This is a genomic window from Yersinia sp. J1 (genome assembly GCF_050586585.1).
In the GTDB taxonomy this organism is placed as follows: Bacteria; Pseudomonadota; Gammaproteobacteria; order Enterobacterales; family Enterobacteriaceae; genus Yersinia; species Yersinia entomophaga.
On sequence record NZ_JBOBDP010000014.1, the window covers coordinates 1 to 82,661 of the forward strand.

The following is an 82,661-nucleotide window of genomic DNA, read 5'->3' on the forward strand; positions in this document are numbered from 1 at the left end:
TTCGCTGCGCGATTCATGTTTTTCTTCCGAGAAAACACTCGGTACATATCTTTCTAGCTCACCATTAGTCAGTGGGCGTTCTTGACGAATAACAGTCGCATTACCAAAACCGGTATATAGACGTTGCATATTAATTCTCCTTTGAGTTTATTTCTGGTGTCACTCTTTATCCGGCGTTGCCGGGCTCAGAGCGTCTTGTGCTGTGACAATAAGACCGGGATGGGGTATAAGCTGTAGGCGCAAGGGCGTTACCGCATGCCGCACGCGCAAGCGAACGACCGCAGGGAGGGAGTGCGAACGGGAGAGGATAACGGCGCAAGCGTACCCTTGTGACTCCGGCGCCCCAGCCTAGTGTCTGTCACGGCATAAGGCACTCTGTGCTCAGCCCGTGGACTGGAAGAGTGATGCAGATACTCTCAACCTGGCGCAGCCAGGTATCCTTGACGTTGCCACTATCAGTGGCAACAGTTGAAGCGGGGCGGGCTTTGCCCGTTGCAAGCGGCGGTTCTTCGGGGGGGGCCGGTTCAATACCGGCATCAACCGATTAGCGGGAAAAAAATACCGCCTATAAAGACGGTATCTAACGGATCATATTCACATTACGCGAGTGCATTCTGATACAAAAACTTAATAGTATCGATGAATACGTTTTTTTCACTTTCATCAATTCTTAGCCAGCTATTGAGAAGAAGAGCCAGAACGTCAGACGCGAGAAACTTATCAGGAACATCATGAAACTTGATTAATTCCTCTCCAAAAGGCTCTACTACTTCATATAACCAAACGCCCGAAAAATCATAATTTTCGGAAACATATTCAGCGACAGCCTCGACCCCTTTTGCTTGAGATATCAAGGCCGCAATCATGTCCATCTCACTGACTGCCGACCGCTCAAGCGCCTTAATAAAATCTTCGCGTCGATCCAGTGCGCCCCGAACCAAATAAGTTGCACTCAAAACTGTTTGTTCATTCATTGCATCACTCCTGTTCGATGGAATACCGCCCCATCATTGGGGCGGTGCGTTTAATCAGGCATAAGCCCGTTTAAGTTCCAGCGTGCGGAGTAACTGGCCCAGTTCACTGATAAGCATTGCCGGTACTCTGACCGACCTTTTTTTGCTCTGGCATTTGGCAATGTGGCGTGCCCGCGCTTTGCTTGACAGGCTGATCTCGTCTACAGCAATTGCAGGATGGTTTATTCGCTGCTGTTTTTTCGGGGTCTGCTTTACAAAACTGGCAGTTGGTGCAATGATACGACCGTCAATTTTCATAGTTTTAACTCCAATAGATAATTGATAGCCGGTTAAACTTTCCTAGGGCTAAACCGGCAGAGAGAGCAGACGCAAGTCTGCTTTTTTCATTTCTGGTTTTGGCTTAACACCTCCTTTTCTATCCGTTCGATTATTTCTTCGTGGCTCAGAGTGACAACGTCACGAAACTCAAAATAACGATCTCCTACCTTGGCGTAGATACAAGCCACATTGCCGCAATACATTTCGGCCAGCTTGAACGATTCGTTAACCATGTTGCCGCGCCAGTCGAGCGGATACATCGTGCCAATCATATCCATGTAGCGTTCCAACGTAATTTCGGCAGGCTTGGTCATAGCCGCCTCTTCCCTTGACAACCAATAAGCGGCCTCAGTATTGCTATCCCAGCTAAAACGATCATTCGTGTTACACACTGTCTGATACATCGTATTTCTCCTTGGTTGATAAGAGCCAGCCAGCGGCTGGCTCTAGGGGGTTTAATGCTTTTTGAAACTGCTGAAAAAACCGAATAACCAATAATGGACAGCATCCCTAAAACAAAACGTCTCCCCATAATGGGCGTGGGCCTCTTCTGCCATTGCGACCTCCTGTATGGCGTTATCGAACGCACGACTTAGGGCCGATTTTTTTGCTATGCCGTTCTGAGTGCTCATAGTGGTTTCTTTTTCCTCATATCTTTCTGTAGATTCAGGAAGCGGCGGTCTTGACGTTTGTGTGTTCATCCTGGTTGCTCTCCTTCGGTGGTTGTCCATCTCTCTGTGAGTTCTATCGCGGCAAGGGCAAAGGAGCAACGACGACGGGAGGAACGCAAGGGCGCCGCTTGCGGCGTGCTATTTACCCTTGCGGGCATCCTGGCGGTGGTGCTACAAGCAGCCCTCCGCGAGAGGGCTTACCGAGTGATGGCGTTCCGAACTGCACAGACAGGATGAACACACCGCGACACGACGGTACGGCGGGGCGTCCTTGCAGCCCCGGAGGGGTTATCGCCGGGGCGGTGATGGCGCTGGCAGTAGCCAGCTGCGGGGTGGAATTTGACGTTATCCATCAGACACTAGCCGAATGGCCCGAAACCTGTAGGGGTTCGGCGGAGACTGCCGGGGCGTAGCCACTGCTTGGCGGAGTGTGGCTCGACTGTTGAACGGCGTCAGCCGGTCAGCAGCCGGAGGTGGCAAGCAAGGTTTTTGGGTCTACTTTCACCAGGCAAACAATGAAATCAATCATTATAAATTCAATAAATAACACTCAGATATAAAATTTAAGCTATTTGTTTCCATTGATATTCTGCGGTTCACTGAGTCGCTATAAGCTATCAAAAATATGCTAAGAATCAGTACGCGTAGCGCCGTTAGGCGCATTACGGCAGGCGAAGCCTGCCAGGGTTTTGCGCGGCATTTGGCAGGCCCCCCTGCCTGGTTCTTTATGCATCCGGGAGTTTTCCACTACCACCCTGAATTATAAATTGGTTACAAATGTAAACTAATGCCTGCCATGTTAAATATTCACACATTGAATCGACAATCTGCGCGGTAGTGACGGGGTTCAGTTCATTGGCCTTTCTACGCTCATTGATCAGGTTTTTATACTGCCTGAGGATGTCACGGCTTTCTGGTTGGAGTTGCATGAAATGTCCTTAGCGGCAAGGTTCTTCCTGCCGCTTTACAGTGTCAGGATGTGAAAACAAAACCACTATAAAAAGTCAGGCCGCTGGTAAACAGATCCTGCGCGTATGCTTCAAAGTCGATATAATGCCGAAGACAGTCTGGAACTTCACTGAGTAGACCAGATTCCTCCGCGTACTCGCGGGCGTAGTCTTCCTCACTTCCCGCCTCCCCAATATATGCTTCCTGAAAACTATCGAAATCACACGCTCCTGAGTATTCAGCCCAAGCCACAAATGCCTCGCTCCGCCCTTCTTCCCCCGCTTGTCTGAACGCTTCAATAAATGTCCAGTCAACATGGGATTCAGAAGCGTGCTTTGATGGTATTCCTTCCCAATCCTGAAACATCAACTCTGGATCAGATTCGTCGCAGTGGATCTTGCTACAAGCGGCGTAAAAATCCTCTTCACTGTCAAAATCAGTCAGATCCAACCACTGCCCAGCAATGCTGCCACAGTTGTATTTATGGTACGTGCCGACATAGACAGCAGGTGAAGTCGTGCTCATGTAAATTCCTCCGCAGGTTGTGGGATAACAAGTCCGGCTTACGCCGTGCCGACACGACTGACGGGCGAAAAGCGGAGGATGCAGGGGCGCTACCGGAGGCCGCAGCGCAAGCGAAGGAGGGAAGTGGACTGGACGGCCAGCGAGTGAATATTGAACGAGCGGGCAACGGGAAGAACACTGAATGGATGAGTGCGAACGGGTGAGGATAGCGGCGAAGCGACCCCTTGCAGCCGCAGCGGCCCGTCTACAGTGAAGGCACGGCGTTAGCCGTCACAACGCCAATATTGTAGAAGAAATAGATTTAATAACCGCCACTGCTGGCAGTGGCCAAGCTACCGTCCCTTTGCTCATAGCAAAGGGAACGAAAACGGGCGCTCTCGATGGCGTCCGTTTTCGCTGTTAAGCACAAAATGGGAACCGTACCGGAATATAATATTCATCCCAATACGGCATATTTCGAAAGTTACCTATCCTCAAGCACTTCTAAAACCACATTTTCTATGACAGACCAATTGATTCCAACATTGGCATCATGTTCGCTGGCAATCCAAGCCATAGCTTCATCAATTTCTTCTCGGGTCAACTCCGTCCCCTCCGATACAGCTTGAAAATCTTCATCGAACCAGATCGAAGCAACACACAATTCTTCTGGGGAATAGCGCTGTAATCGAGAGATCAAATTCTCTACTGTCATGGTCATGCTCATACAATCTCCTTAGTTTCACGTTTCGATATGCCGGCTAATGCCGTGACCACATCGATGACGGGCGCAAAGCGGAGAATGCAGGGGCCGGACCGGAGGCCGCACGCGCAAGCGAACGACCGCAGGAAGGGAGTGCGAACGGGTGAGGATACGGGCAAAGCGCCCCCTTGCAGGCGCAGTGGCCCGGCTACCGTTTGGGCACGGCATTAGCCCCAAGCGACACAAAATCCATTTAAATCCCCGCCCATAGGGGCGCTCATCAGTTTTACCCACCAAAATGGGGGAGGTTATCTATAATATAGTCAGGTCCAATTTCGCGGGAATACTCATATCCATCATCCCCCATAAACTCTTCAAACTCGATATTATCATTCGCTCCATCAAGCAAATCCCCCTTGCTATATTCGCCATACCCACAGAATCCACACCCTGATTCACTGAAATAGTGCATAACATCACAGTCAAATTGACGACTCAACGCACTTAACACATCATTTGACGGAGGTGCCCAAGGAGTATCAAAATCTATCGTTAATGCACATGTTTCCCCAAAGACATCAAGGCTACAAGCTGTTGGCCATTTAACCTCGTACAGACTGAGATATAGGCTACAACTACTACTGATATTCGCCAGAAGTCGGCCATTAAAGCCATTGACCTCATTCGCGAGCCGTGTAGGCAACAACGTCCGCATATCAAACGGCTGTCCATTATCGATAGATAAAGGGAGATCCCAATATTCTGAATAAGATGGCGATGTCCCTGATACTGTACAATTAAACCAGTCATATCCCTTTTCTTTAAACAATGACTCAATAGTCTCCTGAGCCGCATCGGGTAAGGTTTCCCATGTCTTATCCCCTATCCCGCTTTGTCCATATAGCCGGTCAATATATGTGCAAGCTGTGTCATCCAGTTCTACGTTATTCAATAGCAACGTGACCCACTCGGTAAACGCCAAATTTTCTGGCGAGATTACACCGCGCCCCGCAGAGGTAAGATCCCGATATGGCGTATATTCCGAGCCATCCACAGTCTGCAGCAGACCAGCGCATCCTGCGACAAATAGGCGAATACTCTGTTTGATGGCCATTTCATACTTATGCGGCATTTCACCCATCGCAAAAGCTTCAACGGCATCGAGCTGTTCTTTACTGCCGGTCACAATTAACCGGTTCGCGCACCAATTTGGCATGTTACATACTCCCATCTAAAGATTATCGGATAACGGCTTGCGCCGTAGCCACAACACAGACGGGCGAAAAGTGGAGCAGGCAGGGGCCGGACCGGAGGCCGCACGCGCAAGCGAATGACCGCAGGGAGGGAGTGCGAACGGGTGAGGATACGGGCATAGCGAACCCTTGCTGGCGCAGCGGCCCGGCTACGTTCGGGCTACGGCGTAAGCCCCAAGCGACACAAAATCTATTTAAAACCCCCGCCCATAGGGCGGTATGCCTGACTACAAACGAGGATAGTGTCGATATTGTCACCTCGGACATGACCGGTTCGAGGCCGGTCATGTCCGTAGCCTGAAAAATCAGTACTCACATCCCTGGATAAAGTAAACTGGCCCGCTCTAGGCAGGCCAGCCAATAGCTTAACGACACGCCAGCTGCTGCTCGCAGTCCAGGGCATATCCATCTTCATTAAACCGCGCAGGCCAATCATGCATGTTATGTAACTGACACAGACTCAGTTCCCCTGGGCGATATAAAAGATGTCGGCACCAGGCACAGCAATCATCGTCAGATATCGAGCGGGAAAACGGGGTACTTTCCAATGACAAAACGTAAACGGGGGCTTGCTGGACGTGAAGAGGGATAAAATTGCTCATGACATTCGCTCCGAGTTATCAGATTAAGGTAGCGGCCTACGCCGTGCCCCTAAACCAAGACGGGCAAATAACGGATTTTACAAGGGCAGAACTGGAAGCCGCACGCGCAAGCGAATGACCGCAGGGAGGGAGTGCGAACGGGTGAAGGGCTGGCGTAGCATCCCCTTGTGGGAACCGTGGCCCGGATTAGTGTCAGGGCACGGCGTAAGGGGGATTTCGTTGATCGGGCAGAATATCGTCCATGGGGGACCCGACAAGGTCGGGTATCCTTTCTGTGGCCGGTGTTTGGCCACCATAGAACGACGGGCTATGCCCCGTCGGTTTGTAGCAGCAACCGGAGTTGTGGCAGGAGATCATCAGGTTGGCCATTCGCCAGTTGGGGAAGCATAACCAACAATGTCAGTGCCTGAATAGCCAATATAACCCGCCGTGGAAGCTTGTAGGATCCTTGTTCATAGCTCTTATAGGTCCGAATAGTGACCCCTAACTTTTCCGCAACCTGTACCTGAGTCCACTTTAGAGCTGAGCGCCACTGTTTTAACCCTAACGATGGCATCACTACCTGATAAGTCGGCATGACCCCGAGCTCTTGTTTAGTGCACCCCGTCAGAGTTCGCAAACGATTTATTGCCTGATCGAAAGGCAATCTGGCCAACTCTGATAACATGGTTTGAAGTGATAAAATTTGCACACCTAGCTCAACCACTAATGGTGGCGTATATTGTTCATAAGTGCGATAGGTTCGCAGTGTTACGCCAAGTTGCTCCGCAGCATCCTCCTGCCGCCACCGACTTCCGATGCGAATTGATCTAACCTCATCTCGCGTCCAAAATTGTCCAGAGCGCCATAATCGCAAGTCGTAGCCAGTCATTTAATACGGCTCCTGTGCTCCATAAATTTAATGAATTTTAAGCAATTTTTGCACCTTTTTAGTAATGGAAAGGGAAATTTTTGCTTATTTTTCTACAATTCAAATGAGCTTATCCATCTTTTTACGAATATTTTCCAGTCCATCTGAGTTGTGTTCATCTTCCTTATGGACTGCCGCCTCATTAGGGGCAATGTCGACCGCACATAATGAGGCGATCACGTCGCGAATATCCGCCTGGCTGGGTTTCCATCCGGTAGTTTGAGTCAGCAAGTTGACCAGTTGATCAGCCGTCAACTGGCCATTAAACAGGGTGGCCAATAGCACCGGCAACCGAGGATCAAGCTGATGCAGTGCTGCTGTCGTAATAACGGCATTACGCAAGAAATCCCCCCTTACTCGCTGTGATATGGACTCAACGACGTCCAACGCATGGCGATCAGCTTCACTATCCAGTTGCAGATAGCAGGTAAATTTCCGGCGGTTATCACTGCTTTTCTCGCTCACGTTCTGTTACCCCTTTAGCTTAAACAACGCCATTTCATTGACCAAGGCACATTGCGGATTGGAAACTAGCGTTATCCGTTCTGCAGGTAATTTCCAGGCATTTCGTATCGCTGATTCTATCAGTGGGGCGCCCCCACCGACCAGCCATACCCGATTTACATGACGGAAACGGGCTAATTCATTCACAACACGGTCACCCAAGCGACTGATGGCTGTCTCAATCGTATCAATCACATTATCAACCTGCGAGCCGTCATTGATAACCTGAGATAAAAACTCCCGGTCGTGACGACGCTGGATAACCGTATCGGCTACGAATGCACTGGTATCACTCTCCGCGATACGTAATGCCGTTAAGGTAGCCTGCGTCACCAGTGAAACACCAATCATCGGGTTGCCATGGATTGCCGTTACGTCATCGAACTGGCCAACAATCACCCCTGCATCGAGCGTCGTACCGCCTAAATCAATGACAAGTGAGGTTTCAAGCGGCCCGACATTCTCACGGGCCAATGCAGAGAAAACAGCGGGTAATGATTCCGGCATCACTTCAACTGCCGAAATATCAAAGCATTGACCTTTATTCAGCACTACCGGCCGTAAAAGATTCTCAATTTTACGTTGAATATTCACCGTGTTTTTCTGGCAGTCCTCGGTATAAAACTCACTGATAGGCAATGTTACTGTCAATTTAACCGCCTGGGGTTCCAAGCCGCTGTTGAGCAAAGCATGATGCACCGCCAACAAGTTGGTATCACTGTACTGATATTCAATATTAGTTGTGCTGATTGCCTGGTGACTGACGTCATCAAATGTGTATTTCACGCCATCAATTTGATAGTTGAACGTGCGTCGGCTTCCCATGCCTTCGATTTTCCAACCGGGGCGAAAAGAGTTGGGGGAGAGGAAAGTGTTGAGGTTGTCATTATCAAACCAGGCCAGTTTTACATTAGTGGAGCCGTCGTCACAGCAAATATGTTTCATTTCAGTGCCCTTTTAAGTTACTCAATTTGAGTCTTATTATAGATGAGTGATGTTGGAAATCAATGCTTATTACTCGATATGCGTCAATTAATACACTCAAATAGAGTTTACTTGTATTATTGGTAGCGTAAAATTGCTTTCAATGCTACTCAGAATGAGTAACATTAATTATGTGTGCCCAGTATCCCCCTTGCCCTGATACCGTCTTGAACAAGGGGGAAAGGGCTAAATGCATGCCCTTATTCTGGCCATACGACTATTTATGGCATTCACTGACAACCGCCAGAAGTGCATTCGCCGTTGGCAACCCCTCAACATTTTTAATAATGAGTGATAACTCTGCAGCTAATTGACTGGCCATTGTCGCGACGTGTTGTGTTGATTTTTTATTGTTGATGTAAAGCAGCAGTGAGCAAGCGGCATCAGGATGCGCACCCTTAACATCAATCTCAATGCCCGTTTCTGCCTGGAAATGATTCATCGCGCGAACAAGAACACGTTCTTCCCACAGACCAAAATCGGTGTACAGCCCCTGCCGATGCAACAATGCTCCCAGATGAAACAAATCAGCGATAAGATCACTGAATACCGACTCAACATCGATTTCATCGCATTGACTGTTATCCATAAAATTCAATAAAGCCCGGGCCGCTAACGTACTGCGGGCCAGGTTATCTTCTTCATCCGTTCTGTACGGGGTGCTCCCCGCTTCGGGCCCAATCAGGGCGACCAATGCATCTCTCAGTGTTGTAGTCATAAAACCCTCTCGTTTCGACTTTCTTCTGGTGTATTCCCCTTTTGGCTTTTGCCGGCGCGGGGTGTCTGGCGCTGTGACATTAAGACCGAGACGGGGTATAAGCAGGCAGTGCAAGGGCGGCGTAGCCGGCGCCAGCGAACCCTTGCGCTGACTGCGCCCCGGCATAGCGTCTGTCACGGCGAAAGACTCACAGCGCTATTGCCAGAGTAAAGGGGATCACCAGAAAGGCCGGGCTTTAGCCTGGCTTTCCCAGACGCTGGCACATCAGTGCCAGCAGTGAGAGCGGCACGAGCGAAGCTCGTCGCAAGCGGGGGGTATATTGGTCAGTGCCGGCTCAACGCCGGTTCTGGCCAATAAAGGCAAATGGGCAGATTTGGGATGAAAAAAACCGCTCAGATGGAGCGGTTTCTATTTGGCAGGATCAGGCGTGTGAGATACGCCGCCCCAACATTTCCATGATAGGACGCATTGGGGGCCGCTTATGTTTTTGAAGCGCTTCTCGTGCTTCCCAACGGTCATGAGCGGCTTGGAGGTTCAACCAAAATTCGGGCGTCGTCTCAAACAACTCAGAAAACAGCGTCGCTTCTTCTACAGTCAGACGACGACGGCCTTTGCACAAACGGTTAACCGTTGCACGAGTCACGCCCATAATATCGGCCAGTTCTTCCTGCCCAATGGCTAATGGGGTTAAAAATTCTTCCTGCAAAATTTCGCCTACCGTAGTAGGTTCGCGAGTAGTGGTATCAAGCATAAATCCCCCTGCTAGGTGTCTTGATGAGGATCGAGGTAGATGCTTTCAGCATATCCGTCTTTCCATTGAAACATTAACCGCCATTGAATATTGACTCTCATACTTGACCAGCCATCAAACTGCCCTGAGAGACGCTTGTAGTAATTACTGGTTGGAATAAACAAATCTCGCTCATTATGTGCGGCGGCCAACATATCAAGCTTCTTCGCTAACTGGCGCTCTATTGTTGCCGGTATCGCGCGATCTCGTTTACTTTCCATATAGAACAGTTCTAGGTTTTTATCCCGAAAAGACTTAATCATTGTCTGTTCCGTCATTCCATTCCGTATATGCATTGTATCATTAAAAGTTACACAATGTAAAATATAAAGTTACTATTATCAAGTACTCTAAATCAAAGTGATATATGATTTCTATATATCACTTTGTATTTAAAGTATTAAGCGGCTTGTAGGCGGGAGAATATCGTCATCATCCGCTCAACGACTTCAGCGTGTTTTAACTTCTCTTCCCACCCCCCCAGATACCAAAAAGGTGTGTGGAAAGTTCTATTCACTGTCAGTGTGAGTGTATTACCGGTAATAACCTGGGCAGGGATACCCAGCAACGATAATTGGATGTAACACATATCAGCAACCATGCCATCAATATCTGTACAAACCATAAAAATTTGCTCTTGGGGGTTATACCCGTTTTCACGCATATACATCGCTGCTGCAATAGCCATCCCACCTGCCCCACAGGCGGGTTCATTGTAAGTTATAAAGGGACGTTTGTTTAAGTTTTGTACTGCGTCAGACATCGTTAATGCTGCCATCATTTCCGATAATGAATATGGGGTAAAGAATTGACCTAAACTGGACGCACTCAACTCTAATTCCATATAGAGACTCCCCAGAAAGTCACTCGGCTCTGCGTCCAAAGCACCAATAACACACCCTAGCAATTGAGATAACTGACTCATATTCTCTTTGCCTAAGCGTCTTTCAATTACAAAATATTCTTGCTCTAACTCATCTGACTTTAAAAAAGCATTTTGAATAGCAATAGCAGCTGCATGTACAAAATCACGAAACACATCAAAACGGTGATGATGTGGTGCCAAGTGTTTGAAAATCGATACAAACTCCTTGCGATACTGAGCAGCTGACACGCCAGGGCGCCGGTTCGAGGGATCAAACAGGTTTTGGAGTGGTGAACGTGAGAACAGGTGGCCTAAATTTAATGAGTTGCTCGGTATTTCGGCGTTATGAACTTTCATCTGGTGTATTCCCCTTTGCTGTTAATCGCGAGTTTTCTGTTTCTCGCGCCGTAAAGCGTCAGGGCCTCTGCCAGATAAGCGTGATTGCAAGTGCGTCTGCAAAACCGCAGCGCAACGACCGAAGGGAGTGAGAACGGATGTAGTAGACGGCGATAGCGCACACTTGTTGTCATGCCTGGCGGTGGAACTGTTTAGCGGGGCGGGAGAATAAGAAAATGCGTACACCGAGAATTGCAGGAATAGCCGGAAGTTAATTTGTTCTGAAATTATTATGTTAGGTCGAAGACCTGATTCGGCGTTGTTCTCTTACTTGCTATTGAGATAATTCCGGTCATTATTACTGTGTATGCGTACAGTAATAATGAGCCACACAATGAAAATTCAATTCCTATCCTTAGCGGGCATCGATTTACCAACTTCAACTATTCCATTATTCGCCGATCACTGTGTGGCTGGATTTCCCTCTCCAGCCCAGGACTATATTGAGCAATCCTTAGATCTAAACGATTACTGCGTGCCTCATCCTGTGTCTACGTTCTATTTGATTGCACAGGGGGAATCGATGGTTCAAGCGGGCATCCTTTCCGGCGATCTTCTTGTGGTCGACAAATCTCTTCAAGCAGAACATGGCGATATTGTTATCGCTGCTTTAGATGGAGAATTTACCGTTAAACAACTTTGCACCCGCCCTACTTTGTGTTTAATGCCAATGAATCCAGCCTACAGCCCGATTTATGTCGAACCAGATCAACTGGAGATTTTTGGCGTTGTAACTTATGCCATCCATCGGACAAAGTAATGTACCTATTGTGTGATGCTAATGCGTTTTATTGCGCATGTGAGCAACTTTTCAGGCCCGACCTAAAAGGCAAGCCGTTGATTGTCCTTACAAATAATGATGGTGCCTGCGCGGCCTTGAATAAAGAAGCAAAGCTCCTGGGAATTAAACGAGGCCAACCCTACTTTGAAATTAAAAATATAATTAAAAAACATAACGTTAGCGTTTTCAGTTCCAATTATGCTTTGTATGGAAATATCTCTAACAGGGTCATGACGTTACTAGAAAGTATGGCGCCGAAACTGACAGTTTATTCAATCGACGAGATGTTTCTCGATATTCGCGGTATAGACAGCTGCATCGATTTTGAGGACTTCGGCCGGCAGTTGCGTGAGCACGTCCGCTCCGGAACAGGGCTGACAATTGGTGTCGGGATGGGGCCGACCAAAACGCTGGCTAAAAGCGCGCAATGGGCATCAAAGGAATGGAGGCAGTTTGGTGGCGTTCTGGCCTTAACGCCGTGTAATCCCCTGCGTACTGAAAAACTGCTGTCCCTTCAGCCAGTAGAGGAGTTATGGGGCGTTGGCCGCAGGATCGCAACGAAGCTGAACACAATGGGTATCACCACTGCACTGCAGCTGGCCCGCGCGAATCCTGCATTTATCAGGAGAAACTTCAATGTGGTTTTGGAGAGAACGGTCCGGGAGCTCAACGGAGAAAGCTGCATTTCACTGGAAGAAGCGCCCCCGCCGAAACAACAGATTGTCTGCAGCAGGTCCTTTGGGGAGCGAGTTACGACGTATGAAGCTATGCGGCAGGCAGTCTGCCAGTATGCTGAGCGTGCAGCTGAAAAGCTGCGCGGCGAGCGGCAGTTCTGCAGGCTTATTGCTGTATTTGTGAAAACCTCACCATTCGCGGTGAACGAACCGTATTACGGGAATATGGCCAGTGAGAAGCTACTGACACCTACGCAAGATACCAGGGACATTATAGCCGCAGCTGTGAAAGCACTGGATCGCATCTGGGTGAATGGGCATCGCTATGCAAAAGCGGGTTGCATGCTCAACGATTTCACTCCTACGGGGATTTCGCAACTGAACCTGTTCGATAATACTCAGCCCAGAAGCAACAGCAACCAACTGATGAAAGTCCTGGACGGTATCAACCATTCAGGACTGGGGAAAGTGTGGTTTGCGGGACGAGGTATCGCTCCTGACTGGCAGATGAAACGAGATATGCTGTCACCATCCTATACTACACGCTGGAGTGACCTCCCGGTGGCTACGATACGATGACCTGCAACCAAAAGATTTCGCATGCGAAATCTTCGCTTACAGCTCTTCGTCAAAACTCATTCTCATCCATAGGTGGATGCGATTTCGCATGCGAAATCACTTCTTTTGTGCGGCCTTTCGTTAAATAGTGCGTGACTGTTGTTTCTGATGTGGAGTAATCAACACCTTCTATTTTATGAATTTCTATGCCATCGAGTTTTAACTCAAGTATATCTTCCCTATTTTTCTTACTTGAGAGCACCTTAAATTCACGACGGAAATCTTCGGGAGTTGTCGTTATCTCTGGGGCAAAGTATGAGATATCATCATATTGCTGACACATATCTACGCCAGCTTCCCGGTACCTTCGGTCTGCATTCAGTACCCCAGATGATTTATGAAACAGGATAATATTTCTGACAGATGGGTCAGTATTTTCCTTTGGCTTTTGTGCGGAAGTGAACAGTATCCCATCGAGATCGTAGCGTTCAGATGTTGAAAGATAATCTGCGATAGCTTGTGTCAGCAGGTAATTAGCTTCTTCAAGTTCAGGAACAACCGGCATAACAAGCTTTCTGGAGAGGTTCTGAATAAAACTACTGCGTTCATATCGAAGAAGATACTCCGGGTCAAAACGGCTAAACCCGTTAACAGCCAGCCCTCTGAGACTGGACAGATCGAGTAATCGGACTGTCCGCAGCAAAGCGAACTCTGCAACTGCAACATAACTCCCTACAGGTGGTCGCACTTCGGATATGGCATTTTTCTTGGACGTAGCGCCATAGAAGACTGAGATACCTCTTGCATTCATTCTACCAGATGGTGTCAGTTCAGGAGGAGGTGGACCGAAACTCGACTCGGGCATTCGTAATGCGGCTTCAAGTACATCTTCTGACTGAAAAATTCGGCCACGGAAAATTGATTTGTTTGGCTCAAAATCGATAAATGCTGAGGGATGATTTTCGTGAAGATAGCCAAAAACCTCTTCAAAAGTTGCCATCGCGTCCATATTAAAGAATCGATTACTCTCCCGAAGTTTCCGTTCCATTGAATACCATTGTCTGGACAAGTTGCCTGAGATGGTTACAGCTTCAACAAAATGGGGGTCATCACCATATCTTCTTTCATGTGAGCTCCAGTCAAACCATAAATCGTCGAGTAGTTCCGATAAGTCATTGATGATATTATCATTGACTGTGACCTCTTGCTCAAGAACTGAGAAGAGAGGTTCACCTTCATACTCTTCCAGATAATGGTTATATTCTCCGCCCCGATAATAGTTTTCAATCAACCAGACGACCTTTTCAACCAGTGTTTCCATCGACATTGTCATCTCTTCGGAGTCACAATAATCGCATGATTCTGATGCATTAGGATCGCTTGCAATGATGTTGTTCAGATAACGGTCATCGTTCAGACACTGCCTGCAAATTCTCTTTGAACCCGGCACTCTGTTTAATCCTTAGGTTAGACAGATTTCGCATGCGAAATCTTTTGGTTTAATCACGTCGATGCAACTGTATAAGAGCCTGAGAAGGACGGTAGTGCTGCTTTGCCCACCGCCCGTAATTATTAACGGACTCATACTGACGTTCTGCAGCACCATCACGGTAATACAGTACATGGATAATCCCATGCAGTTGCAGATAGCTTGCTACCGTTGTTACATTATTGCGAACGAAGCGCGTGTGGCTCTGGAACGTATCAAGATCAACTCCGTCCTGTCCGTCATCAAGCGCATCAAGAATAAAAGCGATTAACGCTGAAGCGATAGAACGCCTGCCAGAGCCTGCGATACAAGCATCAAGCTCTTGAAAGGTCATCTGGATTTCCTGTTGTAACGGTAGTGAGCATCCTCTTCAATTGCAGCCACGAACCATCCGGTAGCAGTTTGCCTGTCTATGTTCTCAGGCAAGGAAGCGACTAGCTGCTCAAGTGGAAGTGTACGATTAGATCTGAATATCAGCGCCGACATTCCACACCAGTCCTGGTTACTTTCAGGCTTCCAGCCGATGCTGAGCATCAACGTTAACGCCGTCTGAGCCGCCCACAATGGAGTTTGAACCGGGTTAGAGGACCATGAAAGTAACGCCGTTCCGGGTACGGGCCGGCTTCTTGTAACGTATCCAAGATTGAAAGCTGCTTCTGTTAACGCAGCAGCGGCTTCGGATTGGGTGCCGGGATATCGAAGCGCCCAGAGGCGGATAATTTGGCCACGGAATGCCGTGGCCATTTCGGTGAACGGGGTTGATTTCATCACAGAGATCGCATCCCTTTGACGCGTAGTTCAGAAGCCTCAACTGAAATATCACCAATTTCCAGTTTCACCCACACAGACCCCGCTTTTTCTGGCGCGCGGTCGGTCATTATTACCCCTTGCTGACCGTCTATCTCGACAACAACCTGCCAGGTTTTTACACCGGAGTTGCTATCCAAAGGCTTAGCTGGCTTTTTATTCTGAGACTGAGATTTCGCATGCGAAATCTCACCTTTGCTTTTGTTCTTAACTTCATCAAGAACCGCTTTAACCTGCGCGCGTGAAATACCAGACACCCGCGCTGCCGCGACAAGCTTCTCGGCCTCTTCGGGAGACTTTTCATTTACCTGGATCAGCGTGTAAGCCAGATCGATATCGGATGTGACTTTATCCCGTAGGAGGGCAGTAACATTTTCCGGTGCATCAATGAGACGAAGATGTTTACTGACAAATGAGGTAGGTTTACCCATTGTTTTTGCGATCTGCTCACCCGTCATATTGAACTGATGCTTGAGCTCATAGAACGATTTTGCCGTCGCTAATGGTTTCAAACCAGACTGTTGCAGGTTTTCAATGAGCTGACCGATGATACGTTCTTTTCTTTCCCGTGGTGGTTTGCCAACATAAATATCTATATGGGTATCACCACGTTTGCGAGCAGTACGAACACGTGTTTCTCCTAACCATATCTGGTAACCACGTCTGTCGCGAGGATAACAACGAGGCGGGGTAAGCATCCCTATAGTTTCGAACGTATCAGACATACCATTGATGACATCTTCCTCGAAGTCTTCTTCAGGTCGCACTTGTTCTTCAGCATAAACTAGGTTTATATCGACGCGGATTATCTGTCCATCAGGTTCGATATCCGGGCGGGCTATATCCGACATAATCTGGTGCGCAGCTATATCATGGCTCTGCTCATCTCGCTGTTTATTTGCTATGACCTGTTCAATATCAGAAACAACAGCAGCATTTTTTTTCATTTCCTGCTGCGCCTGGAGTCGTTTCATAAACGGTTTCTTGGCCATTACTTACCTCCTGCGAACAGAATAATTTTCTGGGTAAGTTCTTTATACTGGATTGCAGGAAGACACTTAGGGTCATATTCATCAAAGGAGAGGCCAAGCTCGATCGCCTCTTTTGCAGCTGCAGGTACAAATGATATATAGGCGAGAATGCATTCTTCGGAATAGCCTTTTCCCTGAAGGATCTCGATAAGGAGATTCAGGTTCAGTGTATCAATAGGCCCTAGATATCCTTCTTTAAGCGGCTTTTTATAATTTTTCACCTGCGTCTGGGTCACATAAGTCCCCATGAACTGCAGCGAAGGATTATAGTTCCGTTTAATTTTCTGCATATAAGTAAGCTGTTTACCAACGGCATTACGAGCCTGCTTCTCCAGCAGGGTAGGGATCAGAAGGTAATCAGCTGACATATGCGCTGCGATCATAACATTTGAATATGATGGCGCTGAATCAGCAATAATAAAATCAAACTGTTTCTTCAGTTCTTCAATACGATCCCTGAAGTCGAACATGCAGTCGCTGTTTCGGTAGTTAATTTCATTAAGTTCACTGGTAGCACCAATAAAGAAGCGCCCGCCAGGAAGCTCAATAGGGCGAACCTCTGTGTCCGGAAAGAAAAGCTGATATGTATTCGCCTCGCCGGGTGTAAAACTGTTACTTAAAGGTTCGCGTTCTATCTCACAAGGTAAGTCGTCGGGAAAAGCTCTTTCCGTCAGACCAGTTGTCCAGTCCATATCAATTTCAAGCACACGGAAACCAGTTTTACGAAGATCATGTGCAATTTCACTGGTTGACTGCGATTTAACGATGCCGCCCTTCTGGCTACATACAACGATAAGTTTACCGATAGGTCCGATTTTCAGTGTCATGTAACTGTCCTTAAGATTTCGCATGCGAAATGTTTGAGAAGGGGCGGCACGACTTGAGAGAGTATTTCAGTAATGAGATGAATTCATTGCGGTATTTCATACATACTCCAGTGAGTCAGGCGTTTCGCCAGATGCAGAAGCAGCTATCTGCCACTGCGTTTGTTGTCATGCATTCAGGACAACACAAACAGTATACAGAGAATCTGTAAGGTATCAATAATGATACGCAATAGATTTCGCATGCGAAATCACATTTAGTGTCTGTTAGTAAACAGCCGACCCCGTGGCCTTTTTTATGCTCCTCATTTAATTTCCCGCGCACCTGGACAAAGTGCTGATTATAGCCATAACCCCCATTGCTTAAAGACCAAATAAAGACTATATTTAGACTTTATTAGATAGTGAGGTGTATGATGAAAGTAGAAACTATCAGCTACGTGAAGAAAAATGCTGCCGCGCTTGATCTCGCAGAGCCTATTTTGGTCACACAGAACGGGGTACCGGCCTATGTTATTGAGTCCTATGGCGCTCAGCAGGAGCGTGAAAGCGCCATAGCGCTTCTTAAACTGCTGACCATCTCGGAGAAAGATAAGGCTGAAGGCAACATATTCAGCAAAGAACAACTGCTGGCGAATCTGTAATGCACGTAACCATTCAGTACACGAAAACGGTCAGGATATGCATCGAGGATATAGTCAGCCATTTACGTCGAGTCGAGGTAGAGCCGAAAGAGGTGATAACCGCCATTATTGAGCACTTTGAAAACAGGGTGAGCGATTTCCCTCTGGGGTGTCAAATTTGCCCTGAATTGCTCAAAATTGGCTGTGCGAAATACAGGGAATGCAACACACCGGATGGTTACAGGGTGCTTTATTCCGTCGATGGCAGCGAGATAACTGCTCACGCAATCCTTTCGCACAAGCAGGATATTCAACGCTTATTATTTAGGCGATTGATTAGCATCTGATGGCAGCTCAGATAATTCGATCTTCAAACACAAGGTATATATCATGGGTTTTGTTAACAACATCAGGTTTAAAAAAAGACCACTTCCAGACAAGGCTACCACGGAGGAATTTACAACAAAGGATCTGGAATTTGGTTGTTTGTTTTATGAAATTTCAGAGGAAGGACGGTTGCTGAAAGATAATGAAGACGGTTCTTTCACTGATATGAATTTTAGCGGTGAGTTGCTTGTAGATACTCTACATGGCTTTAGTTCATACTTTATGATTTTTAATGAAAATGGATTCCTTGCCGAAGTTAATGAAGTACCGGAATACGCTTATTACTCTTCAGATATATCCAGACCAGACACGAAACGCCAGCCGTTAAAAGAAGAACTGGCAACAAACATAGCAACGGTTTGCCATTATGAGGGGTCTTATGACTACACAGAACAAGAGCGTAACATGGCGCGTCAAATGCGGGATTACGGTAAAAAGACAATTACGGTGACGCAGGATGTAAACCAGTTAATCAAGCCAGAATAAGCCGCGCTGCGGCTTTTCCTGCTAACCGGGACGTTCAGGTCATTCTGTCCATTGTGCCAATTTTCAGGGGTCAGGAACCAGAAACAACCAGACATCGACCAATCTGAACCAGATTAAAGCAAAAGCCATCCACTCCAGCAGTTCTGCATACCATCTTGGACGTTCCGGTGATTCTGTCCAGTTCAGTCCATGCCTCGTTCTAGCACCTTCAATCACGCACCAAGAATGTACAAAAAAACTATCCATCCTGGACATTTCGGCACTATCGAAAAAAGTGTTCAGAAAATAATTCTGGTGATCGTATTTATTTTTAGTGACCGTAATACAAAACCCCTAGTCTGTTCAAAACTCGTTTTTGAGCAGACTAGGGGTTGGGCAAGCCCGGCGAGCGCGCCAGCCTGTAACATTGTGGTATACCCTAATGTCATAGATGAAATTAGGGGCATTTCCCCATTGGATCATCATCTATCTGTCATGTACATTATGATCATCACCTAAACGTCACTTGTGGGTAAAAAATGTACATTCACGGCTATCTCCGCGCCTCAACCAAAGAACAAGATGCGCTACGGGCAAAAAATCGCATGAAAGCCTTTGTGGAAGAGAAAGGTTTTCGGATGGCCAGTTGGTACACCGAGAATGTGTCCGGGGCGTCACTCCAGCGGCCAGAACTGTTACGGCTGCTCGATGATGCGGCACCTGGTGATATTATTCTTATCGAACAGGTCGACCGACTCTCCCGACTGGATGAAGATGGATGGCAGAAACTAAAACATCTTATCCAGGAAAAAAGACTGGTCGTTGTTGGGGTTCGAGGTCCAATGGGGCGAAAACCTACGCTAAGCGTCTATATATTCGTTAAACTGTTGATTTAAAGGCCTTAGATCACCTTCCATCACATTTTCAGACAAGGTGAATGAGTAATGACCTAACATATTGATAGGGGTTGTGTGCACATTCCCCCGAGATACGCCACTTGCAGCTTAAAAGCATATATTTATCAATACATTAATAGTTATAAATACTCTGAAAACAGATAATTACCTTACCGACCCAACGGTTTAAGAATGTGAATATAAGTAAAATTGGTAACTGTCTGGAATATAAAAATATATTTCACATCTGAAACCATTCCTAAAACAGCGTCTTTTAAATCGAAAAACGGCATTTAATGCACATTAGTGTCTAATATTCGATTTTGTAGACACTTTTTGTATGTTTAATTTGACCATTTAGTTAAAACTCAAAAAAATATAGTCAACTATATGATATAGCTTAAATATTTACTTTCAGATGGCACTTTTCGGGGAAATGTACACAGAACACCTATTTTGCCGACCTCGCTCTGTTAATGCGACAAAACAGAGCTACGGGATAGGATGCTTGTAGTGGGATTACCGATATAAATATTTTACTTCACAGCAAAATGCAGGTTAATCGTCTCGCCTATCAAGATAAATTATGTCAGCTAATCGCGGTAATCTCCCCAGATGGAAAGATAACAACGAAGGCACTGTTAACAAAGGCACTGTTAACAAAGGCTTACGCCACAATGTATCGCGCGAGAACCGTAGGTAAAGGAACTTATACTATCAGCTAATTGTGCACCGTTTACGGACTGCTGCATCGTTTAGGGCGTCACTCAATAGGGCGGGTTGTAACGTTGTGAGCAAGATTCGCATCTACACTTTAGATGATTTAGCTGAGTTTCTCTTTACCCTATACAAGGTACTCCTATGATCCGTTCTACAAAAACAGTTGATAGGTTCAACTTTCCAGACTATACATCCCACGTGCGCAGTCATATCGAAGGCGCTGAAGCCCATCTGAAAAATGATTCAGATGAACTACGACAATGCTCGCCAGAACAGATGCTATATCGCGAATACCAAAATGCGAATGCGCCGCATGGACCGGTTTTGTATGCGGCTAAAGGTGAACACTGGAATGGAGTATCACCAAAATTCCTTGAATTTATTAATACGTTCACTCTGTCGCGGGCGCAAATGGGGTATGCAGAATGCGGTTATGGGATACAGAAACACCGCGATTTCATGCGGCAACTTATTATGGCCGAGCATAACCTGACTGACCGCCGCCCCTCCCGTGAGTTAGATATCGATGTGGGTTGCTTTACGACGACCACAAGGCTTGCGATGTACGATCTGGCCAAGGTGGCTATGCGTCATGCGCGTGAGAAATATCCCCACCAGTCGCCGGTTGCGCTTGTTCCTACCCCTGGCTGGGATTACCGTGGAATTCTCAAAGATGTCGGCTTTGACATTGCCTACTTACCTATCGAGCCAGATAACAGTTGGCTTCCAGACCTTGAACAATGGACTCATATCGTTGATGAGCTTTGTGCTTCTGGCAAGCATATTGCTTTCGCCGTATCAAACCCACAGCACAACCCCACAGGAAAGCAGTGGCCAACCACGGTCACCCAATATTTATTAAACCTGTGCTTACAAGAAGACGCTTATCTGCTGTTGGACGATGCCTATTATTGTGTACACGATCCACGTGTGCCTGTTGTTAATCATCTTAAATCGCTCCTCGATTGTTTTGACCACCCTGGCGGCGTGAATACGCTTGTTGAGTCAGGGATGTTCGACCGATGGGTGGCCACCAGGCCGTTCGGCAAACAATTCAGTTGCAATACCATGGGCGTTGCCGCGATCACCACATCACCCAAGTTGTTACGACAACTCAATCGGGAATCGTGGGTGAATCGTTATCATACGAATACCCACAACGCCGAGATCATGTGTGCGTGGCTTGAAACGCCAGATGCAGCCGATTGGACCATTGAAACTGGCTTGTTTTATGCTCGCCAGAAGGCGCTCGTTCAAACGTACCTCAAAGAAACCCTGGGATGGCCGGATGATGGTGTATGCATCGGGCCATCGACATCTTACATGTTGATCAAAATCCCGAAGGTATATCAGGGATCGTTGAGTCATATTGATAAGTTCCGGGATGATCTGTTCTACGCCACAGGGACACTGGTTTCTGCATCCCTGTTCAACCAATATCAAGCGGAGAAAATCCCGTTTGTTCGACTGCACTTGGGCAGCCATCCCGACGTCATTGAAGAGTTTCTGAGACGCTGGCAAATGGCGGGCTTACATTATGAGCAGAACCACATGTTTTCAGGAAAGGCGGCTATGCAAAAACCCCTTCAGCCCGTAAGAATGCGGATTTGCGTATAATAGATGAAGCGCAAGTGACCCATAAGGCCCACTTTTTAAACTGTGGGCGTTGTGTTTACCGTGACATATCGGGTCTCAACGGCAGTACGGCGACGGAGCAAGATGACCAGTCTCAGCGATTGGCAACATCCTGTTACTCTGCATATAACCGATAAAATGGCCTTATACTGTATTAAATCACATAGCGATCCTATGCTTGAGCCAATGATGACTATAAGGCTTTAAATATTATATGAATCCTTCTCCATTCAATGTCCATACGCAGCAATCGTCCTCATCCTGGCTTTCATTTAAGTTACAACAAAATGTTTTGCTACCACTGGTTATTTTCATTGTTGGATTAGCTATTTCAGGTGCGGGAGCATGGTGGCTTTATAACGAAATTGAAGCCAATGCCAAAGTCGATTTTCAACGTAATGTTGACAGAGTTTCTGGAGAAGTTGAGCGGCGTTTCAATCTCCCAATATATGGACTGAATGGCGCAAAAGGAACTTATGCAGCCAGCAGTGATTTAACCCGTGAACAATTTCATGCTTATGTCGCCTCGCGTAATTTGCCGGTGGAGTTTCCTGGTGTGAGGGGATTTGGTTTTATTCAGCGGGTGCAACGCAACCAGTTAAATTCCTTTATGGCTGATACCCGTGCTGACAGCGCACCAAACTTCGCTCTACGACAATTGCAGGATAAACAGCATGATGATTTGTATATTATTAAATATATAGAGCCATCAGAAGGAAACCAAGGTGCGGAAGGATTCGATGTGGGTTCTGAACCGGTACGACGCGCAGCCGTACTGTCGGCAATAAACAGTGGTAAGCCTACTCTTTCTGGCTCTATTCATCTTGTTCAGGCTAACGTTAACACTCCCGGGGTACTGCTTTTTGTTCCTGTTTATATCTATGGCTCAAATCCTACCACCCCAGCGGAAAGACAAGCGTCGTTAGTGGGTATTCTCTATTCACCTATCGCCATTGCAGAATTATTAAGTGATATTCCTGAGTTTATGAGTGGGCGAGTGGATGTTGAACTGTTTGATAGTATCAACGACTTGTCTGATAAAAATTTGGTCTTTGATGCGGATGGTAGCAAATCCGCTAATTTTGTCCCTACAGAAGAGCATAGCGATAAAGTCATATCTGCGAGGATATTCAATAGTACCAATGTATTACGACTGCCGGGCCGTGACATGACACTGCGGATCAGCAGTACACCGACATTTGAAGCACAGATAGGGCGTTATGTCCCCTGGCTATTATTTGCTTTTGGTCTTTTGCTCAGTTCGGCATTGGCTTTACTTATTCGCCAGCAAGCCAGTGGGCGTGATCGGGCAGAGAGGCTGGCGCGGAATATGACTGCAGATCTTGAACGTCTGGCTTTAGTGGCCAAAAATACCTCTAACGCCGTCGTTATTACCGATGTAAACCGTAAAATTGTCTGGGTTAACGAGGGTTTTGAACGTATTACCGGATACAGTCTAGCCGAGATATTGGGCAAGTCGCCAGGGAAATTACTGCAATGCAGTAATACAGACCAGGGTGTAGCAAGGGAGATGAGAATTGCGTTAGATGCTGGAGAGTCATTTAAAGGCGAAATAGTCAATCGCACAAAGTCAGGTAGAGAGTATTGGATTGAGCTGGAGATTCAACCGCGTCATAACGATAAGAATGAACTTATCGGCTTTATGGCTATTGAGTCGGATATCAGTGAACGTAAAGCGACTTATCAACGTCTTGAAGCGGCCTTACGTGAAAATAATGCCTTACTCAGTACGCTTAATTTACACGGTATTATCTCTACCGCAGACCGGGATGGGATAATGACAGATATTAATGACGCCTTTTGTACTATCAGTGGTTACAGTCGCGAAGAACTGATAGGGCAGACTTACCGATTAGTTGATTCTCATACACATTCGACTAATTTTTGGCAGTCGATGTGGCATAACATTGCTAATGGGATCTCGTGGCGGGGGGAAATCTGTAATAAAGCTAAAGATGGCTCTTTATATTGGGTCGATACCACGATTGCTCCGTTTAACAATAGTACTGGCCAGATTGAGCGATATATTTCCATTCAAGTTGATATTACAGCGAATAAAAATCAGCAAGCCAATCTGATTATTGCTCGAAATCAATTAGTCAGAGCGGCGGATGTTGCTGAGTTAGGTATTTGGACCTGGAACATTCCAGACGGCACACTTTCTTTCGATGATCGGATGAATGATATCTATGGGGTCCCTGAGGAATTACATAATACCCCTATCCCGTTGGCGTATTGGTATAGCCTTGTGCATCCAGAGGATATTTCCGATGTTAAAAGTGCAATAAAAGCGGCGTTAGAAAATGAAAGTGTCTATCGTCAGGTTTTCCGTATTGTGGTGAGAAATGAAGTCCACTTTATTCAATCAACTGGAACGGTTGAACGGGATGAAAGTGGCAAAGTAATGTTGATGATGGGGATTAATCGGGATATTACTCAACAACGCGAGGCCGAGAATATCCTGAAAACAGCAAGAGAAGCTGCTGAAGAAGCCAATAAGGCCAAATCTGCATTTTTGGCCAATATGAGTCATGAGCTACGGACCCCGATGAATGCCATCCTTGGCATGCTGACATTGCTGCGTAGGACGGGTCTTGATAGGAAACAAGCTGATTATGCGGTTAAAAGTGAAGCCGCCACGCGCACCTTGCTGCGCTTGCTGAACGATATCCTGGACTTCTCCAAAATCGAATCCGGTAAAATGGAACTGGAATGTATCCCGTTTGATATTCATGTGATGTTGCGTGATTTGGCGGTTATCTTATCGAGCTATCTGAAGGTTAAAAAGGTTGAGGTCTTATTTGATATTGACCCTTCACTACCCCAGTTTGTTGAAGGCGATAGCATGCGACTCCAGCAGATATTAACCAATCTGGGGGGCAATGCACTGAAGTTCACCGAACTTGGTGAGGTGGTGCTTTTCATCAAGGTTATCACGCAGAATAGCCATTATGTGACATTACATTTTGGGGTGCGCGATACCGGGATTGGCATCGCACCAGAGAACCAGGAAAGTATTTTTAGTGGTTTTACACAAGCAGAAGCCTCTACAACGCGCCGATTTGGTGGCACAGGATTAGGGCTAGTAATAAGCCAGCGCTTTGTTGCATTGATGGGTGGGACGCTCACCTTAGAAAGTCAACCTGGTCAGGGGAGTCTATTTCATTTTACCCTAACGCTGTCGCTGCCTTCTGATACCAATCTGGTTATTAATAATGAAATACCAGACACGTTGGTAAGCAGAGCACAGGCGTTGAACAATTTGCGTGTCTTGGTTGTTGATGATAATCCGACGGCCTGTGACCTGATCAAACAGATGGGGGAATCACTAAAATGGACCGTTGATGTCGCAACCAGTGGCAATGATGCATTGCAATTGATGAGACAACAGCGTGATAGGGGTATTACCTACGGGGCGCTCTTTATTGACTGGCAAATGCCTGGCTTAGATGGTTGGCAGACCAGTAAATGTGTGCGTGAACTAATGCCAGTCGATAACGGCCCTATGATTGTCATGGTAACCGCCCATGATCGTGAAATGCTATTACAGCGCAGCGAAGAAGATCAGGCATTACTGGACGGTTATCTGGTTAAGCCGATCACGGCATCGATGTTGTTGGATTCCGTGATCGATGCATTAAATGAACGCAAACACCCTGATGTTGTGAAACCGGCAATAGCCAAATCTTCACACCGGTTGTCCCGTATAAGACTGTTAATTGTTGAAGATAACTTGAATAATCAGCAGATAGCCCGTGAGCTGCTGGAGGATGAAGGGGCGGAGGTCCGTATTGCCAATCACGGTAAAGAAGCGATTGAAATATTAGCGCATAACGCGTCTTCATTTGATCTGGTCTTGATGGATTTACAAATGCCGGTCATGGATGGATTTAATGCAACACAGTATATTCGTGAAAGTCTCGGTCTGAAGGATTTACCGATTATAGCCATGACGGCCAATGCGATGGTATCCGATCGTGACGCCTGCCTGGCTGCTGGAATGAATGACCATATTGGTAAACCTTTTGACTTGAATAATCTGATACACGTCATACGAAAATACAGTGGGCAAGCTGATGTTGCCGCGACGGTTAGCCACAAAACACCGTCTTCGTTATCTATTGAATTGAACAATGTCGCGGCTGCGGCAGGCATTGACGTTGATGCCGCTCTTAATCGATTAGGGGGCGATATAAAACTGTACCAAAAAATGCTATCGCTGCTCAGCACCGATTTGTCTAATTTCCCTGCTCAATTAAATACGTTGATGGATAAGGGTGACAATGTGTCCGCTTCCCGTTTGTTGCATACCATCAAAGGATTGGCCGCACAACTGGGAGCTACTGAGCTTTCCTTGATTGCAGGTCAGGGTGAAGCGTTACTCAATAATAGCGTGATACCAACACCAGATACGCTTAACCGACTACTGAATGAAATTCGACATAAAGTGTCGGCCACCGAGTCGGGGATAATCGCCATAATATCGATATTATCGGTAGATGCGCCTAATGATTTACCGGCAATACCCCCGAGTAAGCAACCCATTAGGCCAGAACTTGACAGCTTGATGTTGCTATTACAAAACTCCGATATGGCTGCACTAGAAGTGATGAATAAGTTAATGGTGACGTTTAGTCAGCAACTTAGTGGACAATTACTGCCGCTCAGTGAGGCCGTCAACCAGCTAGACTTCGTCAAGGCTATCTCGCTGTGCCAAACCCTGATGGATAATATTTTTACTCAGCAAGATGAGGGTATATGACAATAACCTATTATTTTCCTAAAGGGGGGCAGCGATCATTTCCTCCAAAAGACCCACTTTCACGTCATATCACTTTGAATTTTAATGAGAAAGTTGTTCATTTTTAACATCGTTTTTTATTTTTCTTTTCAGCCGAAAGTAGGTCGCTCGAGAAACTCCTGTTTTTTCTGTCACACTGTTCACCGTTTCACCCTGCAAAATCAAGGTCAGAGCTGCCGGTGTCCGGGGATGAATTTTTCTTCCAAATTTTACGCCTGCTGCCAATGCTACTATTCTACCGTCATTAGTCCGTTCCAGGATGCGTTCACGCTCAGCTTCTGCCACTGCAGCTAGGATCTGGATAACCATTTTCCCCATAGTACCTTCGGTACTGAGGCCATTCTCCAGGAAGCGGATTGCTATCCCTTTTTTGTAGCAGCCATCAACAACACGGATCATGTCGGCGGTGTTACGTCCAAGACGATCCATTTTTGTGCAGATAATGACGTCATCTTTCTCTGCACGGGCCAACAAGCGCTGTAACCCCTCTCGCTCATCCGTTGCACCCGTCATCATATCTGTAAAAATGCGATCCTCGCGGATACCAGCACTTTTCAGCTCCATAATCTGATGCGTCAATTTTTGATGGCTGGTTGATACCCGTGCATACCCCAGTAATGCCATTTTTGGTCTCACTTATCGTTTTTGATACTGCGTGGTATCATAATGCACGAAATGCGACTTTTGAAACCTACTTTCGAACTGTTTTAGACAGGTATCAAATATCATAATATCTGATACCGCCAAAATAATACGGATCAATAAATAACGAAAGGATGCGTGATGGCTGCTGATTTTCTGACCGACAAACAGACACAGAACTACGGGCGTTATGCCGCAGAGCCAAACGAGATCCAACTGGCACGGTATTTTCATCTTGATGAGCGAGACCTTACTTTCATCAACCTGCGTAGGGGCAGGCATAACCGGTTGGGAATTGCCCTTCAACTCACAACTGCCCGCTTTCTGGGAACCTTCTTGTCCGATCTCATGCAAATACCGTCCGGTGTCCAGTTTTATGTCGCAAGGCAACTTAACATCCGCTATCCAGAGATCATTTCCCGCTATGCTCAAAGGGAAAACACACGTTGGGAGCACCACGGGCTTATCAGGCAGTACTATAGCTATCATGATTTCGGTGATTTCCCGTGGTCGTTCAGACTGAAGCGATTGCTGTATACCCGTGCATGGCTCAGTAATGAACGCCCCGGACTGATGTTCGATTTTGCCACAGCGTGGTTGCTTCAAAATAAAGTGTTGTTGCCAGCCGCATCCACCCTGACGAGAGTCATTGGTGAAATCCGTGAGCGTGCGACCCGCCGCTTGTGGCGAAAATTGGCCGCGCTGCCAAACCGTTGGCAGACCGCACAACTGGCTGGGTTACTTGAAATCCCCGAAGGACAGCGACTCTCAGTGATGGAGCACCTAAAAAGAGGCCCTGTCACTATCAGTGGCCCCGCGTTCACTGAAGCACTTGAACGTTACACTCGCCTGCGCAGCCTGGAATTTGCCTGTCTGAATTTCACTGGGCTGCCCGCCATACAGATCCGCAATCTGGCACGCTATGCCGGAATGGCATCGGTGAAATATATCAGCAGAATGCCAGAAGAACGGCGGCTTGCGATCCTTACCGCATTCGTGAAAGCGCAAGAAATCTCGGCGCTGGACGAGGCCGTTGACGTGCTGGATATGCTGATCCTCAATATTACCCGGGAGGCGAAGAAAACCGGGCAGAAAAAGCGACTTAGGACGCTCAAAGATCTTGACCGCGCGGCGTTGCTGCTGGCGCGGGCATGCGCACTTTTACTTGATGAAGATACCGCCGATGATTTGCTGCGAAAGACCATATTCAGCAGTGTATCTGTCGCCAGACTGGCAGAGTCCGTGGAGAAAGTGAATGAACTGGCCCGCCCCCAGGATACAAACTTTCAGGATGAAATGGTGGAGCAATACGGACGGGTAAGGCGTTTTTTGCCCGCACTACTGCGCGATCTGCATTTCCGTGCGGCCCCAGACGGTGAACATACCTTGGCTGCCATCCATTACCTGGCAGAGCTAAACGGCTCGAAAAAACGGATCCTGGACGATGCACCTGAACATATCATTTCAGGCCCTTGGAAACGCCTGGTGTACGATGCTGACGGTCGGATACAGCGAGCAGGTTACTCGTTGTGTCTGCTGGAGCGACTTCAGGATGCGCTACGCCGTCGTGACATCTGGTTGGAAAACAGCGATCGTTGGGGTGATCCGCGCCAAAAACTTCTTCAGGGGGAGGAATGGCAGGCGCAGCGGGTTCCAGTCTGCCGGGCATTGGGTCACCCCACTAGTGGCAGTAAAGCATCGGAGCAATTGACCGCACAGTTAGATGAAACCTGGAAAACGGTGGCATCACGTTTTGATCGCAATACCGCCGTGGACATCTGCAATGAAGGTAAACATCCTTCGCTGACCATCAGCAGCCTGGATAAATTGGATGAGCCACCGGCGCTGATACAACTGAGCAGCCGAGTCAGACAATTGCTCCCACCCGTTGACCTGACAGAACTGTTGCTCGAGATTGACGCCAGAACTGGCTTCACCCGTGAATTCAGCCATGTCAGCGAGTCAGGTGCCCGTGCGCAGGATCTACATATAAGCCTGTGTGCGGTGATGCTGGCTGAGGCCTGCAATATCGGACATGAGCCGCTGATCAAGCACAATATCCCTGCACTGACCCGCCATCGCCTGAGCTGGGTGAAACAGAACTACATCCGAGCAGAAACGCTGGTTAGCGCCAATGCGCGGCTGGTTGATTTTCAGTCCTCGTTAGCGTTGGCAGGATACTGGGGTGGCGGGGAGGTAGCCTCCGCTGATGGTATGCGTTTTGTCACGCCAGTGAAAACGGTGAATTCTGGCCCCAACAGAAAATACTTTGGTTCAGGGCGCGGCATCACCTGGTACAACTTTGTCTCTGACCAATATTCGGGTTTTCATGGCATAGTGATCCCTGGAACACTGCGGGATTCCATCTTTGTGCTGGAAGGGCTACTTGAGCAACAAACGGGACTAAACCCGGTTGAAATCATGACGGACACTGCAGGTACCAGTGACATTATCTTTGGCCTGTTCTGGCTACTGGGATACCAATTTTCACCTCGTCTGGCGGATGCGGGTGAGGCTGTGTTCTGGCGGGCCGACAAAGCAGCGAATTACGGGGCGTTGGACAAACTGGCGCGGGGTTGTGTTGACCTTTCTAAAATCGAAAGCCACTGGGATGAGATGATGCGGGTTGCCGGTTCGCTGAAGCTGGGCACTATTCATGCGTCAGAACTCATTCGTTCGCTATTGAGAAGTACCCGACCGTCAGGGCTTGCTCAGGCAATAATGGAGGTCGGAAGAGTTAACAAGACACTGTATCTTCTCAACTATATTGATGATGAGGACTATCGCCGCCGGATCCTAACACAGTTGAACCGGGGTGAAGGCCGCCATGCCGTTGCAAGAGCCATCTGCTACGGTCAGCGTGGCGAGATCAGAAAACGTTACCGCGAGGGGCAGGAAGATCAGTTGGGTGCGCTGGGTCTGGTGACAAACGCAGTGGTGCTGTGGAATACGCTTTATATGCAGGAAGCCTTGTCGCACCTGCGCAGCATCGGGGAAGGGCCAGAAGATGAACATATCGCGCGGCTTTCGCCTCTGATGCACGGTCATATCAACATGCTGGGACATTATACGTTCACACTACCGGAGGATATTATGAAGGGGGAACTGAGGCCATTAAATCTCAATATAAACAATGAATTATCTCCTTAGCGTGGTTTTTTACATCATTGGCCCTCAAACCCCTTGTTAGCCTGGATTTACCCACAAGTCACATGGCACTAACTCCGAATGCACCTGATGAATTCACTCTTGCCATGCTGAAAGCCATCAATGGCATGATGTTGGATATGTTGGCCGCTATCGCACGTAAAGATTACAGCGATCGACGTCGGCGCCAGGAAGAGGGGATAACCAAAGCCAAAGCGGCGGGGAAATTTAAGGGACGACAAGCAGATCGCCTTTTGCATGAGAAAATAATAGAGCTGCGCATCAAAAATGGCCAAAGTATCAGGGATACAGCAAGGCTCACTGGTGTATCTGAAAGAACAGTTATACGGATCGTCAACAAAGCAAAAATGGCTATTGAAGAAAGCAACGAAAATAAATAGGTGATCGGTCACGGCGGGTTTTGGGAGTTTTCGCTATATGGGGGAAAAGCCAAGTAAAAAAGGGTGGCAATCGGAGCGTAACGCGCCCGAGACGCTCCGATTGCCTGCCTCTGGCGGTATGCAAGCCACTGAGACATAACGCATTATAGCAGACATTCAGGGCGGGAATAGGGGAGGTTGGGCCATTTGGCACTCCAGGGGTAAAGCCAACTGAAAAGAGGGGGATGAGATATCATATAAATAGCACTTTTTGCACAATGCAACCATTGTTAGCTGTGCTATAATTTACCTAACAGGATTACATTCATATTTCTTTACTTTGTAGTGTTTATAATATACTATAAAAACAATAGAAGAAAGCAAATGCACAAATTCTTCCAATAACACTTCCTGTTCCTTTCCAAGAATTGTTATACATCCCAGTTGATAGCCCTCCCACTTTAAGAATGAATCATTCTTTTTGGCGGCGAACTATTATCTGAATTTGGCAAGATAGCCCCTTACCCGAAAAAGGAGAAGCAAATGAACAGTATTATATAAAGTATTATCGGCAGTTCTATCTAAAAACAAGAAATCTATGACGCTTCAATATTATGGCGGCGGGTTCTCTTTGTCATTTTTTTAATCACTACACAGTGAGTTGCAATTATGAAAATAATTTATTCAAACAAAAACTTTCATTTATCTAAACAAGAGGAATTCATAGCTAATGCCATATTATATCTCTGTACTCAATGGTCTTATCTCTACCATCAAAGATACTGCGGTTTTATTTTCAATTACTATCAGCGACGTAGTAAACGTTTTAGGTCATATATGTTCGTATGGGAGTAATATAAAAACAACTTACCAAGAAGAGAGGTATTGGACTACGTGCTTACTACTATTGGTAATGTGCTTTTACTTAGTTTGTATTGCTGTGGGGTTTTTCTATGTACTACCAGTATGGAAAGGTTGGCTAATAGCGAAATGTGGATTTTCTCCACTACTAGCCAGTGTTGTTTCAAAAAGGTTATTACACACTTTATGTAAACACATTTTATCTATCCGTAATCTAATCAAGTAATTAGATTAGCAGGTGAGAGCTGCAACTTTCACCTGCGCTTATATTATAACCAATCTACCCGCTCAGTGCAATCATTGTGCAGGGCGGGGGGATTGGCCTAGTGGGAGCGAAGTTGCAAAATGCGACATCTGACTAAATAGTTAGCGTCAACGGCTCTAGGAAAATACACTTTCGCGGCCCTTGTACAGCTATGGCCGCGGTAGATATAACAGTGAACTTAACTAATATACCTCAAGACTACGGCCCATAAATATCGACGGTTCCGGCTTATGCTCTCCTTAGAGAATTTTAACAGAAACTTACGTTTTGGGATTGTAAGCCAGATATTTCGTCACCTAACTCGCTGGTATATTTAGGTAACGAAATGCCAGAAATGGGCAGAATTACCTCACTGCCCAGAAAGATTTAATTTTCTGGGCAGTGAGGGTAACAACAAATGCAACAATGATAACAGCGGCAACGACAAGGGAGAATATCGAAACCTCACGAAACAAAAAGGCAAAGCCCGTCACAATCATATCTATGATGCTGCTCATCGACTGCCAATCATTGAAGGATGGCGGGTTTAGAACGGCACTTATAAAAAGTTTAACTGTATCCATACTGGCCTCCAATAAAAGTATTTTTTTATTAGTATACAAAATATACTTAACGTAGGTTTTCGCACCATTGGACCTCAAACCCCTAAAACGACATACCAAAATCCGCTGTGAGGCAACACCTTATGATCCGACATTCGCCAGTTACTGGAGTTCACGTAAGGAAAATAGGGACAAAAGCCGAAACAGCTGGCATATGTCGCTGGAAACCGCGTTATGAGAAGTTTGCCGGGTAACAATAATTGCCTTTGAGAGGCTTGAGCGGAGTGCGGTGAAAGTCGGGGTCCGCTTGGAAAACGGAAAATATCCTACGCTAAGCCTGTTTTTTGTACAAACTGCTGTCAACTGAGCGTAATGAACGGTATTTCCCCTGTCCCAGCTTGAGGTTTGTTCGCCAGACGTAATCTCCACTCAGGTTGATGTGTTCCCATCCCAGCGGGGACAGATGAGAAATCAGCTGGTCATTGAATGGGATCCCTTTTCGCTTTAGAGAATCGATGGCTCTTTCTATATATACCGTATTCCAGAGTGAAATTGCCGCAGTCAGCAACGTCAGCCCACTGGCCCGGTAGCTCTGGTTTTCCAGTCCCCGATCTCTGATTTCCCCCAGTCGGTGCATAAAGACTGCGCGCGCAAGGGCATTGCGTGCCTCACCTTTATTCAGCCCTGCCTGTACGCGTCGACGCAGGAAAGGATCCCGGAACCAGTCCAGCATAAACAATGACCTTTCGATGCGACCAATTTCCCTCAGCGCTTTTGCCAGACCATTTTGTTTAGGGTAACTGGCCAGCTTTTTCATCATCAGCGATGCCGTCACCGTTCCCTGCTTTACAGAACTCGCCAGACGTAGCACCTCACTCCAGTGAGTTTCAATGTCCTTTAGATTCAGGCGGGTTGTGGAGATGATTGACTGAAGCCCCGGATACAACTCGGCCTTTCCATGAATAAACAGCCGCTTGTCATGAAGATCCCGGATCCTTGGCGCAAAAGCGAATCCGAGCAGATGCATCAGCGCGAAAACATGCTCAGTGAAACCTGCGGTGTCGGTGTAATGCTCTGTGATTTCCAGATCACTTTCGTGATACAGCAAGCCGTCAAGTACGTGAGTAGAGTCGCGCACACGGCTGATGACTTTGCTGTAAAACGGGCTGTACTGGTCCGAAATATGCGTATAAATCTGCACGCCTGGCTCCTGACCGTATTTCAGATTGACCTGACCCGCGTAACGCCCATGACTGCCCACCCGAAAGTTCTGTCCATCAGACGAGGAGGTTGTCCCATCACCCCAGAATGCCGCCAAAGGCCGTTCTTTCTGAGCATTGACCAGTTCGGCCAGCGCGGCTGAATAGGTTTCATCTCTGATATACCAGGCCTGTATACCCTCAAGGGACGATTTGGTCGTTCCCGGACAGGATTCAGCCATTTTTGTCAGCCCAAGATTGATGCCATCGGCCAGGATGGTGGTCAGTAACAATTTTCTGTCTTTAGGTCTGACGTGATGATTTTTGAGATGGGTGAAATGGCGGGTAAAACCGGTCCAGCCGTCCACTTCATCTAGCATTTCAGTAATTTTAGGGTGAGGCAGCATGCCATAAACCAGATCGGCAAACGGGGATACTGCTGAAGGGACACTGTTGTCCAGCGGGGTAATTTTCACGCCTTTATCCGATATATCAACATCGGGCAAATCACCGACCAGCGCCATCGCATTCACTTCCTCCAGGCGCGATGCCAGAAGCGTCATACGGCTCTTTATGTACTCATGACAATTGGTCGGGATAGCTAGGGATAATTGGTTATCCCGGAGTGATTTTTCAAAATCGCCGGATGGGATCAGATAATCATCAAAGTTCCGGTAGCGACGCGATCCCTTTACCCAGATATCACCAGAACGCAGGGCTCCCTTCAGTTCATTCAGCACGCAAAATTCGTAATATTTTCGATCAATGCCGGAGGATGTGATCACCACTTTTCTCCAGCTTTCCGGGATGAACCCGGTTGGCGCAGAAGGCGGTACTTTTCGGAGTTGCTTTCGATACATCTCTCTGACGGTATCCAGCGCGTCACTGAGTTGCATTGCGGCGGGTGCAGCAATGAACTGCAACGCGGCCAGCATCCGGGGGGCGTATTTACGCAGCGTACTGTATTTTTCTGTGATCAGATGCAACGGGTCGAAGTTGTCCTTACGTGACAGGAACCGCGTCTCTTCCACGCTGTTGATGAATTCCTGCCAGGGAAGGACGTCTTCTATTGCAGCCCAGGGATCTTCTCCGGACTCTCTGGCGTTAAGCAATGCCTGCCCGACGGTAACGTATTGCTTCAGCTTACTTTGAATCAGCTTTCCCGTTTGCTGGAGTCGTTCGGCCTGCGTGCGTTTTGCCCTGCTGAACAGACTGCCCAGAATACGCTCGTGCAGCTCAATAACTTCGTCTGTCAGGGTGGCCCTGGCTTCCGATATAACACAAACCAGCGAGGCATAACGGCGAACATCAGTAAATTTTGCCAGGTCACGGCTACTCATTTTCCTGCCTTCACGTGCGAGTTTCAGGAGCCGGTTCTGGTGAACGGAAAGCGCAATGCCGTCAGGCAGTGACTCAATCGAATTTAATCGGTCGATATGTTGCAGGACATTTTTACCATTAATTTTTCCTGGAGGCTGGAGCAGCCAGGCCAGCCGTGAAGTTTTCTCACCCTCAGAGACCAGCAGACGGTCCAGCATCGCTTTATGTCCCGGCTCAAGCTGCGCGGTAAGCGCAGAAAAGACGGCCCTGTCTGCAAGCGTTGTTGCTTCGGCCAGTGTTCGCTCGATAACATCAACAGAAGGGAAAATCACTTTATTTAGGTGGAGCCAGGAGAGCATTTCCTCCGCAAGCAAAAAGCCTCTGTCTGTCCGCATGGCATGGGAATAAAGGTGGCGAATGCAGGTTTTTTGTAGCGCCCGGTTGAAGGGAGATAATTCCAGGTAGCGGTAGAGTTCAGCCAGATGCTCCCAGCGAGTGACTTCTCTTGATGCATACTCGGCCCACAAATCAGGCTGAAGTTTCAAATGAGCCGCCAGTCGGGAAACAACTCCGTCGTGAGGGGAGATATTTTTGTCGGGAGGAAACCCTGGCCCTCGCAAATAGCAGAGTAAAACAGTAAAGCCCAGACGGTTTGCAGGTCTGCGGTGTTTATTAATAAGCGCGAGGTCATGTTCACTCAAAAAGCACATGCGCGTCAGAAGAACGTCATCATCCGGCACAACCAACAAGCGTTCTTTTTCTTCACTGCTGAGTATTTGTCTCCGTGGCATAGATGCTTCCTCTGCATATAGTTTATTTTTGTTATCACTTTACACTGACCGAAACCGGTCGGTTTCGTACACTAGTCAGCCATACTGTCCGAAAGTGAGTGAATTCACTATCGTACATACGTTATAATCCGTACATCCTTTTCGTACAGAAAATATCACTATGTCACGTGTTTTTGCTTACTGCCGGGTTTCGACTCTGGAACAGACAACAGAAAACCAGCGGCGGGAAATTCAGACCGCCGGTTTTAATGTTCGTGCCCAGCGATATATTGAGGAACATATTAGTGGTTCGGTTGCCGCGAGTGAGCGACCTGGATTTATCCGGCTGCTTGATCGTATGGAAAGTACCGATGTTCTGATAGTCACCAAACTTGACCGCCTAGGTCGAAATGCGATGGATATCAGAAAAACGGTGGAACAACTGGCAGCTTCAGGTATTCGGGTTCACTGCCTGGCTTTGGGCGGTGTAGATCTCACCAGTCCGGCAGGGAAAATGACCATGCAGGTCATTTCCGCCGTAGCGGAGTTTGAACGGGACCTGCTGCTTGAACGCACACACTCAGGTATTGCGCGGGCAAAAGCAGCAGGGAAACGTTTTGGCCGTCCTTCCACCCTGAGCGGAGAACAGAAACAGGCCGTTATTGAGCGAATTAATATAGGCTTAAGCATCAGCGCAATAGCGAGGGAGTTCAACACCACACGGCAGACCATTCTCAGAGTGAAAGCTGCGCATCCGTGATATTAAGATGCGCCCCCGTGTTTCACATATGGCACCAGTGGAGCACTTAGCCAAAGATGCCAAGATACCCATGAATCCCCATGTAAATCCCTACACATCCAATAAGAGCACTTGAAAAATAAGGCGCTTTTTTTGCAATTTTATTAAAACCACCCCAGCGCTTTGCGACCTGGCGGACACTCACCGCAGCTCCAACACCGACAGTGACCAGCGTCAGTGCAAGCCCAATGCTGAAGCAAACAACCAGTGTTGCTCCTAATGTTAAAGCTTTAAGCTGGATACAGATTAACAATACGGTAATTGCAGCAGGACAAGGAATAAGCCCTCCAGTCAGGCCGAATAACAGGATCTGTCCGTTCGTGACTTTTTTTTCGGTAAAGCGCCGCTTGATGTCATTTGCATGTGCCAGCTCATGAGCATCCTGATATTCCTTAGAATTTACATTCAGGCCTCCCAGCGAAGAGTGATCATGTTCGTGTTCATGGAAGGCAACATCATAATCATGGACATGGCCTCGATGGCCTAACGAAAGACGAACTCCAAAGTTATGAGGTTCTGGAATGGGCAATCTGGATTCTAAATATTCACCTTTATCAACAAATTCAAAAAGCTGTGAAAACGTAGCTGCCTCTCGAATTGTGGCTAACGAAACATCGCTGGCTGCCCATTTCGTGCCACTGAGCGTGCGTAACCGCCAGTGTGGGGGCTGATCTTCCTCAAAGATGGATAATTCAACTTTACCGTGACCGGTATCTATCAGACGTGACTCGTCATGATGAAGGTGTTTTTCACTTTCCTGCATCCCTTCCAGCCAGTTCTTTTCACCTTTCCAGGTCCGCCAGAACATCCAGATAGCAGTGCCAAGGATGATGACTGCGGAAACCAACTGTAGCCAGGGTTCGGCAGATTCGGCGGTGAACTTATTGCTGAGATACATTCCGCCAAAGGCAATCAACCAAACGATCGCGGTATGTGAGAGAGTTGCTGCCAGTCCAAGCATGACAGCCTGCCGGACAGTGCCCTTGATAGCGATGATGAAGGCCGCCATCATGGTTTTAGAATGCCCAGGCTCCAGCCCATGAAGAGCACCGAGTAAAATTGCACTGGGAATGAAGAACCAGGCGTTTCCTTGCTGCAAGAGAGTTGTAAATTCGTTCATGATAATAATTCGTAGTAAGAAGTGGCGATTCGAATTCTACTCCCCCCCAGTATAACATACTACCCCCCAGTAAAATGGTGATGCTACACTTCAGAGAGATTTTTTTGGTGAATGAGGTTTCAGGATGTCGCATACGATCCGAGATAAGCAAAAAATAATAGCCCGCACAAACAAGATTCAGGGGCAGGTTGTGGCGCTGAAAAAAATGCTGGATGAACCCCATGAGTGTGCCGCCGTTCTACAACAGATCGCAGCAATACGTGGGGCAGTGAATGGATTAATGCGGGAGGTGATTAAGGGGCATCTGACAGAACATATTGTTCATGAAGGTGAGGAAAAGAAACGAGAAGCAGACCTTGAGGTCGTGCTGAAGGTGCTGGATTCCTATATTAAGTAATCGCTCCCATTCCCACATTTTTGAAACAATGCCTTTCATTTGTTTCCTTCTCAGACACGCTCAAAATATCTACTGAAACCATGCGTAACCCCTACGTGTGGCAGACTGATGTGGCTTAATGAGATGGTCACTCCCTCCTTCAAAGCTGTATGCTGAGAGCAGGCTTAAACTGGAGAACCATCATGGAAAACATTGCGCTCATTGGTATCGATCTGGGGAAAAACTCTTTCCACATTCATTGTCAGGATCGTCGTAGAAAAGCAGTTTTTCGTAGCCAAAGCTCTTTGAATTTCTGGCTACATGCCCGACAACCACCATTGTGATGGAAGCCTGTGGTGGTTCTCACTTCATGGCGCTGGGACATACGCCAAAGCTGATATCACCACAATTTGTCCGTCCGTTCGTTAAAACTAACAAAAACGACTTCGTTGATGCCTAAGCTATCTGTGAGGCTGCATCACGTCCATCAATGCGCTTCGTTCAGCCTGGAACGGTGTCTCACCAGGCCATGCTGGCCCTACATCGTGTTCGTGAGTCTCATGTGCAGGATAAGCTAATCAAATGCATGCTTTTCTATTGGAGTTTGGCGTCAGCGTTCCTCGAGGTGCTGCGGTTATCAGTCGGCTACACGCACGATACCAATCGAACTGAAGACGCCGGACGCAGAGCGACTCAATGCAAAACAGCTGAACGACGTAATGGTCTGGAGCCAGACGCGACAATCCTTTATCCCAATAGGTAACGTTGTCAGTGGGTTTTCTACCGAATGGGAAGATCCACTGATTATGCGTAGGGATCGTAAACGGACGCTGACCGTCCAGATCGATCCCACTTCTCAGAGCGGTGAAACGTCGGCCGAACTTCTGTTGCGCATCAAACCACCTATTGAGGCTATCAAACTACCCCATGGCTATAAACTGCAATGGGGAGGGGACTATGAAAGTACCAAAGAAACTCAGGCCGGTCTGCTCACCTGTTTACCTGTAGCTTTTTTGATCATGTTCATTATCACCATGCTGATGTTCAGCTCACCGAGGAACGCCGTGGCGATTTGGCTGACCATTCCGCTGGCACTGTTCGGCGTCACGCTGGGCTTCCTGCTCACCGGTATTCCGTTTGGCTTTATGGGGCTGATCGGCCTGCTGAGTTTAAGTGGCATGCTGATCCTGCTGGATGCCATTATCGATGCATCGACCTCGTGTTTACGCCCGATCCTGCTGACCGCCTTTACCACCGTGCTCGGCCTGGCCCCACTGCTTAGTGATGCCTTTTTCCAAAGCATGCCGGTTGTCATCATGTTCGGGCTAGGTTTTGCGACGGTACTGACGCTGCTGATTTTACCGGTGTATATTTTCCCTCGCCTGCAACGGGGGGGAGAGTATAATACCTGCTTGCAACAGCCCTACTTTGATTTACTCTTTTATACTTTATCCGTTGGTGCTGTTGCAAACGGACGGAATTTTACCCCTGATGCTTTAAGATGACGAGCGTCAGGAAATCATCCTTTGCCTGGTGGGTACACTGTCCAGACGGAAAATTAACCCATCTTTTTCTAATATGAGGATCCATGACTATATTCACTACTTTTTGGGCGTATCTGGCAGAGACTCAGTCCAAGCCTCTGCGCGTCTTGCATCTGACCATCGCTTTGTTTGTCATTGTCCAAATTGTGAATAGCAACGGGGTTCAGTTGGATGCTCTCGCACAAGCGAATGCTTCAGGAATGAGCTTTTTTTTCACCTGGATGCATATTGTTATTGGTATTACTCTTTTTTTACTCACACTCTCTTTGACCGTTTACTGTCTGGTTAGCCGTGGCATTAAATACTTTTATCCTTATTTATGGGGGGACTTCAGCCAGATAAGGCAGGACCTGAAACAGATGATGAACTTGGGGTTGCCCGCGGCCTCACCAAAGGGACTGGCGGCGTGTGTTCAGGGGTTGGGATTGGGTGCTTTGTTGTTGGTCGTCTTATCCGGTCTGTCCTGGTTTATTCTTTTCCGTATGGATGTCCCTTGGGCGACAGAAGTGCTCGGTTTGCATAAAACCTTGACAGCACTGATTGAAGTGTACATTTTCGCACACGGCGGAATGGGGATACTCCATCTTATCCTGAGCCACTATATGAAAAAAAGGGCTCGTTAAGCAGCGTGTATGACACACCAAAGGGACAGGCCACCGTTTTTTGCCTGCCTGGTTTTCCTGCGTTTCCTCGTCATCCATTTACCCGGAAGTCGACACCGACGTTCTGGTGAACCCCGATTTCGGATGACGACACCATCACAGGCGCTTCGGCCAAATCCATTGCCAGCGTTGCCGCAGTATAATCGACAGACGGTTATACTGCGGGCAATTTATTGCCACATCAAGCGACACAGCAATACGGCAATACGGCAATAAACCCAACAATGATTAGCCCAAATATCTCCATCGGGAAATAAATTCCCATATAAATCTTTCCCCAAACGATGCCAAGACCGAGCAAAAGTCATAGGCTCCCTTGAAAGCGAACACCAACCTGCAATAGCAAACTTATCCCGACAGCAGAAATAAGCGATATGTGATAGGGAAAATAAACTTCGGCAACATGGGTGATAAAAGTATGTCCTACGGGGACCATGAATGGGTGTGGATATCGCCAAAAAAAGACTGACACACAGATTCAAACCGATCGCCAGTACGCCAGAAAACGCTGCAGCTAACACAGTTTTCTTGATGTATTTTTTGACAAAAAACCAGTTCAGCAGCAGGATGCACGGTACCACGATGATCACATCACGGGCAAAAAAGTGCCTTAGCATCAGCATCGACAAACCGGGGTGTGCCGGGGCATTAATCAGATTGAACAAATACAGATTGATGGTTTCTATAACGTGCTGTGGCCATATATTCATGGCTATCATTTTTTTTGCAACATTCTCTATAGACTCACCCAAATCAATCATGGGGGGCTCTGTGAGGGAGAAGGAGCCTGACTTGCAGTCCAGTGGGGGAGTTCGCCGCATTATGCAACGTAACCTCGCCCCCCATCCGTGAGACGATGGCCTTGACAATCGACAGTCCCAGCCCGGATCCTGACTGTCCGCTCCCCTCTATCCGATAGAACGCATCAAATACGCGAGTTCGCTTATCCTCCGATATTCCTGGACCATTATCCTCAACCTCAATAATGACCTGTTCTCGAGTACCGTAAAGGCGAAGGTCAATACATCCCCCTTTTGGGGTGTAACGAATGGCATTCTCGATCAGGTTTTTCACTACGGTGAAAAGAGCTATTTCATCGGTGTAAAGGGTGATATCCCCAGTATCAACAACCCCTAAATCAATATTCTTCTCCAATGCCAACGGCAAAAGACCTTCTATGGCCTGTCGATAGACGGATTGTATTGAGGTTGGAGACTGGGGTGTCTTCATGGTGATTTTTTGCTGGGCTCGGGCTAATGACAAGAGTTGCTCAAGCAGGTTTTTTGCCCGATTAATCCCCTGTCGAAGCGTATCAAGGCGTTCATGTGCCTCCTTGGACATGGCCGACTGGTTGAGGCGTTCAGCCTGCAATGAAAGTGCGGTCAATGGCGATCGTAGTTCATGGGCCGCATCTGCGACAAATCGTCGCTGGTTTTCCATGGCACTGCCGACTTTACCCAATAGCCGATTAATCCCCATAACAAAAGGGCGAACTTCATGCGGAATGTCCTCTGAAGCCAAAGGGGTGAGATCTTGTTCATCACGTTGGTAAACGTCATTGGCCAGCCGTGTAACCGGTCGGAAAACCTTTCGGATCAGATCGGCCACAATCAGGAGGAGAACAGGCAGTAAAATCATGAAAGGCATCAAGGTACGCCAGGCACTGTCAAGGGCCACCTCATCCCGCATCGCGGTTTTTTGCCCTATGGCAACCTGTAAACTCTGCGATAATGAGGTCACTAAAACCCGATAGTTACCATGGTCTGAGGAAATGGTCTGAAACCCCTCGGACAAGGGAAGTGGCAAATGAAAGTACGTGAGAGAGCGAGATGACTGAGCCGTGTTCCCGACGATAAATTGAACGATAACATTGTTATCCTCTTCATCCTCCGGGTTTTGACTCACATAACTGCTGTTTGCGATGGGGAACTGTGCCTTTTTTAATACCCCTGCAATTTGAGTTAATGTGGCGTCCTGCAACTCATGAGCTTCGTCAAGAACTGAGAAAAAAGTAAATCCGCCTGATATCAGGGCGACAACAGCAATGGCTGAACATAAAACAATCGACAGGCGAAGTTGAATCGAACTTTTTACCCGTTCTTTGATACCATCCATCCGACCCCCCTCACATTCCTGATGGCATCATTGCCAAGTTTTTTACGCAACGCGTGAATTAAAAACTCAACGGCATTGCTTTCAACCTCGTCTCCCCAGCCATATATCCGCTCTTCCAAGTCGCTGCGAGACAGAATACTCCCCGGCCTGAGCATCAGTGCCTGAAGTAACGCAAACTCCCGGTTTGAAAGTCGGAACGTTGTCTGACTCTCGACAAGGCAGACTTCATGTGAAGCAGGATCTAACGCCAGGGCACCATTGCTCAACACCGGGGTTCCATCCCCTCCTTTTCGACGTAACACCGCCCGGATGCGGGCTAACAGCTCACTCATGTCAAAAGGTTTGAGCACGTAGTCATCGGCTCCACCATCGAGCCCTTTCAGTCGGTCTTCAAGAGCATCTCGGGCGGTGAGGATCAAAACCGGTGTTGCAAGCCCTTTCTTGCGTATGCCTGATAACACCGCGAGACCATCCTTACCGGGTAAACCCAGATCCAGAAGCACGACATCGTAATGTTGACAGGCTGCGCTGGACAGGGCATCGTCACCATTGATAACCCAATCCACCGCGTAAGCTGCATCTTTTAAGGCGCTTTGAACGATCTCACCGATCATCGCATCATCTTCTACCAGAAGTATCCGCATCAATTCTCTCGCTATAATGAACGACGATGACAGTCCCCCCAAATACGACGCGTTCAAAACAGATCTGTAATCTGGCCATACTGTGGATGGGCTTTGCCTGACAGTATACCAAACCATGTCCTGTATTCCGAGGCGTCCAGTTTCCCTCTCAACATCCCTTAGCCCTACGTCCTGATATGCCGATGAGCGTGGAAAATACTGCCAGTAAGATAAGCCCCCCATTTTAGTAGAAAGCTCGCTTCTTCAGAAGCTTGAAACCTGAGAACTCATTGCGTCACTTTCTTCTCTGTCATGGTGAGATACCCGACCAATCCGACAATGGTAATAAGGAACAGACTGCTGGTCAGTGTTGTTCCCAATCCCAGTCCCCCGTTTGCTATTGGTTGCGAAAGGAGGTCACCACACGATGCTCCCAAAGGACGTGTCAGAATATAGGCTATCCAGAAACACAGCACCGCGTCGATTTTGAATTGAAAATGTGCCACAGCAGTCATTGCAATCAGCGCACCGAAAAGTATAGCGGCATTGACGTAACCGAGTTGTAACCCCTCAGCGACCCAGTCACCCGCTGCCGTGCCTAACGCAAAAGTAAAGAGAATAGCCATCCAGTAAAAAAGCTCACGTTTGACAGAGTCTATCGCGTGAATGGACAATGTTTTCTCTTTTGTATACCAGATGCCAAACGTGGTCAGCAGTAATCCTGCAAACATCAGGGTAGAGACAGCCAGAGGAACGCCAAAGTGGTCCGTTAAATTATCGGTCAGCAGGGTACCGAATACGCTGATGAGCACAACCGATATCCAGTACAAAGATGGCACATAATGTTTGGTTCTTATTTGGAAGAATAATGCGAGCGCCAGCAGTGCCCCCATCACAACCGAGGTGTGTGTCAAACCGAAATGCAGGTTAACATTAAGAAAATCGGCTGCGGTTTCCCCTACTGTAGTAGACATCATTTTGATAAGCCAAAAGAAGATGGTGACCTCTGGTACCTTGTTCACCCAATTACTCGTCTGTTTCTCTATGGAATATGCCATGATAAAAACCGTCATAGTGTGGTTGCGTTTGCTCAGTATTTCACGGCTTCCTTAGCGCTGACTTAGTGGTACTGAACCCTGTTTAGCAAAAGGCGCGTTTTGAGCTAAGATAGGTATAGGGGCATGACTCGGTTTTTGCATTTTTCAATCAGGAAGACGGTTTCGAGGAGTTCTTGGGGTATTAAACACGGCTTTAGACTTGCACAAGGTTGTGGTTGACATAAACTTCATGGATAGACATTTATTTCGACACAAAAGTGTGATAGACGTCTGTAGTCATTAGCCCCACCGAAACGGGGGGGCTGACAGGCATAATACAACTTATTGATAAATATCAGCGGTGATGTTTTTGTGTCCCTGATGGCCTCCTTCAGAGGTGATCACGTAATATTTCCCGCCTTTCTCATCAACTTTTTTACTGAGATGATCTTTGGACATGGTAAACCCATCTTCAGTAACGCTGATGGTGCCTGTTTTAGTATATTTTGCCGCTTCTTCCTTCGTGATTTCCTGTGCAGCCAGTGCAGAGAAAGATACCAGAGAGGTAATAATGATAATGCTTTTCAATAACTTCATTTCATACTCCTTGTATGTTTACATGTAAGCATATATGACTCTAGGACATTCTCGACAATATGCCAGTAAGCACGCCAATTAAGAATAAAAATCCAAATTCATGCGGTAAAGCAGTGAGTAATTAAGTTTGAGCATGAAAATTCAGTGACATTCATTATCAAATCCGTAGATTATTTATTAAGAAAGAAGATGGACGTGATGCATGGTCATAGGGTTATCTTCTCTGCGGCCGGACGTTGAGGAAACAGCCATAAACAGGCGAGCATGGCAGTAAATAAGACGGCGGAAGCAGAATAGCGACTTAATTCCAACCCTCCGGCACTAAGCGGTTTGTCGAGAAAATCACCGACGACAGCCCCCAAGGGGCGGGTCAATATGAAGGCGCTCCAAAAGAGGGTGGTACGCGAAATTGACGTGAAGAAATAAGCTATGCCCAGTAATGACAGCAACAAACCGAACACTACCATCCCACCCAGATAGCCTAATCCTGCGGTATCTGCAGTCCAATCACCAAGAGCAGTCCCCAATGTCTGAGAAAACATAATCGTAGCCCAGTAAAAGATTTCCGCTTTGGGGAAACTGACCGAGTGTACCGAGATTGTCCCCATCGTTCGATACCAGACGAGTAAAGAAACTCCCAATAATGACAAGAGAATGGTTGTCCCCCCCAGGTATCCTATTCCTAACGAACGATCGGCAAAGTCGGCCAATGTCGTCCCGACGGTTGTGGTAGCAATGACCGTTAACCAATAGATGTAAGGGTTAAAACTTACGGACTTTATTTGAACAGCAACAGCGATGAGAAAAATAGCGGCAAAGAGAATTGTTCCCGCCAAATAGCCCAGTCCCATCGACATGGAAACGGCATCCCCCCCCGTTTCTCCCAGGGTCGTTGCCGCAATTTTTATCAGCCAAAATAGTAATGTGACTTCGGGGACCTTGCTAATACCGTGTCTGAGTGTGTCATTCATCGCGGTTCTGGCTCCAGATAGTGTTTTAAATCGGGCAAGGGGAAAAGCCCGCAGTATCCTCTGTCCAACGCCAAGGCGTCAATTCAGTACGCGGGCTCACTTTTCTTAACGATTGATATGGTCTTTCCCAATAGTAAAAGGTGCCTCACAACTGTGATAGTTCGGGTTACAATAGTTGTTATTCTCGCCAGTCGGGGGGGCTATCTTGTCGTTCCCCAGCGTAAACGGTGCCTCGCAGCTATGGTAGTTGGGGTCACAATAGTTGATATTTCTCCCTGTCGGCGGGGCTATTTTATCTTTGCCTATCGTAAAAGGCGCTTGGCAACTGCGGTAGTTTGGATTGCAGTAGGTATTATCCACACTTTTGGCTTGTGCGGAGAAAGCGGCAATCAAGAGAGCACTTCCAGTCAGGAAGAGTGACAGGGTGAGTTTTTTAATCATTGCGTTCATTATTACTTCCTCTTTGATAACCAACAGAAAACGCTATCCTGCGGGTAGGGTTATTAACAGTATCTGACTCTGCCTTGTTGCCTTTGGGCTGGGCCCGTCAGGGTTTCAGTCCCCCCTGACGGGCTCTCAGTCGCTTTCATGAAAGGCGGTTTTTACCTTACCGGTATATGTCGGCTTCGATGGTTTTATGATCCTGGTGACCTTGTTCACCAATAATCACAAAGTAACTCCCCCCACGCTCACTGACTTTTTTCGCCAGTGGGTCATTTCCCATCGTAAAACCGTCCTGAGAAACTGTGACATTACCGATTTTCTGATATTGCCGTGCCTGGTCATGAGAAATTTCAGTGGCTTTAGCTGAAACCAGCGATTGCGACATATCTGATGAAGGTGAGGTGGTATTCATCATGCTGGCAAAGGCAGTGCCCCCCAAGGAGGCTAGAACTAACGTCAATGCGGAAAGTTGAATGAAGCGTTTCATGTTGATTCTCCCAAGTTGCGCATCTGTTTGCGTAATGGCAAATCTACAGGGGAAAACTTAGCGGACACTGAGGAAGTAAAGAAACTAATTGCTATATTTAATAAGAATGATGAAGCCATCCATGGGCGGATGTTGAAGATACGTAGGCATTGGGAGTTTTAGGAAGGTTTGTGCACAACCAATAGATGGATAACCATATGATTGTCATTGAAATAATGGATGAAATCCTCATCCAGAAGAGTTGGAATATTGCTCTTGGCCGTTGACTTCATCATAACGTCATTAAAGACCGTCCCAAAACAACAACGATCAGTAGCCCGGCGCACAATAACCTGTTCAACAAAGACTATAGCGAATACCTGGAGTAGCTTCGGCTATTCCGCGACTACGTCTGTTAGTGGACTTGGTCGCACCTTATGGCCAAAAGTTAACGTGAAACTCTGCCACTGTCTAAGATAGTGGCAGTCGGCTCTGACAGTTGCCTAGAGCATCTAAATTTATATACAGACAATGAATTATCTCGTTAGCGTTGTTTTTTACATCATTGGCCGCCTATATTATTAAGTAATCGCTCCCATTCCCACACTTTTGAAACAATGCCTTTCATTTGTTTCCTTCTCAGATACGCTCAAAATATCTACTGAAACCATGCGTAACCCTACGTGTGGCAGACAAGACTGAACAAAAAACAGGCTTAGCGTAGGATATTTTCCGTTTTCCAAGCGGATCCCAAAGTCGCACGCTCCGTTCTTAGGAGAGCACTGTCAGGTAACTGGCTGTGCTTATCCGACACTTCTAAATCAGCGTAGAAATAGTTAAAAAGACCCCCTGGGCGCTTAGATAATAGCGCCCTAGTTAATTATTCCAATACCCCCAGTTTTGTTCCCAAAGCCTCGGTAGTTTCTAACTTTTGTTCCATTTCCTCAATCAGCTGCAGCGTTAGCTTTACCAGATCTAGAGTCAGCTGTTCCGCTGCCGTAAAATTCAATTTGAGAATATTGAGCTGCCCTTTAGTTAACTGGCTCTGTATCTGTGCTTTTTCAAAACCATCGTATGGCTTGTTATCTTTGAGGATTTGTGTGATACGCCGCAGGATAACCTTATCAATACCAGGGTACTTTGGATTATCAAATATATGGGGATGGCTTTTTATAAAAGGCTCCCAGGAGAAGAGAATGTCATACCTGTGCGCATAAGTATGTTGTTTAGGTCGATAATGCCACACCCCAATAAAAGGGATATTCTCATTTAAGCACCGCTGGAAATGTTGCTGTAAATCCTGAGCTACAGCCCGTCCCTCATACAGTAGATAGTAATCCGAAGGCCTTAGGGATGGCACTGTAATGCGCGGTGGTAGGGCAGTCAAAACAGTATGAGTAGTCTTACCCAGCCACATGTCCCGTATTTGATCACGAACAGGAGGTATTGTTATACAGAACCAGTAAAGCGGGATGTATACCGCTATTGGAGGATCGAGCTCATTTCCATTTTCTGGAATATGAGGTAAAAAAGTATCTAGGATTTCATTAATACGTGGGTTATCTCTAAACTTTTCAAGCCAGCTAAGAAAGGGCCGTGTAACTACCTGGCATAAACATCCCCAGCTTGTACCATATTTGTACAATGACCAACCAGGCTCTCTCGCATAGTGTAATTGCACGTATGCAACCAGGCATTGTACGAATGCATCATGCGTGCGGGTTTTTATCGTAAATCTTTTACGCGGTTTGATTAGTAAATCAATAAACAACGTGGACATAGAAACCTGGCAATCTAAATTCATGGCTAAACCCATAATCCTACGTCATTTTTTTTGGAATAGCACTTTGCCTGCCTGTAAAACCAGTGTTAAACCCGATCCATCGTTCATGATTGATCGAATACTGATCAATACGGCTATGCCGTATGCAGGCGACAACAATGTAAAAGATAAACGCTATTGGTAAGGGTCGCCGGTGACCCGCGTAGCGGTTCCAGGCTTTCATAATCCCGTTACCTCCCCCATCCTGCTAGACCTATCTTTTTGAGGCTTGAGCTGTGCGAGAGCCGTTTAACCAATCTTACAGCAATGAATTAGTTTAACGGTCGGAGACAAAAGAAAGAACTAGCGACTGAAACTGATCGGTAGGATTAATCCTAGTTAATAACTTATGGTTATGCGAAGTTCTTTTGCCCGGCTTTAGCCGGGAGCTACTTATTATTGTTTTTTTTCTATATTGCCAATGTGTAATTTGCCCTGAGCAAAGCGAGGGGAGCTACTTTGGAGAGCAGGCTTTAGCCGCTCGAAAAGTACTCCTCTTTTTAGAGGCTTATTTTGTTCAGTAATAACGTTCGAAATTAATGATATTTATCTAACAGGTTACGAAATTAAGTACATCCATTCGAAGTTAATAGTACAAATATTCACCGTAATAAGAATTGCGTGACTGTCGATCATAAATTCGGGTGGATAATGAAAAATAGTCCGTTGAGTCGAGGTTAAATAACACTCAATCTCAGGGGTTCGGCCAACACAAAAACCGCGCAGCGCACGGTAGGGTTCGGGATGGGGTCATCTTGGGGCTAGATTATGCCTGCTCGCTCAAGCAACAGGCGGTAGTAAGTTTCCGGGTCACTGTGGCTCAGTCCGGGTTGCTCTTTCTGTAAGGCCTGTTCTTGCATCACGACGTCTAATCTCGTGACTTTTGAACTGGTTGACCATTTTACATACGCATCATAATACGGAGTTTTGCGTTTATGCTTCGCTTTGGCCAGACTGCGGATATTTTGCTGTGTCTGGTCCAGAATAAGATCGAGACGCTGGGTATTATCACGCTCTATTTCAGCCAGTCGTCCTTCTAATAGAGCCACTTTTTCTTGCTTCTCTTTTGCCAGGTCAGGGCTGACAACCCAACGTTTGATTTGTTTCAAGCGATTCCGTAGAGAGGGTTTGTCATTTAGATCAATACCAATACGCTCAACACGCAGCAGGTGCCGTTCATACTTTTTACGTAAACTTTCAGTCAACCCGTTTTTAATCGCCCAGGTTTTGAACTGGCCAAGCCAATGACGGATCTCTTCAACGGCGATCCCCCGTGAAATGAAGAATTTTTCGGTCAGCCATAACCGCAACGGTTTATTCTGGCCACTGTCAGTATCTTTACCGTGTAGAACAATCACGTACCCGAGCTGTTCCTGTACTGACAAGGCATGTAATGGGCTGTCATAGGCTTTGCGGCCGTTATCATAAACGTGCAACATCCCCATCGCGGCCGCTATTTGCTCAAACGGAGCCATGATTTCAAACGGGTAGTCACTGTCTGGGTTGTAATCGCAATTGGCAGCCAGAGCCATTGACAACGCGGTCAATGCCTCACAGCTTTCAGAACGTGCCGAGATACGCATTGCCTTTGGCGTGAAGTAAGGGTCATTACGCTTGGTATATGGCACATAACCTTCCCGCCGCAGTTCAATGAGATCATGATTGCGGTGCCAGTTATGGCTTTGCATACGCGCCACAACTTTAGCCGCCATGCCTCGAGGCACAGAGCAACACAACTGGGGTGTATAACGCCGATGAACTTTAGATTGTCCACGTCGCAAAGCGTTCGATTCGCCGCGCCGTGTACGTTTTAGAGGATCAGGATGTACCTGAATTGCCTGTTGGCTTTGACTATTCACCCCATCCTACACAGATGGCGGATGGGTATTGTTTTCTAGATTGCATGAGTTATAATCTCTCACAGGCCAGCGCCTGCTTTGTGACCCCCTGATATCCTTCGTCCCGCCAAGTTCGAGAGGATTTCGGGGGGTTTTTGCATTTAAGGCCCGATAAATCTGGTGCCTCTAACCCCGGACATTTAAGGATATGCCCCATCCTGTAACAGAACGACGTTATAAAACATCGCCCTTACTCATTCTTCTATAGCTGCTCAGATGCTTATGCCACTAAGAACCCCCAGCAAAACATGCGTAAATACTACCGGATTTTGGCCGGCTTGCAACAATTGGATCTCTGGTGATCTCTTTTTGTGCCGAATGCCACCATTTACGTATCCTATCTCACCGCACAATTATTTTGTATCCCCCCCAGCAACACAACAAACAAAATCCGCAAAAAAACCATTCCTTAAACATAGTTAGCCTGAAAAGAAAACAAGAACATATCGATTACTCAATTTTTTAGCCCGCCATCGATCAATATTTAACCACTCAGCAAAGGAACTATGGGAGTCAAATATTCTGATTATTTAGTTTTAAAGATCAATTGATCTACAAAAAGGATCTTTCCCAGATCTTTTGATCAAAAAGCAGGGGTAAATAGTTATTTATCACTGTTTGATGCGTTTATATCAGGATATATGATCGTTAAAAATTAATTTACAACAGATTGGATTGAAAATACCATTCAACACCATACTTAAGTACAGGTTCAAACGGTTTGCAAGTCCGCCAACTTACACCCGCCAAAAACCCGTATATTTGCTTTAGCCCGGACTGTGCCTGGTAGCTTCCTACCGGCACCTCTCTGCCCTTGGTTGTCGGGTACAGTCCAGGCTAAAGCGCATGTTAGGAGAACCGCGATGCACTTTTTCACTATCGCTCGTCTTTGTCAGTTGAATCCACTGGGTTCGATTTTGGCGGAGCATACTCATTACATTGCGCTTTTTCATTATTCTTCCGCTCATCACCGGGGAACATCATGGAACGCTGGTATCTCGCTTGCCATAAAGCAGGAAAAGATAACGTCTTCAAAGCCCAGATGACCCTGGAGCGCATTAATGTCATGGCTTTTAGTCCAATAATGCGCACTTATCGTCCTCGGGCCGACCGTCCGGGCCAAAACCGACAAGTCATTGAGCAGTTATTTCCTGGTTATATCTTTATTTGTTTCGATCCCGAAATTCATCACTCATCTAAAATCGAAACCTCTCCAGGCATCAGCCATCTGGTACGTTTTGCGGGCGAAATCGCGCCTATCCGCGAAACAGTCGTGGACAGTGTGATGCGGTTGCCGGTTTGTGTGCAGGCATTTTCAAGCATTCATCCCGGAAAACGTCAGTGGGATAAGAATCAGATTCCACTCAATAACGTGCAACGCCAGCAGATCCAGTCGTTGGTTGATGAAAAGGATGGCGAAGTACGCAGCGCCCTCTTCTTCGCTTTTATCGAGGCAATCCGCTAGCTACTAATGAGTTTGTTGTATTTGATTTCAGTATTTCTCTGCTTAATCGGAGGATAGATGTCAAAACAAGTCCAAGATGTTCCCCCTGTCATTGAATGGCAATCTGATGATTTTGTTCTACAAGCTTTTACCTTCGAAAATGATGTTCGTAGTCCGGGTAACAAAACACACGACACCGGTAAAGATTATCTCCCACAATATATTTCCCATTTGAACTCTTGTAGGCCTCGCCGGCATTCCTACCCCCAGTAGCACCCTCAGTCTCCACTGACCTCTTGACCACCCGTAATGTCGGGTGGTCTTTTTTTCCTGCATACGCCACCGCGTAACCGAGGTGACTTGAATGTCTCTACGCAAAACATATTCCCTGGGTGTTCAGCATGACCAAATGCTGACAGAACAGGCCGTAAACTTGACCGGAAGACTCGACCAGCCCATTGCTTGTCGCCATGTCCTTTACGCCATTCTGGACCTGGCTTACCAAATCGACAGCGCTGAACTGGCTCAGAAAGTCCTCGATATAGCCAACGAACCCCGTCGAACACGCGGCTCCAGGAATAAACGCCAATGAAAATGCTCATCCCCATGGCATTAGCGCCGATGGTGTTGAGCGGCTGTGCCCTGACGACTCACAAGCCCCCCGCAACGCCGGCACAACAATTAGTTACCACGCTGATACAAGAACAGCGCCCTCTTATTCAGCAAGCTCAGGCTGAACTGGCGTTAGTCAGCAATGTCCGATTAAAACCTAAGAATCCGTTGCCGGTTGTGCCACAAAAAGCAAACAAACCGGTATTAAATGCGGCCAATAAATCACAATCATCTATGCTGGCGGGCCAGAAGATTGCTGGATTACACGCTGTTAGTTTTACTGATGGAAGACCGGACACTCCAGCGCTGGCGGGCGCGGGTCAAGCTCAGACACTGAGGCAGGCAGTTACACGAATAGCGCCAGTAGGTTGGCAACAAAGTTATGGCCCAGGTATTATGCCCGATGTGCGGCGACCACTAGAGTGGCGCGGTAATGATCAGTGGCCGTATGTACTGAATAGTTTGCTTACGCCGGAAAAACTAAAACCATCAATCGACTGGCCAAATCGAAGGGTTTCTGTTTCTACGTTATCCACGACAGTCCCACTTGTACCCAAAGCCACCGCGATCACAACAACTACCGCACCATCCCTTAAAACTGAAGTAGTCAATAAAAGCAATCCATTCACTGGAAAATCTGTTCCAGAGAAGAAAACCCAAACAATACTTTCTGCAAAAATATCCACGCCTGGTGAGAAAGAAGCACGGCGTATCTGGATTATGGTGCCGGGTAGCACCCTCAAAGACTCAATTTTGACATGGTCTGCCGAAGAGAAATGTTCACTTCCAAACGTTAAACACTGGACTGTGGAGTGGTTAACTTCTGTGAATTACCGTATCGATGCTCCGCTGGTGTTCCATGGAACATTTATGGATGCACTGAACGGTGCTTTTAGCCTTTATCTGAATGCTTCGGTGCCGCTGTATGCAGGAACTCGGAGTCAGCAGTGTCAGGTAACCGTCAGTGACGAGGTGCCAAAATGACGCACTGGATGATGGTGTTTATGGCCGGTCTGTTGACATTAACGCTCGTCCCGCCCCGGCACACTGAAATGAATGCGTTGTCTACTCAAACCACCGAGGCGCAGGCACAAGCTGTGGCAACGGTAAGTTATATCAACCAGATAAACGACACGCTCTACACTCACCCACAGAACGATGGCGTGGTTGATATCGCAAAACCAGTATTCCCTCTCGGCCCTGTCAATAACCTCCGAACCCAAGGAAAAACATGGGTTTATCAACCTGACCATCCTGGACTCATGAATGCATTAATCAATGCATCACTGAGTTCATCGCTTGTAGGTCGAGTCTACAACCGGCAGCTGTTTGATCATACGGGACTCAGCACAGGACTCATGGCTCCCACATCAATTCCAGATGGGTCAATCGTCTACATCAATTAATGGAGAACACATGTTGCTACAACCAAGGGTAAAACTTGCCCCTATTTTTGCCTGCCTGTTACTGACAGGCTGCCCAAGTCTGGACCGCATTAATACTCAGATCAGTGATACTGAAAATACTCAGAAAATCGTTACTGGCAAGATTGAGGACATGCGAAAGGGCAAGGTCGTTCAAGAGCTGACATCGCAATGGATTAATACAACCCCCATCACCGGAAAAGGCAGCGAAAAAAGCCAACTCCCTTCGTGCGCACCAACATTTAGTCGTGCCGGTGACGTTAGCCTTGCAGAGATTGGTGCCTTCATTTCTACAACCTGCCGAATTCCGCTATTTATCACACCGGATGCCCAAGGGGTCGGTAGCTCAGGGGGAACAACGACTCAGGCAATGAGCGGTTCTATTCCCCCGCCTGATCCGACTACGGGCATGATCCCGTTGCCACAATTAGGTTCAATGTCAGGCCCCTCTGCTACACCGATGACTACGACCAGTAACACTTTGCATGGTGTTTTCTGGCAAGGTGGGCTAGATGGCTTCCTGGATAACATCACTACCCGCCTTGGGCTATCGTGGCGTTATGAGCAGGGTAAAATAACTATTTTTTACATTGATACACGCACGTTTCCTGTCAATTTCATGGATAACATGACGGTCTTTTCTTCCACAACAGTCAGCGGAACAACAACCAGCAACGGCAGTTCAGGAGGGACCACGTCTACCGGCGGTATTTCTGGCGATAACAACACATCACAATCGACCGAAACGAAGATTAAAACCAGTTTATATGACGATATCAAAACCACGGTAACCGCTATGCTGACGCCGAAAGTGGGTCGTATGAATCTTTCTGCTGGCATGTTAACGGTAAGCGATACACCTCAAGTACTTGAGGCTGTCGGTCGTTATATCGCTGACCGTAATAAACAGCTTAACCGGCAAGTGGTCTTTAATGTTCAGGTTTACAGTGTCGAAGCCCGTAATCAGGAAAACCTGGGGTTCGATTTGACCGGCGTATTTAACAGCGGCAGCGTCAAAGGCATGCTAACAGGTTCATTTGCGAATGCGGCCGAGAATGCGATGAGTGGAGGGGTTACCCTACTGGATGGAAAAGGGAAAGGGTCTGCGGCATTTATTAAAGCACTGTCTGAAAAAACCAACACCAGTATCGTGACTCAAGCCTCTGCCATGACCACGAATATGTCACCAGTACCTTTACAAATGGCATTACAGCAAGACTTTGTCGCTGGAATTACGACATCTCAGACTGCCAATGTAGGCAGTTCTACTGATATCCAGCGAGCCACCATTACCACTGGTTTTAATATGGTGGCGATGCCTTACATGATGCCGGAAAGCGACCAGATGCAACTGCAATTTTCTATAAGCATCTCAGATGATCCGACGTTCCGCACCGTCAAACAAGGTGATGCGCAATCAGAGCTTTCCCGAACACACCTTAAAACCTCCACTTACCGCGTTATTCTCCGTTCTGGCAATACCATGCTGCTGACTGCCTTTGATCAGGGCAACAACACGGCATCCAAACAGGGCGTTGGATCAACCTCATTCTGGGGATTAGGTGGCGGCGGAAACGCGGAGAAAAGTCGCAATATGTTACTCATTCTGGTGACAGCTAACATTGTGGGATAAATAAATGGACGATTCGTTACACATATTAAACGGTGCCACCCGCCTCCCTCTTCCCCCCGACCAGAATTGGCTGGCTGCATTAAGGTGGGAAATAGCGCCCACACAGAGTAAGTCCGAGTTACGGCGCAGAGCCACCCAAGAGGGGGCAACACACTTTCTCGCTACATCTTTTTCTGAGAGCGAGTTATTGGCGTGTTGGGTACAAGTGCCAAAAAGTGAAAAGAAAGCGCCTATCAGTGCCGCCCTGGCTGTAGCTCATCAACTCAGTGATGATTGCTACGCGGTGTTTGAACTACAAAGTGATATCTATTGGTTTGTGGCCAGCTGTAAAGGCCAACTCTCCGTTCTGAGTGACAAGGTGGGCAACAAAGAAAGTATGCTAGCCGCTATCACTTTTTTCTTGTCTATGAATAAGAGCACCCATAAATGGCATGTTATTGCGCCTGTGGGTTTTTTTGAGGATAGGGAGGCTAACCCAACGCCTCTGATTGACTTCACTCTCTCGTCCAGTGTTAACAAACTCTACAACATCCCTTCGATGTCCCTGCGTCGTCCAGTGCAAAGGTATTCACTGATTGCGCTAGCCGTAGTAGGTGTCATCGTAGGAACACATATCTATCAAGGGTGGAAAGAAGATAAAGCATTGCAGATTGCAAAACTGCAACTCAAAGAAAACATTCAGGCACAAAAACCCGTATTACCCCCCTGGCCTTCTCTGCCAGATGCTCCCGCCATTATTCGTGGTAATGGTGAATATCTAATTCCTCTGTCCGTCGCCGGATGGATGCTTGAAAGTAAAACCTACACCCGCCAGAGCGATATCGCTCTTATCTATCGTCGGACCGGTAACGCCAGCGTTGCTGATTTTAGACGACGGGCACAAGAGTTGTTTGGCGAACACCAGGTTGCTTTCAATATTCCTGGAGGGGCAGATCAAGCGACAATCACGTTGCCCATATCGGTGTTAGCTGGTTCAGGACAGCAAAAACTAATCGGTCTGACAGAAGCTATGCTAATACTGACCACATTTGCCCAGCGGCAAAATGCACAGTTGCAGCTCGACCCCCAACCGAATACACGATTAATCGACGGAGAGAACATCACGCTACCTTGGCGGGAAGTCCGTTTTACGTTAATCCTCCCGATATCGCCTGACATCTATATCGATTCATTACCGATGCCTGGGTTACGCATAGCCCGTATTCGCACAGTACGTGAGGGTGTTCGCCTAAGCTACACACTCGAAGGAACTCTTTATGCCAATCCATAACCGTGTACTTCTTATTTTTCCGCTGCTATTTGCTCTGGCCATAACGGCACATGCAGATACCGAAATTCCAACTCAGCAAATACCCCCGGAAGAAAGCACAGCCGTTCCCTTACCGTCTGGTACCTTGAACGAATTGGAAAAACTCAATACGCAAACGTTATTGACCGAAGCACAAGCCCAATTGGCCAATGCACGGGCCTCACTTCAAAAAGCCAAGAGCCAGTACAGCGACACATCATCAGGGCAGATGGTTTTGTCGGGTACAAATTTGCCTCCCGGATTGCCTAATCCCTCAATCAGTATGCCCCAGCAAGCAAAGTCTGGCCCTCCCCGTATCCTTGAAATCAGTGGACAAGGACGGTCGTTATCGGCTCGCCTGATGCTTGATACGGGTTTATCTATCATTGTCCGCACGGGCAGTAAGATCCCCGGCCGCGATTTACTCGTGACGGATATTTCTGCCAGTACCGTCGAAGTAAAAGATACGCAGGGCCAGCGTCATACCCTGACTTTTGGTGAATAACATGACACTTACTAATTCCCCTCCAGTTTTTGAATTCAATGCACTGGCTAACGAATATATGTTCTGGGAAATGGGTTCCCCCCCAGTTTGCTATGTATCTGCCGACCATTGCAAAATGCCTGCGGTTCAAAGTGAACTGCAACGAGCGCTGGCCAAGATCCCTGGTCTGAACACTGAGATAGTTCGCTTTGATGAAATAGCCCAGCACCGCCAAAAAAACCGAGTCCATGTAGAAACTGCAGAAAACCTACAACCGGAAGTCATTGACCTATTTGCCCAAGCAGCAGCCGCGGGAGCGTCTGATATGCATTTTTTGGTCAATACAGACGGTACCACCATCTATCAGCGTATCTATGGCGATTTGTCAGTTGTGGCCAATAAAAAGACTGATGAGGGGATGACTCTGCTACGTTGCATGGTTAACTCCATGACGGATACAGGCGCCAGGGAGTTCATGGAGAACGAGATCCAGGATGCCCGCATTGAAAACAAGTATTTGCACAAAGCTAATTTATATGCGGCTCGCTATGCGCATATTCCTACTGAGAATGGTGTTTATGCTGTTGTCCGACTGATCAAAGATGAAAGAAACGATATTCCCTCGCTGGAAATTCTCGGCTTCAATCCCGAACAGATCACACTGATACGGCGTATGCTCCGCAGTCCATATGGCTTTATCATCCTTTCGGGCCCGACGGGTTCAGGGAAAAGTACCACACTGCGTACTCTTGCTGAGATGTATACCGTGTTTACTTATGGCCTTAAACGCTTACTGGCAATCGAAGACCCCCCGGAGGGCAAACTACCTGGCATCCAGATCCCTATTTTCGCCGACAAAAGTGATCCTATAGCAGTCAAACAAGCCTGGACCCGAACTATTGCGGCCAGCTTACGTCTTGACCCTGATGCATTGATAGTAGGGGAAATGCGTGACAAAGACTCTGTTAAAACTGCGATTTCTGGAGCCGAAACTGGGCACCTTCTGATGGCAACACTGCATGCCAATGACGCGCCGAGCATTATCAGCCGTATGGTTGATACATTGGACGTGCCGCTTGCGCTTATCACTGATCCCCAACTGATTGTCGGCCTGATTGCACAACGCCTGGTGCCTTTACTGTGCCCTAAATGCAAACAGACTTATGAACAAGTGAAAGATAGCCTTGATGCTGATGAATTACAGTTGATTGCGACCTATTGCGACAAAGAAAAAATCCGCTTTCGTAATCACAATGGTTGCAATAACTGTCACTTCGGTACGGTAGGACGCCGAGTTATTGTTGAGGTTATTCGGCCTGATGCTCAGTTCATGCACCACTATCGACATGAAGGCAAGCTTGTAGCTCGAAACTACTGGGTTAACAAGATGGGAGGCACCACGCGCGGCATGCATCTTCAACAATATCTTAATCGTGGAGAAGTTGACCCCCTCGAGGGAGACCGTATCAATCCGCTGGATGAGGACACCTTGTTAGCCCTGGACACCGCTCCCCTTTCTGCCTGACCAATTAGTTTCCTCATATTCCACAACGTAATACCTTTCTGAACTGTTAGGAGCCCACACATGATTTCATGGATAAAAGCTCGCCTAAAAAGCCTGCCGAGTACTAAAATTCGTCCTCCAGCTTGGTTTTCTCGGCTCGATACTTGGGTCGCTCGAAAAACTTTCTTTATGAGTGAACGGCGACATCTTTACGAACAACTGGCCTTCTTGCTCGACAACAAATCTTCACTTAAAGAAGCCATTACCAAACTTCAATACGCCGCCAGGCAAAAAGGAAAAGAGCGGAGTTCTCTGATGTACTGCCTCAGTGATATACATTCCGCATTGACCACAGGGCAAACACTGGACAAAGGCCTGTCAACTTGGGTTCCACATAATGAAAGCACCATCATTATGTCAGCCAGGTTAACAGGTGATTTGAGTAATGCGCTGAAACGTACTATTCAAAATATCGATACGATCGGAAAGCTAAAAAGTAAGGTCATCAGTAGCCAGATTTATCCGGTGTTTTTATGTATGGGTACTCTGGTTGCGATGCACTTTCTTAACGATAAATATATACCCACTGTTCTGGCAATCATCCCACGTGAGGCATTAACCGGGAAACTCGCACTATTCGTCGGTATTACCGAGTTCTTTGTCTCCAACATGTTCCTACTACTGTCTGCAATTGCACTAACAATCATATCCATTCTATGGACCATGCCGAATTTGACCGGAAAGGTTCGTAATCGTGTTCTTGACCGGCTATTTCCATGGAGTGTGTATAAAGAGACTGAGGGTGCGACATTCCTGCTTAATTACGCAGCCCTAATACATCCATCTATTCGTATGGAACAGGCACTTCATCTTCTGTGTGTGTACGCCTCGCCCTGGTTATTTGAGCGCCTTGATGCTACGCGGCGCAAACTCAGTAAAGGGGTGAATTTTGGTCAAGCCCTGCTGTTAACCGGTTTTAACTTCCCCTCACGTGATGCCGCAGTACATCTTTCGATTCTAAGCGGGGGGAATGATGCCCAGGACCTTATTAAGTCATTTGCCTCCTTCTGGCAGAAAGAAAGTCTCAGCAAAATCACCAAAACCTGCGCTGTAGTTAACTTCGTAATTCTGTTGTTCAACGCCAGTTATATCGTTCTGCAAATATTCGCGAGCGTAGAAATCAACGCGCTCGTCAAAACTCTCCACTAACCCTATAGAAAGGAAACTGTTATGAAAATTTTACGTCCATTTAGCACAATGAAAAAACCGCACAACACTATTAATAAAGGGACAACCCTGACAGAAATAATCATGTGGATGGTTATCGCGGGTGTCGTCATGTCTGCAGTTTATGCCGTATCTAAAGGTGCATTCTCAACCAGTGACACATCCAAAGAGCTTAACGCTTATAACGAAATGATGGCTAAAACACCTCGATTGTTAAAAAACGCGGGGCAGTATCCCTATAACGGCTCAGCCGATATGACCGGCACGTATATCGTCATGGCTAGCGGGGCCCCTACTGGTCTAACCCTCGTTGGCACCGCATCTTCTGGCTCAGCCGGTTTGACCAATACCTTTGGTGGTGATGTATCTCTTGCGCCAGTAGCCTCTTCTGGTGGCCAGAAATCTGGATTCTCGCTAACAACGGCCGCTATTCCACAAGATGCGTGTACCGTTATCGCCACCACGTTGAGTTCTGGATCAAACGTGGTGACAACAAAAGTAAACGGAACATCAACATCGGGTCCATTAACGTCTGCAAAAGCTGTGCAGCAATGTACGGCTGACTCGGGATCAACCGGTAACAATACCCTGATCTTCATCAGCCAAAGCTAAGGAGGTTTTATGCGACTTTTCCTTATCGCATTATTTGGCAGTGTGATGCTATGCCTTACCACACCGGTGCATGCCTGGTGTTTTGATGAAGCTGGCGCTCGATATCACATTAACGCACAACTCCTGCGGGCTATTGCGGTTAGGGAGAGCTCGCTGAATCCCAATGCTATCGGCATCAACCGCACTGCGGGCAAAATATCCAGCCGTGATTATGGCTTGATGCAGATTAACACCCAACAATTACCCAGACTTAAACGTCTGGGTATTATCAAAAGCGAACAAGATTTACTGACCAATCCCTGTCTCAACGTTCAAATTGGAGCCTGGATATTAGCCCAGCATCTGCAAATCTGTGGTAGCAACTGGTCATGCTTAGGTTCATACAATGCCGGTTTTTCTCCCGACAGAGAGCCGCGCAGAATGTGGTATTCGAAGAATATTTATAAGGAATACATGCGTCTTGGTGGGGGGGTTTCATGATCTCGACTCTTTTGGTATTGCTGTTATTTGCTGGCCTAGCACTAGCATTTACATTTCGTAACCATGGTCCAGTTTTACGACAGGGTAATCTGTTTCTCCTCGACTACGACCGACCTACTTATTCGCGTCAAATTATTCACCTTCTCCAATGGATTACCTGGAGTTGTACGCTATTGGTTCTGCTACTCAATAGCGTATTTACGCTTTCACCGGCACACTTGCTACAGTCATTTGCCCTGCTGATATTTAGCCTGAACCTTATTGGGCTAGACGCGCAAGAACGCTGGCTACCACTGTGTTTCACTAACAGTTTCTGGTTTGTTGGGCTTTTGCTCACCTTACTTCCTGGCGCCGCGTTATCGCCTTACACCGCTGCCTTCACCAGTCTGGCTGCATTTCTGCTTCTGAACCTGGTATACCGAATTTTGGCCCACAAACAACCTGGAGCTTTGGGATTGGGGGATGTTCATCTACTTGCCGGTCTATGTGCCTGGCTCCCCCTCCCTTGGTTGTCTGGAGCATTGGTACTCTACTTGTTAATAACCGTCAGCTTGTTTGGACGAAAATCTCCGCACCCACTGGCACCCTGGCTGCTCCCAGCCGTCATAGTGACTCATCTTATTCACCCCATTCTGGCAACAGAGGGAAATATCTATGTTGAGTAAAAAGAAATCTTTCTCACATCCCCCCGTTAACCGTGGATTAACCATTGCCGAAACAATCATGGTTATAACTCTGCTATCGGTGATAATGGCCTACAGTATCCCCCGGGTTATAGAGTACAACCAGGAGCGGGCATGGGACATCAGTGCCACCATGCTGTCTGCCGTCAGTGCGTCAGCTAATCGCTATATCAAGGACAATAAAGACACTCTGACGACACAGCTCAAAACCGCAAAAAATGTTGTTATCACAGGTAAACAGTTACAAGACGCAAAATACCTTCCGCCTGGATTCAGTCTAACTACCGATGATGGCCAGTCATATCTAGTAGCAATAACCCAAGACGGCAAAAGCAACTTGATGGCGTTCGTCCTAACCTCGGCGGGCAAGGAAATTCAACCTAATGGACTTAGGTATATTGCTCAAAACATCAGTGGCCTAGGTGGTTATATTTGGCCAGCTAATCAGGCGATCGGTGCAAATGGTAGTTGGACTGTTAATCTCTCCGACTATGGTCTCTCGGGTCAAATGGGTCGCCTTGCTGTCATGTTATCTTCCGACTCACTCGGCAGTGACAGTGAAGCCGGTGATCGTCTGTATCGCTTTAAAGTCAATGGTCGCCCGGATCTAAACAAAATGCATACCGACATAGATATGGGCAATAACTCATTAAACAACACGAGTGCTGTCAATGCCCAAACGGTAACAGTAGAAAATGATATCAAGAGCAACAGCGGCTGGATCATTACGCAAAACGACAAGGGATGGCTGAACGCCACACATGGCGGAGGCCTAACCATGACTGACGACGATTGGGTGCGCAGCGTCAATAACAAAGGGATTTACACCGGAGGACAACTGCGAGGCGGAACAATACACGCCGAAGGCCGTCTGGCCACAGATGAGTTTCTGCAACTCAATAAGATTATGGTGCCTGGTCAATCTTGTGAGGCCGGTATATTAACTCGGGATGCCGAAGGTGCGCCTCTTTACTGCCAAGCCGGTATTTTGACGGGGATAGGGGGTGGTGGTATGTCGCGTGTAGCCGTCAATAATCTTGATATTGTGTCAAATGGGTCATACAAAGTCTTGTTGGTGACTGTATCCAGTTTATTCAACGCCGGTGATGGTTCTCACACCGGTTCCGCATCCTTTAACGTGTATGTCGATGGCGGGTTGGTTGGTGTTGTTAAAACCAGCGTCCGGGTTGATAAAGGTGGTAGTAGCGGACATTACTGGGGGTACCAAAACTATGGTGTTACTCAAAAACAAATCGCAGTCAATGTAAAATCAAACAGTCGCGTCACGGTTATGCTGGCAGGCAGTTCATATCACAATACCAGTGATGTCCGCATCGACCTGACCTCTTAATTTATCCGCACCGCAACTATCTCCGATATACAGGAACTATTTATATGAAATTATCGTATCTGGCCACGCTTGGCCTTTTCCTGCTATCCGGTTGTCAGGCACCTCAAGCGAAACATCCGATATCTACTCCACAGCCTATAACTATTAATACAGGGCAAATCACTCCCTCGTTACAAGATCTCGCCTTAAACGGAGTACTAAATCAGAAAGTACATTTCGTACCCGGCAGTATTCGAGCAAACAGCCAACGACTTTCAGTGACATGGGATGGCGATGCTATTGAGCTCCTGGCCGAATTAGCACGACAACGCGGCTTATCATTCGCTTATACCGGTGTCAGATTACCACTTCCTGTCACTATTCATGTTCAAGACGTTACCTTTGAAACCCTGCTTCGAATTATCCGTACTCAAACCGACTGGCGAGCTCAGCTAGATCAGCAGTCCAGAGAGCTTCGCGTCTACTTTATGCTGCCCCTAAAACAAGGAGCTTTAGCATGATACGAAAAGCCTTGGCCCTCTGTCTGGCACTGGTCACCGTGCCAGTTATCGGGGCAACCATCGATACACCTCCACCACCGGATATCAATGCCTACCTATCGCCAAAGGCCACTGATAAACACGGTCTGAACGACACATTATGGCAACTTCTTAATGATGCGGGGCAAACCGTTGGTTTTCGGGGAGGAAAAGCACAGCGAGCCTGGGAACTGCAACAAGCGCTGAGTATTCAGAATGATGACTTAAATAGACTCTATACCTTTGCTCCGCTGATCAGTCGCCAGGGGTGGTTACCTCCCGTTATTGTCGCGGCTGAATCTCTCGCAAACATTACAGATAACCAGATACGAACCGCTAACAAAACCTACACCATTCTGGTGAAAGAGCGATTTGTCAGTAATCCGCCCTCTTGGCGGCAGTACTTATTGGCCGGACTGGCAGTGAATACCGATATCCCTACAGAAATTGCTCCGAAGAATGGCGCCGAAGAAAAAGTCTGGCGTGCCGCGATAGAAAAGGGTTGGCAAGAAGGACGTGAAAGTGCCGACCGAACGTTAGAAAGTAACTTCAATCGATTAACTCGGGATTATGCCGGCATGGTGCGTTATTCCACTCTGGTGCAGCAAGGCATGATCACCTTACCTGTGGTCAGTGAACAGCTGCAGTCCGTTACTGGCTCCCAAGACAAACTGATGTTGGGTGATAAAGTACGCGACCTGAAACAACGCGCCGGCTTTGAGTTGGATAAGAAACGTTGGAAACCCACTATCACGACACAACAGTAACCTCCTCCTATTTCATATGCTCGGAGTGAACCCATGAATAATAACCCTGGTCAAGTACAGTTACTTTCCTCATTAGGAAACAACTACATAAAAAGTGAGCCTAGTGACTTTTTGGCTCATGAAACGCTACTGGCTGCTGCTCGTGAATATTTAATGATGCGTTCAGTTAGTTCATCAAATACGGTGATATTTATGAGAAATATCCCACGAAAATATACGGACCTCTTCCAAGCGTTAAGCTTTGGCCATCTGGGGTTTCATTCCACTTACATCAATTATCCCTATTATTTAAGTTCTGTGCGTGGAGCCCTATATGACAAATCTTGATGAATTTGATTTTTCAGGCGGACTCGACGCAAACAAACTCCGAAGTTTTTTTGTTCACTGTTATCGCCATAAAGTCTCTGATATCCATCTGCAGAGTGGAAGCCCAATCATTGTTGATCACTACGGCCGCAAGGTTGTAACCAACAAGTTCAATATTGATAGTTCCCAATTGGTGCGCCTCGTCGATGAGATATACACCCCTGATATTAAATCACTGGTCCAAGGGGGCTGTGGTGCTGACCGGGCTTTACAGCTGGAAGGTGATAATACTGGCCGTTTCGGACTCGAACGTGGTGAACGGGTGCGTTATCGCACTAACTTCATTCAGGCCACTATTGGTTCGCTTAATACAGCAATGGCCATCACGTTACGTATTATTCCATCAGCTATCCCGCCCTTAGAGACAATGGGCCTGGAAGATGATCTCCGTCGCAGTTTATTACCTATGGATGGTCTGGGTTTAACGTGTGGTCCAACCGGCTCAGGGAAATCCACATTATTAGCCTCAACTTACCAGCATTACGGAGAAACACATCCCGACGGAAAGGTCACCACCTATGAAGATCCGGTCGAATATCTGCTAGGGGGTCCTCAATGGGTGCTCAAGCCTCAACAATCCGAAATTGGGAGAGATGTTCCGAGTTTTGCTGATGGCCTTCGTCTCTCGTTACGTCAGGCACCGACTTTAATTGGTGTTGGTGAGATACGTGATCTTGATACGTTAGAAGCCGCCATCGCCTGTGCTCACTCTGGCCATCTGGCCCTCAGTACATTGCATGCTTTCTCTCCGGGCCATGCTTTTTCTCGTTGTATCCGAATGGCGTCCAGTGACACCCGTGAACAAGTTGCCTTTGATCTACTTGATGCTTTGCGGTTTGTCATCGTGCAACGCCTCCTGCCAACGACTGATGGTAAACGTATCGCTGTTAGAGAATACGTCCTATTTGACGATGATTGGCGCAGCAAATTATCTCAACAACATTATTCTCGCTGGCCTGATCTGATTAACGCGTCACTTCGTGAGAGTTCGACGCGCATTGCAGATCAAACCTGGGAACTTTTTGTGAACGGGCGAGTTGCTGAACATGTAGCGGAACAAGTGATGGGATGGCGAGAATTTAACGAAAAACGGAAAACAACATAATGAACAACGATTATTGCAACTGGTTAGATGCGGGTCGCGCCGTCACGATCTTTGGCATTCCAGTGCTGGTTTATCTGGTGTTTATCGTGTGGGTATTTTGGCCAAGTATGCTGATGTTCCTCTTCTGTGTCGGATTGTTGGTGTTTTACAAACTACTGGCTTTCTTTGATTACACCCTCACGGTGGTATTCCAGCGTTTATTGCACCGGTTGCGCGGCAACATCATTACCGGTCGTCCCTGGTGGTATCGAAAATTCTTTGAATAGGAGTCCTATATGATAATCCTCAGCTCTGGCCATCCTTACCAACCTGTTGGGAGGCACAATGAAAGCAACTGAATCTACCTACCTCGTTATTCCATTCGAACAGTTGAAAGAAGCCAAACGGCAGGCAGGTAAGCTGGACAATGGTGAGAATGCGCTGGAGTTCGACCCTGATCGCAAAATGTGGTTTGCCAAAGAGGGCTCTGAACTCGACAAACTCACTCGCTGGCGCATCGATAATACGCTGGCCACCGAAACCAATAACGATTCCGCCCAAGAGTTTGGCGACTTTATCCGTTCACTCGGCGGAAATCTTCAAGGCGACCCAGAGATGGATGGTCTAACTCATCGGATATCGATGAATGATGACAAGCAAGGTAAAAAATCTGGCGTTTATGTTGGTCATTTGGATGGCTTTGCCAATGGTTGGTTTGCTGATCATCGTGATGGCCATAGAAATACCTGGTCATCGAACTCAGACAGGCCTGACCCCATAGTGTTAGCACACCGCAAGGCAATGGCTGCACAAGAGCAACTACGGCGCGATGCCAGAATACGCCAAGAGCAAGATAAGAAATCAGTCGAAGTCACCAAGTTATACGAGCGGTTGAGCCAAGCCAGCCAAGACCACCCCTACTTAAAGAAAAAGGGCGTGAAGGTAGCCAAAGGAATGCTCATTGATGATCGTAATCAATTGGTCATTCCATTATTGAATGTCGCCGGTGATATACGAACACTACAAACCATTGCACCCGACGGCAGTAAGCGTTTAAGCAAGGGGGGGCAAAAAGAAGGTAATTTCTTCATTGTTGGTGGCACCCTTAAGAATGGTCAGCCCATTGTCTTTGCCGAGGGTTATGCCACCGCCGCCAGTGGGGCTATGGCTCTAAAATACCCGGTGGTGATGACCGTTGATTCTGGCAACTTGGTCAAGGTGGCCAAAGCACTGCACGAGCGTTACCCCGACAGTCCAACCTTGTTCTTGGCTGATGATGATCTTCCTAAGCCAAAACGCCCTGGCAATCCGGGGAAAGAAAAAGCCACAGAAGCCGCTGAGCTTACTGGCGGCATTGTTATATTACCGGCATTTACTGCAGCTGAGCGCGAGAAGGGATTGACGGACTTCAATGACTTTCACCAGTCACGCGGTTTGTCGGCACTCGCAGAACAATTGGCCCCTGTTTTTGCTCCGTTACATCGTCCCTCACCTCTGGAACCCACAACAATGGAAAATACACAGACTGAGCCCACACCTGAAATTGATATACCCTCCGTACAAGACGTACCCGTTAATGAATATGCTGACTATGGTCATATTGCTGATAGCGTCTTCGACCAAGAGGTCCAAGATTTCACACCATATGCTATCAATGACCCCATACCCCCTGTCACTGCAGAGCAGACTGTTATTCAGGAAGCACCTTTAGCTACGGAGCAAATCGTTATTCCAGAAACACCTGCGGCAGTTAAAAATGAGGCTGAAGAAGCAAAACAGGAAAATATTGCACCAATTGCTAACCCAACGATACCCACAGTTACGGCGCCCAAAGAAAAACCCATTGAGTTAGTTTCTTTCGCTGGCCGGCTGGCACCTCAACCTGCAACATCAACCCCTAATGAGCAACAAGCCCAGTCAGAGGCTAACCTGGCAGCACAAACGGAAGACGCTATCTGTATCGAGATGCCTGCGGGCCAAGCTCGCCAAGTGGCTCCACTCGATCTAGATGCATTGATGCAACAAATTACTCATGAAATGGCCCTCGATGGACGGTCAGTAAAATATCTCTTTTCTGGTGAACCCGCCTTTGTCGACCACGGCGACCGCATCACAATGGCGAACGCGGCAGCAAGCCAAAGTGATGCCATGATATTGACGGCCTTACTTGTTTCACGCGAACAATATCGGGGGCGCATTGAGCTTACGGGGAGCGATCAGTTCAAGCATCGCGCCATTATGCTAATTGCTGAATACAACCTCGATGTCAAAATGAAAAACCCGCAGCAGCAACTGATGTTAGATGAGGCCCGTAAGCAGTTGGCAGACGAACCAACCCCAGGAGCTGAGGCAACACCCGTTGGCCCACAGACAGCATCTATTATGACTGAGGGGCAAACAACAGAACCTGCCACAGCAACAGCAACAGCAACAGCAACATCATCACCATTGGCGAACGAATTACCTCCAGAATTACGGCCTACAGTGCTTCCCCCAGAAATACCGCGAAATGCCAGTCGTAAGGAAAGCGAAGCAGGTCTGACAGGCGCTTTATTGGGGCATGGTCCCGCACCGTACAATTTTGATTCGTCTGAGAATCTTAGCTATTACGTACATTTACGTACCGCGCATGGAGAACGTTACGTTTGGGGGAAAGAGTTGGCACAGGTCATGCCAGACAGTGGCCTCAGTAAAAACGATGTGGTGACGCTAACCTGGCTCGGCAGTAAAGAGGTCACGGTCCAGGCTAAAGTACGTGACGCGAACAATAAGATCGTGGTCGATAAAAACGGAGTTGAACAGACGGAGGAAATCATTTCCCACCGTAATCAATGGGCAATAAAGCCGGCAGTCGACCCTCAGTTGCTTGTCAGCCATGAACAGCAGACTACACCGCCAGCGTCACTGACAGCTTATGACATGGCCCATTTTTTTGCGTTACAACAGCAGGTTGTTGAACTGGCGGCAAAAGCTGGGGTATCACTGCCTCCATTGCCTGCACAGGCCAATGACCTTGTGTGGTTTAAGCCTAACGGCCAAGGTACAACAGCCCCTGCCACTCGACCGGCGACCACCCCACTGCCTGCACAGACCCAAGATGCAGGTACTGTACTCATGAAAACGATGACAGCCGAAAACCAACTTAAGTTATTACTGGTAAAAGGCTTAGGCGATTATGTGCAAGGCGTCGTGCAATACGAAGGTGAGTACCATCCGGTGCTCGGTAAACTTTGTATCAATGACAAAGGGACACGTTATGTAGCCTTAAATGCGGTTACGGCTGACGGCATCAAATCCATAGGCCACGGTAATGCCATCAATCACGCCGAAGGAGCCAATAACGCTTTCGTGTTCCGTCTCCAGGGGGAAAAAGACAAACTTTATGCGACGCTGGTTGAACCCGCAAAGTGCCCCCCGGCACTGCATAAGCAACTTGGGTTTACGCACGACTATATTCCACCGTCGCAAGCCCCGCAGAGCCGGGACAATCACACCGTGGAAAACCGGATCAATCCGGCACCTCAGGCACCGCGTCCAGGCTTATAAGGAAAGGCAATGCAACGAAGATACTATTTTATACTTGCCGCCCTGGTGGCCAGCACCTTATCTCTGCAGGTTCAAGCAACGGATTGCCGTGCGGCTACTGCGGCACAAGCTGGGGCGCAGGCTGGCTACGAACGTGCTCGCAAAGCTGCAGAAGCATGGTCACAACGTGAAAATCAGGTATCAAGCGGATTGCAGCAATGCTTGGGAGATATCAGTACAGCCATTACGGTACCGACTTTCCCTGATCTCAGTGGCATCTTGAACGGGATAAAGGACAAAATCTGTCGCGCTGCAAGAGACAAGATCCAAGAATATGTACCGAGTAACATTGACCCATGGGGAGATTTGTCGTCTCGCACCAGCGGTGTAATTGGCACCTCATCGAATTCAGTCAGTGCACCTCAGTCCTATGCACCTACCACTTATAGTCAGATACCTGCAGCTACGTCCCCAGTGAGCTCCGCCTCCGGGGACGGTTACATCTTCACTCGCTAACCGACCGTACCTTTAGCGGTTTCCCCTGTTCTTCTTTGCAACCCCGTTCGGTCTCCCCTACGGGGCTTGCCAGTGGATGTCACCATGAAAAAAAATCTACCCGCTCCCTCTGATGGGGGGAGTGCTGACCCGTATGCGTCTGCAAGAGCACAGCACATTGAAAGCCAGCTCAATGTCAGTTTCACCCGAAAATCTCTCATGGTGAACATATGGCAAAGTGCTTCTCTTTTTCTTTGTCTGTTGATTATCGCTGTTCTGGGATATGCCGTTTTAAACCCGCCAGTAAAATATTTTGCAACGCAAGATGGTCGTGTTATCCCGCTGACCCCAACAGATCAGCCAGCTTACAGTGATGCGGATGTTACCGATTTTGGCAACCGTGTTATTCGTGAGGCGTTCACTCTCGACTTCGTGAATTACCGCTCACAAATGAATAACTTACTTCCCCGATTCTCAGATGAAGGCTTTCGCAGCTATTACGCTGCGCTGACCACATCCAACGTACTTGCCTCCATCAAAGACAAAAAAATGAACATGTCGGTGATGACGTCTCCAGGCGTAGTCGTTAGCAAGGGAACGTTAGAAAACGGGGTATATGCCTGGAAAATTCAATATCCCGTCAAATTCAAATTGACCGGTCAGACAACGTCACTGCCTGAACAAAGTTTTGTGTTGTCACTGCTTATTCAGCGTACCGATCCACGATTGAAGAATACCGGTCTGGAAGTATCTCAGCTCATTACCTATGAGGCTCAATAACCATGAAAATCCAGTATGCCAGTCTGCTCCTGTTAACGTTGGTTAACAGTGTTAGCGCTGCAATCACCACTGACGTCGCTGCAGCCCCCAATGCCTGGCAACCAGCACAAACGCTAAGTGCAGCACCGACAACCAGTACACCACAAAATGTTGCCGCTCAGGTGGCACCAACAGCAGGGCCTGCGCCTACAGCCCCACTTCCTCAAGGCGGAGCAACCCCTCTACCCTCACCCGCGCTAACTTATGCTCAGGGTCAGATGGCTCCATTATCGCCTGATGATGTGACTGGCTTACGGGGGACATTTGACCAACTGCAACGTAGTGAGGGGCGAGCGCCCGTCACTGCGGTTCCCCGGATTAGTTCTCTGACGGTCAACCTGTCACCTGGTGCCTCACTACCCATGCTGCGGGCACTTCCAAACTTTCCTGCGACCGTATCTTTTACTGATGAAACAGGCGCGCCCTGGAATATTGACGCGCCGCCAATCAACGGTAACGAAGCCGGTTTTTCCATCAATTACATTCCAAACAGTCCGGTAATGTCAGTTCAGGCCAGACGGGCCTATGACTCTGGGAGCGTGACGGTATATCTGAAAGGTTTACCGGTGCCTGTAGTGATCGCCTTATCCAGTGGCGAACCAGATAACCCCGGACAAGCACAAATTACAGATAGCAGTCTGAACCTTCGTATTCCTATGCGGGGCCCAGCCGCTAAAGCCCAACCTATTGCTCGAGAAAAAATCAGTTTGGACAATCCAACATTGCAATCCTTTTTGGATGGTGTCCCTCCCAAAGAAGCTAAGCGTCTCAAAACCAGTGGCAACGTCCCGATGACATCTGTTTGGCAATTAGGCGATGACTTATATATCCGCTCACGCAGCGATATACGGGATGCGTTTGTAGAAACCTCGGCAGCAGCAGATGGAACTCGAGTTTGGAAATTGCCCGTCACCCCCGAAGTGGTTTTTTCCGTTCAGAGCCGAAATACCACACTGAACATCAACCTGGAGTAAGCCGATGGCCATTGAACAAGATGCTGCAAATGACGGAAAAAAATCACTGATACTGGGCATTGCTGTTGTCACTATTGTTGGCGCAGGAGCTTACCTCGGGTGGGGATGGTTACACAGAGCAGAGCCAACACCGTCAAATTATAAATTGAACAGCGTGGCCAACAATGCCGCGCATAACAGTATTGAAACAGCGCAGTACCGGAAGTTACAAAGTGAAGCTAATAACATCGGTGGAAAAACGGCAGACCGCGGGGGAAACAGCTTTGTGGCGTCCTTACGCATGAGTGATGTCAAACCTGTCGCCCCAACACCGGCTCTACAACCTGTAAGCCTAAATACTACAACCGTAACCTCCTCTCAAGGGGACACAACCAACTCAGGTATAGCTGAGAACGAAAAAGCCGCTCTCAATAGTTACATGAAACTACTTAACGAGCGCTGGAAGCCTGGTGGCATACAATTGGCTAGTTCTTTTGGTCAGAGCCAACAAGGCAATGGGCAATCAGGCAGTACATCAGAGAATGCTTTTAGTGCATGGAGTAATGGGCTCCCAGGCAATGCGCCGGTGACTGTATCGAGCCAAACAACAGCCAATAACGGGGTTCAAGACCTCATGGTTGTGCCACCGAATACACTTAGGCCGGGTGTAATAGACACTGCAATCGACTCTGACAACCTCAATTCAATCGTTAAGGCTCATATTCCTGCAGGCTTTTTAGCGGGAGCCAGCTTCACCGCTCGGGGTATACAACTGGCGGGTAACGGAGTGGTCATCCATCTCACTAGCATGACACTCAACGGTATTGAATATCAGGTCGATGCCTATGCTTTACAAGACGATACGTTGCAATCCTCCGTCGCCAGTGACGTCCACAACCGTTATATCTCCCGAATTATATTGCCCGCCGTTGCCACTGGTATTGGTGGATTGGGTGAATTGTATAAACAACAAAACACGCAAATCCTATCGACCAACGCTGGCACGATCAGCGGCGGGACCGGCTCGGTTAAAGGCTCAGCTGTAGCAGGTACCATCGTCGGTGGCATTGGCTCTCAAGCTGGCCAAGTGATGGCGAGTGATGCTGCCAAACTTCCCGTCCAACAGGTTCGTGTTTACAAAAACCAAGTTGTGGCCATCCAATTTATGAAAGGTGTATATGAGAGCGACCGTCTCAACAAAAACGCGGCCGCCATACCCCAAGCAGGAGCACGCTAATGACAACATCTCATTTTGACCTAGAGACGCCCCCAGTTGATTTGCCCGAAAATGAACCAGAAGTAACCCAAACACCTATCGCCAGTAAGCCAACCCATTCCAAACTTATCACTTTGCCTTTCGGCTTAAAGGTTGCCCCGTTACAAGCCGGGATGATGGGAGTCGTCATCGTCGGAATTGTCGCTTTCGGTGTATTGCGTAATGCCCCCTCGAGTACCGGTGCGTCGCCACAGTTTGCGGCTCAAGAGCCCATAACCACACCGCCTATTGTGCCCGTACCTTACTCACCACCGTCAACATCAGTGCAGAACACGACCATCGACGTACCGCCAACGAGGGAGCCTGTGGCCAGTACCCTGACAGAGCCTGGCCCGCAAATAGTTGAAGAGTTGCGGGTATACGGGGAAAACAACCGTGAAGGAATAAAAGCATTGGATCAACGTTTGCGCCTCCTGGAGCAGCAGGTTGCCTATTTGGCACAACGCCCAAGTCCTGCATCTGTATCCACCATGACCACAGCCTCTGCTGTTGCACCGAAAGCCTCCCACCGCACCGCGTCAAAAAACAGCGGATTACGGGGGGCCAGTATCAACAGTTTATATCCGGGATTAGCTTGGGTGACTTATCAGGGAAGTACCTGGGCACTGCAACCGGGTGACCGCATTGGTCATGCCACCGTGCAACGCATTGACACTCAAAATCGTGAGGTCATCACCACTGCCGGTGTTATCCGGTAAGGATACCTATGGACTTGGTCCAAATGCTGGCCAACGCCGTCAACAACGTTACGGCGGTTGGAATTCAGCTGATCATCGCGATGGGGGCAGTAGGTGGCTTAATCATGCTGGTCTTGCACTTTGGCAATATCGCCAGTCGTGCACGCAGAGGACAGGTACAAGACGGCCCTGGAAAAATCATGCTGATCATTCTGATATGCGGCTGCGTTATTGCACTGCATCAGGTGATGAATGCAACCTCACGACAAATGGCTTTGGGTGACGTCACTTTTGGTGCAATAGCCTATGTTTCCGAAGGCAAATACGGCCCTGCTGCGGTCGCCATTAATGCCGGTCTTACGCTTCTGCAGTGGATCGGTGTCATTTATGCGTATCAGGGTTTATTGCGCCTGAGACGCTCTACAAAAGACGGTCATACCGGTCTTAGCGCCGGTGATGACGTCGCTAGCGGCGCTAAACGAATAATTATTGGCACCCTGCTCGCAGTCAATCCACGGGTACTCGATGCCCTACAAAACACAATCAATTTTCATTGGTAAATACAGAGGTCATAATGAACGCTCGTCAAATCTTGAAAGACTTTCCACTTTTCATCTCAGTTAAAGCAGCCTTACTGGCAGAAACACTCCGCCGGCAATATGTTCGCATCGTTGCAGGTTTACTGGCAGGGTTCCTGACCCCTCTCGCCCATGCCGATGGAGATCTTGTCGATATGATTAAAGCCCCTTTGGACGGCATTTATTCCTTAAAAGAGCCTATCGTGAAAGCGTCAATGACCCTCGGCCTCATTTTAATAGCTGTTGCCATCGGCATGATGGCTTCCAAGAAAAATAACCCACAAATCAAGGGTTGGCACATCTTGATATTATTTGCAGCGGGAGGCTGTTTTATTGCGCTTGATCAGATTGCTAATCGTAGCCAGAAGCAGATGGGGCTGAACCCAGTATCTGTCGGTTAACGTAGATAGCCGGCCCTTGTGGCCGGCCTTACTTAACTCGAACGTCTCAATGAGGCTTCTTTCCGAAAGCCCCCATTCTTTGGAGTTCTAATGCTGGTCTTTTCCGTTTCCCGTCGTGTGACGGGCCTTTCCCGCACGCCTCAACAACAGAATACATTAGATGAAACAGCCCGTATGGCGGGACATAACTGTGAATTCTGTGGCTACGAGTCACCTAAAAATACCGTGATATTTCGTGACCAAAACCAACTAAATACACTCCGAGATAACCTTTGTGTCGCTGACCCACTGTGTCTAGCCTGGCAACAATTGGATACCGTGACGGCGGAAGCCGGGGTAATTGTCTATCTGCCAATTTTGCGACCGGAGGATATCAATCATCTACAACGGGCCATCGCTCAGGCACTTGAATCTGACAGTGAAGAATATCAGCAAGATGCCAAAGCTCTACTCAATTGGCTCACCTCTCACGACAAGCCAGTACGCAAATCATGGGGAACAACGCATCCTCAAGCATTCGGTGAAGCCTTGAAACGTCTCCCGGATGAAAAACGTGAATCCTTACTGTCCCGCTGCCGCCATCTGGCACTGGCGCTACATCCTGGTCGCCTCAAAGGACGACTGGCAACCACAGGGCTAGATGCCAATACAACCTGGTGGTCACTCCTATACCGTGATTATTGCTCCCGGAGCTGAACATGATTGTCGATAAAATCGAAGATGCTTTTGCTTATTTTTCTCGCTACACATTAGGGCGGGATTTTTCCCAGTATTGTGACCTACGCACAGTCATTGGGCTGACTCCCGACGACAAAATACGACACCCCTCATTGGCCGCGCCGTACATTCATGTGACACACAACAATGATTACGCCAGCTGCTTTGAGGTTTTGGGCGCTTTCAGAGAATTCAGTGAAGCCGAGCCTCGTACTGTGGGCGACATCCCCGATACTGATAGCTTTCTCAGGTTTGTTCTGAAACTCAGAGACTCCTTAACAGGCGATTTTAAAGCCTTGGGGCAAAAGTTATGTATTGTCTTTGAGCGCGATCCTACACGGGGAAAAGAAGAAATAACGCGGCTGGTTGAGCCTCAAAGACTGGCATACCGTAAGCTGGGGCTTGAACTGGACGATTTAGTGGATGAACAAATTGTCAAAATGTCGCCTTATGTTGCCCGAGAACGTGTTTGGTTGACAGTTTATACCGCAATCTCATCACTGCCTCTGGCTGAACGTAAGGAAGAAGTTCAACGACAAGACAAACAGTTTAAAAATATGCCAGAGGCACGTTTCGGCCAGAATCCAGTATTTACCGAGTTTGAAGGCTTGAAAATGCGACATGATGCGTTTATCGACAAACTGGCAACTGATCTTAAAGATGGCAATGAAGGTGTAATGGTGCGCTTGCTCGACGCCCATGAAGCAGGTCACGTTCTCAGGGATGAAATCGAACGACTCAGCACAGATGAAAGCTGGCAGCCACTGTTACCAGGTGATCGTGTTATCCCTCATGGCAAGCTACGCGGTGACGATATTAGTGCTGCATTGGCACCTCATCTCAACTTTCAATATTGTGACACCGAAGTGAAAGCACACGGCAGCATGATCGAAGTGGACGGTTTGTACCATGGTCAATTAGCCATGACGCTTGCCCCGCAACGCCCTGAACCCTTTAGCCAGTTGTTTAAGAAGGTTCCGAGGCAAATACCTTGGCGGTTAAGACTCGATCTGATGCCTGGTGGGGGGGATTTGCTCAATAGCAAACATAACCTGTTGTCCTTTGTCGCTTTTGTCCCTGGATTACGCGATATTTACCAGTCTGTCTCTTGGCTGCTGGAACAAAATAAGAAAGAGCCTGTGTGCATGATGAGCATTACAGCCAGTACTTGGGATGCGGATAAAAGCCGACTTAAACGCAACTTAACACTGCTGCAAAAGTCACTTCAATCGTGGGGCGTATCCAGTGTGACCAAAACCTTTGGTGACCCAATCCGTGCCTGGATCAACACACTACCGCTGGCATCAAGTTTTAGTGCTTCTACATTGATGTTCCCGCCGCTTTCGGAAGGTATCAAGTTAATGCCCCTGCAGCGTCCGGCCAGCCCATGGGGAAACGAAGGGAACTCTATTCATCAAACTGTGGACGGTAAACCGTATCCTATCCAGTTAGCCAGCTCGTTACAGGAAAAGCATACAGAGTTACTTGCGGGTTCTCCTGGCTCAGGAAAGTCGCTGTTAGCTAACAGCTTACATCTTGATGCCATTGCTAATGGAAACAGTGACCTTCCCTTTATGGCCTTTACCGATAAGGGGTTTACCGCACAAGGTTTCTATGACCTAATTTCCGACAGTCTTTCTCCTGATCAGAAAGACAAAATCATCAGTATTATCCTGCGTAACGATGCAGATCACTGCCGTAACCCGTTTGATATTCTTCTTGGCTTGAAATACCCCATCAGTACCGAGCGTGAATATATATTGGGAATGCTACTCAGTTTATGTATCGACCCAGAGAAAGGCATCGCCCCAGACTCTGCATCCTGTAGACAAATTCTGTCTCGCGCCGTGGACATGGTATATCGCAAAAATAGTGATGATGAACCAATTCGGTATGGTGCGACCCTTGTACCTGCTGTTGATACTGCATTGAAAAACAGTGGTTGCATTGCTGAACATGACGCTCAGTGGTGGGAAATGGCTACCTGGTATGAAGTGAGAGATTTACTCTTTGATCACGGGCATGTGTATGAGGCCTCGCTCGCTCAGGCACAGGCGGTACCCGAGTTAAATGACTTACAAGGGGCACTCAATAGCAAAGAATTATTAGTTGCTTTTGGCAAAGTCAATCGGCCTGGCTCTGATGAACTACTGCTCAGTTATGTTTCTCGTTGCCTGACACAAGCCCTCTTCGATTATCCACTGATTGCGGGGCGTACTCGTTTTACCGTCAGCCCCAATACACGAATTCGCATTGTCGATGTCAATAATGTGGCGGGCAAAAACACCCCGGAAGGGAAGATTCGTACCGGTATTATGTACCAGTTCGCTCGCCACCTTGCTGGCGCCAATGATTTCTACCTGCCGCAGTATCAGGATGAGTTGTACAGCAAATTGAATGAGCGTTACATTCCACTACATCGCAAGCGTATCGAGCAATTAGATCAAGAAGTAAAACTCATATTTATTGACGAGTTACACAACATTAAAGGCATCGATACACTGTGGGAGGCACTGCAAACAGAGGACCGCGAGCAACGTAAATTCGGTATTCGTACCGTGTTCGCCTCTCAGTATCTCGATGATTATCCAAAATCTATTCTGGAGTCAGCCAACTCACTCTATTTAATGCGCGTGAGAACCAAAGACTTCCCTGTTCTGCAGGAAACATTCAATGTGCCGCGCACAACACTCCTTAAACTTTTGAACACCACGCGGGGACCGGCGGCAGATGGCAGCGGTGTCACTTTCCTTGCCGTATTCCAAACGACCAACGGTAACGTCGCTCAGTTACTGAAAAACACGGCGGGTCCACTGCGATTATGGGCCTTGAACTCAACGCCGGCTAATCGAGCTTTGCGCAACTTTTTATATGACGCATTGGACGGCAAAACCGCACGTAGGCTGTTGGCGGATACGTTCCCCGGTGGATCTGCAGAGAAACATATTCAGATGATGAAAAAACGTGCCGGTAATGACGATGAAGACAGTGTCATTCGACAACTGGCCGACGAGTTAATTGCCAAGGCTGGCTATATTCAAGGCAACGCCGCATAGCACCAACACATTGCAACCAAGGATTCAAAACCATCGACATCGAGATGTGAACGGTGAAACGTATTATTAACGCTATCTTAAACTCGCAGTTTAGACACTTATTCCACCCCACAGATTTACTTCTCTTATTTCTATTCGTTTGCATCTTGTTTCTATCTGTCTTCATGACCCTTATGGTAAGGCGCTAATCATGCACACCCATCGTTATTTCTCTGGCCAATTCAGTCTATTGACCAGCTTGGTTCTATCCGCTTGCCTACCTGGATACGCCTTAGCCTATCCGGTAGAGGTTATGACGAGCATCCCGATACAAACACAAGTGGCTCCTGCCCTTGGGATCATCAACGGGACGTTGACTGAGATTGCCACTACTCAACATCAAGTTGGCGCGGCCATTAATCAAAATGGAGGAAAGGTGGCCACACAAATTGAACAAGCGGCACAGGCTCAACGTGATCAGGATATTTTCGCGAGACAGGCTGAAAAACTTGAGCAGGCGCGTAGAACCTATACCATTCCCGATAGCATCTGTTCTGAATCCGGTTCTGGTGTAGCGGCTCAAGTACAAAGTGGCGCACGGGCCCATCAAGGAGCATTGGCCAGTGGTGCCGGAATTAGTAATAACACCATTAGACAAGGTATAACCGCGCCAACACCACCACAAGAGCAAGCACAATTTCGCACAGCAGCTATACATGCTGATTACTGTGATGCTACGGATGTAGCGGCTTACGGTGGGACAGCGTTATGCAAAGCTATTTCAGAACGTCCGGGGGGTGATAAGCGATTAACCTCTTTATTGGATGGCGCGGGTAAAGATGGAAAAACCCCGGACCTCACTTTCAACCAGCAACAAACCGATGCTGCTATGGCATACGCTATTAATAGTGCGCCAGCTGCCGCAGGTAAGCAGTTAGGGAAAGGTGAAGTCAAAACAACTTCTGGTCAGCAATATATTGGGATTATGACCCAATACGAAGCGATTAACTCAGCTGCCCGTGAACCCATGCTGGCGATGATCGCCGCAAGTCAGCCTAACGAGGCTACAAAAGACGTGATTACAAAGGAAACATTACGTTCCCCGTCAGCTGCAGCCTATTTCAACCGTACTGCCTCAGAAGAAGCTAAAAGCACCGGCATTATGTCCGAACGAGAGTTTGAACAATTCGAAGCCGGTCGCCGCTATGCCAATACCGAATACCTAAATGACATTTCAAATATGGAAGGGGATCTCCTGTTGCGTGAAGCTATTCTTATTCAGTCCCAACAAAATTGGCTGTTATTAGGCATCAAGCGTGAAATGCAGAAAAATAACATCCTACAAGGTCAACAGCTGTCTCTCGCCGCCACGGAGAATTACCGTCCGCAATTGCAAGCCAAAATGCGTGAAGTTAACGCGGGAGTATCCAGAAATGACTAATAAAGCAGAAAAATCGCCTCAGTGGGGAAAACGTTTAAGCAAAGGTTTGTATTACTCGACTAACATAATTTTACCACTTTCAGAAGCACGCTACGCGGCGTCCAAAATAGGACCATCGCTGTTCAATAATTTCAAACGGCTAAAACATCTCTCGCCCTCTAACCAATTGGAATTAAGGCTAAAAGAACCCATCCTGAGCTTTGAGCAAGCAGTAGCCGCCAGTGGTCTGTCAGTCAATGGCTTACTACGCCGATTTAAGCGCCGAAAAATGGTATGCCTCATCCTAGCAGCAGTTCCGTCATTACTGGCTATAGGACTTCTTTTGGCAATTGCGGTTAGTAGCATCTACACACCTCTGGTACTGGTAAAAGGATTTGTACTAATACTGGTGTTGCTGTCACTGGCTGCAGTGCCATTTGTCCAGGCACTTATTTGTACCTGGCGATTATGGCAACTGAACCAGCAACGAACTTCGCCAGAAGAACGTGGTGGGTTTAACGACTTTTTGGTCGAGGTGTGCTGGTTCAAATCAACAATTTCATCATCACTGCAAGTAAAGAGTAAAAAACGATTGCTTGATATACGTAAATGCCCCTAAAACACCGATGATCGACCTTCAGCTTTAGCCCTCTACCATCCCATGAGATTTTCCATCCTCACCTGTTAACCCAGGCGGGCACCTCTTTATATCTGCGAGTCAATACTATGAATGCCATACGAAAAATAATGGCTGGCGCATTGTTATATCTATTTACCGCCAGTGCCTGGGCCGATACAACGGTAAGTTTTAGCTCCATTGAACAGGCAGCTAAACGCAGTTCCGACTTATCACGTCAAATCCTGGTTATGATTTTCGGTGACGTTGTCACTAATCCACTATCGACCGATTCCAGTATGATCGGTCAGATGTTCTTCGTTTTTAACGGTATTGTCATGGCCATCGCCGTTGTCTGGTTTTTGTTTGTTACGCTTAAGCATATGGTCAAAGCTGGCCAGAATGGACAGATATTTAACCAAGGCAGTTCAATGGTTGGGCCAGTAAGTACCGCTGCGGGTTTTCTGACTCTAGTCCCTACCGTTTCCGGTTGGTCAATTGCCCAGCTCACCTTCTTGTGGGCTGCTTCTATCATGGGGGTTGGTAGCGCAAACTTGGTAACAGACCGTATCGTTGACTTATTAGAGGATGGCTATTCTCTAGTGGTACAACCTGTGGCCCCCCAAACTGTTGGCGCAGCACGGGCTATCTATGAAATGAATCTCTGTCTGTATGGCATCAACAATGAACTCAGCACCATGTACCAACAATATGGTCAAGGTGGTACCCCATTAATGCGTATTAACTCTCTGCCCGATGGCTTTGAAGTCAGTAATGGGAACGCCTTATGCGGATCTGCCAGATTACCCGAAAGCCTCATTGATCAAACAACAAGTTGGTTATTTCCTGTACCAGTCGACACTAACAGCATAATTAATGCGCAACGTAGTGCAATGAATGAAATGCAGAATAATTTATCCCAATCGGCATCACTATTTGTTACCTCATTGGTCAACAAGCAAGTTAATGGTAGTGGTTCTTTACCCGATGCAGAAACGGATATACAGAAGGCTGCCCGTGCCTATGAAGATAGGATTAATCAGGCTTTAAAAGCCCAAGGGAACACTGATGAGTTAGCTTCTGTACTTAATGCACAATTGAAGAAAAATGGCTGGTTAGCACTGGGTTCATGGTATCAGACGTTTGCCACTGCCAATAATAAAGTCAATGAGGCTGTACAGTTAAAACCAGTTATTGCAGGTATGTCTGGATTAGGTGATCTGGGGGCGGGTGAAGTATATGCCAGTATCAAAACGGCGTATCAAGCTCAACTGCAGAACTCTAGCTACACCCCACCTCTTGGGACACAGGGTACTAAAGATACTCAACAAGCGACCGATGCTTCGGCACCTGATGCAGTATTTGTTGGCATTTTCAATTCCCCCATGCAACGTCTAACAAATTTTATTGCAACTGCCCAAATAGGGAATCCATCGGTTGGTAGTAATCAGATGAATCCGTTGCTCAAAATGAAAGCAGTGGGTGATTACACTCTTGATGCGACTGAAATATCATTAATGACATTTACAGCCGTTAAGGTTGCAGTCGATACTTATACGGAGGGTGTATCTGGAAAAGTCCTTTCCATATTATCTTTCAAAGGAAGTGATGCTCTCAAAAACTTAGTTTCTACTCTCTCACCATTTATATATTTTGTCCTGTTCGCTTTATTTAGCATAGGATTTAGCCTTTCTATATACTTACCTCTAATACCATTAATCTATTGGATAGCAGCGGCAGCTAACTGGTTAGTAAGCGTCCTTGTCGGTCCAACCGGAGCTACTCTTTGGGCAGCAACTCATATCGGAACCGAAGCTGAAAAAGGTCATCGCTCCGCTTATGGATATATATTCCTAATAGATGTAATGATTAGGCCTCTATTGATGGTGTTTGGTTTCGTCTTTGCTAGCATAGTCATAGTAGCCCTTGGCACATTATTGAATTTATTGTTTGGTTCCGCTATTGCTAACGTGCAAGCGAAATCTATAACAGGGCTGGTCTCTTTGATGGGCTTTTTAATGATTTATGCAAGGTTATGCACGACTACTGTTACGAGAGTTTTTTCGCTACAAGTTACTATGCCTGACTATATAATCTCATGGATTGGTGGGCGTGAAGCATCAAGTATTCTCGGTGGCGTGGTTGAGTCAGCAAAAAGTATATTTGCTGGATTTTCTCATGGAGTTCAGAGATCGCCTGGTGTAAAATTAAACAAAGCCA

General features: G+C 47.5%; 76 protein-coding genes and 5 pseudogenes. 46 read left to right on the forward strand and 35 right to left on the reverse strand.

The features are described from left to right. The 5 genes and pseudogenes from ACQ4OC_RS15875 to ACQ4OC_RS15895 form a co-directional block, all read right to left on the reverse strand. Nucleotides 1-129, reverse strand: a pseudogene (locus ACQ4OC_RS15875) (DUF932 domain-containing protein); the annotation flags it as partial. Nucleotides 130-599: 470 nt separating this feature from the next. After that, nucleotides 600-974: a hypothetical protein gene (locus ACQ4OC_RS15880; protein ID WP_050074458.1), complete on the reverse strand. Its 375-nt coding sequence runs from the start codon at nt 972-974 to the stop codon at nt 600-602. A 54-nt stretch (nt 975-1,028) separates the two neighbouring features. After that, nucleotides 1,029-1,271 carry a hypothetical protein gene (locus ACQ4OC_RS15885; RefSeq protein ID WP_430971378.1) on the reverse strand — a complete coding sequence of 81 codons (243 nt, stop codon included), beginning with the start codon at nt 1,269-1,271 and terminating at the stop codon, nt 1,029-1,031. An 86-nt stretch (nt 1,272-1,357) separates the two neighbouring features. Next, nucleotides 1,358-1,696 (reverse strand): hypothetical protein, encoded by a 339-nt coding sequence (locus ACQ4OC_RS15890; protein ID WP_050074456.1) that lies wholly within the window; start codon nt 1,694-1,696, stop codon nt 1,358-1,360. A gap of 51 nt (nt 1,697-1,747) precedes the next feature. Continuing rightward, entirely contained in the window at nt 1,748-1,993 is a 246-nt protein-coding gene (locus tag ACQ4OC_RS15895) for a hypothetical protein (protein WP_145544674.1), read from the reverse strand. 203 nt (nt 1,994-2,196) lie between these two features. On the opposite strand from ACQ4OC_RS15895, the gene ACQ4OC_RS15900 reads away from it, so the two are divergent. Next, the gene (locus ACQ4OC_RS15900; protein ID WP_430971379.1) at nt 2,197-2,376 is read left to right on the forward strand and encodes a hypothetical protein; all 180 of its coding nucleotides are present in this window, start codon (nt 2,197-2,199) and stop codon (nt 2,374-2,376) included. Between the two features lie 312 nt (nt 2,377-2,688). Here ACQ4OC_RS15900 and ACQ4OC_RS15905 read toward each other — a convergent pair whose 3' ends face one another. From ACQ4OC_RS15905 to ACQ4OC_RS15955, 11 genes are all read right to left on the reverse strand, one after another. Continuing rightward, complete coding sequence (locus tag ACQ4OC_RS15905) at nt 2,689-2,892, reverse strand: hypothetical protein (RefSeq protein ID WP_430971380.1); 204 nt, start codon at nt 2,890-2,892, stop codon at nt 2,689-2,691. Nucleotides 2,893-2,935: 43 nt separating this feature from the next. Further along, a complete protein-coding gene (locus ACQ4OC_RS15910) occupies nt 2,936-3,436 on the reverse strand; it encodes an antirestriction protein ArdA (RefSeq protein ID WP_430971381.1) in 501 nt (166 codons plus the stop codon). Nucleotides 3,437-3,899: 463 nt separating this feature from the next. Beyond that, a complete protein-coding gene (locus ACQ4OC_RS15915) occupies nt 3,900-4,142 on the reverse strand; it encodes a hypothetical protein (RefSeq protein ID WP_430971382.1) in 243 nt (80 codons plus the stop codon). A gap of 262 nt (nt 4,143-4,404) precedes the next feature. Next, nucleotides 4,405-5,334: a DUF1281 domain-containing protein gene (locus tag ACQ4OC_RS15920; RefSeq protein WP_234049628.1), complete on the reverse strand. Its 930-nt coding sequence runs from the start codon at nt 5,332-5,334 to the stop codon at nt 4,405-4,407. A gap of 946 nt (nt 5,335-6,280) precedes the next feature. After that, nucleotides 6,281-6,844 carry a helix-turn-helix domain-containing protein gene (locus ACQ4OC_RS15925; protein ID WP_050289026.1) on the reverse strand — a complete coding sequence of 188 codons (564 nt, stop codon included), beginning with the start codon at nt 6,842-6,844 and terminating at the stop codon, nt 6,281-6,283. Between the two features lie 99 nt (nt 6,845-6,943). Beyond that, a complete protein-coding gene (locus ACQ4OC_RS15930; RefSeq protein ID WP_430971383.1) occupies nt 6,944-7,348 on the reverse strand; it encodes a plasmid partitioning/stability family protein in 405 nt (134 codons plus the stop codon). 6 nt (nt 7,349-7,354) lie between these two features. Continuing rightward, nucleotides 7,355-8,332 carry a plasmid segregation protein ParM domain-containing protein gene (gene parM / locus ACQ4OC_RS15935; RefSeq protein WP_430971384.1) on the reverse strand — a complete coding sequence of 326 codons (978 nt, stop codon included), beginning with the start codon at nt 8,330-8,332 and terminating at the stop codon, nt 7,355-7,357. A 256-nt stretch (nt 8,333-8,588) separates the two neighbouring features. After that, the gene (locus ACQ4OC_RS15940; protein WP_430971385.1) at nt 8,589-9,089 is read right to left on the reverse strand and encodes a hypothetical protein; all 501 of its coding nucleotides are present in this window, start codon (nt 9,087-9,089) and stop codon (nt 8,589-8,591) included. Between the two features lie 421 nt (nt 9,090-9,510). Next, the gene (locus ACQ4OC_RS15945) at nt 9,511-9,840 is read right to left on the reverse strand and encodes a HigA family addiction module antitoxin (RefSeq protein WP_049615233.1); all 330 of its coding nucleotides are present in this window, start codon (nt 9,838-9,840) and stop codon (nt 9,511-9,513) included. Nucleotides 9,841-9,851: 11 nt separating this feature from the next. Beyond that, nucleotides 9,852-10,142: a type II toxin-antitoxin system RelE/ParE family toxin gene (locus ACQ4OC_RS15950; RefSeq protein ID WP_049615238.1), complete on the reverse strand. Its 291-nt coding sequence runs from the start codon at nt 10,140-10,142 to the stop codon at nt 9,852-9,854. Nucleotides 10,143-10,279: 137 nt separating this feature from the next. Next, nucleotides 10,280-11,101 carry an N-6 DNA methylase gene (locus ACQ4OC_RS15955; RefSeq protein WP_430971386.1) on the reverse strand — a complete coding sequence of 274 codons (822 nt, stop codon included), beginning with the start codon at nt 11,099-11,101 and terminating at the stop codon, nt 10,280-10,282. Between the two features lie 373 nt (nt 11,102-11,474). On the opposite strand from ACQ4OC_RS15955, the gene umuD reads away from it, so the two are divergent. Together umuD and umuC are read left to right on the forward strand one after the other, a co-directional pair. Then, complete coding sequence (umuD, locus tag ACQ4OC_RS15960; protein ID WP_267257520.1) at nt 11,475-11,900, forward strand: translesion error-prone DNA polymerase V autoproteolytic subunit; 426 nt, start codon at nt 11,475-11,477, stop codon at nt 11,898-11,900. Beyond that, nucleotides 11,900-13,174, forward strand: coding sequence for a translesion error-prone DNA polymerase V subunit UmuC (umuC, locus tag ACQ4OC_RS15965; RefSeq protein ID WP_430971387.1), 1,275 nt, complete (start codon nt 11,900-11,902; stop codon nt 13,172-13,174). Before umuD ends, umuC begins: the two co-directional genes overlap by 1 nt. Nucleotides 13,175-13,223: 49 nt before the next feature. Here the strand turns inward: umuC and ACQ4OC_RS15970 are convergent, their stop codons facing one another. From ACQ4OC_RS15970 to ACQ4OC_RS15990, 5 genes are all read right to left on the reverse strand, one after another. Then, nucleotides 13,224-14,480 carry an RES domain-containing protein gene (locus tag ACQ4OC_RS15970; protein ID WP_430971388.1) on the reverse strand — a complete coding sequence of 419 codons (1,257 nt, stop codon included), beginning with the start codon at nt 14,478-14,480 and terminating at the stop codon, nt 13,224-13,226. A 172-nt stretch (nt 14,481-14,652) separates the two neighbouring features. Beyond that, entirely contained in the window at nt 14,653-14,976 is a 324-nt protein-coding gene (locus tag ACQ4OC_RS15975) for a hypothetical protein (RefSeq protein ID WP_430971389.1), read from the reverse strand. Next, on the reverse strand, nt 14,973-15,410 hold the full coding sequence (locus ACQ4OC_RS15980) for a hypothetical protein (protein WP_430971411.1): 438 nt from the start codon (nt 15,408-15,410) through the stop codon (nt 14,973-14,975). The genes ACQ4OC_RS15975 and ACQ4OC_RS15980 overlap by 4 nt, the downstream gene beginning before the upstream one ends. After that, nucleotides 15,410-16,441 carry a ParB/RepB/Spo0J family partition protein gene (locus ACQ4OC_RS15985; RefSeq protein ID WP_050881798.1) on the reverse strand — a complete coding sequence of 344 codons (1,032 nt, stop codon included), beginning with the start codon at nt 16,439-16,441 and terminating at the stop codon, nt 15,410-15,412. The genes ACQ4OC_RS15980 and ACQ4OC_RS15985 overlap by 1 nt, the downstream gene beginning before the upstream one ends. Then, a complete protein-coding gene (locus ACQ4OC_RS15990) occupies nt 16,441-17,307 on the reverse strand; it encodes a ParA family protein (RefSeq protein ID WP_050881797.1) in 867 nt (288 codons plus the stop codon). The genes ACQ4OC_RS15985 and ACQ4OC_RS15990 overlap by 1 nt, the downstream gene beginning before the upstream one ends. Nucleotides 17,308-17,720: 413 nt before the next feature. Here ACQ4OC_RS15990 and ACQ4OC_RS15995 point away from each other — a divergent pair, with 413 nt between their 5' ends. The 6 genes and pseudogenes from ACQ4OC_RS15995 (at nt 17,721) to ACQ4OC_RS16020 (ending at nt 26,813) form a co-directional block, all read left to right on the forward strand. Further along, nucleotides 17,721-17,948: a type II toxin-antitoxin system Phd/YefM family antitoxin gene (locus ACQ4OC_RS15995; protein WP_050881796.1), complete on the forward strand. Its 228-nt coding sequence runs from the start codon at nt 17,721-17,723 to the stop codon at nt 17,946-17,948. After that, a complete protein-coding gene (locus ACQ4OC_RS16000; protein WP_430971390.1) occupies nt 17,948-18,274 on the forward strand; it encodes a type II toxin-antitoxin system RelE/ParE family toxin in 327 nt (108 codons plus the stop codon). Before ACQ4OC_RS15995 ends, ACQ4OC_RS16000 begins: the two co-directional genes overlap by 1 nt. Before the next feature lie 43 nt (nt 18,275-18,317). Continuing rightward, complete coding sequence (locus ACQ4OC_RS16005; RefSeq protein ID WP_050881794.1) at nt 18,318-18,800, forward strand: hypothetical protein; 483 nt, start codon at nt 18,318-18,320, stop codon at nt 18,798-18,800. A 518-nt stretch (nt 18,801-19,318) separates the two neighbouring features. Beyond that, nucleotides 19,319-19,621 (forward strand): annotated as a pseudogene (locus ACQ4OC_RS16010) (recombinase family protein); the annotation flags it as partial. A 915-nt stretch (nt 19,622-20,536) separates the two neighbouring features. Beyond that, a complete protein-coding gene (locus ACQ4OC_RS16015; RefSeq protein WP_430971391.1) occupies nt 20,537-22,012 on the forward strand; it encodes an aminotransferase class I/II-fold pyridoxal phosphate-dependent enzyme in 1,476 nt (491 codons plus the stop codon). Between the two features lie 232 nt (nt 22,013-22,244). Continuing rightward, nucleotides 22,245-26,813: a CHASE domain-containing protein gene (locus ACQ4OC_RS16020; RefSeq protein ID WP_430971392.1), complete on the forward strand. Its 4,569-nt coding sequence runs from the start codon at nt 22,245-22,247 to the stop codon at nt 26,811-26,813. Nucleotides 26,814-26,894: 81 nt separating this feature from the next. On the opposite strand, the gene ACQ4OC_RS16025 is transcribed toward ACQ4OC_RS16020, so the two are convergent. After that, nucleotides 26,895-27,476, reverse strand: a complete 582-nt coding sequence (locus ACQ4OC_RS16025; RefSeq protein WP_430971393.1) for a recombinase family protein — start codon at nt 27,474-27,476, stop codon at nt 26,895-26,897. A gap of 159 nt (nt 27,477-27,635) precedes the next feature. Here ACQ4OC_RS16025 and ACQ4OC_RS16030 point away from each other — a divergent pair, with 159 nt between their 5' ends. Both ACQ4OC_RS16030 and ACQ4OC_RS16035 read left to right on the forward strand, forming a co-directional pair. Next, nucleotides 27,636-30,644 (forward strand): Tn3 family transposase, encoded by a 3,009-nt coding sequence (locus tag ACQ4OC_RS16030; RefSeq protein WP_430971394.1) that lies wholly within the window; start codon nt 27,636-27,638, stop codon nt 30,642-30,644. Nucleotides 30,645-30,676: 32 nt separating this feature from the next. Then, a pseudogene (locus ACQ4OC_RS16035) lies at nt 30,677-31,042 on the forward strand (recombinase family protein); the annotation flags it as partial. Between the two features lie 1,449 nt (nt 31,043-32,491). Here the strand turns inward: ACQ4OC_RS16035 and ACQ4OC_RS16040 are convergent. Both ACQ4OC_RS16040 and ACQ4OC_RS16045 read right to left on the reverse strand, forming a co-directional pair. Beyond that, nucleotides 32,492-32,710 (reverse strand): hypothetical protein, encoded by a 219-nt coding sequence (locus ACQ4OC_RS16040; protein ID WP_120806781.1) that lies wholly within the window; start codon nt 32,708-32,710, stop codon nt 32,492-32,494. A gap of 310 nt (nt 32,711-33,020) precedes the next feature. After that, the gene (locus ACQ4OC_RS16045) at nt 33,021-35,999 is read right to left on the reverse strand and encodes a Tn3 family transposase (protein WP_430971395.1); all 2,979 of its coding nucleotides are present in this window, start codon (nt 35,997-35,999) and stop codon (nt 33,021-33,023) included. Between the two features lie 160 nt (nt 36,000-36,159). Between ACQ4OC_RS16045 and ACQ4OC_RS16050 the strand changes: the two genes are divergently transcribed. Then, on the forward strand, nt 36,160-36,738 hold the full coding sequence (locus tag ACQ4OC_RS16050) for a recombinase family protein (RefSeq protein ID WP_430971396.1): 579 nt from the start codon (nt 36,160-36,162) through the stop codon (nt 36,736-36,738). A 46-nt stretch (nt 36,739-36,784) separates the two neighbouring features. On the opposite strand, the gene ACQ4OC_RS16055 is transcribed toward ACQ4OC_RS16050, so the two are convergent. Further along, nucleotides 36,785-37,897 carry a nickel/cobalt efflux protein RcnA gene (locus ACQ4OC_RS16055; RefSeq protein ID WP_430971397.1) on the reverse strand — a complete coding sequence of 371 codons (1,113 nt, stop codon included), beginning with the start codon at nt 37,895-37,897 and terminating at the stop codon, nt 36,785-36,787. Between the two features lie 124 nt (nt 37,898-38,021). Between ACQ4OC_RS16055 and rcnR the strand changes: the two genes are divergently transcribed. The 4 genes and pseudogenes from rcnR to ACQ4OC_RS16075 all read left to right on the forward strand — a co-directional run bounded on the left by rcnR (nt 38,022) and on the right by ACQ4OC_RS16075 (nt 40,440). Next, the gene (gene rcnR, locus ACQ4OC_RS16060) at nt 38,022-38,294 is read left to right on the forward strand and encodes a Ni(II)/Co(II)-binding transcriptional repressor RcnR (RefSeq protein ID WP_430971398.1); all 273 of its coding nucleotides are present in this window, start codon (nt 38,022-38,024) and stop codon (nt 38,292-38,294) included. A 182-nt stretch (nt 38,295-38,476) separates the two neighbouring features. Further along, a pseudogene (locus ACQ4OC_RS16065) lies at nt 38,477-38,921 on the forward strand (IS110 family transposase); the annotation flags it as partial. Beyond that, nucleotides 38,909-39,640: pseudogene (locus tag ACQ4OC_RS16070) on the forward strand (efflux RND transporter permease subunit); the annotation flags it as partial. The pseudogenes ACQ4OC_RS16065 and ACQ4OC_RS16070, both read left to right, overlap by 13 nt. Nucleotides 39,641-39,861: 221 nt before the next feature. After that, nucleotides 39,862-40,440 carry a cytochrome b/b6 domain-containing protein gene (locus ACQ4OC_RS16075; protein WP_430971399.1) on the forward strand — a complete coding sequence of 193 codons (579 nt, stop codon included), beginning with the start codon at nt 39,862-39,864 and terminating at the stop codon, nt 40,438-40,440. A 209-nt stretch (nt 40,441-40,649) separates the two neighbouring features. On the opposite strand, the gene ACQ4OC_RS16080 is transcribed toward ACQ4OC_RS16075, so the two are convergent. The 10 genes from ACQ4OC_RS16080 to ACQ4OC_RS16125 all read right to left on the reverse strand — a co-directional run bounded on the left by ACQ4OC_RS16080 (nt 40,650) and on the right by ACQ4OC_RS16125 (nt 50,413). After that, on the reverse strand, nt 40,650-41,240 hold the full coding sequence (locus ACQ4OC_RS16080) for a hypothetical protein (RefSeq protein WP_430971400.1): 591 nt from the start codon (nt 41,238-41,240) through the stop codon (nt 40,650-40,652). Further along, nucleotides 41,233-42,594: a sensor histidine kinase gene (locus ACQ4OC_RS16085; protein WP_430971401.1), complete on the reverse strand. Its 1,362-nt coding sequence runs from the start codon at nt 42,592-42,594 to the stop codon at nt 41,233-41,235. Before ACQ4OC_RS16085 ends, ACQ4OC_RS16080 begins: the two co-directional genes overlap by 8 nt. Next, nucleotides 42,570-43,238, reverse strand: a complete 669-nt coding sequence (locus tag ACQ4OC_RS16090) for a response regulator (RefSeq protein WP_430971402.1) — start codon at nt 43,236-43,238, stop codon at nt 42,570-42,572. Before ACQ4OC_RS16090 ends, ACQ4OC_RS16085 begins: the two co-directional genes overlap by 25 nt. A 266-nt stretch (nt 43,239-43,504) precedes the next feature. Beyond that, complete coding sequence (locus ACQ4OC_RS16095) at nt 43,505-44,239, reverse strand: COG4705 family protein (protein ID WP_430971403.1); 735 nt, start codon at nt 44,237-44,239, stop codon at nt 43,505-43,507. Nucleotides 44,240-44,596: 357 nt separating this feature from the next. Further along, complete coding sequence (locus tag ACQ4OC_RS16100; protein WP_430971412.1) at nt 44,597-44,842, reverse strand: DUF1471 domain-containing protein; 246 nt, start codon at nt 44,840-44,842, stop codon at nt 44,597-44,599. A gap of 215 nt (nt 44,843-45,057) precedes the next feature. Then, a complete protein-coding gene (locus ACQ4OC_RS16105; protein ID WP_430971404.1) occupies nt 45,058-45,822 on the reverse strand; it encodes a COG4705 family protein in 765 nt (254 codons plus the stop codon). A gap of 105 nt (nt 45,823-45,927) precedes the next feature. Continuing rightward, the gene (locus ACQ4OC_RS16110; protein WP_430971405.1) at nt 45,928-46,272 is read right to left on the reverse strand and encodes a hypothetical protein; all 345 of its coding nucleotides are present in this window, start codon (nt 46,270-46,272) and stop codon (nt 45,928-45,930) included. A gap of 157 nt (nt 46,273-46,429) precedes the next feature. After that, nucleotides 46,430-46,753: a DUF1471 domain-containing protein gene (locus ACQ4OC_RS16115; RefSeq protein ID WP_430971406.1), complete on the reverse strand. Its 324-nt coding sequence runs from the start codon at nt 46,751-46,753 to the stop codon at nt 46,430-46,432. A gap of 859 nt (nt 46,754-47,612) precedes the next feature. Further along, nucleotides 47,613-48,548: a hypothetical protein gene (locus ACQ4OC_RS16120; RefSeq protein WP_120806782.1), complete on the reverse strand. Its 936-nt coding sequence runs from the start codon at nt 48,546-48,548 to the stop codon at nt 47,613-47,615. A gap of 767 nt (nt 48,549-49,315) precedes the next feature. After that, nucleotides 49,316-50,413 (reverse strand): Replication protein, encoded by a 1,098-nt coding sequence (locus ACQ4OC_RS16125; protein ID WP_230596536.1) that lies wholly within the window; start codon nt 50,411-50,413, stop codon nt 49,316-49,318. Nucleotides 50,414-51,434: 1,021 nt separating this feature from the next. Between ACQ4OC_RS16125 and ACQ4OC_RS16130 the strand changes: the two genes are divergently transcribed. From ACQ4OC_RS16130 to ACQ4OC_RS16275, 30 genes are all read left to right on the forward strand, one after another. After that, a complete protein-coding gene (locus tag ACQ4OC_RS16130; RefSeq protein WP_120806783.1) occupies nt 51,435-51,917 on the forward strand; it encodes a transcription termination/antitermination NusG family protein in 483 nt (160 codons plus the stop codon). Between the two features lie 567 nt (nt 51,918-52,484). Beyond that, nucleotides 52,485-53,492: a TcpQ domain-containing protein gene (locus ACQ4OC_RS16135; protein WP_120806785.1), complete on the forward strand. Its 1,008-nt coding sequence runs from the start codon at nt 52,485-52,487 to the stop codon at nt 53,490-53,492. Then, nucleotides 53,489-53,914 (forward strand): type IV pilus biogenesis protein PilM, encoded by a 426-nt coding sequence (pilM, locus tag ACQ4OC_RS16140; protein WP_120806786.1) that lies wholly within the window; start codon nt 53,489-53,491, stop codon nt 53,912-53,914. Before ACQ4OC_RS16135 ends, pilM begins: the two co-directional genes overlap by 4 nt. Nucleotides 53,915-53,924: 10 nt before the next feature. Further along, on the forward strand, nt 53,925-55,565 hold the full coding sequence (locus tag ACQ4OC_RS16145; RefSeq protein WP_120806787.1) for a PilN family type IVB pilus formation outer membrane protein: 1,641 nt from the start codon (nt 53,925-53,927) through the stop codon (nt 55,563-55,565). A 205-nt stretch (nt 55,566-55,770) separates the two neighbouring features. Next, nucleotides 55,771-56,835: a type 4b pilus protein PilO2 gene (pilO2, locus tag ACQ4OC_RS16150; RefSeq protein WP_410483096.1), complete on the forward strand. Its 1,065-nt coding sequence runs from the start codon at nt 55,771-55,773 to the stop codon at nt 56,833-56,835. Continuing rightward, nucleotides 56,822-57,358 (forward strand): type IV pilus biogenesis protein PilP, encoded by a 537-nt coding sequence (gene pilP / locus ACQ4OC_RS16155; protein WP_234049644.1) that lies wholly within the window; start codon nt 56,822-56,824, stop codon nt 57,356-57,358. The genes pilO2 and pilP overlap by 14 nt, the downstream gene beginning before the upstream one ends. A gap of 1 nt (nt 57,359) precedes the next feature. Then, on the forward strand, nt 57,360-58,862 hold the full coding sequence (locus tag ACQ4OC_RS16160; protein WP_205582781.1) for a GspE/PulE family protein: 1,503 nt from the start codon (nt 57,360-57,362) through the stop codon (nt 58,860-58,862). Nucleotides 58,863-58,922: 60 nt separating this feature from the next. Continuing rightward, the gene (locus tag ACQ4OC_RS16165) at nt 58,923-60,050 is read left to right on the forward strand and encodes a type II secretion system F family protein (RefSeq protein WP_120806738.1); all 1,128 of its coding nucleotides are present in this window, start codon (nt 58,923-58,925) and stop codon (nt 60,048-60,050) included. A gap of 21 nt (nt 60,051-60,071) precedes the next feature. Next, entirely contained in the window at nt 60,072-60,680 is a 609-nt protein-coding gene (locus ACQ4OC_RS16170) for a type 4 pilus major pilin (protein ID WP_120806739.1), read from the forward strand. 9 nt (nt 60,681-60,689) lie between these two features. Further along, a complete protein-coding gene (locus ACQ4OC_RS16175; protein ID WP_120806740.1) occupies nt 60,690-61,160 on the forward strand; it encodes a lytic transglycosylase domain-containing protein in 471 nt (156 codons plus the stop codon). Further along, nucleotides 61,157-61,825 (forward strand): prepilin peptidase, encoded by a 669-nt coding sequence (locus ACQ4OC_RS16180; RefSeq protein ID WP_120806741.1) that lies wholly within the window; start codon nt 61,157-61,159, stop codon nt 61,823-61,825. Before ACQ4OC_RS16175 ends, ACQ4OC_RS16180 begins: the two co-directional genes overlap by 4 nt. Beyond that, nucleotides 61,815-63,194: a shufflon system plasmid conjugative transfer pilus tip adhesin PilV gene (gene pilV, locus ACQ4OC_RS16185; protein ID WP_205582782.1), complete on the forward strand. Its 1,380-nt coding sequence runs from the start codon at nt 61,815-61,817 to the stop codon at nt 63,192-63,194. Before ACQ4OC_RS16180 ends, pilV begins: the two co-directional genes overlap by 11 nt. 44 nt (nt 63,195-63,238) lie before the next feature. Next, on the forward strand, nt 63,239-63,694 hold the full coding sequence (locus tag ACQ4OC_RS16190) for a DotD/TraH family lipoprotein (RefSeq protein WP_120806742.1): 456 nt from the start codon (nt 63,239-63,241) through the stop codon (nt 63,692-63,694). After that, nucleotides 63,691-64,479, forward strand: a complete 789-nt coding sequence (locus tag ACQ4OC_RS16195) for a type IV secretory system conjugative DNA transfer family protein (RefSeq protein WP_120806743.1) — start codon at nt 63,691-63,693, stop codon at nt 64,477-64,479. The genes ACQ4OC_RS16190 and ACQ4OC_RS16195 overlap by 4 nt, the downstream gene beginning before the upstream one ends. Before the next feature lie 33 nt (nt 64,480-64,512). Beyond that, nucleotides 64,513-64,806, forward strand: coding sequence for a hypothetical protein (locus ACQ4OC_RS16200; protein ID WP_162975219.1), 294 nt, complete (start codon nt 64,513-64,515; stop codon nt 64,804-64,806). Continuing rightward, complete coding sequence (traJ, locus tag ACQ4OC_RS16205; RefSeq protein WP_120806744.1) at nt 64,793-65,950, forward strand: plasmid transfer ATPase TraJ; 1,158 nt, start codon at nt 64,793-64,795, stop codon at nt 65,948-65,950. The genes ACQ4OC_RS16200 and traJ overlap by 14 nt, the downstream gene beginning before the upstream one ends. Then, nucleotides 65,950-66,216: an IcmT/TraK family protein gene (icmT, locus tag ACQ4OC_RS16210; RefSeq protein WP_050074346.1), complete on the forward strand. Its 267-nt coding sequence runs from the start codon at nt 65,950-65,952 to the stop codon at nt 66,214-66,216. Before traJ ends, icmT begins: the two co-directional genes overlap by 1 nt. A gap of 58 nt (nt 66,217-66,274) precedes the next feature. Continuing rightward, the gene (locus ACQ4OC_RS16215) at nt 66,275-69,475 is read left to right on the forward strand and encodes an LPD7 domain-containing protein (RefSeq protein WP_430971407.1); all 3,201 of its coding nucleotides are present in this window, start codon (nt 66,275-66,277) and stop codon (nt 69,473-69,475) included. 9 nt (nt 69,476-69,484) lie between these two features. Then, nucleotides 69,485-69,970 carry a hypothetical protein gene (locus ACQ4OC_RS16220; RefSeq protein WP_234049650.1) on the forward strand — a complete coding sequence of 162 codons (486 nt, stop codon included), beginning with the start codon at nt 69,485-69,487 and terminating at the stop codon, nt 69,968-69,970. An 84-nt stretch (nt 69,971-70,054) separates the two neighbouring features. After that, nucleotides 70,055-70,729, forward strand: a complete 675-nt coding sequence (locus tag ACQ4OC_RS16225; RefSeq protein WP_050074341.1) for a DotI/IcmL/TraM family protein — start codon at nt 70,055-70,057, stop codon at nt 70,727-70,729. 2 nt (nt 70,730-70,731) lie between these two features. Further along, nucleotides 70,732-71,742: a DotH/IcmK family type IV secretion protein gene (locus ACQ4OC_RS16230; RefSeq protein ID WP_050289002.1), complete on the forward strand. Its 1,011-nt coding sequence runs from the start codon at nt 70,732-70,734 to the stop codon at nt 71,740-71,742. A gap of 4 nt (nt 71,743-71,746) precedes the next feature. Then, nucleotides 71,747-72,958, forward strand: coding sequence for a conjugal transfer protein TraO (gene traO / locus ACQ4OC_RS16235; protein ID WP_430971409.1), 1,212 nt, complete (start codon nt 71,747-71,749; stop codon nt 72,956-72,958). Beyond that, on the forward strand, nt 72,958-73,695 hold the full coding sequence (locus tag ACQ4OC_RS16240) for a hypothetical protein (protein ID WP_234049652.1): 738 nt from the start codon (nt 72,958-72,960) through the stop codon (nt 73,693-73,695). The genes traO and ACQ4OC_RS16240 overlap by 1 nt, the downstream gene beginning before the upstream one ends. An 8-nt stretch (nt 73,696-73,703) precedes the next feature. Next, nucleotides 73,704-74,234, forward strand: coding sequence for a conjugal transfer protein TraQ (gene traQ / locus ACQ4OC_RS16245; RefSeq protein WP_050074337.1), 531 nt, complete (start codon nt 73,704-73,706; stop codon nt 74,232-74,234). A gap of 14 nt (nt 74,235-74,248) precedes the next feature. Further along, the gene (locus ACQ4OC_RS16250; RefSeq protein WP_120806749.1) at nt 74,249-74,653 is read left to right on the forward strand and encodes a DUF6750 family protein; all 405 of its coding nucleotides are present in this window, start codon (nt 74,249-74,251) and stop codon (nt 74,651-74,653) included. A 90-nt stretch (nt 74,654-74,743) separates the two neighbouring features. Further along, nucleotides 74,744-75,349 (forward strand): hypothetical protein, encoded by a 606-nt coding sequence (locus ACQ4OC_RS16255; RefSeq protein ID WP_050074479.1) that lies wholly within the window; start codon nt 74,744-74,746, stop codon nt 75,347-75,349. A gap of 2 nt (nt 75,350-75,351) precedes the next feature. Beyond that, complete coding sequence (locus tag ACQ4OC_RS16260) at nt 75,352-78,426, forward strand: type IV secretory system conjugative DNA transfer family protein (RefSeq protein WP_120806750.1); 3,075 nt, start codon at nt 75,352-75,354, stop codon at nt 78,424-78,426. Nucleotides 78,427-78,616: 190 nt separating this feature from the next. Then, nucleotides 78,617-79,846, forward strand: coding sequence for a conjugal transfer protein TraW (gene traW / locus ACQ4OC_RS16265; protein WP_120806751.1), 1,230 nt, complete (start codon nt 78,617-78,619; stop codon nt 79,844-79,846). Beyond that, nucleotides 79,839-80,444 (forward strand): conjugal transfer protein TraX, encoded by a 606-nt coding sequence (traX, locus tag ACQ4OC_RS16270; RefSeq protein ID WP_050289008.1) that lies wholly within the window; start codon nt 79,839-79,841, stop codon nt 80,442-80,444. The genes traW and traX overlap by 8 nt, the downstream gene beginning before the upstream one ends. A gap of 128 nt (nt 80,445-80,572) precedes the next feature. After that, a partial coding sequence (locus ACQ4OC_RS16275) for a DotA/TraY family protein (protein WP_430971410.1) occupies nt 80,573-82,661 on the forward strand: 2,089 nt, incomplete at its 3' end.

Excerpts from the sequence above, each read along its gene's own strand:
- ACQ4OC_RS15880 (WP_050074458.1), bottom strand. The coding sequence starts at position 974 with ATGAATGAACAAACAGTTTTGAGTGCAACTTATTTGGTTCGGGGCGCA.
- ACQ4OC_RS15885 (WP_430971378.1), bottom strand. The coding sequence starts at position 1,271 with ATGAAAATTGACGGTCGTATCATTGCACCAACTGCCAGTTTTGTAAAG.
- ACQ4OC_RS15890 (WP_050074456.1), bottom strand. The coding sequence starts at position 1,696 with ATGTATCAGACAGTGTGTAACACGAATGATCGTTTTAGCTGGGATAGC.
- ACQ4OC_RS15895 (WP_145544674.1), bottom strand. The coding sequence starts at position 1,993 with ATGAACACACAAACGTCAAGACCGCCGCTTCCTGAATCTACAGAAAGA.
- ACQ4OC_RS15900 (WP_430971379.1), top strand. The coding sequence starts at position 2,197 with ATGAACACACCGCGACACGACGGTACGGCGGGGCGTCCTTGCAGCCCC.
- ACQ4OC_RS15905 (WP_430971380.1), bottom strand. The coding sequence starts at position 2,892 with ATGCAACTCCAACCAGAAAGCCGTGACATCCTCAGGCAGTATAAAAAC.
- ACQ4OC_RS15910 (WP_430971381.1), bottom strand. The coding sequence starts at position 3,436 with ATGAGCACGACTTCACCTGCTGTCTATGTCGGCACGTACCATAAATAC.
- ACQ4OC_RS15915 (WP_430971382.1), bottom strand. The coding sequence starts at position 4,142 with ATGAGCATGACCATGACAGTAGAGAATTTGATCTCTCGATTACAGCGC.
- ACQ4OC_RS15920 (WP_234049628.1), bottom strand. The coding sequence starts at position 5,334 with ATGCCAAATTGGTGCGCGAACCGGTTAATTGTGACCGGCAGTAAAGAA.
- ACQ4OC_RS15925 (WP_050289026.1), bottom strand. The coding sequence starts at position 6,844 with ATGACTGGCTACGACTTGCGATTATGGCGCTCTGGACAATTTTGGACG.
- parM (WP_430971384.1), bottom strand. The coding sequence starts at position 8,332 with ATGAAACATATTTGCTGTGACGACGGCTCCACTAATGTAAAACTGGCC.
- ACQ4OC_RS15940 (WP_430971385.1), bottom strand. The coding sequence starts at position 9,089 with ATGACTACAACACTGAGAGATGCATTGGTCGCCCTGATTGGGCCCGAA.
- ACQ4OC_RS15945 (WP_049615233.1), bottom strand. The coding sequence starts at position 9,840 with ATGCTTGATACCACTACTCGCGAACCTACTACGGTAGGCGAAATTTTG.
- ACQ4OC_RS15950 (WP_049615238.1), bottom strand. The coding sequence starts at position 10,142 with ATGATTAAGTCTTTTCGGGATAAAAACCTAGAACTGTTCTATATGGAA.
- ACQ4OC_RS15955 (WP_430971386.1), bottom strand. The coding sequence starts at position 11,101 with ATGAAAGTTCATAACGCCGAAATACCGAGCAACTCATTAAATTTAGGC.
- umuD (WP_267257520.1), top strand. The coding sequence starts at position 11,475 with ATGAAAATTCAATTCCTATCCTTAGCGGGCATCGATTTACCAACTTCA.
- umuC (WP_430971387.1), top strand. The coding sequence starts at position 11,900 with ATGTACCTATTGTGTGATGCTAATGCGTTTTATTGCGCATGTGAGCAA.
- ACQ4OC_RS15970 (WP_430971388.1), bottom strand. The coding sequence starts at position 14,480 with ATGTCGATGGAAACACTGGTTGAAAAGGTCGTCTGGTTGATTGAAAAC.
- ACQ4OC_RS15975 (WP_430971389.1), bottom strand. The coding sequence starts at position 14,976 with ATGACCTTTCAAGAGCTTGATGCTTGTATCGCAGGCTCTGGCAGGCGT.
- ACQ4OC_RS15980 (WP_430971411.1), bottom strand. The coding sequence starts at position 15,410 with ATGAAATCAACCCCGTTCACCGAAATGGCCACGGCATTCCGTGGCCAA.
- ACQ4OC_RS15985 (WP_050881798.1), bottom strand. The coding sequence starts at position 16,441 with ATGGCCAAGAAACCGTTTATGAAACGACTCCAGGCGCAGCAGGAAATG.
- ACQ4OC_RS15990 (WP_050881797.1), bottom strand. The coding sequence starts at position 17,307 with ATGACACTGAAAATCGGACCTATCGGTAAACTTATCGTTGTATGTAGC.
- ACQ4OC_RS15995 (WP_050881796.1), top strand. The coding sequence starts at position 17,721 with ATGAAAGTAGAAACTATCAGCTACGTGAAGAAAAATGCTGCCGCGCTT.
- ACQ4OC_RS16000 (WP_430971390.1), top strand. The coding sequence starts at position 17,948 with ATGCACGTAACCATTCAGTACACGAAAACGGTCAGGATATGCATCGAG.
- ACQ4OC_RS16005 (WP_050881794.1), top strand. The coding sequence starts at position 18,318 with ATGGGTTTTGTTAACAACATCAGGTTTAAAAAAAGACCACTTCCAGAC.
- ACQ4OC_RS16015 (WP_430971391.1), top strand. The coding sequence starts at position 20,537 with ATGATCCGTTCTACAAAAACAGTTGATAGGTTCAACTTTCCAGACTAT.
- ACQ4OC_RS16020 (WP_430971392.1), top strand. The coding sequence starts at position 22,245 with ATGAATCCTTCTCCATTCAATGTCCATACGCAGCAATCGTCCTCATCC.
- ACQ4OC_RS16025 (WP_430971393.1), bottom strand. The coding sequence starts at position 27,476 with ATGGCATTACTGGGGTATGCACGGGTATCAACCAGCCATCAAAAATTG.
- ACQ4OC_RS16030 (WP_430971394.1), top strand. The coding sequence starts at position 27,636 with ATGGCTGCTGATTTTCTGACCGACAAACAGACACAGAACTACGGGCGT.
- ACQ4OC_RS16040 (WP_120806781.1), bottom strand. The coding sequence starts at position 32,710 with ATGGATACAGTTAAACTTTTTATAAGTGCCGTTCTAAACCCGCCATCC.
- ACQ4OC_RS16045 (WP_430971395.1), bottom strand. The coding sequence starts at position 35,999 with ATGCCACGGAGACAAATACTCAGCAGTGAAGAAAAAGAACGCTTGTTG.
- ACQ4OC_RS16050 (WP_430971396.1), top strand. The coding sequence starts at position 36,160 with ATGTCACGTGTTTTTGCTTACTGCCGGGTTTCGACTCTGGAACAGACA.
- ACQ4OC_RS16055 (WP_430971397.1), bottom strand. The coding sequence starts at position 37,897 with ATGAACGAATTTACAACTCTCTTGCAGCAAGGAAACGCCTGGTTCTTC.
- rcnR (WP_430971398.1), top strand. The coding sequence starts at position 38,022 with ATGTCGCATACGATCCGAGATAAGCAAAAAATAATAGCCCGCACAAAC.
- ACQ4OC_RS16075 (WP_430971399.1), top strand. The coding sequence starts at position 39,862 with ATGACTATATTCACTACTTTTTGGGCGTATCTGGCAGAGACTCAGTCC.
- ACQ4OC_RS16080 (WP_430971400.1), bottom strand. The coding sequence starts at position 41,240 with ATGATTGATTTGGGTGAGTCTATAGAGAATGTTGCAAAAAAAATGATA.
- ACQ4OC_RS16085 (WP_430971401.1), bottom strand. The coding sequence starts at position 42,594 with ATGGATGGTATCAAAGAACGGGTAAAAAGTTCGATTCAACTTCGCCTG.
- ACQ4OC_RS16090 (WP_430971402.1), bottom strand. The coding sequence starts at position 43,238 with ATGCGGATACTTCTGGTAGAAGATGATGCGATGATCGGTGAGATCGTT.
- ACQ4OC_RS16105 (WP_430971404.1), bottom strand. The coding sequence starts at position 45,822 with ATGAATGACACACTCAGACACGGTATTAGCAAGGTCCCCGAAGTCACA.
- ACQ4OC_RS16110 (WP_430971405.1), bottom strand. The coding sequence starts at position 46,272 with ATGAACGCAATGATTAAAAAACTCACCCTGTCACTCTTCCTGACTGGA.
- ACQ4OC_RS16115 (WP_430971406.1), bottom strand. The coding sequence starts at position 46,753 with ATGAAACGCTTCATTCAACTTTCCGCATTGACGTTAGTTCTAGCCTCC.
- ACQ4OC_RS16120 (WP_120806782.1), bottom strand. The coding sequence starts at position 48,548 with ATGGGTTTAGCCATGAATTTAGATTGCCAGGTTTCTATGTCCACGTTG.
- ACQ4OC_RS16130 (WP_120806783.1), top strand. The coding sequence starts at position 51,435 with ATGGAACGCTGGTATCTCGCTTGCCATAAAGCAGGAAAAGATAACGTC.
- ACQ4OC_RS16135 (WP_120806785.1), top strand. The coding sequence starts at position 52,485 with ATGAAAATGCTCATCCCCATGGCATTAGCGCCGATGGTGTTGAGCGGC.
- pilM (WP_120806786.1), top strand. The coding sequence starts at position 53,489 with ATGACGCACTGGATGATGGTGTTTATGGCCGGTCTGTTGACATTAACG.
- ACQ4OC_RS16145 (WP_120806787.1), top strand. The coding sequence starts at position 53,925 with ATGTTGCTACAACCAAGGGTAAAACTTGCCCCTATTTTTGCCTGCCTG.
- pilP (WP_234049644.1), top strand. The coding sequence starts at position 56,822 with ATGCCAATCCATAACCGTGTACTTCTTATTTTTCCGCTGCTATTTGCT.
- ACQ4OC_RS16160 (WP_205582781.1), top strand. The coding sequence starts at position 57,360 with ATGACACTTACTAATTCCCCTCCAGTTTTTGAATTCAATGCACTGGCT.
- ACQ4OC_RS16165 (WP_120806738.1), top strand. The coding sequence starts at position 58,923 with ATGATTTCATGGATAAAAGCTCGCCTAAAAAGCCTGCCGAGTACTAAA.
- ACQ4OC_RS16170 (WP_120806739.1), top strand. The coding sequence starts at position 60,072 with ATGAAAATTTTACGTCCATTTAGCACAATGAAAAAACCGCACAACACT.
- ACQ4OC_RS16175 (WP_120806740.1), top strand. The coding sequence starts at position 60,690 with ATGCGACTTTTCCTTATCGCATTATTTGGCAGTGTGATGCTATGCCTT.
- ACQ4OC_RS16180 (WP_120806741.1), top strand. The coding sequence starts at position 61,157 with ATGATCTCGACTCTTTTGGTATTGCTGTTATTTGCTGGCCTAGCACTA.
- pilV (WP_205582782.1), top strand. The coding sequence starts at position 61,815 with ATGTTGAGTAAAAAGAAATCTTTCTCACATCCCCCCGTTAACCGTGGA.
- ACQ4OC_RS16190 (WP_120806742.1), top strand. The coding sequence starts at position 63,239 with ATGAAATTATCGTATCTGGCCACGCTTGGCCTTTTCCTGCTATCCGGT.
- ACQ4OC_RS16195 (WP_120806743.1), top strand. The coding sequence starts at position 63,691 with ATGATACGAAAAGCCTTGGCCCTCTGTCTGGCACTGGTCACCGTGCCA.
- ACQ4OC_RS16200 (WP_162975219.1), top strand. The coding sequence starts at position 64,513 with ATGAATAATAACCCTGGTCAAGTACAGTTACTTTCCTCATTAGGAAAC.
- traJ (WP_120806744.1), top strand. The coding sequence starts at position 64,793 with ATGACAAATCTTGATGAATTTGATTTTTCAGGCGGACTCGACGCAAAC.
- icmT (WP_050074346.1), top strand. The coding sequence starts at position 65,950 with ATGAACAACGATTATTGCAACTGGTTAGATGCGGGTCGCGCCGTCACG.
- ACQ4OC_RS16215 (WP_430971407.1), top strand. The coding sequence starts at position 66,275 with ATGAAAGCAACTGAATCTACCTACCTCGTTATTCCATTCGAACAGTTG.
- ACQ4OC_RS16220 (WP_234049650.1), top strand. The coding sequence starts at position 69,485 with ATGCAACGAAGATACTATTTTATACTTGCCGCCCTGGTGGCCAGCACC.
- ACQ4OC_RS16225 (WP_050074341.1), top strand. The coding sequence starts at position 70,055 with ATGAAAAAAAATCTACCCGCTCCCTCTGATGGGGGGAGTGCTGACCCG.
- ACQ4OC_RS16230 (WP_050289002.1), top strand. The coding sequence starts at position 70,732 with ATGAAAATCCAGTATGCCAGTCTGCTCCTGTTAACGTTGGTTAACAGT.
- traO (WP_430971409.1), top strand. The coding sequence starts at position 71,747 with ATGGCCATTGAACAAGATGCTGCAAATGACGGAAAAAAATCACTGATA.
- ACQ4OC_RS16240 (WP_234049652.1), top strand. The coding sequence starts at position 72,958 with ATGACAACATCTCATTTTGACCTAGAGACGCCCCCAGTTGATTTGCCC.
- traQ (WP_050074337.1), top strand. The coding sequence starts at position 73,704 with ATGGACTTGGTCCAAATGCTGGCCAACGCCGTCAACAACGTTACGGCG.
- ACQ4OC_RS16250 (WP_120806749.1), top strand. The coding sequence starts at position 74,249 with ATGAACGCTCGTCAAATCTTGAAAGACTTTCCACTTTTCATCTCAGTT.
- ACQ4OC_RS16255 (WP_050074479.1), top strand. The coding sequence starts at position 74,744 with ATGCTGGTCTTTTCCGTTTCCCGTCGTGTGACGGGCCTTTCCCGCACG.
- ACQ4OC_RS16260 (WP_120806750.1), top strand. The coding sequence starts at position 75,352 with ATGATTGTCGATAAAATCGAAGATGCTTTTGCTTATTTTTCTCGCTAC.
- traW (WP_120806751.1), top strand. The coding sequence starts at position 78,617 with ATGCACACCCATCGTTATTTCTCTGGCCAATTCAGTCTATTGACCAGC.
- traX (WP_050289008.1), top strand. The coding sequence starts at position 79,839 with ATGACTAATAAAGCAGAAAAATCGCCTCAGTGGGGAAAACGTTTAAGC.